This window comes from Pseudomonas sp. T8 (assembly GCF_024610635.1).
GTDB classification, from domain to species: Bacteria; Pseudomonadota; Gammaproteobacteria; order Pseudomonadales; family Pseudomonadaceae; genus Aquipseudomonas; species Aquipseudomonas chlororaphis_I.
On the sequence record NZ_CP102374.1, the window covers coordinates 1,367,072 to 1,479,905 of the forward strand.

At 64.0% G+C, this 112,834-nt stretch carries 109 protein-coding genes (1 of these 109 only partly in view); 48 read left to right on the forward strand and 61 right to left on the reverse strand.

All coding sequences use genetic code 11. The features are described from left to right. Positions 1–140 precede the first annotated feature (140 nt). The gene (locus tag NRG23_RS05870) at positions 141–1,082 is read left to right on the forward strand and encodes an AraC family transcriptional regulator (protein ID WP_257373971.1); all 942 of its coding nucleotides are present in this window, start codon (positions 141–143) and stop codon (positions 1,080–1,082) included. A 29-nt stretch (positions 1,083–1,111) separates the two neighbouring features. Here the strand turns inward: NRG23_RS05870 and NRG23_RS05875 are convergent, their stop codons facing one another. Beyond that, positions 1,112–2,314, reverse strand: coding sequence for a PrpF domain-containing protein (locus tag NRG23_RS05875; RefSeq protein WP_257373972.1), 1,203 nt, complete (start codon positions 2,312–2,314; stop codon positions 1,112–1,114). A gap of 233 nt (positions 2,315–2,547) precedes the next feature. Here NRG23_RS05875 and NRG23_RS05880 point away from each other — a divergent pair, with 233 nt between their 5' ends. Together NRG23_RS05880 and NRG23_RS05885 are read left to right on the forward strand one after the other, a co-directional pair. Next, a complete protein-coding gene (locus NRG23_RS05880) occupies positions 2,548–2,901 on the forward strand; it encodes a DUF3302 domain-containing protein (RefSeq protein ID WP_016704572.1) in 354 nt (117 codons plus the stop codon). A gap of 3 nt (positions 2,902–2,904) precedes the next feature. Continuing rightward, positions 2,905–3,864, forward strand: coding sequence for an HlyD family secretion protein (locus tag NRG23_RS05885; RefSeq protein WP_009048615.1), 960 nt, complete (start codon positions 2,905–2,907; stop codon positions 3,862–3,864). Between the two features lie 179 nt (positions 3,865–4,043). Here the strand turns inward: NRG23_RS05885 and NRG23_RS05890 are convergent, their stop codons facing one another. The 9 genes from NRG23_RS05890 to NRG23_RS05930 form a co-directional block, all read right to left on the reverse strand. Continuing rightward, a complete protein-coding gene (locus tag NRG23_RS05890) occupies positions 4,044–4,631 on the reverse strand; it encodes a hypothetical protein (RefSeq protein ID WP_257373973.1) in 588 nt (195 codons plus the stop codon). Between the two features lie 104 nt (positions 4,632–4,735). Next, positions 4,736–5,647, reverse strand: coding sequence for a DUF6602 domain-containing protein (locus tag NRG23_RS05895; protein WP_257373974.1), 912 nt, complete (start codon positions 5,645–5,647; stop codon positions 4,736–4,738). A gap of 263 nt (positions 5,648–5,910) precedes the next feature. Beyond that, entirely contained in the window at positions 5,911–6,300 is a 390-nt protein-coding gene (locus NRG23_RS05900) for a hypothetical protein (protein ID WP_257373975.1), read from the reverse strand. A gap of 140 nt (positions 6,301–6,440) precedes the next feature. Further along, a complete protein-coding gene (locus NRG23_RS05905) occupies positions 6,441–6,827 on the reverse strand; it encodes a hypothetical protein (protein ID WP_257373976.1) in 387 nt (128 codons plus the stop codon). 149 nt (positions 6,828–6,976) lie between these two features. After that, the gene (locus NRG23_RS05910) at positions 6,977–7,597 is read right to left on the reverse strand and encodes a LysE family translocator (protein WP_257373977.1); all 621 of its coding nucleotides are present in this window, start codon (positions 7,595–7,597) and stop codon (positions 6,977–6,979) included. A 116-nt stretch (positions 7,598–7,713) separates the two neighbouring features. Next, positions 7,714–9,966 carry a xanthine dehydrogenase family protein molybdopterin-binding subunit gene (locus NRG23_RS05915; RefSeq protein WP_257373978.1) on the reverse strand — a complete coding sequence of 751 codons (2,253 nt, stop codon included), beginning with the start codon at positions 9,964–9,966 and terminating at the stop codon, positions 7,714–7,716. After that, entirely contained in the window at positions 9,963–10,958 is a 996-nt protein-coding gene (locus NRG23_RS05920) for a xanthine dehydrogenase family protein subunit M (protein ID WP_028682374.1), read from the reverse strand. Before NRG23_RS05920 ends, NRG23_RS05915 begins: the two co-directional genes overlap by 4 nt. A gap of 4 nt (positions 10,959–10,962) precedes the next feature. After that, positions 10,963–11,613 (reverse strand): aldehyde dehydrogenase iron-sulfur subunit, encoded by a 651-nt coding sequence (locus tag NRG23_RS05925; protein WP_009048603.1) that lies wholly within the window; start codon positions 11,611–11,613, stop codon positions 10,963–10,965. A 67-nt stretch (positions 11,614–11,680) separates the two neighbouring features. Further along, positions 11,681–12,595: an AraC family transcriptional regulator gene (locus tag NRG23_RS05930; RefSeq protein ID WP_009048602.1), complete on the reverse strand. Its 915-nt coding sequence runs from the start codon at positions 12,593–12,595 to the stop codon at positions 11,681–11,683. A 151-nt stretch (positions 12,596–12,746) separates the two neighbouring features. Between NRG23_RS05930 and NRG23_RS05935 the strand changes: the two genes are divergently transcribed. Next, the gene (locus tag NRG23_RS05935; RefSeq protein WP_257373980.1) at positions 12,747–13,775 is read left to right on the forward strand and encodes a sterol desaturase family protein; all 1,029 of its coding nucleotides are present in this window, start codon (positions 12,747–12,749) and stop codon (positions 13,773–13,775) included. 13 nt (positions 13,776–13,788) lie between these two features. On the opposite strand, the gene NRG23_RS05940 is transcribed toward NRG23_RS05935, so the two are convergent. The 3 genes from NRG23_RS05940 to NRG23_RS05950 all read right to left on the reverse strand — a co-directional run bounded on the left by NRG23_RS05940 (position 13,789) and on the right by NRG23_RS05950 (position 16,815). Next, a complete protein-coding gene (locus tag NRG23_RS05940) occupies positions 13,789–14,181 on the reverse strand; it encodes a GFA family protein (RefSeq protein ID WP_257373981.1) in 393 nt (130 codons plus the stop codon). 51 nt (positions 14,182–14,232) lie between these two features. Beyond that, a complete protein-coding gene (locus NRG23_RS05945) occupies positions 14,233–15,972 on the reverse strand; it encodes a SulP family inorganic anion transporter (protein WP_257373982.1) in 1,740 nt (579 codons plus the stop codon). Between the two features lie 360 nt (positions 15,973–16,332). Continuing rightward, a complete protein-coding gene (locus tag NRG23_RS05950) occupies positions 16,333–16,815 on the reverse strand; it encodes a cupin domain-containing protein (protein ID WP_016704557.1) in 483 nt (160 codons plus the stop codon). Between the two features lie 300 nt (positions 16,816–17,115). On the opposite strand from NRG23_RS05950, the gene NRG23_RS05955 reads away from it, so the two are divergent. Then, positions 17,116–19,242 carry a TonB-dependent receptor domain-containing protein gene (locus NRG23_RS05955; protein ID WP_257373985.1) on the forward strand — a complete coding sequence of 709 codons (2,127 nt, stop codon included), beginning with the start codon at positions 17,116–17,118 and terminating at the stop codon, positions 19,240–19,242. Positions 19,243–19,317: 75 nt separating this feature from the next. On the opposite strand, the gene NRG23_RS05960 is transcribed toward NRG23_RS05955, so the two are convergent. Then, a complete protein-coding gene (locus tag NRG23_RS05960) occupies positions 19,318–19,476 on the reverse strand; it encodes a DUF2986 domain-containing protein (RefSeq protein WP_009048596.1) in 159 nt (52 codons plus the stop codon). 207 nt (positions 19,477–19,683) lie between these two features. After that, complete coding sequence (locus tag NRG23_RS05965; RefSeq protein WP_257373986.1) at positions 19,684–20,769, reverse strand: DUF3616 domain-containing protein; 1,086 nt, start codon at positions 20,767–20,769, stop codon at positions 19,684–19,686. Between the two features lie 637 nt (positions 20,770–21,406). On the opposite strand from NRG23_RS05965, the gene NRG23_RS05975 reads away from it, so the two are divergent. The 4 genes from NRG23_RS05975 to NRG23_RS05990 all read left to right on the forward strand — a co-directional run bounded on the left by NRG23_RS05975 (position 21,407) and on the right by NRG23_RS05990 (position 25,189). Next, a complete protein-coding gene (locus NRG23_RS05975; RefSeq protein ID WP_028682368.1) occupies positions 21,407–21,982 on the forward strand; it encodes a hypothetical protein in 576 nt (191 codons plus the stop codon). Between the two features lie 50 nt (positions 21,983–22,032). Continuing rightward, positions 22,033–22,707: a MarC family NAAT transporter gene (locus NRG23_RS05980; RefSeq protein WP_257373989.1), complete on the forward strand. Its 675-nt coding sequence runs from the start codon at positions 22,033–22,035 to the stop codon at positions 22,705–22,707. 134 nt (positions 22,708–22,841) lie between these two features. Further along, positions 22,842–24,272, forward strand: a complete 1,431-nt coding sequence (locus NRG23_RS05985; RefSeq protein ID WP_257373990.1) for a DUF3300 domain-containing protein — start codon at positions 22,842–22,844, stop codon at positions 24,270–24,272. A 26-nt stretch (positions 24,273–24,298) separates the two neighbouring features. Further along, a complete protein-coding gene (locus NRG23_RS05990; protein WP_009048591.1) occupies positions 24,299–25,189 on the forward strand; it encodes a DUF2950 domain-containing protein in 891 nt (296 codons plus the stop codon). An 86-nt stretch (positions 25,190–25,275) separates the two neighbouring features. Here the strand turns inward: NRG23_RS05990 and NRG23_RS05995 are convergent, their stop codons facing one another. Next, entirely contained in the window at positions 25,276–26,175 is a 900-nt protein-coding gene (locus tag NRG23_RS05995) for a DMT family transporter (RefSeq protein ID WP_009048590.1), read from the reverse strand. A gap of 152 nt (positions 26,176–26,327) precedes the next feature. Continuing rightward, the gene (locus NRG23_RS06000) at positions 26,328–27,407 is read right to left on the reverse strand and encodes an SDR family oxidoreductase (protein WP_038631922.1); all 1,080 of its coding nucleotides are present in this window, start codon (positions 27,405–27,407) and stop codon (positions 26,328–26,330) included. 74 nt (positions 27,408–27,481) lie between these two features. On the opposite strand from NRG23_RS06000, the gene NRG23_RS06005 reads away from it, so the two are divergent. Beyond that, a complete protein-coding gene (locus NRG23_RS06005) occupies positions 27,482–27,871 on the forward strand; it encodes a MerR family transcriptional regulator (RefSeq protein ID WP_028682363.1) in 390 nt (129 codons plus the stop codon). A gap of 85 nt (positions 27,872–27,956) precedes the next feature. On the opposite strand, the gene NRG23_RS06010 is transcribed toward NRG23_RS06005, so the two are convergent. The 6 genes from NRG23_RS06010 to NRG23_RS06035 form a co-directional block, all read right to left on the reverse strand. Beyond that, the gene (locus NRG23_RS06010) at positions 27,957–28,652 is read right to left on the reverse strand and encodes a tRNA (adenine(22)-N(1))-methyltransferase TrmK (protein ID WP_081001238.1); all 696 of its coding nucleotides are present in this window, start codon (positions 28,650–28,652) and stop codon (positions 27,957–27,959) included. 142 nt (positions 28,653–28,794) lie between these two features. Continuing rightward, the gene (locus NRG23_RS06015; protein ID WP_016704546.1) at positions 28,795–29,604 is read right to left on the reverse strand and encodes an amidohydrolase family protein; all 810 of its coding nucleotides are present in this window, start codon (positions 29,602–29,604) and stop codon (positions 28,795–28,797) included. Between the two features lie 18 nt (positions 29,605–29,622). Next, complete coding sequence (locus NRG23_RS06020; protein ID WP_257373999.1) at positions 29,623–30,627, reverse strand: NAD(P)-dependent oxidoreductase; 1,005 nt, start codon at positions 30,625–30,627, stop codon at positions 29,623–29,625. 2 nt (positions 30,628–30,629) lie between these two features. After that, entirely contained in the window at positions 30,630–31,682 is a 1,053-nt protein-coding gene (locus NRG23_RS06025; protein WP_037005878.1) for a LacI family DNA-binding transcriptional regulator, read from the reverse strand. A gap of 8 nt (positions 31,683–31,690) precedes the next feature. After that, positions 31,691–33,631 (reverse strand): TRAP transporter large permease subunit, encoded by a 1,941-nt coding sequence (locus NRG23_RS06030; RefSeq protein WP_198918738.1) that lies wholly within the window; start codon positions 33,629–33,631, stop codon positions 31,691–31,693. 37 nt (positions 33,632–33,668) lie between these two features. Beyond that, complete coding sequence (locus NRG23_RS06035) at positions 33,669–34,685, reverse strand: TRAP transporter substrate-binding protein (RefSeq protein ID WP_038631911.1); 1,017 nt, start codon at positions 34,683–34,685, stop codon at positions 33,669–33,671. Positions 34,686–35,096: 411 nt separating this feature from the next. Between NRG23_RS06035 and NRG23_RS06040 the strand changes: the two genes are divergently transcribed. Further along, entirely contained in the window at positions 35,097–36,137 is a 1,041-nt protein-coding gene (locus NRG23_RS06040; protein WP_257374003.1) for an alpha/beta fold hydrolase, read from the forward strand. 93 nt (positions 36,138–36,230) lie between these two features. Here NRG23_RS06040 and NRG23_RS06045 read toward each other — a convergent pair whose 3' ends face one another. The 8 genes from NRG23_RS06045 to NRG23_RS06080 form a co-directional block, all read right to left on the reverse strand. Next, positions 36,231–36,683 carry a hypothetical protein gene (locus NRG23_RS06045; protein WP_009048580.1) on the reverse strand — a complete coding sequence of 151 codons (453 nt, stop codon included), beginning with the start codon at positions 36,681–36,683 and terminating at the stop codon, positions 36,231–36,233. Positions 36,684–36,787: 104 nt separating this feature from the next. Further along, positions 36,788–37,144 (reverse strand): copper-binding protein, encoded by a 357-nt coding sequence (locus tag NRG23_RS06050; RefSeq protein ID WP_257374004.1) that lies wholly within the window; start codon positions 37,142–37,144, stop codon positions 36,788–36,790. After that, positions 37,141–40,296 (reverse strand): efflux RND transporter permease subunit, encoded by a 3,156-nt coding sequence (locus tag NRG23_RS06055; RefSeq protein WP_257374006.1) that lies wholly within the window; start codon positions 40,294–40,296, stop codon positions 37,141–37,143. Before NRG23_RS06055 ends, NRG23_RS06050 begins: the two co-directional genes overlap by 4 nt. Further along, positions 40,293–41,759, reverse strand: coding sequence for an efflux RND transporter periplasmic adaptor subunit (locus tag NRG23_RS06060; protein ID WP_257374007.1), 1,467 nt, complete (start codon positions 41,757–41,759; stop codon positions 40,293–40,295). Before NRG23_RS06060 ends, NRG23_RS06055 begins: the two co-directional genes overlap by 4 nt. Then, positions 41,756–43,012, reverse strand: a complete 1,257-nt coding sequence (locus tag NRG23_RS06065; protein WP_041990159.1) for a TolC family protein — start codon at positions 43,010–43,012, stop codon at positions 41,756–41,758. The genes NRG23_RS06060 and NRG23_RS06065 overlap by 4 nt, the downstream gene beginning before the upstream one ends. A 99-nt stretch (positions 43,013–43,111) precedes the next feature. Further along, positions 43,112–43,453 (reverse strand): hypothetical protein, encoded by a 342-nt coding sequence (locus tag NRG23_RS06070; RefSeq protein ID WP_016704534.1) that lies wholly within the window; start codon positions 43,451–43,453, stop codon positions 43,112–43,114. 132 nt (positions 43,454–43,585) lie between these two features. After that, positions 43,586–44,047: an NUDIX hydrolase gene (locus NRG23_RS06075; RefSeq protein ID WP_101282297.1), complete on the reverse strand. Its 462-nt coding sequence runs from the start codon at positions 44,045–44,047 to the stop codon at positions 43,586–43,588. Between the two features lie 41 nt (positions 44,048–44,088). Then, the gene (locus NRG23_RS06080) at positions 44,089–44,541 is read right to left on the reverse strand and encodes an Lrp/AsnC family transcriptional regulator (RefSeq protein WP_025809349.1); all 453 of its coding nucleotides are present in this window, start codon (positions 44,539–44,541) and stop codon (positions 44,089–44,091) included. Positions 44,542–44,722: 181 nt separating this feature from the next. On the opposite strand from NRG23_RS06080, the gene NRG23_RS06085 reads away from it, so the two are divergent. Beyond that, positions 44,723–45,340 carry a LysE family translocator gene (locus NRG23_RS06085; RefSeq protein ID WP_257374011.1) on the forward strand — a complete coding sequence of 206 codons (618 nt, stop codon included), beginning with the start codon at positions 44,723–44,725 and terminating at the stop codon, positions 45,338–45,340. Between the two features lie 77 nt (positions 45,341–45,417). Continuing rightward, the gene (locus tag NRG23_RS06090) at positions 45,418–45,924 is read left to right on the forward strand and encodes a MaoC family dehydratase (protein WP_257374012.1); all 507 of its coding nucleotides are present in this window, start codon (positions 45,418–45,420) and stop codon (positions 45,922–45,924) included. A gap of 45 nt (positions 45,925–45,969) precedes the next feature. Here NRG23_RS06090 and NRG23_RS06095 read toward each other — a convergent pair whose 3' ends face one another. Next, a complete protein-coding gene (locus NRG23_RS06095) occupies positions 45,970–46,314 on the reverse strand; it encodes a cupin domain-containing protein (protein ID WP_009048570.1) in 345 nt (114 codons plus the stop codon). A gap of 277 nt (positions 46,315–46,591) precedes the next feature. Here NRG23_RS06095 and NRG23_RS06100 point away from each other — a divergent pair, with 277 nt between their 5' ends. Next, entirely contained in the window at positions 46,592–47,128 is a 537-nt protein-coding gene (locus NRG23_RS06100) for an AAA family ATPase (RefSeq protein ID WP_257374013.1), read from the forward strand. A 127-nt stretch (positions 47,129–47,255) separates the two neighbouring features. On the opposite strand, the gene NRG23_RS06105 is transcribed toward NRG23_RS06100, so the two are convergent. Further along, the gene (locus NRG23_RS06105) at positions 47,256–48,308 is read right to left on the reverse strand and encodes an alpha/beta fold hydrolase (protein ID WP_028682352.1); all 1,053 of its coding nucleotides are present in this window, start codon (positions 48,306–48,308) and stop codon (positions 47,256–47,258) included. A gap of 277 nt (positions 48,309–48,585) precedes the next feature. On the opposite strand from NRG23_RS06105, the gene NRG23_RS06110 reads away from it, so the two are divergent. The 4 genes from NRG23_RS06110 to NRG23_RS06125 all read left to right on the forward strand — a co-directional run bounded on the left by NRG23_RS06110 (position 48,586) and on the right by NRG23_RS06125 (position 51,462). After that, positions 48,586–48,987, forward strand: coding sequence for a GFA family protein (locus NRG23_RS06110; protein WP_028682351.1), 402 nt, complete (start codon positions 48,586–48,588; stop codon positions 48,985–48,987). A gap of 154 nt (positions 48,988–49,141) precedes the next feature. Further along, positions 49,142–49,441: a hypothetical protein gene (locus NRG23_RS06115; RefSeq protein ID WP_009048566.1), complete on the forward strand. Its 300-nt coding sequence runs from the start codon at positions 49,142–49,144 to the stop codon at positions 49,439–49,441. Between the two features lie 108 nt (positions 49,442–49,549). Then, entirely contained in the window at positions 49,550–50,623 is a 1,074-nt protein-coding gene (locus NRG23_RS06120) for an FAD-binding oxidoreductase (protein ID WP_257374014.1), read from the forward strand. 155 nt (positions 50,624–50,778) lie between these two features. Next, positions 50,779–51,462 (forward strand): phytanoyl-CoA dioxygenase family protein, encoded by a 684-nt coding sequence (locus tag NRG23_RS06125; RefSeq protein ID WP_257374016.1) that lies wholly within the window; start codon positions 50,779–50,781, stop codon positions 51,460–51,462. 5 nt (positions 51,463–51,467) lie between these two features. On the opposite strand, the gene NRG23_RS06130 is transcribed toward NRG23_RS06125, so the two are convergent. Together NRG23_RS06130 and NRG23_RS06135 are read right to left on the reverse strand one after the other, a co-directional pair. Then, positions 51,468–51,842, reverse strand: a complete 375-nt coding sequence (locus NRG23_RS06130) for a tautomerase family protein (RefSeq protein ID WP_009048563.1) — start codon at positions 51,840–51,842, stop codon at positions 51,468–51,470. 6 nt (positions 51,843–51,848) lie between these two features. Beyond that, on the reverse strand, positions 51,849–52,178 hold the full coding sequence (locus tag NRG23_RS06135) for a carboxymuconolactone decarboxylase family protein (RefSeq protein ID WP_036985561.1): 330 nt from the start codon (positions 52,176–52,178) through the stop codon (positions 51,849–51,851). A 109-nt stretch (positions 52,179–52,287) separates the two neighbouring features. Between NRG23_RS06135 and NRG23_RS06140 the strand changes: the two genes are divergently transcribed. From NRG23_RS06140 to NRG23_RS06150, 3 genes are all read left to right on the forward strand, one after another. Then, positions 52,288–53,163 carry a LysR substrate-binding domain-containing protein gene (locus NRG23_RS06140; RefSeq protein ID WP_257374017.1) on the forward strand — a complete coding sequence of 292 codons (876 nt, stop codon included), beginning with the start codon at positions 52,288–52,290 and terminating at the stop codon, positions 53,161–53,163. 304 nt (positions 53,164–53,467) lie between these two features. Continuing rightward, complete coding sequence (locus NRG23_RS06145) at positions 53,468–54,529, forward strand: aromatic ring-hydroxylating dioxygenase subunit alpha (RefSeq protein ID WP_257374018.1); 1,062 nt, start codon at positions 53,468–53,470, stop codon at positions 54,527–54,529. 108 nt (positions 54,530–54,637) lie between these two features. Then, complete coding sequence (locus NRG23_RS06150) at positions 54,638–55,588, forward strand: PDR/VanB family oxidoreductase (RefSeq protein ID WP_257374019.1); 951 nt, start codon at positions 54,638–54,640, stop codon at positions 55,586–55,588. 6 nt (positions 55,589–55,594) lie between these two features. Here NRG23_RS06150 and NRG23_RS06155 read toward each other — a convergent pair whose 3' ends face one another. The 6 genes from NRG23_RS06155 to mdlC all read right to left on the reverse strand — a co-directional run bounded on the left by NRG23_RS06155 (position 55,595) and on the right by mdlC (position 64,066). Beyond that, positions 55,595–56,308, reverse strand: a complete 714-nt coding sequence (locus tag NRG23_RS06155) for a GntR family transcriptional regulator (RefSeq protein ID WP_009048558.1) — start codon at positions 56,306–56,308, stop codon at positions 55,595–55,597. A gap of 762 nt (positions 56,309–57,070) precedes the next feature. Beyond that, positions 57,071–58,324: an OprD family porin gene (locus NRG23_RS06160; RefSeq protein WP_257374021.1), complete on the reverse strand. Its 1,254-nt coding sequence runs from the start codon at positions 58,322–58,324 to the stop codon at positions 57,071–57,073. A 131-nt stretch (positions 58,325–58,455) separates the two neighbouring features. Next, positions 58,456–59,931 (reverse strand): aldehyde dehydrogenase family protein, encoded by a 1,476-nt coding sequence (locus NRG23_RS06165; protein WP_257374022.1) that lies wholly within the window; start codon positions 59,929–59,931, stop codon positions 58,456–58,458. A 75-nt stretch (positions 59,932–60,006) separates the two neighbouring features. After that, positions 60,007–60,945: a ketopantoate reductase family protein gene (locus tag NRG23_RS06170; RefSeq protein ID WP_257374023.1), complete on the reverse strand. Its 939-nt coding sequence runs from the start codon at positions 60,943–60,945 to the stop codon at positions 60,007–60,009. Positions 60,946–60,954: 9 nt separating this feature from the next. Continuing rightward, positions 60,955–62,388 carry an MFS transporter gene (locus NRG23_RS06175; RefSeq protein ID WP_103331354.1) on the reverse strand — a complete coding sequence of 478 codons (1,434 nt, stop codon included), beginning with the start codon at positions 62,386–62,388 and terminating at the stop codon, positions 60,955–60,957. Positions 62,389–62,479: 91 nt separating this feature from the next. Beyond that, positions 62,480–64,066 (reverse strand): benzoylformate decarboxylase, encoded by a 1,587-nt coding sequence (gene mdlC, locus NRG23_RS06180; protein WP_124301442.1) that lies wholly within the window; start codon positions 64,064–64,066, stop codon positions 62,480–62,482. Positions 64,067–64,173: 107 nt separating this feature from the next. Between mdlC and NRG23_RS06185 the strand changes: the two genes are divergently transcribed. Then, positions 64,174–65,082, forward strand: a complete 909-nt coding sequence (locus NRG23_RS06185) for a LysR family transcriptional regulator (protein WP_009048552.1) — start codon at positions 64,174–64,176, stop codon at positions 65,080–65,082. On the opposite strand, the gene NRG23_RS06190 is transcribed toward NRG23_RS06185, so the two are convergent. Further along, positions 65,079–66,410 carry an MFS transporter gene (locus NRG23_RS06190; RefSeq protein WP_101282288.1) on the reverse strand — a complete coding sequence of 444 codons (1,332 nt, stop codon included), beginning with the start codon at positions 66,408–66,410 and terminating at the stop codon, positions 65,079–65,081. The genes NRG23_RS06185 and NRG23_RS06190 overlap by 4 nt on opposite strands. Before the next feature lie 543 nt (positions 66,411–66,953). On the opposite strand from NRG23_RS06190, the gene NRG23_RS06195 reads away from it, so the two are divergent. From NRG23_RS06195 to NRG23_RS06225, 7 genes are all read left to right on the forward strand, one after another. Further along, on the forward strand, positions 66,954–67,535 hold the full coding sequence (locus tag NRG23_RS06195; protein WP_009048550.1) for a hypothetical protein: 582 nt from the start codon (positions 66,954–66,956) through the stop codon (positions 67,533–67,535). 201 nt (positions 67,536–67,736) lie between these two features. Continuing rightward, complete coding sequence (locus NRG23_RS06200; protein WP_016702627.1) at positions 67,737–67,871, forward strand: hypothetical protein; 135 nt, start codon at positions 67,737–67,739, stop codon at positions 67,869–67,871. Positions 67,872–68,050: 179 nt separating this feature from the next. Then, positions 68,051–68,368, forward strand: a complete 318-nt coding sequence (locus tag NRG23_RS06205; protein ID WP_038631871.1) for a hypothetical protein — start codon at positions 68,051–68,053, stop codon at positions 68,366–68,368. 265 nt (positions 68,369–68,633) lie between these two features. Next, on the forward strand, positions 68,634–70,118 hold the full coding sequence (locus NRG23_RS06210) for a tyrosinase family protein (RefSeq protein ID WP_038631869.1): 1,485 nt from the start codon (positions 68,634–68,636) through the stop codon (positions 70,116–70,118). Between the two features lie 10 nt (positions 70,119–70,128). Continuing rightward, a complete protein-coding gene (locus NRG23_RS06215) occupies positions 70,129–70,902 on the forward strand; it encodes a DUF2182 domain-containing protein (RefSeq protein WP_257374029.1) in 774 nt (257 codons plus the stop codon). Next, positions 70,895–72,976, forward strand: a complete 2,082-nt coding sequence (locus NRG23_RS06220; RefSeq protein WP_257374031.1) for a hypothetical protein — start codon at positions 70,895–70,897, stop codon at positions 72,974–72,976. The genes NRG23_RS06215 and NRG23_RS06220 overlap by 8 nt, the downstream gene beginning before the upstream one ends. 58 nt (positions 72,977–73,034) lie before the next feature. Then, a complete protein-coding gene (locus tag NRG23_RS06225) occupies positions 73,035–73,370 on the forward strand; it encodes a hypothetical protein (protein WP_009048545.1) in 336 nt (111 codons plus the stop codon). A 57-nt stretch (positions 73,371–73,427) separates the two neighbouring features. Here NRG23_RS06225 and NRG23_RS06230 read toward each other — a convergent pair whose 3' ends face one another. Next, positions 73,428–74,102, reverse strand: coding sequence for an isoprenylcysteine carboxylmethyltransferase family protein (locus NRG23_RS06230; protein WP_257374032.1), 675 nt, complete (start codon positions 74,100–74,102; stop codon positions 73,428–73,430). A 305-nt stretch (positions 74,103–74,407) separates the two neighbouring features. Between NRG23_RS06230 and NRG23_RS06235 the strand changes: the two genes are divergently transcribed. From NRG23_RS06235 to NRG23_RS06245, 3 genes are all read left to right on the forward strand, one after another. Continuing rightward, positions 74,408–74,878: an arsenate reductase ArsC gene (locus NRG23_RS06235; RefSeq protein ID WP_124303782.1), complete on the forward strand. Its 471-nt coding sequence runs from the start codon at positions 74,408–74,410 to the stop codon at positions 74,876–74,878. After that, on the forward strand, positions 74,878–75,612 hold the full coding sequence (arsH, locus tag NRG23_RS06240) for an arsenical resistance protein ArsH (protein WP_257374035.1): 735 nt from the start codon (positions 74,878–74,880) through the stop codon (positions 75,610–75,612). The genes NRG23_RS06235 and arsH overlap by 1 nt, the downstream gene beginning before the upstream one ends. 86 nt (positions 75,613–75,698) lie before the next feature. After that, a complete protein-coding gene (locus NRG23_RS06245) occupies positions 75,699–76,316 on the forward strand; it encodes a DNA-3-methyladenine glycosylase (protein WP_257374036.1) in 618 nt (205 codons plus the stop codon). A 176-nt stretch (positions 76,317–76,492) separates the two neighbouring features. On the opposite strand, the gene dctM is transcribed toward NRG23_RS06245, so the two are convergent. From dctM to dctP, 3 genes are all read right to left on the reverse strand, one after another. Continuing rightward, positions 76,493–77,776, reverse strand: coding sequence for a C4-dicarboxylate TRAP transporter large permease protein DctM (dctM, locus tag NRG23_RS06250; RefSeq protein WP_025809386.1), 1,284 nt, complete (start codon positions 77,774–77,776; stop codon positions 76,493–76,495). Further along, positions 77,776–78,408, reverse strand: a complete 633-nt coding sequence (locus tag NRG23_RS06255; protein WP_257374039.1) for a TRAP transporter small permease — start codon at positions 78,406–78,408, stop codon at positions 77,776–77,778. The genes dctM and NRG23_RS06255 overlap by 1 nt, the downstream gene beginning before the upstream one ends. Positions 78,409–78,497: 89 nt before the next feature. After that, complete coding sequence (gene dctP, locus NRG23_RS06260; RefSeq protein WP_257374040.1) at positions 78,498–79,487, reverse strand: C4-dicarboxylate TRAP substrate-binding protein DctP; 990 nt, start codon at positions 79,485–79,487, stop codon at positions 78,498–78,500. Between the two features lie 252 nt (positions 79,488–79,739). On the opposite strand from dctP, the gene NRG23_RS06265 reads away from it, so the two are divergent. The 3 genes from NRG23_RS06265 (at position 79,740) to NRG23_RS06275 (ending at position 82,689) form a co-directional block, all read left to right on the forward strand. Continuing rightward, positions 79,740–81,308: a DUF2235 domain-containing protein gene (locus NRG23_RS06265; RefSeq protein WP_101282282.1), complete on the forward strand. Its 1,569-nt coding sequence runs from the start codon at positions 79,740–79,742 to the stop codon at positions 81,306–81,308. Continuing rightward, a complete protein-coding gene (locus tag NRG23_RS06270) occupies positions 81,308–81,961 on the forward strand; it encodes a DUF2931 family protein (RefSeq protein WP_101282281.1) in 654 nt (217 codons plus the stop codon). Before NRG23_RS06265 ends, NRG23_RS06270 begins: the two co-directional genes overlap by 1 nt. A gap of 74 nt (positions 81,962–82,035) precedes the next feature. Then, positions 82,036–82,689, forward strand: a complete 654-nt coding sequence (locus NRG23_RS06275; protein ID WP_257374041.1) for a DUF2931 family protein — start codon at positions 82,036–82,038, stop codon at positions 82,687–82,689. Positions 82,690–82,711: 22 nt separating this feature from the next. Here the strand turns inward: NRG23_RS06275 and NRG23_RS06280 are convergent, their stop codons facing one another. The 5 genes from NRG23_RS06280 to NRG23_RS06300 form a co-directional block, all read right to left on the reverse strand. Further along, complete coding sequence (locus tag NRG23_RS06280; protein WP_257374042.1) at positions 82,712–83,527, reverse strand: CoA ester lyase; 816 nt, start codon at positions 83,525–83,527, stop codon at positions 82,712–82,714. A gap of 200 nt (positions 83,528–83,727) precedes the next feature. Further along, the gene (locus NRG23_RS06285) at positions 83,728–84,933 is read right to left on the reverse strand and encodes a CaiB/BaiF CoA-transferase family protein (protein WP_257374043.1); all 1,206 of its coding nucleotides are present in this window, start codon (positions 84,931–84,933) and stop codon (positions 83,728–83,730) included. A gap of 20 nt (positions 84,934–84,953) precedes the next feature. Then, positions 84,954–86,303, reverse strand: coding sequence for an MmgE/PrpD family protein (locus NRG23_RS06290; protein WP_028682706.1), 1,350 nt, complete (start codon positions 86,301–86,303; stop codon positions 84,954–84,956). A 10-nt stretch (positions 86,304–86,313) separates the two neighbouring features. After that, positions 86,314–87,477, reverse strand: coding sequence for an acyl-CoA dehydrogenase family protein (locus NRG23_RS06295; RefSeq protein WP_257374044.1), 1,164 nt, complete (start codon positions 87,475–87,477; stop codon positions 86,314–86,316). Positions 87,478–87,498: 21 nt separating this feature from the next. Further along, positions 87,499–88,341, reverse strand: a complete 843-nt coding sequence (locus tag NRG23_RS06300; protein ID WP_172833381.1) for a MaoC family dehydratase N-terminal domain-containing protein — start codon at positions 88,339–88,341, stop codon at positions 87,499–87,501. Between the two features lie 136 nt (positions 88,342–88,477). On the opposite strand from NRG23_RS06300, the gene NRG23_RS06305 reads away from it, so the two are divergent. Together NRG23_RS06305 and NRG23_RS06310 are read left to right on the forward strand one after the other, a co-directional pair. Then, entirely contained in the window at positions 88,478–89,365 is an 888-nt protein-coding gene (locus NRG23_RS06305; protein ID WP_016701834.1) for a LysR family transcriptional regulator, read from the forward strand. Between the two features lie 132 nt (positions 89,366–89,497). Next, on the forward strand, positions 89,498–90,064 hold the full coding sequence (locus NRG23_RS06310; RefSeq protein WP_257374051.1) for a GNAT family N-acetyltransferase: 567 nt from the start codon (positions 89,498–89,500) through the stop codon (positions 90,062–90,064). A 7-nt stretch (positions 90,065–90,071) separates the two neighbouring features. On the opposite strand, the gene NRG23_RS06315 is transcribed toward NRG23_RS06310, so the two are convergent. Next, positions 90,072–90,362: a zinc ribbon domain-containing protein gene (locus NRG23_RS06315; RefSeq protein WP_009048527.1), complete on the reverse strand. Its 291-nt coding sequence runs from the start codon at positions 90,360–90,362 to the stop codon at positions 90,072–90,074. Positions 90,363–90,509: 147 nt separating this feature from the next. Between NRG23_RS06315 and NRG23_RS06320 the strand changes: the two genes are divergently transcribed. From NRG23_RS06320 to NRG23_RS06330, 3 genes are all read left to right on the forward strand, one after another. Beyond that, complete coding sequence (locus NRG23_RS06320; RefSeq protein WP_110175135.1) at positions 90,510–90,995, forward strand: GFA family protein; 486 nt, start codon at positions 90,510–90,512, stop codon at positions 90,993–90,995. 104 nt (positions 90,996–91,099) lie between these two features. Then, positions 91,100–91,351 (forward strand): hypothetical protein, encoded by a 252-nt coding sequence (locus NRG23_RS06325; protein WP_124354891.1) that lies wholly within the window; start codon positions 91,100–91,102, stop codon positions 91,349–91,351. 6 nt (positions 91,352–91,357) lie between these two features. Continuing rightward, positions 91,358–92,173, forward strand: coding sequence for a MipA/OmpV family protein (locus NRG23_RS06330; RefSeq protein ID WP_257374054.1), 816 nt, complete (start codon positions 91,358–91,360; stop codon positions 92,171–92,173). Positions 92,174–92,381: 208 nt separating this feature from the next. Here the strand turns inward: NRG23_RS06330 and NRG23_RS06335 are convergent, their stop codons facing one another. The 3 genes from NRG23_RS06335 to NRG23_RS06345 form a co-directional block, all read right to left on the reverse strand. Beyond that, the gene (locus tag NRG23_RS06335; RefSeq protein ID WP_110175137.1) at positions 92,382–93,665 is read right to left on the reverse strand and encodes an ATP-binding protein; all 1,284 of its coding nucleotides are present in this window, start codon (positions 93,663–93,665) and stop codon (positions 92,382–92,384) included. Beyond that, positions 93,666–94,373: a winged helix-turn-helix domain-containing protein gene (locus NRG23_RS06340; RefSeq protein ID WP_009048522.1), complete on the reverse strand. Its 708-nt coding sequence runs from the start codon at positions 94,371–94,373 to the stop codon at positions 93,666–93,668. A gap of 172 nt (positions 94,374–94,545) precedes the next feature. Next, on the reverse strand, positions 94,546–95,151 hold the full coding sequence (locus tag NRG23_RS06345; protein ID WP_028682700.1) for a tRNA-(ms[2]io[6]A)-hydroxylase: 606 nt from the start codon (positions 95,149–95,151) through the stop codon (positions 94,546–94,548). A gap of 239 nt (positions 95,152–95,390) precedes the next feature. Here NRG23_RS06345 and NRG23_RS06350 point away from each other — a divergent pair, with 239 nt between their 5' ends. After that, positions 95,391–96,254, forward strand: coding sequence for a universal stress protein (locus NRG23_RS06350; RefSeq protein ID WP_009048520.1), 864 nt, complete (start codon positions 95,391–95,393; stop codon positions 96,252–96,254). Positions 96,255–96,354: 100 nt separating this feature from the next. Here the strand turns inward: NRG23_RS06350 and NRG23_RS06355 are convergent, their stop codons facing one another. Next, positions 96,355–96,825, reverse strand: coding sequence for a DUF1289 domain-containing protein (locus NRG23_RS06355; protein WP_009043436.1), 471 nt, complete (start codon positions 96,823–96,825; stop codon positions 96,355–96,357). 510 nt (positions 96,826–97,335) lie between these two features. On the opposite strand from NRG23_RS06355, the gene acnB reads away from it, so the two are divergent. The 4 genes from acnB (at position 97,336) to NRG23_RS06375 (ending at position 102,932) form a co-directional block, all read left to right on the forward strand. Further along, entirely contained in the window at positions 97,336–99,936 is a 2,601-nt protein-coding gene (acnB, locus tag NRG23_RS06360) for a bifunctional aconitate hydratase 2/2-methylisocitrate dehydratase (RefSeq protein ID WP_009048519.1), read from the forward strand. Positions 99,937–100,294: 358 nt separating this feature from the next. Beyond that, entirely contained in the window at positions 100,295–101,176 is an 882-nt protein-coding gene (locus NRG23_RS06365) for an alpha/beta fold hydrolase (protein ID WP_124313334.1), read from the forward strand. Positions 101,177–101,516: 340 nt separating this feature from the next. Next, positions 101,517–102,242, forward strand: a complete 726-nt coding sequence (locus NRG23_RS06370) for an autoinducer binding domain-containing protein (protein WP_016701827.1) — start codon at positions 101,517–101,519, stop codon at positions 102,240–102,242. 30 nt (positions 102,243–102,272) lie between these two features. Further along, the gene (locus tag NRG23_RS06375; RefSeq protein WP_257374058.1) at positions 102,273–102,932 is read left to right on the forward strand and encodes an acyl-homoserine-lactone synthase; all 660 of its coding nucleotides are present in this window, start codon (positions 102,273–102,275) and stop codon (positions 102,930–102,932) included. Here the strand turns inward: NRG23_RS06375 and NRG23_RS06380 are convergent. The 5 genes from NRG23_RS06380 to NRG23_RS06400 all read right to left on the reverse strand — a co-directional run bounded on the left by NRG23_RS06380 (position 102,914) and on the right by NRG23_RS06400 (position 109,661). After that, positions 102,914–104,194: a serine/threonine transporter gene (locus tag NRG23_RS06380; protein WP_009048515.1), complete on the reverse strand. Its 1,281-nt coding sequence runs from the start codon at positions 104,192–104,194 to the stop codon at positions 102,914–102,916. The two genes, NRG23_RS06375 and NRG23_RS06380, sit on opposite strands and share 19 nt — an antisense overlap. Positions 104,195–104,528: 334 nt before the next feature. Further along, the gene (locus NRG23_RS06385) at positions 104,529–104,756 is read right to left on the reverse strand and encodes a formate dehydrogenase subunit delta (protein ID WP_257374059.1); all 228 of its coding nucleotides are present in this window, start codon (positions 104,754–104,756) and stop codon (positions 104,529–104,531) included. Further along, positions 104,753–107,629: a formate dehydrogenase subunit alpha gene (fdhF, locus tag NRG23_RS06390; protein WP_038579749.1), complete on the reverse strand. Its 2,877-nt coding sequence runs from the start codon at positions 107,627–107,629 to the stop codon at positions 104,753–104,755. Before fdhF ends, NRG23_RS06385 begins: the two co-directional genes overlap by 4 nt. Then, positions 107,626–109,185, reverse strand: a complete 1,560-nt coding sequence (locus tag NRG23_RS06395; protein ID WP_257374060.1) for an NADH-quinone oxidoreductase subunit NuoF — start codon at positions 109,183–109,185, stop codon at positions 107,626–107,628. Before NRG23_RS06395 ends, fdhF begins: the two co-directional genes overlap by 4 nt. Then, a complete protein-coding gene (locus NRG23_RS06400; RefSeq protein WP_009048511.1) occupies positions 109,179–109,661 on the reverse strand; it encodes a formate dehydrogenase subunit gamma in 483 nt (160 codons plus the stop codon). The genes NRG23_RS06395 and NRG23_RS06400 overlap by 7 nt, the downstream gene beginning before the upstream one ends. Positions 109,662–110,282: 621 nt before the next feature. Between NRG23_RS06400 and NRG23_RS06405 the strand changes: the two genes are divergently transcribed. The 3 genes from NRG23_RS06405 to NRG23_RS06415 form a co-directional block, all read left to right on the forward strand. Continuing rightward, on the forward strand, positions 110,283–110,822 hold the full coding sequence (locus NRG23_RS06405) for a cysteine hydrolase family protein (protein ID WP_257374062.1): 540 nt from the start codon (positions 110,283–110,285) through the stop codon (positions 110,820–110,822). A 374-nt stretch (positions 110,823–111,196) separates the two neighbouring features. Next, positions 111,197–112,147: a 2-hydroxyacid dehydrogenase gene (locus NRG23_RS06410; protein WP_038631825.1), complete on the forward strand. Its 951-nt coding sequence runs from the start codon at positions 111,197–111,199 to the stop codon at positions 112,145–112,147. Positions 112,148–112,420: 273 nt separating this feature from the next. After that, on the forward strand, positions 112,421–112,834 hold the start of the coding sequence (locus NRG23_RS06415; RefSeq protein ID WP_257374064.1) for a phosphotransferase family protein. It continues 654 nt past the right edge of the window; the window shows 414 of its 1,068 coding nt (coding positions 1–414); it begins with the start codon at positions 112,421–112,423; its stop codon lies beyond the right edge, outside the window.

Below are 112,834 nucleotides of genomic sequence, written 5' to 3' on the forward strand. Positions count from 1 at the left end.
CTCGCCGCTGGCGACGGTACTGCCGGGCCCTAGGCATTGCGGGGCAGGTCGCTCGTCAAGTGACAGGCAGGAGACGCCCTCCCCCGTGCTGGCTTATGCTCGGGCCCGCTCATTATCGAAGGGGACGGTGCCGACCGACCATGACCGAAAAGCCGAAGACTGTGCAGAGACACCTGACTCCAACCGCCTCGCCATCCGACCTCAGGCACCCGGCCGCCGATGTGTTTTTCGAAGTGTTCAGCCTGGCGCGGATGCGTGGCGAGCTGCTGGGCGAGACGCTACTGCAACCCGGCCAGCTGTTGCAGCAAGCGGCGGGCGGCGCCTGTTTCCATGTGATCCAGGACGCCGGCTGCCAGCTCAGGCTCAATGGCAATAACGAAACCACGTCCCTGGTCCCCGGGGACATCCTGTTCGTGCCCCACGGCCAGGCTCATCAACTGCAACGCGCTGCGGATGCCAGCCCGGGCCTGCCGGCGCGCATCACCAGCGGCGTCTTCCGGTTCGAGGGCGGGTGTGGCCAGGCCTTGATCCAGGGCTTGCCCGGGGTGCTGCAAGTCAGTTGCCAGGGCGAGGACCCGAGCGACCTGATCGGCTCCCGTGAATGGCTGTCGCTGACCGTGGCGGCGATGCAGAAGGAGGTGCGCAACCCTTCGATCGGCAGCACCATCATGCTGTCGCGGATCATCGACCTGATGTTTATCTGGGCCGTGCGCCATTGGCTGGCCCATGCCCCGCAAGGGATCAGCGGCTGGATCGCCGCCCTGCGCGACCCGCTGATCGGCCAGGCACTGGCGCTGTTGCACGCCGAGCCGGGCGCGGCGTGGAGCGTCGAGCGCCTGGCCGGCCTGGTCAACCAGTCGCGCTCCAACCTGGCGCAACGTTTCACCCACCTGGTGGGCCAATCGCCGATGCGCTACCTGATGCACTGGCGCATGCAACTGGCCGGTCAGCGCCTGCAGACCTCCAGCCTGCGCATTTCGCAGATCGCCGAACAGCTGGGTTATGAATCCGAGGCGGCCTTCAGCCGGGCCTTTCGCCGCGAGTTCGGGGTCGCTCCCAGCGAATACCGCTCACAGGCTTGAGCGGATTTGCTGCCTGCTGGATGCGGGATTCAGCCCCGCCCTTGCAACGCCTCGAACAACGCCGCCGAGGCGTTGTACAGCGGCACCCGGCCCTTGAGCAGGATCTGCGCGCTGCGCCGGTAGGCGGCCGCGTCGATGCGCATCGAACCGCCCTCCTCGCGCGCGGTGATCAAGGTGTCCAGCACCCCTGCCGGATTTTCGATCGACACCGGGTATTCCGCCGTGGTGGCGCTCAGCGACTTGGGCGTCTTGAGCAGTTCATGGGCCACGGTGCCTTGCGCCAGGCAGGCGGCGGCCAGGCAGCAACCACCGGAGACGGCCAATGAAGGATGGGCATTCTGCGGGGTGAAATAACGGGTGTTGATATCGCCCGCGCCCTGGGCCGGGCTGACGATGCAGATCTTCGGCAGGGTTTCGCTGCGTTGCAGCTCCTCGGCGCTCATCAGGGCGCCGCTGCGGTTGCGCAATTGCATGCGCAGGCCGCCCTGCACCATCAGGCTGATCAGCCGCGCCTTGAACTCGGCATCGGCATCCAGCTGCGCCGGGGTTTCCAGGCCGGTCTTGCCCAGGTCCGCGGCCTGGACGATGACCATCGGCACCGCCACATCGAGGCAGGTGGCGCGCACGCCGTCGAGCAGGTCGATGCGCTGCCCGGTGGGAAACAGCTGGCCGGTCTTGGCCCCCACCGGGTCGCTGAGAAACAGGTCGACCCCGGGGAATACGCCATTGACCCCAGGAATCCGCGTATCGCTCAGCAGGCGACCGTCGCGGAACGCCAGGCGCGCGAGCATGGTGGTCTGGGTATTGCTGTTGAAGATCTCGATCTGCGCGCTGTCCTCGTCCGGGCTCAGCCAGCCACGCTCCAGGGCATACAGGGGCAAGGCCGCCGACATGTTGCCGCAGTTGACGCTCCAGTCGATCGCGCTTTTACCCGCCGCCAGCTGCGCCAGGGTGCTGACCAGACGCGACTCGCCGGGCCGCCGCTCAGCGATGAACACCTTGTTGCTGGTGGGCCCGCCACGGCCCAGGCCGGTGATCTGGTTATTGCCCGGCAGGTCGCCGCTCAGCGGTACGCCCATCAAGTGCCGCAGCAACTCCTCGACCAGCGCCGGGTCCTCGGGCAGGGTTTCGCGAGCCAGGATCAGCCCGGTGGACGTACCACCGCGTGCATGCCAGACCGGGAACTCAAGGATACCGGCGCGGACTTCGGGAAGGTCCAGTTCAAAAGGCATGATCGGACTCGCAGTGATGGACGACAGGCAAGGATCATAAACCGCTGCCCGCGCGAGCGCAGCTTTCCAGGTTCAGGGCTGCGCGCGCGCCCTGGAAGGCAGCCCGGCAGATGAACGAACTTGAACTAGTATGGATTGCAAGGCCCGCGCCATCGAGCTGTCCCATGGCCGAGGCTGACCAAGGTGCTTCATAAGCGGTTGCGTGCGGGCTGAAGGCTTCCGGGAGGCGAATCATGCTCGATCAGATTGCGCTGGGCATGCTTATCTTCGCCGGAATAGTCCTGTTCTACGGAATCATCGTCCTGCACGACATTCCCTACGAAATTGCCGTCCATCGGAACCACCCCCACCAGGACGCCATTCACGCGGCAGGCTGGGTCAGCCTGTTCACGCTCCATGCCCTGTGGCCGTTCCTGTGGATCTGGGCCATGTTGTACCGCGAGGATCGGGGCTGGGGCTTTGCCACCGACAAGGCGCGGATGCAGGGCGAAAAGGCTCTGGCGCAAGAGCTGGCCGAGCTGCGGCAGCGGGTCGAGCGACTGGAAGGACAAGCCCAGGCCGGGTCCCGCCCGGAAGGGAAAATGTGACCCATGGACCTGTTACTGATCCTGACCTACACCGCCATCTGCGTGGCCATCTTCAAGATCTTCCGTATCCCGCTGAACAAATGGACGGTGCCCACCGCCGTGCTGGGCGGCGTGGTGTTGATCGGCGCGCTGATTTTCCTGATGAACTACAACCACCCCTATTCGGAAGTGGCGCGCTCCTACTTCGTCTCGGTGCCGGTGATTCCGGTCGTCACCGGCCGGGTGATCGAGGTGCCGGTCCAGGGCAACACGCCGCTGGAGCCAGGCGACGTGCTGTTTCGCATCGACCCCGAACCTTTCGAGAACCGGCTCAAGTCGCTCAAGGCCCAGCAACTGGCGGCGCGGGGCGACCTGTACCGGATCAACGAGTTGATCAAGCGCAACTTCGGCACCCGCCGCGAGCAGGAAGCCGCGATTGCCCGGGTCGACGACCTGCAGGCTCAGATCGACAACGCCCAGTTCGAGCTGGACAGCACCGTGGTCCGCGCCCCGAGCCGAGGCTTCGTCACCCATGTGTCGCTGCGCCCGGGGATGATGGCGAGCAAGCTGCCGCTGCGCCCGTCGATGGTGTTCATTCCCGACGAGGGCCATTATTTTTCCGCCTGGATGCGCCAGAACAGCCTGCTGCGCCTGGTCCCGGGGGACGAGGCGGAAGTGGCGTTCGACGGTATCCCCGGCAGGGTGTTCAAGGGCCGGGTCAAGAACGTCATCACGGTGATCGGCGAAGGACAGGTACAACCGTCCGGCACCCTGCTGAGCTACACCGGCTCCCCGCCGCCGGGGCGGGTGCCGGTGGTCATCGAAATCACCGACCCGGACTACCTGCCCTACGCCAAACTCATGCCCGGTGGCGCCTATGGCCAGGCGGCGCTCTACAGCCAGCACTTCCACCATGTGGCGATCATGCGCAAGATCCTCCTGCGCATGTCGGCCTGGATGAACTACATCTTTCCGTTCCATTGATGAGATGGGGTCGGGCTTGATGCTCGGCATGTTGCAAGGGTGCTTGATTTCAGCACCGGTTGAATCCACAGCCAAAAGGAGCCACTCGCATCAGGTCACTTTCGCACCTAAGCGAACGCTAACGTGGAGCAAACCGGAGCTGCGCGGCTTTATCGCACAGAGTTCGGTTGATCGTAGGGTTAGGAAGCATTATTAGCACTCAGGGCGCGAAATTGCTTTTGAATTTCCGACCACGAGTATTCCTCAGAAAGAAATGCCAGCAGCGGAACTGCTTGTTGCTTGACCTCTGGCCATAACGCTTGACCATTCTCGAATAGATCAAGAAGTTTCTTTTCGACCACCCATGCTCCAATCGTTGTCTTCTTTGCGGAGAGGAGGGAAAAGACGCCTTCAGTGTTGTGATGTCCGCCACCGCAGCCTTGAAGCGCCAAACGGCCACGGGAAAATACAAACCACTCTCCCGTGCTTCCAGATTCGAGGACATAGCCAGGGAGGTTGTAGGCAGAGCTTGGACTATCCTCAATGAGGAGGTGAACAATCGGGGCATCGACGTAAGACAGAATCATTTCTAGGTCGTATACGGCATCAAATGTCTTGAATCTGCGGGCTTTGGCGGTGACCTTCTCGTCCAGCTTTTCGGGAGCTGGTACTTCTTCGACCTCCGGCGGTCCTGGCTCGGGCTCGTTCTTTCCGAAGAAGAATGCATCAGCGCGGTTGCCGAGAACGTTTTTGAAAATATCCCAAAGAAATGAAGCGATCGGATCCATGGTGTGTCCTAACGTTTGGTTAAGGGGCCGGCGAGCTAAACGAACGACTTGAACCGTTTGTTAGGCCGCTGTTCGACTGCGGCATGGGGATGCATATTGCAGTTTTACACCTTTCGCTCAGCAGATTTCGAGTTATGTTCGTTGAATATTTTTTCAAGAGACATCTGAATTGATATTGGATGAAAAACATATGAGCTGTAGCTTGGTATTTTTCGTATTGATCGTTCAAATAGGCAGTGATCAATGTTGTTCGCGATAAACCATTGAAAAGTAACGGTGTGATCACGTAATGCAGCATCAGCCGAGAAATAATCACTGCGAAGACCGTCTAGCGCCCCAAAGTCAAGGTCGTTACGATGTATCTGCTCGAAGTTCAGTTCGTAGCTCCCGTCTCCTGGAAGAATAAGCCCTTTCCCCAAGAGATAAATCATATTGATTCGTAGTGCTGGCGGTATATCTCGCTGAAGCTCACGAATAACCTTTGGAAGCTTAGAAAGTTCGATGCTCGATGAGTAGGCAAATATCGAGTAGCAAATGCGCTCCTTTGGCTTTTTTTCTTCAGAATAAGGTAGCCCAGGGTACAAAACTTTTTTTAGGCTTACACAGTTAAGAATGGACTTCCTTAGCTCGGATATAGTTAGGCGCGATTTTACTTCTATAGAGCCAAGTATTGACTCTATTGGAAAATAAGAGACGCCCCCTCCACCAGCAAGGGCCCAGGCACTTTCTGTGTTTAGTAGTAAACAGTCCTGTTCGTGGCTAACAAGTGATGAGGTATTTAACCCAAACCCCTTGGAGATTCTAATGGAGGCAGGAATACTGGAGGATAATATTTCTATGAAATCAAGCTCCCTAGAGTCACCTCTGTGACGAGGATGCTTAATTAGCTCTTTTTGTTTGAATGCTGAGCTAAGCCCCTCGAGGGTTTCTCTGTTCCACTTGGGGAGGAAGGTAAAATTGCATTGTTGGGTCCCTAATTCGCTTCTAATTTTTTTACGGAACTGGTCATCATTCACAAGCTTTCTCCAGGGTCCAACTATAAATAGACGACACGAATGGCGTAATGCTTTTCGCCGATTGTGTCTGATAACGTTTCTTGCCCGTGTGTAACTCATTGTTCTACTCGAGTGTCGCACCAGGAACGCGACATGCGACCAGGAGGAAAAGCGACATTATCTGTGTGCACACTAGTAACGGATAAGCGACGTGTCTATGGTCTGCTTTTGGCCGTTTTCTGCCTGTAACGAAGGGCTGCCATCGACCCGGAGCGGCCATACGCTCACTCCCGACTGAGCAACAAATCCAGGCGTCCATGGCTGTGGTAGTTCATAAGATCCCGCATAGCCGATGAAAGCTTCTCTTCAGATGCTATTTGCCAAAATTTCTTTTCCCCAAGAATCGGCTCCATCCGCTGGATGAGTTTCTCAGCCACATTGTGTTGGCCTAAACGAAGCCAGTATCTGAGTAGGTGCTCGTTTTCCTGCCTGGACAACTGCGCCGCTTGAATCAGTACGAGTGTGTACTGGTAGTTCATGGGCCATAAACGTTTTAAAAAATCGACCCTCTCAGCCCTTGGGAGACTGAGCAGGCAGTTTCTCACCTGCTTATCCATCGGATGGGTGCCAGTGCGCGATGCTAGCTGCTCGAGCGTAAATTGATATTCGTCCATACGACACCGAGGACCAGATTCAAGGTGGCAGATTATGTTCAGACCTGACGAGTGCGCACAGATCTTTCACGTTCAGGCTGCTTTTAGCTGTGGATTCGTCCGGGAAATCAGGGGCGATTCATAGGGAGGTGGCGTCTGTTTCAATGAACGGGAACAGCAGCGCGGCTTTTGGCGGATGAAACGTCTTGGTTCGCCTGCTCGGCTTCTTCACGCAATTGCTTTTCCCTCGCTTCATCCCGAGCTTTACGAGCGGCTTCTTCTCGCTCCTGTGCCAGGCGCCGGCCCCTCTCTTCGAGCTCCTTCGCCTGTTGACGATTCTGCTCTCCGAGCTGACGCAGTCGTTCTCTCGCCTGACGCGCCTCCTCGTCGGCCCGTTGCTGAACTTCCTGGTTTCTTTGATCCATGTTTGAGTGCAGGAGGTGCTCAATGTCCTGAGCGGTGGCACCGAATGAAACAGGCACGATGCCCATCATCGTTGCCGCGATCAAAGAGCGGGTAAGCAGGCTAGCGATCCGATTTCTGGACATCCAGGCATTCCGAGTCAATTCGTGGTGCCTTGTTGGACGCAGCAATAGAGATAAGTTCCGCGATTCGATATTAAAAAGCCATCACCCTCTCATGCCACGCCGCCCCACCATGATCCGACGCCTAAGGTTGGCCATTTTGCACGACCGGCTCACGCCCGCCGCGCCAACAGCAACACCGAAGCCGCCCCCGACAACAGCACCGCGCAGCAACGGTTGAAGAGCTTCTTGCCCCGCGGCTCGGCGAACCAGCGGCGCATGTGCAGGCCCATGTAGGCGTAGGCGCTGATGGCGATCCATTCCAGGATCAGGAACAGCGCGCCCAGCACCAGGAACTGGGTGGACACCGGTGCTTGAGGGTCGACGAACTGCGGCAGGAAGGCGGTGAAGATGAGGATGGCTTTGGGGTTGCCAATGGCCACCAAAAACTCCTGCCGGGCCAAGGCCAGCAGGCCCAGTGGCGCGGTCTTGTTCTCGGCCTCGACCTGGGTATCCGCGGTCCACAGCTGGTACGCCAGGTACAGCAGGTAGCCAGCGCCGAGAATCTTGATCCCGTGGAACAGCAGTTCCGAGGCTTGCAGCACCACCGCCAGCCCGGCCGCGGCCAGGGCAATCATCACCGCGAAGGCGGCCAGCCGCCCTGCTCCCGCCAGGCAGGACGCGCGAAAGCCATAGGTGGTGGCATTGCGGATCGACAACAGATTGTTCGGCCCTGGCGCCATGTTCAGGGCGAAACAGGCCGGGAGGAAGAGCATCAGGGTGGCAAGGTTCATGGAGGCGTCCGTCGGCTGATGGCTTGAGTTCCACAGCAGCCGACCGGGCTGCCGCAGCCCTACAAGCCTGCCCAATCCAGCGCAGGCCGTCGAGATTTTTGTCGATGCGGCCGCGCCTAGCCCTCCATGGCGGCCAGCCCGGGCAGCAGTTTGTCCAGCGTCAATGGAAACTCGCGCACGCGAATGCCGGTAGCGTTGTAGACAGCATTGGCCAGGGCCGCCCCGGCCCCGCACACGCCCAGCTCGCCCAGGCCCTTGACGCCCAGGGCGTTGGCCCTGGTATCGGGTTCTTCGAGAAACAGCACATCCATCGCCGCGATATCGGCATTGACCGGCACCAGGTACTCGGCCAGGTCATGGTTGACGAAGTGCCCGTGGCGGGTGTCGAGCAGGGTCTGTTCCATCAGCGCCGCGCCGACGCCCCAGGTCATGCCGCCGAGGATCTGCGAGCGCGCGGTCTTGGGGTTGAGGATGCGCCCGGCGCCGATCACCGCGAGCATGCGCCGCAGGCGGACTTCGCCGGTGTCGATGTCCACCGCGACTTCGGCGAAATGCGCGCCATTGGAAATCTGGGAAAACCGCTTGTAGTCCTCCCCCATCGGCCCGACGCTGCCTTCTGCCTGCAACCCCGCGGGGGCCACTCGCAGCAACAGGTCGCTGAGGCGCTCCGAGCGCTCGCCGGTGCTGATACGGCCGTCGGCGAAGCGTACCGGCGCCTGGTTGTAAGGCGCGCCGGCGGCCTGGATGATCCGCTGTTTCAAGGCCTGGCAGGCGGCCTCCACCGCCGAGCTGGAACTGGCCGCCCCCCAGGAACCGCCAGAGCCCGAGGTCTGCGCAAAGCGGCTGTCGCCCAGCTGCACCTGCACCGCCGCCATCGGCACGCCCAGGCTGTGGGCGGCGACCTGGGTCAGGATGGTGTAGGTGCCGGTGCCGATATCGGTCATGTCCAGGCGCACCAGCACCCGCCCGGTCGGGCCCAGGCTCACCAGGGCCCTGGACAGCCCCAGGTAGTTGGGCCGGATCGCCGCGGCCATGCCCATGCCGATCAGCTTGCGGCCCTCGCGCACGCTGCCGGGCTTGGGCTGGCGGCGGCTCCAGCCGAAGCGCTCGGCGCCGGTCTGCATACAGGCCAGCAGATTGCGCGAGGCGAACGGCACGCCGAGTTCGGGGTCCAGTTCCGGCTCATTGCGCACCCGCAGTTCGATGGGGTCCAGGTCCAGGCGTTCGGCCAGCTCGTCCATGGCGCTTTCGAAGGCGAGCATGCCCGGCGCCTCGCCCGGCGAGCGCATCCACTCGCCGCGATTGAGGTCGACCGGCACCAGCCGATGGCGGGTCAGGCGATTCGGCGCCGCATACAGCGAGCGGGCAAACACCGCGGTCTGCTCGCAGTACTCTTCGAAGCGCGAGGTGCTCGACCAGACGTCATGCCCCAGGGCCGTCAGCTTGCCGTTGTGCTCCGCCGCCAGCCGCACCCGATGCTGCATGGCCGGGCGATAGCCGGCGTTGGCGAATATCTGCTGGCGAGTCAGGGCTACCTTCACCGGGCGCTTGAGCACCCGGGCGGCGAGCGCCGCCAGCACCGCGTCGGGATGAATGATCAGCTTGGAGCCGAAACCGCCGCCGATATAAGGGCTGACGATGCGCACCCGCGCCGGCTCGATGCCCAGGGTACTGGCCAGGCCGGCGCGGAAGTTCGCCAGGGTTTGCGCCGAGGTATAGAGGGTCAGGTCGTCCCCGGACCAGACCGCGATGGAGGCATGGGGCTCCATCGCCACGTGGCTCTGGTGCGGGGTGCTGTAGGTGCTGTCGAGCTTGACCGGCGCATTGGCGAACCCCGACTCGAAATCGCCGACGGTACTGTCGGTCTGGAGACCGGCGTTGGTCCGCGGCGGGATGTAGGCCTGGGCCAGGCGTGAAGCGAGCTCGAAGTCGCCCTGCTCGGGGGTGTAGCTCACGCGAATCAGGCGCGCCGCCGCTCGCGCGGCCTCGAAGGATGCAGCGACCACCAGCGCCACCGGTTCATCGTAGTAACGCACAGCATCGGTCGCCAACACCGGACGCGATCGGCTGAACACCTCGGCCGTGGTCGGCGTCACTGCGGGGCCGAATGCCACCTGGGCGGGGGCGTTGCGATGGGTCATGACATAGAGCACGCCCGGCGTCCGTTCGGCCTCGCGGGTGTCGATCGCACTGATGCGGCCCCGGGCGATGGTCGCCCCGAGGATGTAGCCATAGGCGGTGTCGCCCATTTCCCGCTGCTCGTAGGCGTAGGTCGCGCGGCCGGTGACTTTCAGCCGGCCATCGACCCGGTCCAGCGGTTGGCCGATGGGGCTGTTGGCGACGGATGCGGTGGGTCCTGATGTGCTCATGCCGATGCTCGCTCTTGGGTGGCGCTGGCCAGCAGCTGGCGCAGGGTGCGTTTGGCCAGGGGGATCTTGAAATCGTTGCCGCCCTGCCCGCGCGCGTCGGCCAGGGCGATGTCGGCGGCGTGCTGGTAAACCGCCATAGCGGACGGCTGGCCGAGCAACGCCTGCTCCGCCGCCGTGGCCCGCCAGGGTTTGGCAGCGACGCCGCCGAGGGCGATGCGGGCCGTGCGGATCTGCCCCGCGCGAACCTCGACCACCAGCGCCACGGCGACCAGGGCGAAAGCATAGGAAGAGCGATCGCGCACCTTGCGATACAGCTGCCGCCCCGGTGGTGGCGGCGGCAATGTAATAGCCACGATCATCTCGCCATGGGCCAGTTGGGTTTCGACCTCGGGCGTCGCCCCGGGCAGGCGGTACAGCTGATCCAGGGCCAGGGAGCGGCGCTGGCCGCCGGGCAGGACCGTCTCCACCCGCGCCTCCAGGGCGACCATGGCCACTGCCATGTCCGAGGGATGCACCGCGATGCAGGCTTCGCTGGCGCCGAGAATCGCGTGCATGCGGTTGTGCCCCTGCTGGGCCGAGCAGCCGCTGCCGGGTTCGCGCTTGTTGCAGGCCATGCCCGGGTCGTAGAAGTACGGGCAGCGCGTGCGTTGCAGCAGGTTGCCCGCGGCCGAGGCCTTGTTGCGGATCTGCCCCGAGGCACCGGCCAACAGCGCCTGGGACAGCAACGGGTAGCGCTCGCGGACACGGCTGTCGGCGGCCAGGTCGCTGTTGCGCACCTGGGCGCCGATGCGCAGGCCGCCGTCGGCGCTGTCCTCGATCGTGGCCAGGGGCAAGCGGCTGATATCGATCAGGTGCGTGGGCCGCTCGATGCCCAGCTTCATCAAGTCGATCAGGTTGGTGCCGCCGGCGATAAAACGCGCCTGGGGCTGCGCGGCCATCAGGCTGACGGCCTGCTGTACGTCGCTCGCGCGCGCATAGCTGAAAGGCAGCATGGGTTCAGGCCTCCTCGGCGGCGTCGCGGATGGCGGCGACGATGTTCGGATAGGCGGCGCAGCGGCACAGGTTGCCGCTCATGCGCTCACGGATCTCCCCGTCGCTCAGGGCGACGGGCTGGCCCGTCAGGTCATCGGTGACATGGCTGGGCCAGCCGGCGCGCACCTCCTGCAGCATGCCGACCGCCGAGCAGATCTGCCCCGGCGTGCAATAGCCGCACTGGAAGGCATCACGGGCGATAAAGGCCGCCTGCAGGGGGTGCAGCAGGTCGCCATTGGCCAACCCCTCGATGGTGGTGATCTCGTCGCCGTCATGCATGACCGCCAGGCTCAGGCAGGCGTTGATCCGGCGGCCATTCACCAGCACCGTGCAGGCGCCGCACTGGCCGTGGTCGCAACCCTTCTTCGAGCCGGTCATGCCCAGTTGATGGCGCAGTGCGTCGAGCAACGTGGTGCGTGGGTCGAGGTCCAGCAACTGGTCGCTGGCGTTGATGCGCAGGGTGATCGCCTGGGATGGCAACGGGCGAACGGGTTCAGATAGCCCCGGGGCGGACTGGGGTTGGGCCCTGCCAACGCCTACCCATAACAGGCTGGCGGCGGCCCCGGCTTGCAGCAGCGCGCGGCGCGACGGACGCGGTGAGTCCAGGTCTTGCATGGTGCTCTCCTGAAATGAACGGCTGGACGCGAGTATCGCCAAGGGCGTGGCGCCGTTCTTTCAGGTATCAGGACGAGCTTGTCAGGATTCGGGAAGCCTGCTGCCGGTAGCTGCTCGGGGTGGTCCCGGTGATGCGCCTGAAGGTCGAGGTGAAGTGGCTCTGGCTGGAGAACCCCAGCTCCAGCGCCATGGCGCTGATCGGCATGCTGCCGGCCCGCAGCAGGCTTTCGGCGCGGCGCACCCGGCGCTCGATCACGTAGGCATAGGGCGCCATGCCGGTCTCGGCCTTGAAGTGACGGGCGAAGGTGTCGACAGGCATGCCAGCGATCCGCGCCAGTTCGGTCAGCGAGAGGCTGCCGTCGATGCGCGCATCGACGTAGTCGCGCAAGCGCTTGAGCAAATGCGGCCCCAGGCGCCCGTGGCCAGCGCTGGCGATATCGACCCGCCCCAAACGCAGCGCCACCAGCGCCACCAGATGCTCTATATAGCTGGCTTCCAGGACCTGCCCGCTGACCATCTCGGCGCTGAGGGCGGCGAGCAGCGAGTGGATCACCCCATCGCCGCTGTTGATGCGCATGGGCAGCTCGGCCAGTTGCGGGCAGCCTGGGAAATCCAGGGTCGTGTCGATCCACAGGGCGGTATAGATCAGGTCGGCCTCGCGAAAATAGCCCTGGCGCTCGACGCCGGCCGGCACGAAGCTGATCGACCCGGGGCGGTCGCAGCCCCGGTAATTGAGCGTCGAGCTGCTGCGGATATGGGTCTTGGCCGTGACCCCGCGCTCGGTGAGGATCACCACGTGCTGCGGCGCCGTCCAGCTGAGCTCGGCCTCGCGGCAGGCCCAGCGGCGGTGATCGATAGTCACCAGGCCATCGAACAGCGATGCCGATTGCAGCACCGCGCCCTCGGCGCCCCGCGCCCGGATGCAGCCCGCGCCGACCCGGGGCTCCAGCGACAGGTTTGCGGATTCCCTTGATACGCTCATAAACCAGGCACCTCCCCGTGGGATACAGCGAGCGGCCAGCGTACCCCAGGATCACTGGCAACTTCCAAGCGAAAAAGAAGCGACCTGGGGCAATCCCCGGCCAAACCGAACTGATTTACAATGCCATCCCTTTGCCTGAGGCTGGCGTTTCGTGGATGCTCTGTCGCTTGTCTATAAGCACCTGATCGACTGGGTGATCGCCCCTGTTACCCAACAGTTTCTCGGCATTTTCAATCTGAACGGCCGGCTCGGGCTGTTGTTCCTGTGCGTGTCCTACGGCGTCGCCTATGGCCTGTTCCGCTTCAGGAAGCGCCGCGGCCTGAGCGACGCCCACTCGTTCTGGCACTTCATCGGCGGCGGCCGGGTGCACTTGCACCGCTCGGCGCTGCTGGATTATCGCTACTACTTCGTGCGCGCCATCCTCAAGGTCGCGCTGGTGCTGCCCATCGTCCACTTGGTCGACCCTTACATCCTGCGCTCCGGGGATTACCTGGCCTTTTTCAGCAACCTCTGGGGCGAGCGCCCGCGCCTGGGGCAGAACCTCGGGCTGTCGCTGCTCTACGGGCTGGGGCTGTTCCTGCTCAAGGACTTCATCCATTACTGGGCGCACCGGGCCTTTCACTCGCGCTGGCTGTGGGAATTCCACAAGGTCCATCACTCGGCGCCGGTGCTGGTCCCGGCGACGGCGAGCCGGGTGCACTTCGTGGAAAAGATCGTCGAGAAACTGAGCATCGGCCTGTGCCTGGGCCTCTACGCTGGTGGTTTCTGGTACGCCTGCGGTGGCGAGATCAGCCGCTACACCCTGTTCGGCGTGACCTACCTGGTGTTCATCTTCAACAGCCTGGCGGCCAACCTGCGGCACAGCCATGTCTGGCTGTCGTTCGGCCCGCGGCTCGAGCATGTGCTGAACAGCCCGGCCCAGCACCAGATCCATCACAGTGACGCGCCCCGCCACTTCAACCGCAACTTCGGCACCAACCTGTCCCTGTGGGACTGGATGTTCGGCACGCTCTACGTCACCCGCTCGACACCCGAGCCGCTGCGCTTCGGCACCGGGGAGCAGGACTCGCAACGTTACCTGACGGTCTACAGCCTGATCGTCACGCCCTTCGTCGAGACCGCCCGCAAGCTTCTGGCCAAACGCCCGCGCGGGGTGGCGCCGCAAACGCCCTATTCATAAGCCGGGGCGCCCGCTATTCCTCGAAACGACTGCTGGCATCACGATCACGCTCGTAGCACCTGGCGAGTGGAAACGCCGGCAACCAGGACTCGCGCCGAACAGTCCAGCTTTCGTAAGTGGGCTTGAGTTGATCGGGGGCGTCCAGGGAACCCAGGTTCACTTCGACTTCATCGGCCGTGCGGGCAAACACCGACGAGCCGCAGTGCGGGCAGAAAAACCGCCCGGCGTAGTCGCGGGTTTCGCCCTCGATGGTCACCGCGTCCTCGGGGAATATCGCCGAGGCATGGAACAGCGCGCCATGGTGCTTGCGACAATCGAGGCAGTGGCACAGGCCGACCCGGTACGGGCGCCCCGCCGCCACGATCCGCACCTTGCCGCACAGGCAACCGCCGGTGAATCGTTCCATGCTGCACCTCCTCTTGGGTCAAGCATTGCGGGTGGCTGGCCAAGGCCGCGTTCAGTCATGGGACGGCTGTTGCGCGGCGCCGGCCCGGCCTGGTTCTTTCAGCGCCTCACGCTGCAGCTGATTGCGCCAGACTCGATAAGCACGAATGCCAGCGCGTACTGAGGAAAACAACAACTTCTGCTCCAGCTCGCGCGCCAGGCCCGAACGCACCAGCATCCGCAGGAATGTCCCGTGCGGCCGGGCAATGCCCAGGACGATGCCGCGCGCCAGCAGGGTGTCGCGCACCTCCCTGAGGGCCACGATGCCGCTGACGTCGATCGAGGTCACCGCCTCGGCGACGAACAGCACGGCACGGGGATCGGGCTCGCGCTCGACCGCCTCCAGCAGGCGCGCCTTGAAGTAGTCGGCGTTGAAAAACAGGATCGCGTCATCGAAGCGGTACACCACCAGCCCCGCCAGCGTGCGCGCCTGCGGGTATTGACTGATATCGACCTGGCCTTCGATCCCGCGTACCCAGCCCAGCACCGCATCGGTGGGCTGGTAGATGCTTTTGAGCAGCCGCAGGATCGCCAGCAGCACCGCGACGATGATGCCCGGCAGCACCCCCACGCCAATCACCCCCAGGGTGGTCAGCACACACAGCCAGAACTCGAAACGGCTGAGCTTGCGGATAACCCGCATCGCCTGGATGTCGATCAGCCCCCAGCCCGCCATCAACAGCACCGCCCCCAGCGCCGCCTGGGGGATCCAGGCCATGGGCGCGGTGAAGAACAGCAGGATCAGGGCAATCACCAGGGCAGCGATAATCCCCACCAACTGGCTCTTGCCCCCCACCATGCTGTTGACCGCCGTGCGCGAATCGGCGCCGCTGATGGCGAAACCGCTGGAGACCCCGGCGGCGATATTGGACACGCCCAGCGCCAGGAACTCATGGTTGGCATTGACCGTGTAGCCGTTCCTGGCGGCGAAGCTGCGGGCCGTCAGCATCGCACTGCAAAAACTCACCGTGGCGATACCCAGCGCATCGCGCAGCAGGCTTTTCAGTTCGGCCATATTGGTCTGCGGCCAGCTCAACTGCGGCATGCCCGAAGGGATCGGGCCCAGTACGGAGACGCCGTAGCTGTCCAGGCGCAGAAAGCCGACGCACAGGGTGGCGATGGCCACCGTCACCAGCGCCGCCGGCAGCCTCGCAAAGCGCCGCGGCAGCCAGATCAGCAGCGCCAGGGCGCCCGCGCCGATGGCCAGGGTCGGCCAATGGGTTTCGCCAAGCCGCTGCAGCATGTTCAGCAGGCTGAGAATGAAACCCTCGCCTTCGATTTTGTAGCCCAGCACCTTGCCCAGTTGCCCGGCCAGCAGGCTCAAGCCGATGCCGTTCAGATAGCCGATCAGGATGGGCCGCGAGAAAAAACTGGCAATGAACCCCGCCCGGGCGATGCCGGCGCCGATCAGCATCAGGCCGACCAGCACCGTGACAATCACAGCCAGTTGCGCCAGACGCTCGGGATCGCCCAGCGCCAGGGGCGCGATCGCCCCGGCGACCATGGCGCAGGTGGCCGCATCCGGCCCGACCATCAACTGCCGCGAACTGCCCACCAGGGCATAGACCATCATCGGCAACACGCAGGCATACAAGCCGTACTGCGGCGGCAGCCCGACAATCTGGGCGTAGGCGATGGCAATCGGGATCTGCACGGCCGCCACCGACAACCCGGCCTGCAGGTCGTACCTGAACCATTCGCGGCGGTATTGCAGGAGATTGGCCAAGCCTGGCAGCCAACGGGCGAGCAGCATGGAGGTACCTTTGATCAGGGGCTTTGACGAGGGGTATGGCGGGCGCGAAAGCTCGTGCCCTGGATGAGAGATAAGCAGAGTCGGTTTTTCTTTGCAGGCTTTTCAACAAAATATCGGCGGATCGAGCGTCCTCTGATTCGGCAGACGCCGTGACAGACCGCGGCCGGTCCTCCGTCGCCAGCCCTCCCCCCAAACGACAGCACGGCTGGCAACTAATGTCCTCCCGCGGTATTGGCCCGGTAGTCGCCAGCCAATTCAGCCAATGCTCACCCTGCCGGGTGCAAACCCGGTTCCCCTTTTCCAGGTGACCACCGCGTTAACGAGGTCAGGCCCGATGGATGCACCGCCAGGCTCTGCTCGCTACTGCTTGCTGTTCCTGGGGTCGTCCGCCGGGTTGAGGTAGGTGATCCCCCAGGGGCCCGTGCCGTGGAGCTGGAGCACGGTTTCCTGTTTTTGAGTGGCGGCGTACATCGGTGTACCGACGGGAATGATCAGGGTGTCGCCCGGGTGATAGGCCTTGGCCTTGGCCGCGTCGAAGGTGTCGCCGGTGGCGAAGTAGAAGGTGCCCGAGATCACGGTGACACGTTCGGTCACGGGATGGGTATGCACCCCGACTTTCGTGTTGGCCGGCAGCATCAGGCGCATGGTGAAGGGCTCTGGTTTTTTCAGGTCGCCTTCGATCACCGAAATCATCACCCCGGGCCCTACCGAGGGCGCGGGTGTCCATTTCAGTTCGGCGGGGGTGGCGGCAATCAACCCTGTGCCCTCGGCCAGAGCGGCAGAGGCCAGGAAGGCCGCGCCGAGCAGGGCCAGTGAAACAGCGACAGCTTTGTGGGCGCTCATCGTGATGTCCTCGCGTTTGAGAGCGGTGGGTGAATCGCAGCGGCCAACAGAGCATCAACGCAAAAGCACAGCGGCTGCGCGATCGAGTCATATAGGGTGACGATAGCCGAACGCCGATGCGCGGATATATCCATTGCGAACAGCCTTGATAGCGCACGGGTATTGCCGCACAGGCAACCGCCGGCCAATCGGCCGAGGCCCGTCGACCTGGCAAACAAGCCAAATTGCCATGTGTTTCCTTCGTTCTTTCATACGTCGCAGTTCTCACTGCCCGTTCCCCCATGCCTGGAGTTCCCCCCGATGCCTTCGCCCCGTCCCCTGCCCTCTGCCTTGCTGGGCCTGGCCCTTGTCTGTCCGGCCCTGGCCGATGCCCAGGGCCTGGAGCTGGGACAAGTGCTGATCGGCGCCGAGGAGCGCAGCGGCGAAGACGCATCGATCGAGGAAGCCAAGGCGCGGCTGGCCCAGGTGCCCGGCGGCAGCAATGTGGTGGGCCTGCGCCGCCCGCTGCAGGGCCGCGTGGCCAGCAACCAGGATGTGCTGGCGTATCAGCCGGGGGTCTATGCCCAGTCCGCGGGCAACGAAGGGGTGAAGATTTCGATCCGCGGCTCGGGCATCAACCGCGCGCCGGGCGCCCATGCCTCGGGGCTGTACACGATGCTCGACGGCCTGCCGCTGACCGGCCCCGGCGGCACGCCCTATGAGTTGCTGGAGCCGCTGTGGCTCGACCGCGTGGAAGTGCTGCGCGGCGCCAACGGTTTCGACCGCGGCGCCCTGGCCCTGGGCGGCGCCATCGACTACATCAGCCACACCGGCTACGACGCCCCGAAGTTGCAGGTGCGCTACGCCACGGGCAGCCACGGCTATCAGCAGCGCCAGGTCAGCTCCGGGCAGGTGCTGGGCGACTTCGACTACTACCTGTCCATGACCGACGCGCACTCCGATGGCTACCAGGACCACAGCGCCAGCAAGAGCCAGGGGGTGATCGCCAACTTCGGCTATCGCTTCAACCCGAACCTGGAAACCCGCTTCTACATCCGCCATCGCCAGACCGACAACGACCTCGCCGGGCGGGTCACCCAACGCTCCATCGAGCACGACCCACGGGCGGCCAACCCGGCCTACGTGACGCGCAACGACAGCCGCGACCAGCCGGGCAGCACCTTTATCGGCAACAAGACCACCTGGTACATCGACGACGATTCAAGCATCCAGACCGGCCTGGTCTACCACGACTACCCCATGGACCTGCGCGAAGGCCCCAACCGCCTCAAGGTGGCCTATACCGATGTCAGCGGCACCTTCGACTACAAGCGCCGCGACACCCTCTGGGGCCTGGAAAGCCACAGCACCCTGGGCCTGCGGGTGACCAAGCACCTGCCCAACTCAGGGGCCAGCGAACGGGTGCGCATCCCCAGCGGCAACACCGCGGGTTTCGCGCCGGGCACCCACATGCGCAACTTCACCTACCAGGGTTCGGACAGCGTCCTGCATGTCGGCAATGACCTGGAGATCGCCGACGACCTGTGGCTGACCACCGGCCTGGCCGCCATCTACACTCGCCGCGAAAGCGCCGTGACCTATCCCGAAGGCGGCGGCAAGACCAGCCTCGGCGACTGGGACTATGCGCCGCGCCTGGGCCTGCGCTACCAGCTGACCCCCGACCTGCAACTGTTCGGCAACCTCAGCCGCTCGGTCGAGGCGCCGCATCCCTGGTCGCTGATCTACAGCTCCAACCTGCGCTTCCCGGCCGGCAGCGGCGCGGCCACCGGCACCCAGCGCGACCCGATCAAGTTGCAAAACCAGACCGCCACCACCCTGGAACTCGGCGGCCGTGGCGACAGCGCCATCGGCCAATGGAGCCTGGCCTGGTACTACGCCCAGGTGCGCCACGAACTGCTCTCGGTATTGCCGGACGCCAACGCCACCACGCCCTACGAACTCAACGCCAGCCCCACCGTGCACCAGGGCGTGGAAGCCAGCCTGCAGAGCACCCTGTGGTCGCGGGACGACGGCGGCCAGTTGAGCCTGCGCCAGAGCTACACCTTCAGCGACTTCCATTACCGCGACGATGAGCGCTTCGGCGACAACCGCCTGCCGGGCCTGCCGATGCACTACTACCAGGGCGAGTTGCGCTACGACTGGCCCCAGGGTTTCTTCGCCGCGCTCAACACGCAACTGGTGTCCAAGGTGGCGGTGGACTACGCCAACAGTTACTACGCCGATCCCTATGCGCTGTTTGGCGCCACCCTGGGCTACAACGCACCCAAGGGCGACTGGCAGACCTGGCTCGACCTGCGCAACCTGACCGACCAGCACTACGCCGCCACCGTTACCCCGGGCTACGACGACAAAGGGCTGGACGCGGCGCGATCCACACCGGGGGAAGGCATGGCGATGTATGTCGGGGTGTCGTGGAGCCTGCGTTAAGGCCAGGGACGGCCAGATGTGAGTAGGCGATCCCGTTTGGCGAGCAGCATGAAGCCACCCGGGAAAGCAGCGGTATCAGCTCTCGGAGGAAACCACGGACTCGGGAGTTGATTCGGCATCCAGCTTCAAGCGGTCGGCCTTGCTGATGTATTTGGGCTTTCGCGGTGCCAGCTTGGCACTGGCCTTTTTCGCGTGAGCCTTTAATAGCTGGTTGATTTTCTTGCGACGGTTCATGTTTTTCTACTCGGCCGGTAAGTGTTCGAATGATATCAGCTACTGAGTGCATGACCTTGGAGCCCCTGGGCTCCCATCAGCAATAACTTTTTGTAAGTGCTATTCGAAATCACCTTGCGCCGGCCGACCAAACCGCCGGTGATAGCGCCCGCAACCATAAGCTCGCCTGGGTTGCCATTGAAGTGCCCGATCAGGCCAGATGCGTGACTACTTCAGGATAAACAGGTCCCCTTCCACACTCAGATCGCCCTGTTTACGACGCGGCGCGACAGCGTCGTAAACGATTAGCAGACCTTCCCCGGCCTCCTCAGCCACGTCAAACAGACACATACCCTCGGCATGGTCGTCACCTTGCCCGAAAGGCACCTCCAGAACCCTCTCCAATTGCTCCGCAAAGACCACAAGCTCCTCATCAGATGCGAAGCCGCCACGCCAACGGAACACCGTTACCGGTCCGTCCAGGTCCATGGTCGGCCCCGCCAGAATCAACAGATCGTCGCCGCTGACGCACAGGTCTCGCACCCCCAGGCCATTGAGCGCGAAGAAGTGCTTGCGGTAGCGGCGCCCCTGCGGCCCGATCTTCTTGAGCACCAAGGTTTCGCTGGGGTCGTCATTGAGTTCAGGCTCGATCTCCAGCAGCACGGCCCATCCGCGCAGGACCGGCCCACGCAACCCCAACAACAGCCGCGAGCCAATGACCGCCATCCCTTCGATATCGAAACCGTTGTCTTTACCCGGGATGGGCAGGAAGTCCCGTAACTGATCGTCTTTGGCAATTTCCCAGGTCAAGTCGTTGCCAAGCGCGTTGCCACGCAGCTGCGCCGCCGTACGCCCATCGGCATCCACCGCCCTGGCAAGTTCATAGCTGTCGTTCTGCCGTACTACCGGAATGCGGGCCAACAAAAAGCGATTGCCGTCTGCCTCTACCGTCGATAGCCGCTTGATGTTCTTTTGCGCAGGCTTGTCGGGCTCGGCCTTCCTGCGCTTGAGGCTATGGGAGCCCACCACCCAGAGGTAACCATCGTCATAGGCCAACCCCTCGATATCGATCTCGGCGTCTGGCTCCGGTATGGGCAGGTCCAGGTATTCCATGAGCGAGAACGATTGGTGCTCAGCGCAGATCACCGCGCCGCCTGGTGCAGCGCCCTGGATTTTCAGACGCTCCAGGCTGGTGGTTTCATCGTTGGCCACCCACAGTGTGTCGCCAATCCGCTGAGCGACCGAAAGGCCATCGCGCAACGCTGCAAACGCCGGGGCAAAGCTCAGTATCACCACATTGATTCGTTCGCTCATGAGCACTCTCCTGCCAGACGGGGTGAAGCGAACAGGCTGTTGTCGAGGCTAGTGGCTAGCCAACGACAAGCAAGATTATTGTCTAGCACGTTTTTTCACAGGCGCTAGAGCGCTGTTGTTCACCTTGAGAAGCTGGCCGCACGTGAAAAGGCGCGCTTTGGCGATCGCATCGCACCCGGTGGCGATATGCATGACATACACGTGGTCTTTCGCGAATGGGCTTCGCAATATGACAACCCGGATTTCTCCGGACGCACAGGGCGCGACACGAGGCGGGGCGGGGCGGGGATAGCGGAGCAAACAGCGCAGGTTTTGCGCGTTGACGGGGCGAGTATTGTTGAAGATATGGCCGCGCACCCCCTTCACTCCGTGATGCGATCATGTTGCTTCGGGTCGTTTACAGACCTTCGCATCAAGCTGCAATCGGCCCAAGAACTGCCACACGCCTTCAAGACGAGGACAGAAAGTTCAACTCCAACCTGCTGATCGAAGACCTGACAAAACAGGTGAACAACCCAATCGACACTGTGACCGGGCATCTCGGTAATCAATGACTATGCTTTGACCTAATGTGCAAACCGCTCCGACCGGTAATCCATAGCGCTGTTCTACCAGCCAACACCAGAAAAACAGGCCCATGAAACCGATGCCCTCCCTTGCCGTTGTTGCCCTTGCCTCAATCATGGCCGCTATCGGCTTTACGGCCCATGCAGCCGAGGTGCCGTTGGGTAGCCGTTCCCTGGAAGGTCACATCATTACGCGGGTGCTGGCCGTTGATCCGGTGAATCATCAAGTCACCATAGAAGACACCAACAAAAGCCCGGTATCCATCCAGCTCACGGAAAAAGCCAAGGCCCTGGGCAACCTGAAGGTCGGCGACAAGGTCGATATCCACGTTGTTCGCTCAGTCGCCTATGTGCTCGACACGAATGTCGAAGCTGCACCAGGGGTTAGCGACGAATCAATGACTATCCGTGCCACACAGGACAATCCTGACCCAGGTGGCGAGGCGGTTCGCAAGGTCAAGGTCACGTCAAAGATCACTCGCATTGACTTGGAAAAGCATGAAGTGACCTTGCTACCTCCGGAGGGCGAACTGACCGTCCTGAAGGTCGAGGACCCACAGCTTCAGGCCCGAATGAAGAAGCTCCAGGTGGGTCAGACGATCAACGCCATTTACACCGAGGTAATGAAAGTCAAAACCTCGCGCTGATATGGCTGACAAGCAGAGACCTTGATGAAGGCTACTCCGGACGCTTGGATATGACAGAACTATTGAATGCTATAGCGCTGGGATTACTGGCCTTGCTACCCCTGATCAATCCGCCTACAACAGTGGCTTTATTTATTACCCTGAGCAAAGGCCTTAGCCAAAAAGAAAAAAACAAACAGGCGCTTTCGACTTCGCTTTATGTCTTTCTCATCATGGCACTTACCTATTACGTAGGTGAGTTTGTTATGGACGCTTTTAACATTTCCATTCCGGGCTTGCGCATGGCAGGCGGTGGCATTCTCATAATAATGGGCTTGAAGATGCTCTTCCCGCAGCCAGTCCATGTTTCTCCTGTCGTCAACAGCGCAAAGGAACAGGCCAGTTTTGCCTTCATTCCGCTGGCCATGCCCAGTACTGCCGGGCCAGGAACGATCGCGATGATTATCAGCTCCTCCGCGACCATTAAACACAGCACGTTATTTCCAACCTGGGTTCTATTAACCGCGCCTCCATTAATCTTCTTGTTTACTTCCATTATTCTCTGGATCTGCTTACGCAGTTCAGGCCCCATAATGAAACTAACAGGGGAGTCAGGCATTGATGCAATATCACGTTTGATGGGTTTTCTACTCGTATGTATGGGGGCTCAGTTCGCCATAAATGGGTCGATAGAAATAGTACAAACCATCATTGACAATAATTTTCATTTACCCCGCCCTCAATAATTCAATCTCCACGCTGCGGGAGGCTAAAGCATGGGTGTCTGCTACCCTTTAGCGGAGTCATCGAGGTCGGCCGTTCTCACTCCCTGACATTGATCCAGTCCTCTCAAGCCTGCCTGACCACATGAGGTGGGGCGATGCGCATTTCATTACTTTACGCGGTGTCGGCTGTACTGGTTCTAAGTGGGTTTTCTTGCCTGGCGCAAACCCAGAATGCGCCTGCAAACGCTGCGGCTACAGCGCCCCTGACGGCACCGGCCAAAGATGTCGTGTTCACCCAAGAGCAGCTGGATCAGATGCTGGCTCCCATTGCGCTATACCCGGATCCACTGTTGGCACAGGTATTGATGGCCAGTACCTACCCCGGGGAAATCGCCGAGGCGGTCACCTGGTCCAAAGCGCATCCGGGCGCCAAGGGCGATGATGCGGTCAAACAAGTGTCGAGCCAGACCTGGGACCCGAGCGTACAGGCGCTGGTTGCCTTCCCACAGGTCCTGGCAACACTGGGACAAGACCCGGTCTGGGTACAGCGTCTGGGCGATGCCTTTCTGGCGCAACCCGACGATGTCATGGACGGCGTGCAACGCCTGCGGCATCAGGCGCAAGCAGCAGGCAACCTGCAGAGCAACCAATATCAGAACGTGACGGTTCAGGCTGCACCGGCAGCCCCTGCCAACAGCTCCACTACCATCGTCATCGAGCCTGCCGACCCGCAAGTGGTCTACGTCCCCACGTACAATCCGACCACTACCTATGGCACCTGGGCCTACCCTGCTTCGCCGCCCGTCTACTATCCACCGCCCCCCGCCTATTACCCCGGATCGGCCTTGATGGCCGGGCTGGCGTTCGGGACCGGCGTGGCGATCGTCGCCTCGCTGTGGGGCGACTGTGACTGGGACAACAACGACATCGACATCGACGTCGACCGCTACAACAACATCAATCGCAACACCCAGATCAACAGGAACCAGAACAAGTGGCAGCACAACTCCCTTCATCGCGATGGCGTTCCCTATCGAGACAGCAGGAGCCGTGAACAGTACGGTCGACAACTGGACGGTGCCAATCAGCGTGAGGCCTTTCGAGGGGATAATGCCCAACGCGCCCAGGCGCGTGAAAAAGCCCGCAGTTCAATGGACAGGCACGGTATCGAACGACCAGCCACCACTAACCTCCAGGCCCGTGATCAAGCGCGCAGAGCGCAGGTCGATAATCGCATGCAAGCCGGGGCAGACAGACCGAGAGCCTCTGACAGGAACCAAGGTACTGACAGAAACATCCGGGAAAATCAGCAGCCCAGACAACAGAACGCTCAGACGAATCAGCGCCGCCAGGAACTCTCCCAAACACGCCAGGGAACGCCAAAACGCCCGACCGCCAGCCCCGGCAGTGCACGCAATAATGCTTTTGCCGGCGCGCGCTCGCCGTCCCAGTCGAACGCCCAGGCCCTCCGTGGCCGAACCAGCCAGGCATCCGCCACGCGCCCCAGTGCTGCGCGATCCGCCGGCCATCAGATCAGCAGGCCGTCCGGTGCCTCCATGCGACAAAGAGGGGGGGGCCGGCGTTGAACACACTTCCTCGAGTGAAAGCATTCATGGGCTCGCTCCCTCGCATCCTGATGATCAGCGCCAGCCTGGCATGGTCATGCACGGCTATGGCACAGCAGGCATTTCCAACCCCGGAACAGGCCGCTCAGGCGTTCGTCGAAGCCCTGGGCACACAACAGGCCGATCAGGCACGCCTGATGCAGCTGCTGGGTGAAGACTGGCGCAGTTTCATCCCGCGAGGTGGCGTCCAGCGCAGTGACGTGGATGCGTTTTTGAAGCTCTACCGCGAGCGACATTCCATCGAAAAAACCAGTGACCGCAACGCTGTCCTGTCGGTCGGCAGTGACCACTGGACACTGCCGATACCCCTGGTAAAAGCCGAAAAGGGTTGGCGCTTCGACATCAAGGCTGGTAGCGCCGAAATCCGTATGCGGCGAATCGGCAGCAACGAACTGGCCGCGGTGCAATCGGTGCTGACCTATCACGACGCCCAGATGGACTATGCATCAGTGGATCATGACGGTGACGGCGCCCTCGAATATGCGCAGAAAATCTTCAGCACTCCCGGCAAGCACGACGGACTCTATTGGGCGGATGACGATAGCGGTCAACTCAGCCCCTTGGGTCCGCTGTTCGGCAATGCCATCGCCGATGAAGATTGGCATGGCTACCACTTCCGCATCCTCGAGGGACAAGGTCCCTCGGCACCGGGTGGCGCCTACAGCTACCTCATCGGTGACAAGATGAGCCGTGGCTTTGCCCTCATCGCCTGGCCGGCGAAATACGAGGACACCGGGGTGATGAGTTTCATGATCAGCCATGAGGGCCAAGTGTTCGAGAAAGACCTGGGACCCGAGGGTTATAAATTGGCGCAGTCGATGAAGCGCTTCGATCCCGATGACAGCTGGCAGGAGGTCACCCTGGATCAGAAGCCGTAACAGTTGCCTGGCTTCAATCACCCGTCAGCGGATCGTAGAGGGCATGCTTCGCCTCTCATTTCAACAGGCGGTAATCGGCTGTGGATTCAACCGGTCGAAGAGACGGATGCTTTGCTGCCCAAGCGGATGAGTTCATTGGAGAAACACAGGCCGACGATGATCAGTGCCGCGCCCGCGTACAGGCTTTCGCGCGGCACTTCATTGAGCACCACAAATGCCAGCAGCGCGGCGAACAGTGGCTCGGTCAGCTCCAGCGCTTGCACTTGGGATGGCTTGAGATACTCGATGGCCTTGGTGGTGCAGAAGAAGCCCAGGATTGTCGGCAGCGTGGCCAGCGCCAGCAGTGCGGCGATCACCAGCGGCGACAACTCGCCCATCGCGAAACCATCGGCCGCCGCCGGCATCAGCAGGTACAGGCTGCCAAAGAACAACAATTGTCGGGTGAAGTGCAGCCCTCCCGACACCCCCATACGCTTCATGGCAACCGAAAAGGCCCCATAGCCGCAGCCGGCCATGGAGGCGAGCGCAGCACCTTGCAGGGTAAAGCCCTGCTGCAGGTCGCCGCCGAAGATCACCGAGATCCCAGCGATAGCCAGTGCGGCGCCAACGGTAGCGTTCGCGGTGATGGCATCCTTGAGGAAAATGCGCCCCAGAATGATCGAGGAAATCGAGGCACTGGCCATCAGCACCACTACCACACCTGCCGCAGCGTAATGTTGATAGGCGGACGTTTCGAAATAGAACAGCACAAAGATGCCAAGGAATGCGCAGATAGCCGCCTGAGTCCATTGGGTCGACGCCGCCGGGCGCTTGAGGAAAAACAGTAGGATCGAGAGAAGCACGCAACCCAGTAGCGTCTTGATGACAGCGACACTGCTGGCGGCGAAACCATTACTCATGACTACTTTGCTGAGTACACCGATCGTTGCGTTCAGTGCCGCAGCGGAGAGTGCAAATATGACGCCTTTGCTGAAAGTAGATTGCATTGATGACGATCCCTGTCGCTGAATGGTCGTTCGATAGAATGCCGCCCTACATCGACGGCGCAAAGTTTGAGGATACGAAGATCCCACCAACACTTACCTTAGGAAAGTCCATTTAATCGGGACTAACGACTTTGTCGCCCCCAAGGAAGAAGTCAGAGGGCCTGGCCCTTGGCTAGGCAATATGAGTTGACGAACGTTGCAGTGTGCTGCAAGGACTGGCGTATATCCGGTTTGGCTATTCCATGCCTGTTGGCAAATTGCTCGACCGCTGCTGTATCAAAACGAGTGGTCTGGATAAAGTCCAAGGCCTCGGGTTTTGTATTCAAAAGCCGCGCGACGGGGGGAATACTCAGTAGCCACTTCAGCAAGCGGAGTGGAATGTAATGCTTGGGAGACTTTAAGCCCAAAGGTTGTGCCGCCTGTACCAGGAGTTCTCGCAAGTTGGGAGTCTGGTCATCAAGCGCCAGCAGTTCCTGGCCCGCCATGGCAGGATCAAAAGCACAGACCGCCACCAGCTCAACCAGGTAATCCACGGTGACCAGTGGCAGCCAGTGCTCGGCGGTACCGGGCACTGCGGCCAGCTTTCCCTGCACAAGGTTGCGGATCAGCTCCACCAGCGGCTGACCGTCAAGGATATGCCCCGTGCGGCTGTGGCCACAGACCGTCGCAGGGTGGACAACGGTAATCTCCCCGCCCTTGGCGGACATGACCTCCAGGGTCGCAAAATGCGCCTCCAGCTTGCTCCCCTCGTAACCACCGACCTGTCGGTAGACGGCAGGCCAATTCGTCAGCTCCGGATAACGCGGATCAATTCCGATGCGTAGCAGATGTTCATGATTTTTCAGCATGTAGCCGCCGATCATCACCAGCCGGCTTTTTTGCTCAGCCGCCAACCGCGCCACGCGCTTTGCCCCTTCCACATTCACCGCACGAGAATGCTCCACTGAAAGCCCCCATGCGAAGTGGGCGCCCAGGTGGAATATGACTCTGGCGTGCCTTAGCACTTCCCTGTCAGCAAGACTCAGCCCGAGGTTGTCCCGTTCCAGATCGCCAGCTACGGCAAATACCCGGGTTGCGCACCCTCCCAAATTGTCGACTTGCTCCCGCAGTGCAGCTAGTCGCTCTGGGCGACGCATCAACACCCGAATGGTGTGACCTTTTGCACTCAGGTACGCCACCAGATGTTGACCGATGAAGCCGGTACCCCCCGTGACAAAGCACTCCACGCTCATTTCCCTGTTCCTTGTTTAAGGTGAGAAATCAAGCGTAAACTATCGACCCAACTCTACAGTCAAGCGGTGTTTTCATGAAAATCGGCGAACTCGAGGCCCGCAGCGGCGCCAGCCGCCATACGCTGCGTTACTACGAGCAAATCGGCCTGATCTCACCGCTGCGGCAAACTAACAACTATCGCGTTTACACAGAGCAGACTCTGCAGGATCTGGACTTTATCCAGCGTGCGCAGAGCATGGGGTTTTCCCTGGGGGAAATAGGCGAGATTCTGGATGCGCAGCGGAACAAGCTGATCGATTGTGCTGACGGCGCCAAGCTGATTGAAAAGAAGATGGCAGAAATCAAACAGAAAATTACTAACCTCCAAGGCATTTATCGGTATCTGGATCAAGAGCGTGCAAACCTCGAAGCCAGTGCTGCCAGGCAACTTGAGCTTCAGCAGCTGAACAACTCTTCCAACTGAACTTCCAGTTTCAAGCATCCGCTGTCTCTACGAATTCCAGGTTGACTCAGAGCCCTCTCGCCTCACGCAAATCCTGGACCACGCCTCAAGCCAGCAACTCGCTGATCCACCGGGTCTGCCGGGCGATGTCCTGGACCTTCTCCTCGGGTACGGCCTGCCGTGCCCGGGCGAAGTGGGCCAGGGTCTTCTGTTTCAGGCGCAGCATGCGTTGCCACTTGGCCAGGAAGGCCGGGCTGCGGGCCTGTAGCTGCAGCGGGCCGAAGTACAGTTCCTCGGCGGTGTAGCTCACCGGCCCGGCGCGCTCGGCGACGATGATTTCGTAGAAAAAGCGGTTTTCCCGCAGCACTTCCTCGCAGAGGATGCGGTAGCCATGCTCCATCAGCCATTGGCGCAGGGGTTGCTCGCCGCCGTTGGGTTGCAGGATCAGGCGTTCCTCGCCATTCAGGCGCGCCTTGCTGCTGTCGAGGATGTCGCGAATGGTCTCGCCGCCCATGCCGCAGATACTGATCGCCGTGATCCCATCTTCCGGTTCGATCGCCATCAGGCCGTTGGCCAGGCGCACGCTAATGCCCGAGTCCAGGGCGTTTTCGCGCACGCTGCGCTGGGCCGCGTGGAACGGCGTCAATGCCACCTCGCCGGCCACCGCCGCGGCGATAAGGCCACGGCGCAGCAATGCCACCGGCAGGTAACCGTGATCCGAGCCGATATCGGCCAGGCGCGCACCCGCTGGCACATGCGCCGCCACGCGTTCCAGGCGCATGGACAATGTCTGTTGGTTCAACTGCCGCCCCTTTTCACCACGAACGTCCGGCGCCTGTGGCCGGATCGGGACGCGATTCTGTCGGGCAATGCCGCGCATTTCAAATTTATGCGACCAGGGCCAGGGTTCGCGCCGTCCTGCCGGGCACCGTTTGCTAGCCGCCTCAGTCGTCGAAGCCGTAAAGGACCGCCGGGTTATCCGCCAGGATGCGCCGGCGCCAGGTGCCGTCCGTGGCCCAGTGGGACAGCAGGTCGAGCATGGCGCTGTCGCTCGGCCTCGGGTCGCGCCCCGGGTGCGGCCAGTTGCTTGCCCACAGGCAACGTTCCGGGTGGCTGTTGATCAGCGTCTGGGCCAGTACGCCGACATCCTCGTACAGCGGCGCGCCGACCCGGGAGGTTTCGTAAGGCGCGGAAAGCTTGACCCAGGTATTGCCGCCGTCCAGCAAGCGCAACAGGGTCTTGAAGGCAGCATGGCCAACGGGGACCGGCTCGAGGAACTTGCCCACATGGTCGATGCTCAGCCGGCTCGGCAACGCCAGCAGACGCTCCTGATAATCAGGCAGGTCGCGGCCGTCGAGTTGCAGATTGATCACCCAGCCGAGTTCGGCAATACGCCAGGAAATCCTTTCCAGCGCGTCCCAGGGCAGCACCCCGCCCGCCCCCGGCACCATCATGAAACGCACGCCGCGCACGCCTTGCTGATGCAGGCGGGACAGTTCGCTCCAGCGCGTTTCGGCCTTGATCACGGCGATGCCCCGCGCTGCCTGGCCGGCCTGGACCAGCGCATCCAGCAGGCAGGCATTGTCAAAGCCGTACCCCACTGGCTGGACCAGCACCGCGCGCTGCAGGCCCAGTTGCCGTTGCACCCGCGCGTAGTCGCTCCAGGTCGCGGTCGGGACCGGCGATGGCGCCGCAAAGCGCGCAGGGTCGTACACGTGCACGTGGCAGTCGGTGGCGTGGCTGGGCAAGGTCATAGTCGCGGGTACTCCTGATTAGTGGGATTGCAGCCGGAATACATCCCGGGCGCGGTCAGCGCGCGCCAGGTTCACCGCCCCCTGCGGAACTCGTCCTGCGAGCAGGGCCTGGACCTGGCGCACGGTGTCCATGGCCTGATGCTCGCTGGCTTCGGGTGTCAGCCCACCGATGTGCGGGCTGGCAATGACCTTGGGATGAGCGGACAGCAGCGGCCCGGGCATCTGGTCTGGCGCGCGCCCGACATCCAGCGCACAGCCGCCGATCAGCCCCTGCTCCAGCGCCTCGAGCAGGGCATCGTCGTCCACCAGTTCCCCGCGCGAGGCGTTGATGAAGAACGCGCCGGGGCGCATCGCGCGAAAGGCCTCGCGCCCGAACAGGTTGTAGGTCCGCTCGACCGCCGGCGCGAGGCAGACCACGTAATCGGCGCCGCCGACGACCTGCTCGAACGACACCTGTTCGATGCCGGGCTCATCGACCCGGGCATTCGGGTCATTGACCCAGACGCGCATCTGCAGCAGCCGAGCAATGTCGGCCAGGCATTTGCCAATGAAGCCATAACCGATGATCCCCAGCGTCGCCCCGCGCAACTCCCGCCCCATGAGCACCTGCGGCGCCCTGCCCTGCCAGTAGTCGGCGGCCGCGCGGCTGATGCCCCGCGCCAGGTCGATCATCACGCCGATCACCCATTCGCTCACCGAGCGGTCGAACCCCGGCGTCGCATGGGTGACCAGCACACCGTGACGGCTGGCGGCTTCGACATCGATGTTGCGGATGTCCACCGCCACCCGGCAGATCGCCGCAAGCTGTGGCAGGCGTTCGAACAGTTCGGCGGGCGCGGCCGCCTCGCGGCTGGCGACAATGATCGAGCAGCCCTGTGCCCGATCGACCAGTTGCTCCAGCGACAGCGGATCGGGCGAATCGTTGAGCCGGACATTGCCCAGGGCCTGAAGCTGCCTGAGCGGCTGCTCGGCGTAGTAATTGGCGCGCACGCCGGGGGCATGGGTCAGGAAGATCTCAGTCATGGTCACGCTCGCTTGTCGGCGCCGGGCCGGGCCACCGAATGTCGGGAAATCAGCATTGGCTGGAACACCAGATTGACGGCGGGCAGCTGTGGGTCGCGGGAACGTTCGACCGCGCGCTGGACCATGATGTCGGCCATCTCGGTCAGCGGCATGGCCACCGACGTCAGGCTGGGGTTGCTGAACGCGGCAATGGACAGGCCGTCCATGCCGACCACCGAGATGTCCTCGGGCACCCGCAGCCCCGCCTGGATGAGCCCGGACATCAGGCCCATGGCGAGCATGTCGTTGACGGTGACGACACCGGTCGGCCTGGGCGTCATCGCCGCCAGATCGGCCGCCATGGCGAATCCCAGGTCGGCAAGCTCCGAATCGCCGAACGTCTCGAGCACCGGGCCTTCGATGACGGTGGCGCTGACCTGCGCGCCCTCCTGCGCGGCGCGCTCGCGAAAGCCCTCGATCTTCGCCGTACGACTGATGGTCTTGCCGCTGGGCACCAGAAACGCCAGGCGCCGATGACCGTGTTCGATCAAGTGCGCGGCGGCGATATAGCCCGCCTGGAAGTTATCCGGCGACACATGGTCCACCCGCGAGTCGCCGTCCTCGGTGGTTTGCCGGTCGTAACTGACGACCGTCAGCCCACGCTGTACCGCGGCCTCCAGGTGACGCTCGTCGTCCTGGGACGAGACCACGATCACCGAACGCACGCCGAACGACAGCAGGTCATCGAACATCCCGGCCTCCTGCTGCTTGTCGCGGTGGGTGTTGCCCAGCAGCAGCCGGTAGGAAAACTGCGCCCGGGCGGCGGCCTCGATCTTCAGGGCGATCTGCCCGTACATCGGGTTGGCGGTGGACGGAACCAGCAGGCCGAGCATCGGCGTATGGCCAGTCTTGAGCTGCCGTGCCACCCGGTTGGGCTGGTAGCCGAGCTTGAGAATCGCCGCTTCGACGCGAGCGAAGGTGTCGGCGCTGAGCTTGTCGGTGCGCTGGTTGAGCACATTGGACACAGAGCTGACCGAAACCCCCGCCAGAGCGGCCACATCGTGAATCGTTGTCATGTTTTGCATTAACCCATATTGAAAGTGCGCGGCAGCCACAGGGAAATCGATGGCACCAGGACAATCAGAATCAGCATCGCCGCCAGCAGGCAGAGGTATTTGACCATCCGCCGGGAAACCTCCTCGACCCGCGTGCCGGTCATCGCGCAGGTGGCGAACAGCCCCAGGCCGAACGGCGGCGAGAACAACCCCAGGCCCATGGCGATCACCGCGACGGTGCCGAAGTGAAAAGGACTGACGCCCACCTGCACCGCGATCGGCACCAGCAGCGGGCCGAAGATGATCAGCGCCGGCGCGCCTTCGAGCACCGCGCCGAACACCACCATGATGATCACCGAGGTGATCATAAACGCCACGGGGCCATAGTCATGCGCCAAGGCCAGCATGAAGTCGGAAATGATCGACGGAATCTGCAGGATCGTCAGGGCGAACGCCAGGCTGGAGGCGGCGGCGATGATGAACAGGATACCCGCGGCCATCGAGGCCGAGCGCACGAACAGCCTGGCGATGCCTTTGAACGTCAGCTCGCGGAAAGTCAGCCCGCCCACCAGTAGCGCATAGACCACCGCGAACGCCGACACCTCGGTGGAGGTGGCCACGCCGGAGGTCACGCCCTTGCCGATCATCGTCACCATGATCAGCGCCACCAGCGCGCCCCCCAGCAGACGCACGACCGGCCGGCGCGAGGGGAAAGCCAGGTCGGGGTCGACCTTGCGTCCGAAGATCACCGCCAGGGTCGCCAGGCCCAGGGCGAGCATCGCCGCCGGCACGATGCCGGCGAGGAACAGGCCGCCGATCGAAATGTTCGCGACGAAGCCCATGATGATCATGTTGATGCACGGCGGGATGGTTTCCGCCATCACCCCGGAGGCCGCCAGGACCGCCGCGGTCTCCGCCGGGTCCTGTCGGGTGCGGCGCACGGCGGGCACGACGATCCCGCCTACCGCGGCGATATCCGCCAGCTTCGAACCCGACACGCCGGAGAAAAATGCCGTGGCCAGGATAGCGATCAGGTTCATCGAGCCCCGTACCCGGCCGAAGAGCCGCACCAGCAGTTCGATCAGGCGCGAGGACATGCCGTTGGCTTCCATCAGCAGCCCCGCCAGCACGAAAAACGGAATCGCCAGCAACACGAAGTGATCCATCCCGGCCATGACCTGCTGCGAGTAGATCACCATCGGCAGCGACGGATCGCCGATGAAGTACAGCAAGGCGCACAGGGCCAGGACGAAGGCAATCGGTACCCCCGCCAGCAGGCCGCCGAAGAAGCCGCCGACCAGCAGCCCCCAGGGTTGCAGGGCGTAAGCCTCGACCAGGGTGTTCCAGGCATACACCGAGCCGCCGACCAGCAGGCAGCCGAGCAAGGTCAGCCAGGTGACGACAGTGGCGCCGTTGACGGCATTGGCAATGCCCACCGCCGTCATCAGCAGCGCGCCGACGAAGACCGGCAGCACATTCAGCCACTGCGGCAAGCCCATCGGGGTCACGACGTTGACCGAGTCTTCCAGCAACAGCCAGGACGAGAACGCCAGCCCCGCCGCCGTGCCCGCGACCAACCAGCCCCCGGTCTGCTGCGCGGCCTGCTGCCAGCCGGCGGGCAACAGCGCGCGGAAGAAGTCCACCTGTACATGTTGCTTGCGGGCCAGCACCGTAGCGCCGCCGAGAAACACCAGCATGACCATCAGGCCACGGGCAACTTCCTCGGCCCAGTCCACCGGGTGATGCACGAAATAACGCAGGATCACCGAGACGAACACCACCGCCACGTCCAACGCCAGCACCACCGCGCACAGGCGTTCGACCCACCGACACAGCAGCGCCAGCAAGCTGCCACTGCCCGGCGTTGTGGCAAAGCCCCAGTCGTCGGCCATGGCGGCCGCTGCGTGGGTGTGCCCGGGATGTTCCTCTACCACTTGATCCGCGACAGCGAGAGCGTCGGATGAACTCATGGTGTCTGTCTCCTCTTGTTATGGGGGCGGGCCTGGATCACGCCCTGGCCGCGTCGATAAGCCCCAGCACCGAAGCCATGGATGGCGTGGTCCGGGTGAATGGCAGCCAGAGCTTGTCGCGCATGAGGGTACGGACGCTGGCGCGCTCGGCGTCAGCCATGGGGAAGAAGGTCATGCCGCCCTTGCCCAGCGCGGCGATGGCTTCGGCGCCTTTGATCGCGGCCGCCCGGCGCTGGGACACGCTGGCCTCCCGGGCAGCCGCCATGAACACCGGTTGCAGGTCGGCGGGAATCTTCGCCAGCCCGCGCTTGCCGATCACGGCAATGCAAGGGCTGAACAAATGGTCGGTCTGCCAGCAGTGGCTCACCACTTCGGCGAGCTTGTTGGCCAGTACGCTGGCGGCATCGTGTTCGAAGCCTTCCACCACCCCCGTCTGGATGGCGGTGTAGACCTCATTGAAGGCAATGGGGGTCGGGATCGCGCCCAGCAGCTTGAAGGTTTCGATGAACGCCTGGGTCGGCAGGACCCGCAGCTTGGTATTCCTGATGCTCTCGAGATCCTTGATCGGCGGCTTGGTATAGACGCTGCGCGCGCTGAAATGCGCCCCCCAGCCCACGACCGAGCAACCGGTGCGCTCGCGCAGCAGCCCGTTGTAGATCTCGCCGACGCCGCCATCCACGGAGCGGGCGACATGCTCGTAGCTGTCGAACAGGAACCCCAGGTCCAGCAGCGCCAGTTCCGGCAGGGCCGTGGCCCAGATCGAACTCCCGGAGACCATCAGGTCGATCGACCCCAGGCGCACCTGTTGCACCACATCGGCCTCTTTGCCGAGTTGGCCGTTGGGGAAAAAATCGATACGGATACGGTCGCCCACGGACTGTTTCAGGTTCTCGGCCAGGCGTTGGTAGAACAGGTAGTGCGCCGAGTTCTCGTCCGCCGTCATGGTCGAGGACAAGCGCAATACCGAAGGGGCGGCACGGGCGATGGAAGGCAGGGCCAGTGCGCCGGCACTGAGGGCGGCACACTGCACGAAGCGACGTCGGGTCAGAGGCATGAGGCTGTTCTCTTTTGTTGTTGTTTTGCGACATTTTCACGAGTTTAGTAAAACGTTTTACTAAATCGTTTTACAAACTACCTCCAATGACCCGGATCTGGCAATGGAAATTTGCCCACGCAGCAGACATTGCCTCCGAGCAAAGCGTCCGACGGGGCCACGGCGCGGCCGAAAACCGTCGCCGGACCGGACACACGAACGGCTTCGTGCCCTGCCACGGCTATCCGCGAGGACTCGCGGGCTACGTCATGTATCGCACTGTATCTACCGCCCTCCCCGGTACACGCGCTTGCATCCGCCCCGGGATCCGGACACAGGCCAGATACGTCGCGGCCGTCAAATGCAACCCAGGTTGAAGGGGATCAGCCAGGTCCCCCGCCCCACGGCTTGCAATCCAATGGAGAGATCAGCATGAAGATGACACTGCGCAACCACACCATCGGCGCGTCGATCCTGGCCCTCAGCCTGTTCGGCCTCCTCGGCACGGCCCAGGCGCAGACGCCCGCAGCGGCGCAACCCGACGCGGGCAGCGGCACCACTTATGCCGCCCCTTCGCCGTTCGGCCCGCTGAAGCATGTCAACGCCGGGCTGCTGGACGTGGCCTACGCCGAAACCGGCCCCGCCGACGGCCCGGTGGTGATTCTGCTGCACGGCTGGCCGTACGACATTCACAGCTATGACGAGGTCGCGCCCCTGCTGGCGGCCAAGGGTTATCGGGTACTGATGCCCTATGCCCGCGGCTACGGCGATACCCGTTTCCTGTCGGCGAAAACCCTGCGCAATGGCCAGCCGGCCGCATTGGCCAGCGACGTCATCGATTTCATGGATGCACTGAAGATCAAGCAAGCGGTGCTTGGCGGTTATGACTGGGGCGCGCGTTCGGCGGACATCGTCTCGGCGCTGTGGCCGGAGCGGGTCAAGGCGCTGGTGTCGGTCAGCGGCTACCTGATCGGCAACCAGGCGGCCGGGCAGAACCCGCTGCCGCCCAAGGCCGAGTTGCAGTGGTGGTACCAGTTCTATTTCGCCACCGATCGCGGTCGCGCCGGCTATGAGAAAAACACCCACGACTTCGCCAAGCTGATCTGGCAGCTGGCCTCGCCGCAATGGAAGTTCGACGACGCCACCTTCGAGCGCAGCGCCAAGGCCCTGGACAACCCCGACCATGTCGACATCACGGTGTTCAACTACCGCTGGCGCCTGGGGCTGGTTCAAGGCGAAAGCCGCTACGCCGCGCTGGAGCAGAAACTGGCCATGGCCCCGGCCATCGGCGTGCCGACCATCACCCTGGAAGGCGATGCCAACGGCGCGCCGCACCCGAACCCCGCGGACTACGCCAAGCGTTTCACCGGCAAATACCAGTTCCGCCTGATCAGCGGCGGCATCGGCCACAACCTGCCGCAGGAAGACCCGCGGGCGTTCGCCCAGGCGGTGATCGATGCGGATCGTCTTTGAGGCTGGCCTGACCGTCCTCAGCGTCAGGGCATGCCCTGGAAAAACCAACCCGGCGACAGGAGGGCCGTGGGTCCTCCTGTCGCCGGCGAGGGGTCAAACCGTGACGATCATGCAGCCGATCGCGCCGGACTCATGGTAGATGGCATGGCCATTGTTCTGCACAGTGAACCCGCGCAACGAGTGTTTGGCCACGTCGCTGTAGGCCAGGGAAACCACCCAGCGGGCATCGACCGGCTCGGTGTATTTGGCAATCTTCTCGATGTCCTTGCGGGTTTCCGCCAACAGCTTGTTGCCGGCATTGGTAGCGCTTTCGACTTTCACTTCGATGGCATAACTCTCGACGTTGTGCCGGGCCAGCACGTCGAGGTGCAAGGCCTGGTTCGGCGGTGGGTAAGGCACTTCGCGAGCGACCCCCAGGTGCGCTGCGCGCAGCAGCATCAGAAACTCGACCTGGAACCAGACTTCCCAGGCCGCGCCGGTACTGATGGCGGCCTCGATGCGCGAGTGGTCGCTGAGGATGAGGTGGCTGAGTTCGGTGTTGTTCATCGGGCGTTCCCTCTGTTGGATGGTAGAGAGAGGAACGAATCGACGGCGCTGCTGTGAATAATGAGCGCGAGGCCGGCATGCCTGCACATGCCGGCCTCACGGTTTTACTTCCTGATGGAAACGATAGTGGCCGCGCCGCCTTCCAGGTGGAATACGAAGGTCACCCGGTCGCCGATCGCCAGCCCTTGCAGCTGCTGCGCAGTCGCGGCAAAGGCCATGGTCATCGGCGGCCATTGCACGGCGGGGACGGCGCCGTGGGCGATGGTCACCCGCTGCTTCGCGGTATCGATGGCCTTGATCGTGCCCTCGGCAGTGGCCTGTCGAGCCTGCCGGGCTTCCTGCTTCATCGGCATGCCGTTCATGTTCATGTCGTCCATTTTCATGCCGGGCATGTCCTGCGCGTAGGCGGCGAGGGACAGCGTGGCCAGGGTGCCAGTGAATGCGATCTGGATCAGTTTCATAGGTTTTTTCCTTGAGTGTGGGAGACAACAGGAAGGTGCCGGCGGCGCATCAGGCGATAGGCCGCCGGGATGACGAACAGCGACAGCAAGGGCGCGGTGAGCATGCCGCCGACCATGGGCGCGGCGATGCGGCTCATCACTTCGCTGCCGGTGCCGCTGTCCAGCAGGATCGGCAACAGGCCAGCGATGATCACCGCCACGGTCATGGCCTTGGGGCGCACACGCTGCACCGCGCCTTCGCGAATCGCCGCGAGCAGCCCGCGCTCGCTGCCCTCGCCGGACTCCTGGCGTTCGGCCCAGGCGTTCTTCAGGTACAGCAGCATGATCACGCCGAACTCGGCGGACACCCCGGCCAGGGCGATAAAACCGACGCCGGTGGCCACCGACAGGTTGAACCCCAGCCAGTAGAGAAACCACGCCCCGCCCGTGAGGGCGAACGGCAGCGTGGCCATGATCAGCAAGGCCTCGTCGAAGCGGGCGAAGGTCAGGTACAGCAGCACGAAGATGATCAGCAAGGTGGCCGGCACCAGCCACGCGAGCCGGGCATTGGCCCGTTCGAGAAACTCGAACTGCCCGGAATAGCCCAGGCTCATGCCCGGCTGCAAGCGCACCTGCTCGCTGACCGCCCGGCGCAGGTCGGCGACCACCGAGGCGAGATCCCGCCCCCGCACATCGACATACACCCAGCCCGAAGGCCGGGCGTTCTCGCTCTTGAGCATCGGCGGACCATCGCTGACCCTGACCCTGGCCACGGTGCCGAGGGTGATCTGGCTGCCCAGCGGGGTGTAGATCGGCAACTGCTCCAGAGCCCCCAGCGAGTCCCGCCAGTCCCGGGGGTACCGCAGGCTGATCGGGAAGCGGGCCAGCCCTTCGACGGTCTCGCCGATGTTTTCCCCGCCGATGGCGCCGCTGACGATCGACTGCACATCGGCGATGTTCAGGCCGTAGCGCGCGGCCGCCTGGCGGTCGATATCCACGTCGATGTAACGCCCCCCCGTCAGGCGCTCCGCCAGCGCCGAACTGACCCCGGGCACCTCCCTGGCCACCCGCTCGACGGCCTGGGTCACCGCATCGATCTGCCGCAGGTCGCTGCCGGCCACCTTGACCCCGATCGGGCTCTTGATGCCGGTGGCGAGCATGTCCACACGGTTGCGAATCGGCGGAATCCAGATATTGGTCAGCCCCGGCACCCGCACCACCCGGTCCAGCTCGGCCACCAGTTTTTCCGCGGTCATGCCGGGGCGCCACTGCTCATGGGGCTTGAACCGGATGATGGTTTCGAACATCTCCAGGGGCGCCGGATCGGTGGCGGTTTCCGCGCGGCCAGCCTTGCCGAACACATGTTCGACCTCGGGCACGCTCTTGATCAGCCGGTCGGTCTGTTGCAGCAGCTGCGCCGCCTTCTGCGCCGACAGCCCCGGCAGCGCCGAAGGCATGTACAGCAGGTCGCCCTCGTCCAGCGGCGGCAGGAACTCGCCCCCCAGGCGCGAGAGCGGCCATAGCGCGCTGAGGAACACCAGCAAGGCCACCAGCAAGGTCGCCCTGGGCCTTTGCAATACCGCGTCCAGGGCCGGTTGATAGAGGCGGATCAACCCACGGTTCAGCGGGTTCTGCTGCTCGTTGGGAATCCGCCCGCGAATCCAGTAGCCCATCAACACCGGCACCAGGGTCACCGACAGCCCCGCCGCCGCGGCCATGGCATAGGTCTTGGTGAACGCCAGCGGACCAAACAACCGCCCTTCCTGGGCCTCCAGGGTGAACACCGGGATGAACGACAGGGTGATGATCAACAGGCAGAAGAACAGCGCCGGCCCGACCTCGGTCGCCGCCGCGGTGATCACCTGCCAGCGCTGCTCGCCCTGCAGGGTGTGTCCGGGATGGGCCTGGTGCCAGGCCTCGAGTTTCTTGTGGGCGTTCTCGATCATCACCACCGCCGCGTCGACCATGGCCCCGACCGCGATGGCAATGCCGCCCAGGGACATGATGTTGGCGTTGAGCCCCTGCTGGCGCATCACCACAAAGGCGATCAACACGCCGATCGGCAAGGAGATGATCGCCACCAGGGAGGAACGCAGGTGCCAGAGGAAGATCCCGCACACCAGGGCGACGACGATGAACTCCTCCAGCAGCTTGTGGCCAAGGTTGCTCACCGCGCGGTCGATCAGCTGGCTGCGGTCGTAGGTGGTGACGATTTCCACGCCGGCCGGCAGGCTGCGCTTGAGCTCTTCGAGGCGGGTCTTCACCGCGGCGATGGTTTCCCGGGCGTTCTTGCCGCTGCGCAGAATCACCACGCCGCCCACGGCCTCGCCCTCGCCGTCGAGTTCGCCGATACCGCGGCGCATTTCCGGGCCGAGCTGGACAGTCGCAACCTCGCCCAGGGTCACCGGCACCCCGCCCGCCCCGAGCTTGAGCGGGATCGCGCGAAAGTCAGCGAGGCTCTTCAGGTAGCCGGAAGCCCGCACCATGAACTCCGTCTCCGCCATCTCCAGCACCGCGCCACCGGTTTCCTGGTTGGCCTTGCCGATCGCCGCGCCAACCTCGGCCTGGGTGACGCCCAGGCTGGCCAGCTTCAGCGGATCGAGCAGCACCTGGTACTGCTTGACCATGCCGCCCACGGTGGCGACTTCCGCGACGTTCGGCAGGGTCTTGAACTCGAACTTGAGGAACCAGTCTTGCAGGGCGCGCAGTTGCGCCAGGTCATGCCCGCCGCTGCGGTCCACCAGGGCGTACTGGAAAATCCAGCCAACCCCGGTGGCATCCGGCCCCAACGTCGGCTTGGCGCTGGCCGGCAGGCGGCTCTGGACCTGGCTCAGGTACTCCAGCACCCGCGAGCGGGCCCAGTACAGGTCGGTGCCGTCCTCGAACAGCACGTAGACAAAGCTGTCGCCGAAGAACGAATAGCCGCGCACGGTCTTGGCCCCGGGCACCGAAAGCATGGTGGTGGCCAGCGGATAGGTCACCTGGTTCTCGACGATCTGCGGTGCTTGCCCCGCATACGGCGTGCGGATGATCACCTGTACATCCGACAGGTCCGGCAGCGCGTCGACCGGCGTGCTCTGTACCGACCAGACACCCCAGGCGCTGACGAACAGGGTCGCCAGCAACACCAGAAAACGGTTGGCCACCGACCAACGAATCACGGCCGCGATCATGGCTGGCTCCCCGTTTTATCCAGGCGTTGGACCCGCAGCTCATTGCCGCTCTGGCTCAGCGCCACCCGCACCTTGTCGCCCACCTTGAGGCCCTGCATCAGGCCGGGATTGGCCAGAGGAAAGGTCATGGTCATGGCCGGCATGCCCAGGCTCTTGAAGGGACCATGGGCCAGCGTGACTTCCTGACTGTCGATGGCCAGGATCTGCCCTTCGGCTTCATGCAGGACCACTGCGGGCTCTGCCAACGAAGCGGCGACAATGCCCTTGAGGCTGGCTTCCGAATCCAACAGGAACTGCCCGGACGCCACCACCTGCTGCCCCTCCTCCAGGCCTTGCAAGATCGCCGTCTGGCCCGCGTTGTCCGGCCCTGGCTGCACCTCCACCGGGCGATAGCGCCCCCCGTCTTCGGCGAGCATCACCAGGGCCCGGCGGCCAGTGCGAATCACCGCCTCGCTGGGCACCCACAGCAGAGGTTGCCGGGTCGAACGCTTGAGGCTGACCTGGGCGCTCATGCCCGGCCGCAGCCGACCTTGCGGGTTAGGCAACTCGACCCGCACCCGCAGCGTGCGGCTATCGGCATTGGCCTCCGGAAGGATCGCGTCGACCTTGCCCGCGAACACCTCCCCGGGAAAAGCCGGCAAACGAGCCTCGGCCACCTGCCCGCTGACCAGCGAGCCGGCCTGCGACTCCGGAACCGCCACCGCCAGCCAGACGCTGTTCAAGCCGTTGACCCGGGCCAGGGTCTCGCCGGCGGCCAGGGTCATGCCCTGGCGGACATTCAACTCTTGCAGCACACCGCCGATGGGGCTGGTCAGGGTCAGGTTCGGCTGGACCTTGCCACTGCGCTCGACCTGGGCGATCAAGGCCGTCGGCATGCCGCTGAGGCGCAATCGCTGGCGGGCGGCCGCCAGCAGAGCGGCATCGCCACTGGCCTTGAGGGCGAGAAATTCTTCCTGGGCGGCCGCCCACTCCGGCACCAGGATATCCGCCAGGGCCGCGTTGGCCTTGAGCAGATCCCCCGGGGCCCGGGCATACACCCGTTCGACAAAACCCGCGGTACGCAGCTGAACGACCGCCACCTCGCGCTCGTTGAACGCCAGCACCCCGACGGCCTCGACGCTGCTGGCCAACACCCCGCGCGTGACGCTGGCCAGGCGCAGGCCGAGGTTCTGGGTCAGCCCCGGGTCGATGCGCACTGCCGCGCCATCCCCTTGGGCTCCCTGGCCCTCGGCGTAGCGTGGGACCAGTTGCATGTCCATAAAAGGCGACTTGCCCGGCTTGTCGAACTTCTGCTGCGGGTACATCGGGTCGTACCAATACAGCGCCTTGGGCTCGGCCGCAGCCTCCTGCCCGACCGCCAGCGCTTCGCCGCTGCGCGGCTGGGCCAGCCAGTAACCACCCGCGACTCCCAGGGCCAGCGAGACGCCGACCACCGAAGCGACTTTCCAGATCGGCGAATTCATTGCGCACTCTCCCCATAGGCGAAATACAGGCGCGCGTTGGTCAGGGCGCGCTGCTCCTCGACGTCGATCTGCTTGAGGCGGGCTTCGATCAGTTCGCGGCGGGCGGCGACCACCGCCGCCAGGTCGCCCTTGCCGGCGCGATAGCTGGCCAGGCTCAGGTCGACCTTTTCCCGGGCCAGCGGCACCAGGCTTTGCTGGTTGCGGCGCACCGCGCGATCCAGGCGCTCATAGTCGGCCAACTGCGCTTCCAGCTGCTGGGCATGCTCCCGGGACAGGGCTTCGCGTTCGGCCTCCAGCTGGCTCAGCTCGGCCTGCCGGGCGGCGATCCTGGGGTTCTGGCGCGAGCCGGGAAACAACGGCAGGTCCCAGGAAAACTGCACGCTGACCATGTCGCCGAACTCCCGGCCACGGCGCTGGTAGTCCAGCTCCCAGCTCCAGTCCGACTGCTTGTCGGCCTCGGCCTCATGCACCCTGGCTTGCGCCTCGCGGGTCATGGGCGCGAACGCCGCCAGTTCGGGGTGGTGTTGCAGCTTGTGCACGTAGCCTGCGCTGTCCACCGGCCACTCGGGCAGACGTCCCACGGGCCGGTCGTTGGCGGCGGCGCCGATCCAGCGCTTGAGCGCGGCCCGGGCCTGGGCCCGCTGGCTGATCAGTTCGTCCTCGCGCTCGGCCAGTTGCGCGGCTTCCTGGCGGGGCGTCACCGCATCCGCCGGTAACCCGCGGCCACCGGCGATCTGTGCGCGCACGGTGGCGCCCAGCAGGCGGTTTTCCTCGTAGAAGTCCTGGAGCAGCGCCGCCTTGCGCTCCACCGAATAGCTGCCGATCCAAGCCAGGGCCGTGGCCTGGCGCACGTTCAGCAGCTCCACCCGACGCTCGGCGGCGGCCCGCTCGACCGCCCCGGCGGCGACTTCGACGCGTGCCTTGCGCTTGTCGCTGTTGGGCATTTCCTGGCGGATCCCGACCATCTGCATGGTCATGAAATCCTGGTCGAGGCGCCAGCGATCCGGGCCGCCAATGGGGTAGTTCTGCACCCCCAGCAACAGCTTGGGGTCGGGCAGCTCGCCGGCGGGGATGGCCGCGCTGCTGGCGGCCTGGATTTTCGCGTCCTGGGCGCTCAGCGACGGCGCGTTGTTCTCGGCCAGGCGCAACGCCTCATCGAGGGTCAAGGCGCCAGCAAGGCTCGGCCATACCAGCACGCCTGCCGCCAGGCCGGCCACGAGGGACCAGCCGGTGCAATAGCACTTGGGGTTCATGTTGACGATTCCTGTGATGAATCCCTGCGCGACTCTTCAGACATGCGCGCAGATATGCCATCGCCTCAATAGGCGATGGGACTCAGTGTGGTACAGGAATCAGGCCCGGGGCGGTCGCCACACCCCGGAAGGGCTTTGCGCGGGCAAAAAATAGCTGGAGAAAAACAGGACAACCGGGTGGCTCAGGGTCACGGCAGGCTTGACGATCGAGACTTGCAGCATGCCGCCGGTCTTGCATTCCTGGCCCGGCTTGCAGGGTTTGCCGTGCTCGGCCGGGCTTTTCATGTCGTTGCAGCAGTCCATGCCCATGTCGTCCATCATCGCCATGCCCTGGGTCTTCATCGGGCAAGGTTCGGTCGGCGCCTGGACGCCCGCCATCCCGCTGAGGGGAAGCGCCAGGCTGATCAGGAAGACAAGACAAAACCGCAGGTAGCGTTTCATGGGCTGGAGTCTAGAGGTGGAAAGCCGCTCTTACAATTGCGCCAATCGCATAAACAGGTCGCCGAAAAAACCCGGCTGCGCGCGATCTCAATGGCGCGGGATTAAGCCAGGATTAGCCCGCTGGAAAAACCGCTACAAGGACGGCTCGAACACCCCCGCCTCTTCCAGCATCTCCACCAGTGACTCCGGCCAGACGATGGCCTCGGTGGATCGCAGATCGTGGGCCGACCACCAGCGATGATCGGCCATCACCTGGGCCTCGGACGAGGTCCAGCCCGCACGGGAGAGCGGCTGGTCCGGCGCGTGCACGACAAAATACTGCTCGACGGAGGTCACCCACTCGCCGCTGGGCAGCTGCATGGGAAACCGGCGATCGGCCACCGGTTCTCCGACCGTGCCGACCCGGATACCGGTCTCCTCGTGCAGTTCACGGACCGCCGCAAGCTGGAAGGTTTCTGCCCCTTCAAGCCCGCCACCGGGCGTGGCCCAATAGTCATCCCCCGCCAGCGCCCCTTCCTTGTGCAGGAAGCGGAACAGCAGGACCTTTCGCGAAGGGTTGATGACCAGCAACCTCGCCGATTTTCGTTCACGCATTGCTATCTCCCTGAAGTGTTTGAGCTATTCGTCAGCGCGCCTCACAGCGGCAGCGAACGGTCCTGAATCACCCGTTTCATCACCAGCGTCGAGGTCAGGCGCTGGACGTTGGGCAGTTTGGACAGGCGATCATCGTAAAGCTGCTGGAAGGCCGGCAGGTCGCGGGTGATCACGTGCAACAGATAGTCCGGCTCGCCAAACAGCCGTTGCGCCTCGACGATCTGCGGGATCGGCACCAGCGCCGCTTCGAAGGCGGCAACCGCCTGGTGGTCACCCTCGCGCAGCGTGGCAAACACCATCGCCGAAAACGTCAGGCCCAGGGCGCTGGGCGAGAGCTGGGCGCGATAGCCCTGGATCACCCCCGACTCCTCCAGGGCCCGCACGCGACGATGGCAGGGCGACAGGCTGAGGCCGACCCGCTCCGCCAGTTCGGTCACCGACAAACGCCCGTCCGCCTGCAGCTCGGCAAGAATCTTCTGATCAATTCTGTCCATATGGAAGGATCTACCCGAAAACCTTATTCAGGCTGGAATAATAGAGAAAATATTCCAACCACACTTCATTAATCTTTCCGCAAACCCGATCTTTGCGAGAAAGCACCATGCCCTCCCCGATTAACCCCACCGTCGACAGGCCAGGAACAGCATTCGCCCAGCAGCACAAGGCAGGACAGCCATGAGCCTGAGTATTTTCGCGGCGTTCTGGGCGGTGTCGTTGCTGTTTGTGATCACGCCCGGGGCGGATTGGGCCTACGCGATATCGGCGGGGTTGTTCGGGCGGGTGGTGATACCCGCGGTGGCGGGCCTGTTGATCGGGCATCTGCTGGCCACTGTGATCGTGGCCGCCGGTGTCGGTGGATTGATCGCCAGCAATCCCCTGGCCCTTTCGCTGCTTACCGTGGGTGGGGCCGGCTATCTGCTCTGGCTGGGTATCAATATGCTCCGGAACCCGTCCGTGCCGCGCGCCGGGGAGGCCCAGGCCTCGGCGTCCTGGACCCGCTGGACACTCAAGGGCGCCTGCGTCAGCGGCCTCAACCCCAAGGTGTTCCTGCTGTTCCTGGCCTTGCTGCCGCAATTCACCGACCCGCTGGCGGCCTGGCCGGTGCCGCTGCAGATCGTCGCGCTGGGGCTGCTGCATGCCTTCAGTTGCGCGGTGATCTACCTGCTGGTGGGGTTCGGCTCCCGCGCCGTGCTGCGGACCCGCCCAGTGGCCGCCCGAGCGGTCAGCCGCCTCTCGGGGGCGTTGATGATCGTCATCGCCGTGCTGCTGTTGATCGAGCAGGTTCTGCGCTGAGCCTGTATGTTCCACGGGTATCCAAAAGGCTCGAATACAGTACTCCCGCCGAATAAACACAAGGACGAGGAACCCCAATGAAAAGCTTCAGACAGCGCGCCGCCGAAGGGCTTCGGGCAGGTGATCGCTTCACCCTCTCCCGCTGCTTTTCGCAAGCGGACATCCAGGGCTTCGCCACTGTTTCCCGCGACTACAACCCGGTGCATTTCGATGCCGAGTTCGCCGCGGCCCGGCGCTTCAGGGCTCCGGTTTCCCATGGCCTGCTGACCGCCAGCCTGCTCACCGAAATCGGCGGGCAGATCGGCTGGCTGGCCTCGGCCATGACCTTCCAGTTCAAGCAACCGGTGTATGCCGGCGACACCATCACCTGCCACTGGGTCATCCAGGCGCTGGACGACCAAGGCCGGGCCACGGCGGCCATCAGCATGACCAACGAAAACGGCATCACCGTGCTGGAAGGCCAGACCCGCGGCCTGGTGCCTGGGGTGAAGGAACGGGAAGTCCTGGTCCGCATGCTGGCCGAGGGCGATCCGACCAATGGGGCGGCCAATGGGGCGGCGGGCGCGGGGAATGACCAGCCTTGAGTGAACCGCTCCTCGGGCCCGCCCCTATCGATGTTCGGCCCGGACTTACTCTTGCCAGACAATGTCGACCGAGATCTCCCGCGCCGGAACCGTTCCTCGGTTCTCGAGCCAGTGCGTGGTGTCCCTGTCCTCGGGCCAGCCCAGCCCCGGGCCATAGTCCGTGTCGAGGCCATTGCGATGGTCTGTGATGGTTCCCTCCAGTATGTAGACGACGCCTGGCCGGTCTTTATGGTTGTGAATCGGCCCGAATACACCTCCAGGCTCGATGGTCACCAGACGCATTCTGAGTTGGCGCCCGGCCATCCCCTCGATCTCGGGACCCAGGTCAATGGTTGCCAGTACCTGCACTGCAACACCTTTGGTTTCCGGTGCCACCTGTTCATTGCTCATGGCGCTCTCCTCTCTGTACCTACAGAGCCTCACTAGCAGTAGACACCCCTGAAAGGCGAGAGCTGCCGACAGGCGACAAAGGGTCGAAGTCGGTTTTTCATGGCCGGCAGGAATCGGCCGGAACGAACAGCCAATGCGGACAAGGAGGGATCGATATCCTGCGCTCGGCTTCAGGAACCACACATTTCATTCCTGGTGCGGTCGCCCCCGCCATCCGCCTTTAACTGGCGCCGCAAAACCTGCACAATCGCCGGCTTTTTTGCGACAGGAAGTTCCCATGCAACGGATTGTAATTCTGGGTAATGCCGGGAGCGGCAAGTCCACCCTCGCCCGCGCCCTCGGCAAGCGCCGGAACCTGCCCGTGGTCCACCTGGACACACTGTTCTGGGAGCCCGGCTGGGTAGAACCCGACGCCGAGCAGTTCCGCGAACGGGTCCGCGCAGCGGTCGCACCGGCTGCCTGGGTGTGTGAAGGCAACTATGCCCGGCGCACCTTCGACCTTCGCCTGCCCCGTGCCGACCTGATCATCTGGCTCGATACCCCGCGGCTCACCTGTTTCACCCGGGTGATCATCCGCAGCCTGATGAACCGTCCCCGGCCTGACCTTGCCGCAGGCTGCACGGAAAAGCTCGACCGGGCATTCCTGACCTTCCTGAACTTCGTGTGGAATTTCGACCGTGGCTACCGCCCGGGTATCGAGGCGGTGCGCCTGGCCATAGGCCCGCTGGTTCCTACCCTGCACTTGCGCGGTGCCCGGCAGATTGCCGCGTTTCTCGATAGCTTGCCGGCGACGCCTGAAACCTGCCTTGAATGAATGGCGGGTCGCCATCCCGGCACAACCTCCGCCTTGGGCTGTGGATTCAACCGATCCGCCAGATTGCACGGGTGTTGAAACTGCTCCAGTTTTTTTGTTGAACTGCGGCAGCTCCCGCACCACGAGTCTACAAACTGTCTTCTTTGTCGATGGATGACTGAAGAAACTCGGCTATCAGCGCTGCAACCTGCTGTTGAATCACCTCACGCGGGCGAGCGCTGTCACCATCCCGGCAAATGATGCCATCGCCTGGTACGTCTTCTTCGAGCATGACCTCCGCGCCAGGTTTGCATACCGACAAGAAGCTGAAATGGCTTGCGTCGCTGATTTCGACGTAGCGGCTTGACGCCGAAGGCAGGCGTTTGGCCAGGTTGGCAGACTCCAACTCAGCGGGAAGGTCGTGCGACGGCGCGCCGGCAGCGATCACCAGCGCTGGTACCGGCAGCGCGGCCAGGCTTTCATCAGTCAGGCCACGCGAAAAGCCCAAGTCCAATGCAACCACGGCAGTGACGCGTTTATCGCGCAAATCGGCGGCCAACGCGGCCTTTGATTCCGAGGTGCTTACGGGTTTTATCTTTCCATAGTTGGTGCAACTTGATAACTGCGGGTGGGCTTTGCACTCCTGGGCGAAGCGGTCTGGATCGAAACGAGCACCGGCGATCTCCAGGGCGGTCCAACCGCCGAGTGAATGGCCCACTACTGCAATTCGGCCATTGGCGACCGAGCCGAACTTTTCAGGTTGAGTCGTGACCCTGTCAATGACTCGGCGCAAATCGACGGGCCGCTGCCATAACTGCGCCGCGGCTTGAGGGCTAAGGTCATGAGTGGTGGTGCCAGGGTGATTGAGTGCGGCGACGATGTAACCCCTGTGAGCCAGGGCACTGGCAAGCCAGATCTGGTTGCTCCAGTTACCTCTGTACCCGTGGGAGAGCACCAACAATGGATGCTTGCCAGCAGCGGGCGGCGCGTCACGGACGGCAGGAGCCCCGACGAACACCACATCATCGCCAATCATCTGCGTGGCTGCGGTAGTTGCGCTGGGGTACCAGACGACCATCTCCAGTGCGCGCCCATTGTGCGAGTCCGCCAGTATGGAAGTTTGGAAGCCGACAGGGTTCTCGTCAGCGAGTGCGGTAGTAGCCAGCCAGGTCAACAACAGGGCGCCGAAAGCTATTTTCAATGTCATTTCTTCCTTGAATGAGACAAGTGCACAGCAGCCTGAACCCGCCATCAGGCGCATCCACCTTCGTATGGAGTCGAAGCTCATGGGGCTGCATATAAGCCCGGGCATTAAAGCCCACATTCGAACCGCCGTGCGCAGTTTTCATCGTTAACGCTGTTCGCGGTCTGTTAGTGAGAAGGTTGAACGTCCGCTTTTGGTTGTGGGTTCAACCGTTCGACATCCCCGACACCGACTGCTTAAATGGGCGCCCTTTCGTTTCAAGGGGCGCCCTTAAATGACTGACACCTTCCAGGGCAGCTGCCTGTGCGGCGCCGTCAAATACCAGCTCTCGTCCCGCCCCAAGGCGCTTTCCCACTGCCATTGCAGCCAGTGCCGGAAGAGCCATGGGGCGGCGTTCGCCAGTTATGGCAGTGTGTTGCGCAGTGATCTGCACATCGTTCAGGGGGCCGAGAGCCTCCAGTCCTATCGATCCTCCGAGTCGGTACTGCGCCAGTTTTGCGGCCAATGCGGTTCGTCGCTGTTCTGGTCCAGGGACCAGGGCGAACACGCCGACTGGATCTCGATCGCCCTGGGCACCCTGGATACGCCCTTCACCGCCGATAAACAGAAACACATTCAGGTGGCGTTCAAGGCTTCGTGGTACGAAATCCAGGATCATTGGCCGCAACACCCATGAGGGCAATCAGGCAAAAACGGATGGCAACCGACGTAAGGCAGGGCCAAACGCATCCACTCCGCCAGACGGCTCCAAGGCCAGGCGCGATACCCTCTAAGCTGAATACAGCAACACTGCAAACACGTTCTTACCGTCTTGATACAGGGGAACTGGAATGACCAGAACAGCAGTACGCAACTACTCGTCATGGATCCTGTTTTCCCTGCTCGCCATCAACCTGGCGCTGATAGCGGGATGTTCAAGCAAAGCCGCCCAGTATCGTTATTCGACCGCCAGCATCGGCTCAAACTGTTACGCCAAAGCGCTCCCCACTTCCGGCGAAGGCGGCCTGGCCTGGGGTTCCACCCTGGGTGTGGCGCGCCAGAAATCCCTGAATAACTGCATCCGTTATGCCGGCCGCTCCGGCGGCACGCCCGGCACCTGCAAAGTGGTGTTGGCGGAGTGCAAGAAATAGCAGTGCGCAAGAAATAACAGGGAGGTGGCGAAGCGGGCCGTTCGGTTCTCAGGAAATCAGTTCATCCGGATGCCCTGCCCTCACCAGCTCGACAACACGGAGGTTGGTATGGGCAAGGCGGTAAACAAGCGAGTCGTGGTCATTGGCGCCGGCATAGTGGGCGCGTCCCTGGCGTATCACCTGGCAGGCAAAGGCGCACAGGTCATCCTGGTGGAGGCTGAAGACGTAGCGTCTGGAGCGACGGGACGCTCATTCGCCTGGATCAACACCTCCCACAGCGGGCCCGATCCCATCGCGTCATTGCGCGGCGCGGCCATCCAGGAGTACCGCAGGCTCGAAACCGAGCTGCCTGGCCTGAAGGTGCGCTGGAGCGGCGCCCTGTCCTACGGCGTAAGCCCAAGTGAAGAGCCGCAAGCCTCAGGTAACCCGCCTTCGGCCACCCGGGTGTCGCGCTCACAGATCCTCGACCTCGAGCCCAACCTCAAGCATCCCCCGCAGCAAGCCTGGTATGCCGCCGAAGAAGGCGCGCTGGACGCCGTGCAAGCCACCCATGCGTTGCTTGCCGGTGCCCAGGCTCATGGCGCCCAGCTGCTCACCCAGACTCGGGTGCTCGGCTTTACCACCCAGGGTACACAGGTGACGGGCGTCGAAACCACAGGGGGCAGCCTTGAGGCCGACATTGTGGTGCTGGCCGCCGGGACGGGCATCACCCAACTGACCGCGCAGCTGAACCTGCCCCTTCCAATCGCGGCCTCCCCAGCCCTATTCATCCGCTACGCCTCACCCCCCGACCTCGTGCGCACGATCATCTCCAACCCGGAAATGGAAGTGCAGCAAGGCACGGACGGCAGGCTACTGGCGGCGGAAGATTACCTGGACGACGCGCTGGAAAACCAGCCAGCCGCGATAGCGCTACGAACCGCCCAGGCCATCCGGAACCAACTCCACGGCGTTACTTCCATCGAGCTGGAGTCGGCCTGTGTCGGCCTCAGGCCCATGCCGGTCGATGGCACGCCCATCATCGGTTATCTACCCAATATCGGCGGCGTGTATGTGTGTGCGATGCACCCTGGCGTCACGCTGGCGGCGATAGTCGGCCGCCTGGCCAGCGAGGAGATTATCGACGGCACGGCATCCCCTGCCCTTGCCCCCTGCCGTCCCGGGCGCTTCTTCCAGGCGTAGGGAATACGTGTCTGGGGCCAGCATGGTGACAACCTCTCCAACAAAACCTGTTCGCCCCGCTCACTGGACTCGCTAAAGCTACGCTTGATCACTGACCGGTTATTGCCCCAGGCCGCTCCACAGGACGCATTGCTGATAAGGAAATCGAGAAAACCATGACTGACCGCGAGCAACTCCATCGACAGGGTTACGTGCTGCTGCGCCAGGCGATCCCGGCCGAGTGGCTGGATGACCTGCGGGCCGCGTTCGATGCGGGCGTGCTGTCGTCGAACCAATGGCCCGTGCCCCGTGGCATGGACTGGCGCCATTCGCTGCTGGACGCCGATTCGAAGGTCCAGGCGGTGTGTCGCCTGCCGCAGGTGCTGGCGGTGGTGGGTGAGTTGATTGGGGAACGCTTCTTTCTCTCCCAGGTGGAAGGGCGCGAGCCCCTGGCCGGTGGCGGCCATCAGCAGCTGCACCGCGACCTGTCAGCCCAACGGCCAGGCGACATAGCCAACGCCCTGGCTTTTTTCGACGACTACGGCCCCGAGAACGGCGCCACCCGCATCGTCCCCGGCAGCCATCGTCCCGATCCGGCAGCGCCGCCATTCGACTTCAGCGACGAGTCGCGGTCCGTGCAGCTTTCAGGCGCCGCCGGCGACATCCTGGTGTTCGATGTCGATCTGCTGCATGCCGGCAGCCTGAACGCGAGCGGCGCACGCCGGCGCTCGCTCCTGATCAGCTATTTTTCCGAGTCTCTGTACCCATCGCACCTGAAAACCCTGGGCCTGCGAAATATCCGCATGGACACGAGCGAGCGCTTCGATCCGTTGGATAGGGCTGATACCAGAAACGCATAGGCAGGCTAATTGCCCCGCCCACCGCCAAACGACCAGTCCTCTGCCTCGGTGGTGGTAATCACCACCATCACATCCTCGGCATCGATGCCCGGCGCCCGGCCCAGCCGCTCGACCAGGTCGCGATAGAAACGCCGTTTGGTCTCGACCGATCGAGGGCGGCCGGCGGTGATCGCGATCAGCACAAAGTCATGGCTGCGCGGGCCGCCCAGATAATCGCGGTCGAATATCAGCTCGCCCGCTTCATGTTGGTGAATGATCTGGAAGCGGTCCGCCAGCGGCACTTCGAAACGCTCGACCAGCGCCTCGTGCAGCCCCTGCGACAAGGCCTGCAGGTACTCGGCGGACTTTCCGCGGTGCAAGGAAATACGGGCAAAGGGCATAAAGGCTTACTCCTGCAAACCGAGGCTGGAACCCTGTAGATCGCTGAGCACCTTCAGCGCCGAGGCGGCTGTCGGCCAGCCGGAATAGAACGCCAGATGGGTGATCACCTCAGCCAACTCGTCGCGCCCCAGGCCGTTGTCCAGCGCCCGCTGCAGATGAAACGGCAGTTGCTCCAGGCGGTACAACGCCACCAGCGCCGCCACCGTCACCAGGCTGCGTTCCCGAGCCGACAGCTGGGTACGCTGCCAGATATCGCTGAACAGTACGTCCCTGGTCAGGTCGGCAAATTTTTGCGCGTACTCAGGCTCTCGCCCCTGCCCCATCGCTGTATCCATGATGCTTCCTCGTTGAATAACCCAATGACGGGAGAAAAATATCAACTCGAAACCATCCCGAATATTGGATTTAATGGAAGCCACAATCCCGAATCAGTGGACTATTCGAATGCGCCGTCCGACCTTCGATCTCGATGTACTGCGTACCTTTGTCACCGGCGTGGAGTTCAACAGCTTCGCCAAGGCGGCGGATCGGCTCGGCCGCTCGACCTCCGCGGTGAGCGCCCAGCTCAAGAAACTCGAGGAGCAGATCGGCACGCCGGTACTGGCCAGGTCCGGTCGAGGGCTGGCCCTGACGCCCACCGGCGAGTCGCTGCTCAGCCATGCCCGCCGGCTCCTGGAACTGAACGACAGCATTTTCCAGACCCTGCATGAACAGCAGACCGCCGGGACGATACGCCTGGGGTTGCAGGAGGACTTTGGCGAGCACTTTCTCAGCGATATCCTCCGGCGCTTCGTCAAGACCTACCCACGGGTGAATCTCGAAGTCAGGATCGCGCGCAATGCCGAACTGCTTGCCCTGATCGACAGCGACGGCCTGGACCTGGCGCTGGCCTGGGACACGGGGCAGCCATCGCCCCATGCCACCCGCCTGGGCGAAACCCAGATGCACTGGATCGGCGCGCGCGACATGCCGCCGCTGCCGGCGGACTCGCCACTGCCGCTGATCCTGTTCGATGCCCCGTGCGTGCTGCGCAGTGCCGCCACCCAGGCCCTGGACGAGGCGCATATTCCCTGGCGGATCGCCCTGACCAGCCCCAGCGTCGCCGGCATCTGGGCGGCCGTGGCGGCCGGGCTGGGGCTGACCTTGCGCACCCGCATCGGGCTGCCGAGCCATCTCGCCCTCATGCCCGGTTTACCCGCGGTACCGACCCTGGGTTATGTGCTTCACCGCGGCGGCAAGGACCTTACGCCGGCCACCCGGCAATTGGCCGAGTTGATCCAGGCCAACCTGGAAGAGCAGGCGTTCGGCTTCCCCCCATGAAGTAACCAAGGCCTGCCCCCCAGCGATTTCCCCCCAAGAGATGCCGCCGCATGAGCGGCTTCCCGCTCGACAGTTCGGGTCGACGAACGTCGACATCCCCCACCTTCATCGCTGACGTTCTTTCCATTGGGAGTGTTTTACAACACTTACAAATGGATCCATTAAAAACGAAGACCACAACTTGAAGTCCGATAATCGCCCATAAATCCACCTAAAATCGCGCCTTTATCGTTGACACTCAAACACCGCCGCCCCTCTAATGGATCCATTAAATAAAAACAATCACTCGCCTGGAGAGCCTTCCATGTACCCAAAGAACACTTGGTACGTTGCCTGCACCCCCGATGAAATCGCCGACAAGCCCCTGGGGCGGCAGATCTGCGGGGAGAAGATGGTGTTTTATCGTGGCCTGGAGGGCCGGGTCGCGGCGGTCGAGGACTTCTGCCCCCATCGCGGTGCGCCGCTGTCGCTGGGTTATGTGGAAAACGGCAACCTGGTGTGCGGTTATCACGGCCTGGTGATGGGCTGCGATGGCAAGACCGTGGAAATGCCCGGGCAACGGGTGCGCGGCTTCCCCTGCAACAAGACCTTTGCCGTGGTCGAGCGCTACGGCTTTATCTGGGTCTGGCCCGGCGACCAGGCGCTGGCCGACCCGGCGCTGATCCATCATCTGGAATGGGCGGTCAGCGATGAGTGGGCCTACGGTGGCGGGCTGTTCCACATCCAGTGCGACTACCGCCTGATGATCGACAACCTGATGGACCTGACCCACGAAACCTATGTCCACGCCTCCAGCATCGGCCAGAAGGAAATCGACGAGGCGCCGCCGACCACCAGGGTCGAAGGCAACGAAGTAGTCACCGCGCGGCATATGGAAAACATCATGGCCCCGCCGTTCTGGCGCATGGCCCTGCGCGGCAACGGCCTGGCCGACGACGTGCCGGTGGACCGCTGGCAGATCTGCCGCTTCACCCCGCCCAGCCATGTGCTGATCGAAGTCGGCGTGGCCCATGCCGGCCAAGGCGGCTATGACGCGCCGGCGCAGTCCAAGGCGTCGAGCATAGTGGTGGATTTCATCACCCCGGAAAGCGACACCTCGATCTGGTATTTCTGGGGCATGGCGCGCAACTTCAACCCGAAGGACGAGGCGCTGACCGCGAACATTCGCGAAGGCCAGGGCAAGATTTTCAGCGAAGACCTGGAGATGCTCGAACGCCAGCAACAGAACCTGCTCGCCCATCCCACGCGCAACCTGCTCAAGCTGAATATCGACGCCGGCGGCGTGCAGTCGCGGCGGGTGCTGGAGCGCCTGATCGCCCAGGAACGCGCCGGCGAAGCGCAGCTGATCGCCACGGCCACGGCCTGATCCTGCGCGGCATTTCACCGGTGCCGCGCCCTGCCCTTTACCCAGCCTTTTACCCAACAAAAGAAACAGAAGTGACCGCCACGGGCGGCAGCACTCGGAGGACCGACGATGAACGATGTGGTGGTGGTATCCCGTAACGACGAAGCCCAGGACATCTGCAGCTACGAGCTGGCCAGTGCCGATGACAGCCCGCTGCCGGCCTTCAGCGCCGGCGCGCATATCGATGTGCACCTGCCCGGCGGCTTGATCCGCCAATACTCCCTGTGCAACCACCCCGAAGAACGCCATCGCTACCTGATCGGCGTGTTCAAGGACCCGGCCTCACGGGGCGGCTCGCTGGCCATGCACGAGCAGATCCACCCCGGCACACGGCTGACTATCAGCGAGCCGCGCAATCTGTTTCCGTTGGCCCATGAAGCCCGGCGCAGCCTGCTGTTCGCCGGCGGCATCGGCATCACCCCGATCCTGTGCATGGCCGAACGCCTGGCCCACAGCGGCGCGGATTTCGAGCTGCACTACTGCGCCCGTTCGCGGGAGCGCGCAGCCTTTGTCCAGCGTCTATGCAGCTCGCCTTTTGCCGACCGGGTGTTCCTGCATTTCGACCAGGAACCCGAGACAACGCTGGACGCAGCCAAGGTCCTGGCCACGCCGCGCAACGACGTTCATCTATATGTGTGTGGTCCCGGCGGCTTTATGCAGCACGTGTTGGACACGGCCAAGGCTGCGGGCTGGCAGGAGCCCTGCCTGCATCGCGAGTACTTCGCCGCCACCCCCGTCGACACCCGCGCCGATGGCAGTTTCTCGGTAAAGGTCGCCAGCAGCGGCCAGGTCTTTGCGGTGCCAGCGGACAAGAGCGTGGTGCAGGTCCTGGAGAGCCATGGCATCGACATTGCCATGTCCTGCGAGCAAGGGATTTGCGGCACCTGCCTGACCCGGGTGCTGGAGGGGGTGCCGGAGCACCGCGACCTGTTCCTCACCGAGGACGAACAGGCGCGCAACGACCAGTTCACCCCCTGCTGCTCGCGCTCGAAAACGCCGCTGCTGGTGCTGGATATCTGAAGGGATTCAGGCGGGGCGGAGAATCACCTTCATCCGCTCGTCCGCCGCCGCGCTGCTGAAGATCTCGGCATAGCGCAGGGTGGCGTTGGCGTGCTCGCGCATGATCGCCTCGGCCCGCGCGCCCTGGCGATTGACCAGGGCATCGAACACCGAATGGTGCTGCATATGGGCGTAGTTGAAGCGCCGGTATTCGCGGGCCATGTCCTGGCGATCCACCGCCAGCGCGGTCACCGAGGCGAACGGCAGATGATCGTTGCGCGCCAGGGCATCGGCGATCGCCGGGTTGTGGCTGCCTTCGACAATCACCTGGTGAAAACGCATGTTGAGGTCGTGATAGACCTCCAGGTCGTCCTCGGTCACATAACCCTTGGCGAACAACTGGTCGCCCTGGGCCAGGCACAACTCAAGGGCCGCCCGCGCCTCCTGCGACAAACCGCGCTCGGCGGTCTGGCGCGCCGCCAGCCCCTCGAGCACACCCCGCACCTCGACCGCGCCGGCGATGTCCTCGGCACTCACCGAACGCACCTGGAACCCACGCCCGCCAAACCGCACCAGCAGGCCTTCCTGCTCCAAGGTACGAAACGCCATGCGCACCGGCATCCGCGACACCCCGAACAACTCCGCCGTCGGAATCTCCATCAACCGCTCCCCCGCCGCCAGCTCGCCCGAGGCGATCATCTTGCGCAGCGCGACCAGCACCAATTGACCGGGCTTACTCATCCAGGCAACTTCCAGAAAACGTGGGCCGCCATAGTACCGCAAGCCTTGCGTTGGCGGCATGCGGATACCGGAGTGCCGATGATAGCGACCTCACCAACACCATCGCGGGCAAGCCTCGCTCCTACAGAAGATGCGCGACCTACTGCCTCACAGTACACGCCCCCCCTGTAGCCGCTGCCGAAGGCTGCGATAAGGCCGCAGGCCTTCCCTCAAGATCCTGCGCCCCCTTCGGGGTCGATCGCAGCCTCGCAGGCTCGGCAGCGGCTACAGGGAGCGACTCAGCCCCAGGCCGGCCGGCAGGCCGCCGTCTTGCTTTTGATCTGAAAGCCCCGTTAACCACGATGGCCGAACGCAGGCATTGAGCCGTGGGTAACCCGGCAGGGATGCCGGGTTAGCCGCCCCAGGCCATGGATGGCCTGTGGCGGCGGCCCACGGATCAATGCCGGAGTGAGGGTATACCGAGCCTAGGCGAGGCACCGAGTGGTGGGGCAAGAGCGTTTTGCTTACTTTTGCGCTTTTCAAAAGTGAGCCGCCGTAAGGGCGGAACCCTAAGCCGCCGTTACCGCAGGAATGGATATGTACACCGTCCAAAAAATGCAGCGCCAGCACGGACGCCATCGCGGGCAAGCCTCGCTCCTACAGAAGCCTGCAAACGTGCCTGCCATGACATGTACGCCATCAAAACGGCAGCGCCAAAACAGACATCATCGTGGACAATCGAGCGTCGACCGGCCGCGCCTACCCGCGACGGAGCTGGAAGGTTCAGAACGACAACGGATAGCTGACAATCACCCGAGTCTGATCAAAGTCGCTGTTAAAGCTGCGCCGATTGGTAGCGTTATTCACCCGCACACTGAGATTCTTCAGACTCCCACTCTGAAAGGTATACCCCACCTCCGTATCCCGCTCCCACTCCTTGCCATTGCTCCCGGCCTTGGTCGTGGCATTCTCGCCATGCCCATAGCGCACCATGGCCAACAACCCCGGCACGCCCATGGCGGCAAAGTTGTAGTCATAACGCACCTGCCAGGAACGCTCGTCGGCATTGCTGAAGTTGCCGTTGAACATGTCGTTGCCCAGGGTCCGGCCGCTGCTGCCATACACCGACATCCACGGGCTGTCGCCACTGACCTTCTGCAAGCCCAGGTACAGGGTATGCCCGGCGGTGGAGGCCGAGAGCAAGGCATAGGCGGTGCGGCTCTGGATCTCGCCGATACGCGCCTGGCCGTCATCCTTGTCGATGAAATAGCCGAGGTTCGCCCCCAGCACCCAGTCGCCCACCGGCTGCTTGTGCAGCAGGTTGAAGTAGCTCTGCTGATAGATGTCTTCCAGCTGCGCATGCCAGGCACCGATCAAGGTGCGCTGCTGGTTGAAGCGGTACTCGGCGCCGGCATAGGTGAAGCCGTCGGAGGTCACCCCGGGCGCGGCCCAGGCCGAGAGGTCCTGCATGTCCGAGGAGTTGCGCAGGCTCACCGAACGGTACTGCCCGGCCTGCAACCCCAGCCCGGCGATTTCCCGCGAATCGAGCATCGCCCCACGGAAGGTCTGCGGCAGCAGCCGACCATCGTCGTAGCGCAGCAGCGGAATGTCCGGCAGCAATTCGCCGACTTTCAGTTCAGTGGCGGAAATGCGCATTTTCGCCGCCACGCCAGCGCGACCATAGTTGTCCGCCGCGCGCCCGTCGCCATGCACCGGCAGCAGCTCGGAACCACTGGTGCCACGCCCACTGTCGAGCTTGACGCCGAACATGGCGATGCCGTCCAGGCCGAACCCGACAACACCCGGGGTGTAGCCGGAATTGAACTTGAGGATAAAACCCTGGGCCCATTCCTCGACCTTGCTCTTGGCCGCCCCCGGGTCGCGAAAATCCCGATTGAAGTAATAGTTGCGCAGCACCAGGTCAGTCTTGGCGTCTTTGAAAAAGCCGCCTTCTTCGGCCCAGGCCGGCAGGCCCGTGCCCAGTGCCAATGAAGCCGCGGCCAGCGAGCGCGCGAGGATGCAGTGAGGGGTGTTCATTATTATTGTTCTCCGCTTTGCATAGGCGCAGCCGTTCCCCGACAGGCCGCTCCAGGCCCGCCTCCTATCGGCTGCAAAAATGCCCGGTCTGTCTTGTGGCAAAGACCGGGCGATATCGTCAGCTCAACGCATCAGAAGGGATAACGACGCGCCGAGTGCTGCACGCTGATCCAGTGATCGCGAGTGAATTCGTCGATCGCCCAGTCGCCGTTGAAGCGCCCGAGCCCCGAGTTCTTTTCCCCACCGAAGGGCGCGTTGGCCTCGTCGTTCACCGGGATATCGTTGATATGGGTCATGCCCGCGCGAATCTGCCGGGCGAAGCTCACCCCGCGCTCCAGGTTGCGAGTGAACACCGCGCTGGACAGGCCGAATTCGCTGGCGTTGGCCAGTTCCAGGGCGTGGGCCTCGTCCCGCGCGCGCAGCAGCCCCACCAGCGGGCCGAAGATTTCATTGCGCGCCAGGTCCATGTCGACCTTGACCTCGCCGTAGACATGAGGCGCCAGCAGGTTGCCCTGGGCCCCGCCCTCGTAGAGCGGCTCGGCGCCTTCGCGGCGGGCCAGTTCGATCTTCTCCCGTAGGCCCTGCAACTGCCGCTCATTGATCACCGGGCCGATGACCGTCTCGATCGATTGCGGATCGCCGACCTTGAGCCCCTTGACCCGCTCGACGAAGCGCTCGGCAAAGGCGTCGTAGAGACTGTCGTCGACAATGATCCGGTTGACCGCCATGCAGATCTGCCCCTGGTGCAGGAACTTGCCGAACACCGCCGCGTTCACCGCCTGCTCGAGATCGGCGTCGGCCAGGACCACGAACGGGCTGTTGCCGCCCAGCTCCAGGGCCACATGCTTGAGGTGCGCGCCGCCGCTGGCGATACGGCCGATGCCACGACCCACCGGGGTCGAACCGGTGAAGGTGATCAGCGAGGGAATCGGATGCTCGACAAAGGCATCGCCGATCTCGCTGCCCGCCCCCACCACCACGCTGAGCACGCCCGCCGGCAGGCCGGCCTCCTCGAAGATCTTCGCCAGCAGCAGGCCGCCGCACACCGGCGTATCGCTGGCCGGCTTGACCACCACCGCGTTGCCCAGGGCCAGCGCCGGGGCGATGGAGCGCTGGGTCAGGTGCAGCGGGAAGTTCCACGGACTGATGACCCCGACCACCCCCAGGGCGCTGCGATAGACCCGGCTCTCCTTGCCCGGCACATCGGACTCGAGAATACGGCCATGGACCCGCGCCGGGAACGACGCCGACTCCAGGGCGATGGCCCGCGCCGCGCCCCACTCCAATTGCGCCTTGAGCCGGGTACTGCCGGACTCGCGAATGATCCAGTCGACGATTTCCTCGCGGCGCCGGTCGAACACCGCCACCACCTGATGCAATACCGCCGCCCGCGCCGACGGCCCGAGCGCCGCCCATTGCGGCTGCACCACGGCGGCCTTGGCATAGGCGGCATCCAGGTCCGCGCGGTTGGCCTGGGCCACTTCCAGCAACAGCGCGCCGTCGAACGGGTTGCTCACCGCCAGGGTTTTACCGGCGGCGCCGGCGCGCCATTCTCCGGCGATGGGCTGCAGGTGCAGATCGCTGTAGACAGCTGGGGACTCACTCATGACAAAACTCCTCGAAGGCAGGACTCACAGGAAAAATGGGCTCGTGACTCAGGGCGCCGAACCGGGTTTGCGTGACTATTCATGACCACCTCCAGTGGCCGCCCGCGCCTCGATCAGGCGCAGCAGCCCCAGCAGGGTTTCGGTGTGCGGCACGGCGATGCCGGCCTGGCGCGCCCTGGCCAGGACCTCGCCGTTGATCGCGCCGATTTCCGTGGGCCGCCCGGCCAGCACGTCTTGCAGCATCGACGGCTTGTGCGTCCGGTGGTGGGCGATGGCATAAGCCACAGTCTCCAGGCAGTGCTGCGCATCCGTTGCCACCCCCACCGACTGCGCGACGCTGAGCACCTCCAGCACGATGGCCCGGGCCAGCGCCACGCCTTCCGGCGCGGCATCCAGTTGCCCCACCGTGCAACCGGTGACGGCGCACAGGCTGTTCAAGGCCGCGTTGAACGCCACCTTCTCCCAGATCGAAGTCCAGACCTGCGGGTCCACCGCGCATTGCAGCCCCGCCGCCTCCAGCACCGCAGCCACCTGGTTGCTGGCCTGGCGTTCGACACCCTCCAGCGACATCAGCCGGACCACGCCCTGGCCATGGGAGCGAACATGGGCCGGCCCGGCCATGTCGGCGGGCCAGGTGGTCATGCCGATCATCACCCGCTGCGGGGCGACATGGCGGCACAGCGCTTCGGCGTTGCCCAGGCCGTTCTGCAAAGTCAGCACCCGCGTGTGCTCGCCGATATGGCCGGCAATACTGCGCAGCGCACTGTCGGTGTGCTGGGCCTTGGTGAAGACCAGCAGCAGGTCAGGCTGGCCCGTTACCTGCTCTGGCCGGCAGGCGCTCAGGCCGCCGATGCGTCGGTCGCCGCTGTCGGTCTCCAGGCGCAATCCCTGGCGGCGGATCGCCTCCAGGTGCGTGTCGTTGATGTCCAGCAGCGTGACCTGCTGCCCGCTTTCCGCCAGCAGGCCGCCAAACAGCGAGCCCATGGCGCCTGCTCCGAGAATGCTGATGTTCATCGAACCTCCTTATGGCTGTGAGGGTTGATCGGCAAGGTGCTGCTTGTCGGCCCGGGCTGATCCAGGCACCCGCCGGGGAATATGGCGGCGCACCAGCACCAGGGCGATCAGCGCCAAGACCATCACCGTTCCGAGCAACGTCAGGTAAGCGTGGGCGCCGCCCTGGGTGATCACCGTGGCGCCGACGAAGGCGCTGAGGATCGCGCCCATGCGCCCGAAGGCCAGGGCCGATGCGGTGCCGGTGGCGCGCACGGCGGTGGGATAGATAAAGGCGCACAGCGCATAGAGGGTGGACTGCACGGCGTTGACGAACAGGCCGTGTACACCAAAGCCGAAGATCAGCAGGCTGGTGTTCTGGTCGACGTCCACCGCCTGCATGGCGAAGGCGCTGGCCGCGCCACCGGCGCAGCAGATCAGCAGCGGCCAGAACGAACCCCAGCGGGTCATGGCCACCGCACAGACCAGCGCGCCGATCACCCCGCCCAGGTTGTAGGCGGTAAGGCCCGAACTGGCCAGCGCCAGCGGCAAGCCTTCGGCCAGGAGCATGGTCGGCAGCCAGCTGAAGGCGCTGTAGACAGCGGTCAGGCACATGAAAAACGCCACCCAGACCGCCACGGTATCGCGCCCGTAACCCGGGGCGAACAAGGCACGGAAGCCGCCCTGCTGCTCGCTCTTCTGCTCCAGCGCATCGGTGTAGCGCACGCCCTCGGGCATGGGTCGGCCCATGCGTCCCAGCAGCGCGGTCAACTCGCCCCAACGCTGCGGCCGGCGCGCCAGGAAACGCGGCGACTCCGGCAAGGTCGCCAGCAGCAACAGGCCCAGGACGATGGGCAGGCTGCCGCCGATAAAGAACAAGGTGCGCCAGCCATACAGCGGCAGTACGTGGGAGGCGAACAGCCCCGCCAGCATCCCGCCCAGGGGCACACAGACGATGGTCGCCGTGACCGCCAGGGTGCGGCGGCGCGCCGGGGTGAATTCGGCGGTCATGGTGGTGGCGCTGGGCAAGGCACCACCGATGCCCAGCCCGGCGATAAAGCGCAGCGCCGCCACGGTCAGCGCATCCGGCGAGAGGCCGATGGCGCAGGTCGCGGTGCCGAACAGGATCACGCTGGCGATGACCGCCATGCGCCGGCCGAAACGGTCGGCGAACAGCCCGGCGCAGGCACTGCCGATGCCCATGCCGATCAGCCCGGCGGCCACCGCGGGGGCGAAGGCCTCGCGGGTGATCCCCCATTCCTTGATCATCAGCGGTATGGCGAAACCGATGAGCTGACCGTCGAAACCGTCCATCACGATCGACAGCGCGGCCAGCAACACCACGATCTTCTGCATCCCGGTGTAGGGCCCGTCATCGAGCAAGGTGCCGATATCGGCACTGCCGGCAACAGGCCGCGATTGCCGGGGCGTCCCCTCCATCACTTCACTGACCGAAGTCGTGTTCATAGCCACCTCTTTTTATTGTTGTGGTGAGTGTGCGCAAGGCGCGGTTGGCATTGCCGGGCCTGCAGCCCGGCGCAAGCTCAGTCCTTGAGAATCAGGGTTCGATGGTCAGGGTCGGCACCTCGATCAATACCGGGCGATTGCCGGCCAGGGCCGCGCTGAAGGCGGCGGCGAACTCGGCGCGGGTCGCCGCATGCTGCGCCTGCACGCCGTAGCCCTGGGCGATGGCGCAGAAGTCCAGGCCCGGCACGTCCAGCCCCGGTGCATCGCTGACCTGCAGCACATCGGCGAACCAGCGCAGCGCGCCGTAGGTGCCGTTCTTGAGGATGATGAACACCACCGGGATGCCGTACTGCGCGGCGGTCCACAGCGCGGTGATGCCGTAGTTGGCCGAGCCGTCGCCGATGATCGCCACCACCCGCCGCCCGGGCGTCGCCAGTTGCACGCCGACCGCGGCCGGCAAGCCGAAGCCCAGACCGCCGGCGGCAGGAAAGAAGTAACTGCCGGGCTCGCTCATCTCCACCCGCTGCCAGAACGCGCCGACGGTGGAGGTGGATTCCTTGACGTAGATCGCGTCCCGCGGCGCCAACTGGTCGATCAGGTCGAACACCGTTTCCGGGCGCAGCAGGCCGCCCTCCTCGCGCACCGGCGCCGGCAGCGGCAAGGCGCTCGGCAGCGGCCGTTCGCTCTGTGGCAGCACGTTGACCAGGGCTTCGAGGGTCAGGGCGATGTCGCCCACCAGCGCATCACCCATGGGCGCCCGCGCCGCCTCGCCCGGATCGCAAGTCAGGTGCACCAGTTCACAGTTCGCCGGCAGGTAATCGCCCGGGGCGTATTGGTGGTAGCGGAACACCGGGGCGCCCACCACCAGGATCAGGTCGTGCTCGGCCAGGCAGCGGCTGATCCCGGCGATGGCCGCCGGCAGCACGCCACGGAAGCACGGATGACGGGTGGGGAACGGGCAACGCGAAGCGGAAGGCGCGACCCAGGCCGGCATCCGCAGTTTTTCCGCCAGCTGCACCGCCAGGCCGTTGCTGCCACTGCCGTCGACATCCGGGCCGAGCACCAGCACCGGACTGCGTGCCGCCGCCAGGCGCTCGGCCAGCGCTTGCAGTTGCGCCGCCGAAGGCAGGCCGGCGTTGGCCACCTGGCGCCGCGCCAGATGCTCGACCCCGGCCGGCGCCGCGCAGGCCCAGTCGTCATAGGGAATCGACACATACACCGGCCCGCGTGGCGCCAGGCTGGCCATATGGATCGCCTGGCTCAGGGTGCGCGGCACGTCCTGGGCCGAGGCCGGCTCGTGGCTCCACTTGACCAGGGGCTTGGGCAGTTGCGCCGCATCGACGTTGGCCAGCATCGCTTCCACGCCGACCATCGAGCGCACCTGCTGCCCGGCGGTGATCACCAGCGGGCTGTGGGAGTACCAGGCATTGGTCAGCGCGCCCATGCCGTTGCCGGTACCGGCGGCGGCATGCAGGTTGACGAAGGTCGGCTTGCCAGTGGCCAGGGCATAACCGTCGGCCATGCCGACCACCGCGCCTTCGTGCAGGCCGAGGATGTAGCGGAAGTCCTCGGGAAAGCCCTTGAGAAACGGCAGCTCGTTGGAGCCAGGATTGCCGAAGATGGTGGTCAGGCCTTGCTCGCGAAGAATCTCGTAGGACGCAGAGTGAACGGTTTTCATAAGGACCCTTGTTATTGGATTTCGGGTTACTCTTGCAGCCGCTACAAAATTGATCAAATCGATACTATCTCTATCAAAAATAAAACCGGTCTATATCCAGAGCCAGCATGAGCCACATCGATCTGAACCTGATCCGCACCTTCGTCACCCTCTACGAAGCCCGCAGCGTGACCCTGGCCGCCGAGCGCCTGTTCGTCACCCAGCCCTCGGTCAGCTATGGCCTGGCGCGCCTGCGCGAGCTGTTCGACGACGCCCTGTTCAGCCGCACCCGCGACGGCATCCAGCCAACCTTTGTCGCCGAGCAGTTGTATGGCCCCTTGCGCGAATCCCTGACCCGCATCGAAAGCACCGTGCAGGGCTGTCGCCACTTCGACCCGGCGAGCACCGAGCGGCGCTTTCGCATCGCCCTCTCCGACCTCGGCGAAATCGGCTTTCTGCCGCTGATCCTCGCGCGCTTGAACCAGGACGCGCCGCTGGCCGAAGTCGAGGTCCTGCCGCTGCAGGTGGACCAGGTCGGCGAGTGGCTGGCCAGCGGCAAGGTCGATGCCGCGATCTGCCGCCAGCCGGTCCCCGGCGTCCGCAGCCGAGTGCTGATGCACGAGCGTTATGTGTGCCTGCTCAGCACCGGCCACCCGCGCATCGACCAGCAGTTGAGCCTGGAACAGTTCCTCGCCGAACGGCACGTCGCCGTGACCCGCACCACCGGCCACGGCAATGTCGAAGACGTGCTGAAAAACATGAACGTGGAACGGCGCATCAGCCTGCATGTGCCGCACTTCTCGGTGCTGCCGAAAATCATTCCCGGCACCGACCTGCTGGCGGTGCTGCCGGCGCAGATCGCCCGGCTGTTCATCCATGAAGGCGAGCTGAAGCTGCTCGAACTGCCGTTCCCGGTGGCCGAGTTCGCCGTGTCCCTGAACTGGCACCCCAACAGCGACAGCTCCGCCGCCCTGCGCTGGTTCTGCGACACCATCGCCGACGCCATCATCAGCGGCCAGGGCCAGAGCCAGGGCTAGACGCGGGCCATCGCCGGCTGCGCCCGGGCCCGGGCCGGCTTGAGCAGCAACAGGCAGCCGGCGGCAATCACGAACACACTGGCAAACACCCCGTACAGATGCAGCGGTTGCCAGCCGCCATCCAGCAGGAAGCCGGCCACGGTCGGCGAAAGGATCGCGCCGATGCGGCCGATACCGATGCCCCAACCAACGCCCGTGGCGCGCACCGAGGCGTCATAGACCATCGGCGACAGCGCATAGAGGCCGGCCACGCAGCCGTTGGAAAACAGCCCGATCAGCAACCCCAGGCCGAGCGCCGCGGCAATCGACGAGGCCGAGCCGACGAACAGCACCAGCAGGCCGGCGGTGATCAGCATGAACAGCGCCAGCACCCGGCCCAGCGGCCAGCGCGAGGCCAGGCCGCCGATCAGCGCCGCGCCGAAGATCCCGCCGACGCTGAGCAGCACCCCGCCGGTGATCCCCTGCTGCGCCGACAGCCCGGCGGCCACCAGCAGTTTCGGGGTCCAGCTCATGACGAAGTAGAAGCCGAACATCACCAGGAAAAACAGCAGCCAGATCAGCAAGGTGGTGCGGCGCATGGCCGGCGCCAGCAACTGGCCGAAACCGCTGGGCGCGCCGGGTTGCCTCGGCACCTCTGGCGGCAACTGTTCAAGCTCGGGCTGCTCCAGGCGCCGGGCCAGGCGATTGACCCGCGCCAGGGCATTGCCGGGGCGACGGGCAAGCAGGAAGTCCAGGGATTCGGGCAGCCACAGCAGCACCAGGGGAATCACCAGCCAGGTCACCGCCCCGCCGAACAGGAACACCGAGCGCCAACCCCAATGGCCCAGCAACCACACCGCCAACAGCCCGCCCAAGGTGGCGCCCAGGGCATAACCGGTGGATTGCAGGCTGACCGCGAGACCTCTCCAGCGCTTGCTGGAATACTCGCTGGCGATCACGTTGCTGCTGGCCAGGATGCCGCCGATACCCAGCCCCGTCAGGCCGCGCAACAGCGCCAGTTGCAAGGGAGTCTGGCTCAGGGCCGAGAGCAGCATGCCGAGCCCGGACAGCGCCAGGCAGAACAGGATCAGCGGACGCCGGCCGAACCGGTCGGCCCAGGGCGCGATAAACAGCGAACCCGCCGCCATGCCGAACAATCCGGCGCTGAGCAGCAGGCCGACCTGCGCGCCGTTCAGCCCCCACTCGGCCGAGACCGAGGCCGCGGTGAAGGCCATCACCAGCACGTCGAAACCGTCGATCATGTTCAAGACAATGCAGATGCCGATGGCCAGGCACTGGAACGCGCTCATCGGGCCGCTGTCCACGCGGCTCTTCAGGTCGAGCGTCATGACCGCACCTCCCCAGCGCATAGCGGCGACAGCGAGAGGGAAAACAGCAGCGTGCACACAGACAGACGGCGGACGGAACCCAGGCAGTTCCGCGCCCTTGATAAGCCATTCATGACGAGACCCTTCTTGTAGTTTTTATCGGGGACGGTCGGGAGGGACCCGCCATCGCCAGGTGGCTAATCAATCATTCAGTGGATCCATTAACAAGAGCTGAGATTGAACCAATCCCTGGAAAGACGACTGAAATCCATGGAGAAATACTGAGATGCTTTTATTTACTCAATAGAAATCAATCGTTTATTAAAACAATCATCTATCGATTTTTTCGGGCGATTATCGACCAGACTCAGCCGGCACAGACTGTTGATGATCTTGTGGCTGTGTGCGGCTAAAGAATCCCGATTTATTGGATCCAATAACCTCAACGTTATGTAGGCAACCCGCACAACCTGTCATCTACCGAATGACAGTCCGCCTGAGGTGCGCGACCATGCCCGTCGTTGCTCCCAGACGTATCACCCACTGAAAGGAATCTCCCGCCCCATGACTAGCCGTCCGCTGTTCGCCCTGCTGCTTGCCCTGCCCATGTTGCTACTCGGCGGTTGCGACCGCCCCATCCGCTGGATGCACCCTGATCCGTCCAAGGAGCTGCTGATCCGGGCCATGACCGAGCTCAACGGCTTTCACGCCTACGACAGTAGCGGTCATGAAGACAACAGCCTGATCACGGGTGTCGAAGCCATGCGATTGCTGGAAGACAGCACGAAAATCACCGAGAAGACCCCGGACTTCATGTTTGTCGAGATCAAGGGCCGGACCCTGACCATCATCGGCTACTCACAGACCTACCGCCCCCGGGGCCAGGACCACCAGACCCCGATGATCTACAGCTATGTCGGCGAGCTGAAGCGGGCACGTTATGCTCTGCCCCATATGGCACCGAACATTGACGACCTGAAGTTCACCTCCAGCCCGCAAGAGAAACTCAAGGTGGCGCTGCTGCCGCTGTCCAGCGGGCGAGTGATCTATCCCGATTTCAATGGCGACCTGAACATCGGCTCCGAAGGTGGCCGCTACAGCCAGATCAGCGCCTTTACCCGCAAGGACTGGGACGTGATCTTCTGACATCCTCGGCCGGGATTGGCGAGTCGACGCCGCAGCACCAGCCCGGGTGCCGACCAGCTGAACCCCGAACCAGCACCGTTGCCGTTACGCCCTCCTGCATCAGCAGGATGACCTCGTCCTTAGACAACCTGTAACAACTCCGGCTGGCCCCGGCACCACTTAAATGAGATGGTCCGCTGTTGATTGTTTTGGAGGCATGTCATGACTACATTTCAATTCATCGCAGGCATGGTCTTTTGTCTGGCGGGACTGGGCGTGAGGGCCTACCTGACCGTGCAGCATCCAGGGGAAGAAAAGGCCTGGCGTTCGTCCAGCGTGCGAAAGTCCGCCAAGTAAGCCTTGCCCCCTTCTTTGAATACCGCTGATGGCCTCGCCTGGACCAGGTGGAGGTTCATGGAAAATGCCCGTATCGCGCGATACGGGCATTTTTTTCGGCTCAAGAAATCAGTCATCCCGCCCGATGCTGGCCGGCAACAATGGCAAAATAGCCGCCGTCCATGCCCGAGATCGTCCCTATGCAAAGCCCCCCCACCCTCACCGCCCGGGAAATCTGCCAGGTACTCAGAGAGCTGGCGCTCGGCACCCGCACCCTGGGTCCATCGAGCCACCGCGTTTTGCTGGCGGACGATAGCTGGCAGGTGCGGCTCGATATCGAAGGCTGGACCCTGACCCTGGTCAACCATGGCCAGACCCTGAGCCATTGCGAGCAATGCCATTCGCCGGATGGCCGGGTCGAGACGCTCGACGCCTGGCAGCGCTACGGCACCGACCCGGTCAAGCTGCTGAGCATCTGGGAACACCAGCAGTTGCAGCGCCTGCTGCAGGCGTTGTGAACAAAGGTTCCTTCCATTACACCCAGGCCAATCCCCCGCCCGTCTGCTTAAGGAGCCAAAACCCGTGTCGTTCATCGGGATAACGGGAATCGGCCATGGCGTTTTTGCCGGGCTTCTATACTCATTTTCGCAGAGGCGCGCACCAGCACAGCGGGCCTCATGAGCGCAGTTCCGCCGTGAACATGAAGTCGCCAGCGGCAAAGGATTGCGAGGGGTGTGGCGCCACACGCGCCACCTGGCCTGATGCTGCAAGGAAGGTGCATTCATGAACACGATTCGACAGGATGTGGCAACACTCGGCTCCGGATGGAACAACAAGGTCCTGCTCAATTACGCGCTGGCCATGCGCGAACTGGACAAACTACCGATCACCAACCGCAACAGCTGGAAGTTTCTCGGCGCCATCCACGGCTTCGATCGGCAGTTGTGGGTCGAGGTCAATGTCCTGGGCGATTCCGATCCGGTTCCCAAGGACCTGACCAACTTTACCTACGGCAGCCAGTGCCAGCACGGCAGCTGGTACTTCCTGTCCTGGCACCGCGGTTACCTGGCGGCCTTCGAGGCGATCGTCGCGGCCAAGGTCAAGGAACTGACGGGCGACGACTGGGCGCTTCCGTACTGGAACTACCTCAATAGCAAAAACCCGGATGCGCGGCGGGCCCCGGAGGCGTTCCTGGCGGACACCCTGCCGGACGGCAGCCCCAACCCGCTGAAGAAATACCCTCGCCGGCAGGGCTTTACCACGCTGCGGCCGAACTCCCTCGATGCCTTCAGCCTGGCGGCGATGCAGGAGAACGATTTCCAGGTCGGCAATGACGGCAGCATCGGCTTCGGTGGCGGGGTCACCGGCAATTTCGCCCAGTTCGCCCGCTGGACCGGCGACCTGGAGAACAACCCGCACAACACCGTGCATCGCCTGATCGGCGGTGGCGAAGGCTTCATGGCCGATCCGTACCTCGCCGCCCTGGACCCGATCTTCTGGTTGCACCATTGCAACGTCGACCGGCTCTGGGAAGCCTGGATGAACACTCCGGGCAAGACCATGGTCCGTGATCCGCGCTGGCTCGACGGTCCGGCCGACCGCCGTTTCATCATGCCGGCGGTCGGTGGCGGTGACCCTGGCATGAAATTCACCGGCCGCGACACGTTGAAGGATGGCAAATTGCATCCGCGTTATGCCGACTTGAGCATCGGCACGGGCGTGAAACCAGGAGTAGAGGCTGTGACACGGGTCAAGATGGGTGCGCCGGAACAACAGAACATCGAACCGATCGGCGCCAACCGATCGGTGGTCACGGTCGGCGGCTCGCCAGTACGCACCCAGGTCGACCTCGACCGCCAGGCCACCAGCACCGGCATCGCCGCGATGGGCGCGACGGACCTGGGCCAGCCGGTGACCCGGCTCTACCTGGCGCTGGAATCGGTGCGCGGCTCCGCGCCCTCGCCGCAGCTTGCGGTCTACATCAACCTGCCGAAAGACAGCGATCCGCAGCAGCATCCCGAGTGCCATGCCGGCAGCCTGACGCTGTTCGGGCTGAACGTCGCCTCGCGCCCGGACGGTGGGCACGGCGGCCACGGCCTCGGCTATACCATCGACATCACCGACCTGGCCCAGCGCCTGACCGATGCCGGCGACTTCAACCCGGACTATCTGCGGGTGACCCTGGTCCCGGGCGAGCAGGTCTCGGCGGATAAACCGGTGACCGTGGAGCGGATCAGCGTGCTCAAGCGCAGTGGTATCGTCAGCTGAGTCACGCCTCATGCAACCCGGACCGGTCTTGCTCAGCTTCACCCGGGCGCCCTGGCCGTTGCTGTTCGCGACGGCCGGGCTGGGCCTGGCCCTGTGCCTCTACACCGCCGGGCACCGCAGCCTTCCCGCCTTCTGCAGTTCCGTGGAGGGGCTGTCCATCGTCACCAGTTGGCCCACCGCGCTGAAAGCGGAACTGGCCCTGAACCCGGCGCAACAGATGCTGGCGGACTGGGCCCTGATGCTGCTGGCGATGATGCCGCCCCTGCTGGCGATGCCGCTCCTGCATGTCTGGCACTCCAGCCTGCCGCGCCGGCGCATCCGTGCGGCGCTCGGCTTCCTGCTCGGTTACACGATCTTATGGATGGCCGCCGGGCCGCTGCTGATGGGGCTCGCCTTGCTGCTGCAACTGAGCGTCGCCGGCGCGGCGCTGGCCACGGCCCTGCTGGTTGCCTTGCTGTGGAGTGCCAGCCCGTGGCAACGCGCGGCGCTCAACCGTGGCCACCGCCTGCGCCGGATCGGCCTGTTCGGCTGGGCCGCCGACCGCGATTGCCTGGTGTTCGGCGCAACCCACGGGGCCTTGTGCATCGCTTCGTGCTGGGCCTGGATGCTGGTGCCGCTGCTGGGCGGGGCCTGGCACATTCCACTGATGCTGGTGGCCGGGGCCATCATGCTGGTCGAGCGCCTGGCACCGGGCGATCGGCCACGCTGGCACTGGCCAGTGATTCTCCCTCGACTCGATCTCTGGCTCCTTATGACGCGCAAGGTGGCGCACGCCCATGACTAGACGGACCTGCCTGACGATCGGCGTGAGCACGCTGACGCCGCTACCCAACCAGACACTGCGTTTCGCCTACCTGGACGGCGCCGTGCTCGCCGCCCGTTCGATCGGCGACTGGGCATTGCGCTCGGGCTTCGGCGCCGACAACGTCAGGATCGTCGACGACGGCCCCATAGACGGCCAGGGCAACCCGGTCACCCGCGAGCGGGTGCAGCAAGCGGTGGACGAGCTGTTCCCCGCGGGCGCCGAAGTGGTCGAGCAATTGATCCTGGCGTTTTGCGGCCATGGCCTGACCGACACGAATATCGGCTCGATCTCCTGGCTGTTCAGCGACTCGCTGCGCCAGAAATACCGGGTCCTGGCCGACTCGTTCTACACCGAGTTGCTGCTGCACGGCGTGCAGCGCATCACCCTGATCACCGATGCCTGCCGCGAAGCGCCGAAGAACCTCGACCTGACGCGACTGGATGCGGTGCGCGGGATCGTCGTGCAAGGCACGCAAGTGGAAAACCCCAGGTTCGATCGCCTCGCTGCCTGCCAGGACGGGCAGCTGGGTTACATGGTGTCCGAGCCGATGTCCGGCGCTCCGGGCAAATGCGTGTTCTCCGGGGTGATCGCCGATGCGCTGTGGGGCATCGAGCCGACCGCCATCAGCAATGGCCTGATCACCACCGCGACCCTCGGCATGTGCGTGCGCTCGCGCACCACCGAGCGGGCGAAAGAATATCGCCTCAAGCTCAACCCGCAGTGCCTGGTCGATCCGGAACCGGCCGTGCTCTACAACACCGCCCAGCCGTTGCCGGGCCCCGCCGGGTTGCAGCCCTGGCCGGCCGCGGGCAACGCCGCCACCATGGGGCCGTCCCCGGCGGCCGGCCCGGTGGATTCCGCCGAGCATAACCTTGAGCGGGTCCACAGCGACGCGGCCTTTCGCCAGCGCATGCTCGGCGCCGATTTCGGGCTCAAGCAGCACGACCTGACAGTTCCCGCCGACCAGATAATCAGCATTCCCGACTCCAGCAAGGAGCTGCTGCAGGACCTGGTGGTGCTCCGCCAGCAGAGCCCGCGCTTTCCCGAGAAGAAACAGAAGGTCAAGGCGCTGGTCCAGCGCCTGGAAGCGGATGCCGCCGCCGAGATGCGCCAGTCCGCGGCCACCGAGGTTCGCCGCAGGATGAAACAGATCGGCGACCCCGGCGAGGCCAACCTGATCATCTACGGCGAGGGCGCGAAGCTCTTGTCCCGCAACCCGATCGAGCGACTGGACAGTACCTCGCTGTTCGAGACGTTCCACGCCCCCAGCGATCCCCAGGGGATGCCGGTCCTGGTGGCGCTGGCCGATGGCACCTCCACGCCGGTGGTGCCTTATGCGGGTCAGTACGCCGTGGTGATGCCCAGCCCCCTCGGCGATATTTTCCAGGCCTACGGAATGCCCAAGGCCCCCGACAGATACCTGGCGATGCTCGGCGCGATCGACGATTTCGCCGCTGGCCGGCTACAGGCCGAAGACATCGACCAGTTCGCCGCCGGCGTGTGCCATAAAAAGCATGCCGACCCCATGCTGGGGGTGATCTGCGCCTACCTGTACCGCGCCGTTGCCGACTACGACAGCATCCGGCGCCTGGCGTATTTCTATACCGCCCAGGGCCAGCCGGTGCCTTTCGACATCGCCTTGCTCGGGGCCATGCGGGTGACCCGGGAGCCAGACGGCACCCCACAGCTGCAAATACCGGCCGTCAAGGCGCGCGCGCTCCGGCCCAAGGCGGCCAAGGCCCCCGACTATATCCGGCGCGCGACACCCGCGGTGCAGGCCTGGATCGGTGGGCGTTGCCCCTGGCTGGGGCTGGGCTGGGACTATGTCAACGACCCACGGCCGGAATGGGCCGCACTGGTCGAAGGGCTTGCCGAGCATGCCAAGGCGGTGCGGCACAGCGGATCCACGGTGCTGCCAGAAAAGGCTGCCCGCAAGCTGGCAAAAGCCTGGCGCCTGCAGCCATCGGCCCGCGAAGACCTGACGCGACCCGCGGTAGCCCGCCAGGCGCCCGCCAAGGAAACGAACCGCCCCTCGCGGCGGTCTGAACAGTGATGGCATTGAGAATGGGGCAGCGCCACAAAGCCCCGACATTCACAATGGAGGTCTCGTCATGAGCGCCCTGACGATCGAAGGCTGGTGCAAGTCCAGCGATGGGCAAAAATCCATGCCGCTGGGAGAGATCCATTTCTACGTCGATGGTCCCCTGCACCTGCGCCTGGAAGAAGCCGAGGAACGCCTGCAGAAAACCCATGAACAGGAGGCCATGGTCGACGTCGACATGGACACCATGGAGCTGATCATGCCCGAGGGGTACACCCCCCTGTCCGACTGCCGGATGCGCGTCTACCTGCAACACGGCCGCGGCCAGTTCCATCTGGTGGGGCATCGAGCCAGCGATGGCAGCCTGATCTATAGCAATGCGGTGTTGATCGACCAACTGCTGTAGACCCGACATTGCCCTGGCCATACCGCGGAGGCGCCATGCCCTGGCGCCTCCTTGCCATTACCAGAGGCCGGGGAACAAGCGCCAGCGCACCCGTTGGCAATAGTCGGCATAACCGGGCAACTCGGCCTGCAACAGCTGGTCCTCCCATGACGTGCGCAGGACCAGCAGCGCCGCCGCCAGCGCGGCGGGAAGCAGTGCCCAGAACGATCCCAGCGCCAATGCCATGCCGAAGAACAGGCACAACGCGGCGAGATACCCGGGATGCCGCACAAAACGGTAAGGCCCGCTATCGATGACCCGCTGCTGCCGCTCGGACTGGATCCGCACGCCCGGCTCGAAGAACGGGTTCACCGCCTGCGCCCAGCCGGTCACTGCGATGCCCGCCAGCACCGCCAGATAACCCGCCAGCACCAGCCAGGCCGGAACAGCCGAGCCCTGCAGCCGCCCGGCATCGAGCGCGGCGACCGGCAGCACGGCCGCCATCGCCGGCAGGATGATCGCCAGCAGTTTTTTGTCCCAGCTTTTGGTGCCCGCCTGGAAGCGGCTGCGCGCGCGGTAGATCACCGGGTTGACCCGGGCGAGCACCAGGGCCGAAACGCCAAAGCCCAGGGTCATGACGGCGAGAAATATCCAGCCGGGCCACCAGGCGATCGTGCCGGCCGGCAGGAAGATCAATCCCAGCAGCGTCAGCGGCAGGCCGATCGCATAGGCGATGGCTGTGCCGTGCGACATCGGGTCCGGATCCCGAGGTGTGGAAGGGGTTTGCATAGCGTTCACCCATAGGCAGAGAGATGAAGCCTGGCCCGGTAAACCTCATGGACAGGCCTGGCCTCTTCGGCCTGCGCCGAACCTGAAGCATAGACACCGGGTAAATCCCCTGCCCGATCCGGACCGAGACGCGCAGCTTGCGTTCGGTCGCCCGGCCCTATCGGCAGCTTGGCAACGCGCCTTCGCATCCGTATATTCGAATAACCATATATACAGGCCAGTGACGCCTGTTTAACCTCATGGCCCAATCCTTCTACCCGGAAGCCCCGATGAAAATCCTCTTCATGTGCACTGCCAACAGCTGCCGCAGCGTTCTTTCCGAAGCCCTGTTCAACCATCTGGCGCCGGCCGCTCATCAGGCGGTGAGTTCGGGCAGCTTCCCCAGTGGCACGCTCAACGCCCGCGCCCTGGCCACCCTGGAACAGGCCGGCGTCAGCACCAAAGGCCTGTACAGCAAAGGTTCGGAAGTCTTCGCCGACAGCCCGCCCGATATCGTCATCACCGTCTGCGACAAGGCCGGTGGCGAGCCCTGCCCGGTGTATTTCGGCCCGGCGCTGAAAAGCCATTGGGGGCTGGAAGATCCTTCGGAAGTCCAGGGCGATGAGCAGGCGATCCAGGCCGCCTTCGAGCAGACCGTGCAGAAAATCCGCCAGCGCTTCGCCGCCTTCTTCGCCCTGGACCTCGACCACCTTTCGCCCACCGAGCTGAAAAATGCCCTCGACCGCATCGGAGCGCTGTGATGAGCGACGACCAAAAGCACAGCGAAGAACAGCTGTCCGCCCTTGACCTTGAACTGCTGCAAGCCTTGGCGCCGGAGCATCTGGAGACCCCGACAGCAGCCGCGCACAAACCGCGCATCCTGCTGCTCTACGGCTCCACCCGCGAGCGCTCGTTCAGCCGCCTGCTGACCCGGGAAGCGGCGCGCATTCTCGAATTCCTCGGCGCCGAAACCTACATCTTCGACCCCAGCGGCCTGCCCCTGCCGGACGATGCGCCGGTGGATCACCCCAAGGTTCAGGAACTGCGCGAACGGGTGCTGTGGTCCGAAGGCCAGGTCTGGTGCTCGCCGGAACGCCATGGCGCGATGTCGGCGGTGTTCAAGGCGCAGATCGACTGGATCCCCCTGACCCTCGGCGCGGTACGCCCGACCCAGGGCAAGACCCTGGCGGTGATGCAGGTCTGCGGCGGCTCGCAGTCGTTCAACACGGTCAATCAGCTGCGTGTGCTGGGCCGCTGGATGCGCATGTTCACCATCCCCAACCAGTCCTCGGTGCCCAAGGCCTTTCTCGAATTCGATGACCACGACCGCATGAAGGCCTCGCCCTACTACGACCGGGTGGTGGATGTGATGGAAGAACTGATGAAGTTCACCCTGCTCCTGCGCGGCCGCGCCGACCTGCTGGTGGACCGCTACTCGGAACGCAAGGAAAGCGCCGCGGCGCTGTCCAGCCGGGTCAATCAGCGTTCGATCTAGCTCAGGCAATTCCAGCGCAAGAGACCGAGTGCAGCGCCGGGCATTGCTGGTTAATCTCTGGCGACGCCCATTGCCCAGGACTTTCCATGCCCGATCCATTGCTTGAGGCCCGCGCCTTTCTGGCCGGGCTCGACCCTGACTGGGCTCGTCATGTCGAGGCGGTCGGCCCGTGCCTGCACCAGACCAAGCCGGCCCGCGAGCCCTGTGAGGCGCTGGTGCGGGCGATTGCCTATCAGCAGCTGCACGCCCGCGCTGGCGATGCGATTCTCGGGCGTTTTCTTGGCCTGTATGGCCCGGCGGCCTTCCCCTCCCCCGAACAAATCCTCGCCACCGATTTCGAGCAGTTGCGTGCCTGCGGTTTTTCCGCCGGCAAGATCGCCACCATTCGTGGTATTGCCGAGGCGACCTTGCGCGGTGTGGTGCCGAATTACGAGACGGCCCGGGCCATGGACGATGAGGCGCTGATCGAGCGCCTGACCAGCCTGCGCGGCATCGGTCGCTGGACCGTGGAGATGCTGCTGATCTACAGCCTGGAACGCCTGGACATCCTGCCCGCCGACGACTTCGGCGTGCGCGAAGGCTACCGCCGCCTGAAAGGCCTGGAGCGGCAGCCGACGCGCAAGCAGATGATCGAGATCGGCCTGTCCTTGCGCCCGCACCGCACGGTGGCGGCCTGGTATCTGTGGCGGGTGCCGGCGCGGTGAACGAGGGTTGATCGCGGCAAGCCTGGCGCCCACAGAAACGTGTCCATCTCGATTCCGCACCACGCCCCCGTAGGAGCGAGGCTTGCCCGCGATGACGGTCTCAAGAACAGCATCGCCCCAAAGGCCCTCATCGCCAGCAAGCTTGGCTCCTACAGAGACCATGTACGCCCAGCGTTTCAGTTCATCCCCAACCAGTTCGGCAGCGCCAGGGAAATGAACGGCACGTAGGTCACCAGGATCAGGAACGCCAGCAGGATCATCAGCCACGGCAGCGCCGCGCGGATGGTCTGGCCCAGGCTCAGGCCGGTCACCGCCGAGGTGACGAACAGGTTCAGGCCCACCGGCGGATGCACCAGGCCGATTTCCATGTTGACCACCATGACGATGCCCAGGTGGATCGGGTCGATGCCCAGTTTCATGGCGATCGGAAAGAAGATCGGCGCCAGGATCAGCACGATGGCCGAGGGCTCCATGAAGCTACCCGCCACCAGCAGCACCACGTTGACCATCAGCAGGAAGCCGATGGGCGACAGCCCGGCATCCATGACGAAGGTGGTGATCTGCTGCGGGATCTGCTCGGTGGTCAGCACATGGGCGAAGAGCATGGCGTTGGCGATGATGAACATCAGCATGATCGACAGCCGACCCGACTCCACCAGCACTTTCGGGCAGTCGCGCAGGCGCATGTCCTTGTAGACGAACAGCGCGACGAAGGCCGAATACACCGCCGCCACCGCCGCCGCCTCGGTCGGGGTGAACAGGCCGCTGTAGATGCCGCCGAGGATGATCACCAGCAACAGCAGGCCCCAGAAGGCCCGGCGCGCGGTGCTCAGCCATTCGCGGAACGACACCCGCGGTTGCGCCGGCAGCTTCTTGATCCGCGCGACGATGTAGATCACCACCATCAGGATCACGCCCAGCAGCAGCCCCGGGACGACCCCGGCCATGAACAGCTTGCCCACCGAGGTTTCGGTGGCCGCCGAGTACACCACCATGACGATCGACGGCGGGATCAGGATGCCCAGGGTCCCGGCGTTGCAGATGATCCCGGCGCCGAACTCCCGTGGGTAACCGGAACGCACCATGCCGGCCACCGCAATCGAGCCCACCGCCGCCACCGTTGCCGGCGACGAACCGGACAGCGCGGCGAACAGCATGCACGCCAGCACCGCGGCAATCGCCAGGCCGCCACGGATGTGCCCGACGCAGGCGTTGGCGAAATCGATCAGGCGCTGCGCCACGCCGCCGGTGGTCATGAAAGCCCCGGACAGCAGGAAGAACGGGATCGCCAGCAAGGTGTAGGCCTCGGAGGTCTCGAACAGTTTGATCGCCAGGGAACTCAGGGAGTCCGGGCTGAAGAGCAGGATCGAGGTGGCACCGGCCAGCCCCAGGGAAATGGCGATCGGCACGCCGAGGAACATGAAGACGAACAGCATCAGAAACAGGCAGAGAATGGCCATCAGTGCTGATCCTCGTGGTGACTGGCAAGCTTGCTGGCCTCGGCCGCCTCATCGGCCAGGCCCAGGTTGATCTGCCCGCGCATGAGGATGCGCCACATGATTTCCAGGTAGCGGATCAGCACCAGGGCAAAACCGAAGGGCACGATCATCGCGATATGCGACAGGTGAATGCCGAACTGGTCCAGGTCCTCGGCTTCGATGCCGGCCTGGATCAGCGCCATCAGCCACTTGAAGCTGGCGACCATGAACAGCCCGGCGTAGACCATGCAGCACAGGCAGGCGATCACCGCCAGCAGGCGCTGGGCCGGGCGCGAGGCCAGCTTGACCAGCGCGTCCACCCCCAGGTGCCCGGCGGTGCGCACACCGTAGGAAATGCCGAAGAAGATCAGCCAGCCAAACAGCATCTTGGTCAGCGCCACGCTCCAGACCATCTCCTGGGCCAGCTCCATGAGGAAGTCGCCGATCCCCAGGAACAGCGCGCTGCCCCCTTCCCAGGCATCGCCGATGGAGTAGAACAGCGGGTAGAGGTTGTTGAGCACCACGTAGACGAAAGTCACCAGCGTCATGGCCGCCAGCAGGAAGGCGATGAACGCCTCTTCAAAATGTTCCCAGAACCGCCTCAGCCTGTGCATTGAGGTTCTCCGCGAAAGTGCCAGTGGAGTGCAGCCCGGTAGCGGCTGCCGATGGGCCGCTGCGAGCGCAGCGGCCGGGATGCAGGTCGTTATTGCGCCTGGTTGGCGGCTTCGGCGGCCTGGATCAGGTCGGCGCCGATATCGCCCTCGAATTTCTTCCACACCGGGCGCATGGCTTCGCGCCACTCGTTACGCTGCTCGGGGGTCAGGGCGACGATTTCGCTGGTCTTGGCATCGATGATCTTCTGCCGGGAGGTCTGGTTCAGGGCTTCGGCCTGCTTGTTCACCTCCACCGAGACCTCGGCCATGATTTTTTCCAGCTCGCCGCGCACATCCGGCGGCAGGCCGGTCCAGAACTTGACGTTGGTGATCACCATGTAGTCGATCAGGCCGTGGTCGGTCTCGGTGAAGTACTTCTGCACCTCGTGGACCTTCTGGCTTTCATAGTTCGACCAGGTGTTCTCGGTGCCATTGACCACGCCGGTCTGCAGGCCCTGGTAGACCTCGGCGAAGCTCATCTTGCGCGGGTTGGCGCGCACTGCCTTGAACTGCTCCTCCAGCACGCTGGAGGCCTGCACGCGGAACTTCAGGCCGCGGGCGTCCTTGGGTTCCACCAGTTTCTTGTTGGCCGACAGCTGCTTGAGGCCGTTGTGCCAATAGGCCAGGCCGAGGATGCCCTTGTCCTGCATGGCGGTCAGCAGTTGCTTGCCCTCGGCGTGCTGGAAACGGTCGACGGCAGCGAGGTTGTCGAAGAGAAATGGCAGGTCGTAGATCTGGATCTTCTTGGTGTACTGCTCGAACTTGGCCAGGGATGGCGCGAGCAACTGCACGTCGCCCAGCAGCAGCGCCTCCATTTCCTTGCCGTCGCCGAACAGCGAGGAGTTCGGGTACACCTCGACCTTGACCCGGCCCGGCAGGCGCTCCTCGGCCAGCTTCTTGAACAACAGGGCGCCCTGGCCCTTGGGGGTGTTTTCCGCCACCACGTGGGCGAACTTGATCACGATAGGGTCGGCAGCCTGCGCGAGACCGGCGCCCAGCAATGCGGCGGCACAGAACAACGCCCGGGAGAGCTTGAACATGGACTTCACCTTCTTATTGTTGTGGTTGATCGCAGAGTGCCTAAGGGCACGCGTATTGAGAATTTTGAATTTTTGATACCCGCGTTCGCCTCAGCCGAACGCCGCGCGCGCTCGGCAATCCCCCTCTGAAATTCCATTTCCCCTACGCCGGAATCAGCACCTGCCCAGCCTCTTGCAGATTCCTCCTAAATCCATCGCCCGCCATTCCCGGTACGGTTTCCAGCGCCCCTTTCGCCTGAACCAGGACCACCCATGGCCAGCAACGGACCCGGGCCAATGCCCAGCCTTCTTCGGCCCGCCAACCCCAATCAGCACTCTGCTGAACGCTCCGCCGAGACCGAACAACCCAGCTACGGCGAACAGCTCTGGGCCCAGTACGAGAAATACGCCAAAGAGCCCGCACCACCACCTGAAAAGGTCCAGGTGGCGCTGCGCATCGGTGTGTTCTTTGATGGCACCGGCAACAACGCCAGCAACTCGGCCATGGGCCAGATTTGCGGGGCGCAGCATGCCATTGAAGCCAGGGATATCGATGGCAGTTGCAAGCCGTATATGAAGGATCCGGAGAGTAGTTATGGGAATGATGTGAGTAATGTTAAGCGGTTGAGTGATTTGTACTTTTCCAACCAGAGAGCTGAAGGAGACGGCCTGCAAAAGCGGGCTTTCCGCTCAATCTATGTCGAGGGTATTGGCACTCAGACTGGAGAGAAGGACAGCTTGATCGTCTCTGGCACAGGGCGTGGAAATACAGGCGTGACTGGACGGGTACGACAATCGTTTGAACACATAAAAGTGATCATTCAGAACTTCCAGCAAGAAAACCCTGACTGTGAAATTGCTTCGCTAATCTTTGACACCTTCGGTTTTAGCCGTGGCGCCGCGGCGGCCCGACATTTCGCCAATGAAGTCGTACGCTGGCTCGGGCCACTCGAGTTGATTCTGCACGACCACTCCAATGCTTTCAGCCCCCGCTTCAACCGGCAATACGGTAACGACCTAGACATGGGCTTCATCGGCCTGTTCGATACAGTGCCGTCGGTTGCCGGGCTGAGCAATCTGGGTAATGTACGCAGCGCCATTGCTCCAGGTATCAAGCTGCACCTCGACCGTCGCTACTTTCGCTCAGTCGTCCAGTTGGTTGCCCGCGACGAGTACCGCGCCAACTTTGCCCTGAGCCGGGTCAAACCCGACCACATGGAAATCACCCTGCCCGGCGCACACTCGGATATCGGCGGCGGTTATCTGGATGAGGTGCAGGAGTGTGTCCTGGTCAGTCCGATGCAAGCGCTGGAAGTGCCAATCAATACTGACGTGACCCAGACCTCGATTTACCGGGAAGCGGCCCAGACAAGAAAACGCTGGTTGGCCAAGGGCTGGCCCGCACAATGGCTGGAGATCGTCATACCGGAACCGATGGTTCTGCCACAGGATCGCCTCGGTTTACGACAAAAACGCGTGTATGCCGGCCTGCAGCTCAAGCGCCCGATGAGCAACAGACTATCGAGGGTGTATCTCCGTGTGATGTATGAGTTGGCCAAGGAAAACGGCGTACGCTTCAACACTATCGACGAACAAGATCCGGATTACGCCATCCCGCAAGAGCTTCAAGCCCTTTGTGACAGATTTGTCGCCGGTGACTACAGTACGACTCCAGCCGAGGAGACCATGCTCAAGCTGCGTTATATCCATCTCTCGGCCCACTGGAACCACCCGCTTGGCAAACAGGATGGCGGCAGCCTTAAAGTCGTATACATCAACGCCCCCACGGCGGATGCCGTGCGAGTGCAACACCCTCACGTACCTGACTGGACGCTTTGGTAATGAGAGTATTCATCGCCCTACTGGGCGCACTGCTATTGACTGGCTGTCAGGCCAGTGACCCGCTATCCGGAAAGAATGATCCTCACTTGCCTTGGTGGAGCCTCAACTTCACTGAGCCGTATTACATGAAGGTATGGGTTGAAGACACAGCGGTAGAGGATATCAACGGCATACTGTTTCGCCGGACTGGCGGTGGTTCTGCTGCTGGTGGCAACCCAGGCTATGACAAGGAATGGGCCAGAGGTTGGGATGGCGTCGGAGATACCGGCAAGCCGGTGGTAGGGGCTGATCTTCCCAAGCGCATCTTTGTCCGCTGGCAATCTGTGGTAGAGCCACAGACTTATCGGGCTTGGGTGGATATCCCGGAAGAAGCCCTACAGATTATGCGCAAGGCGACCGCCCGACGTTGCGCCTTGTACCCCAAACGTGGCTCTTCTTATCTGGCATCCCTTTATTTGGGTCTTGCCCCCGGAGGAATCATTCAGGTTTGGGTAAGAGACGAATGCTACCGCCCGATCAAAGTCGCCCGTGTCCAAGCTGAAGTTGAACCGCTGGGACCGCACCTGGGTAAATCAAACGGGCGCTATTACCCCCAGTCCGAGAACTCCAAGCGGTACATAGAGAAATATGGCATTCCCTATGGCAGTTGGTAGGCAGATCCCCTTCTGATATCGAAGCGCTGCTCAATAATCACGTTCCCTCACGTACCTGACTGGACGCTTTGGTAATGAGAGTATTCATCGCCCTGCTGGGTGCACTGCTGTTGACTAGCTGCCAGGCCAGCGACCCACTTTCAGGAAAAAACGACCCCAAAAACCCTTGGTGGGAACTTGGATTTACCGAACCCTATTACATGAAAGTCTGGGTTGAAGACAGCACGGTAGAGGACATCAACGGAAAACAGTTTCACCGCACTGGTGGGACTGCTGCGGGTGGCCGCCCTGGTTACGAAAAGGAATGGGCCAGAGGCTGGGACGGAGTTGGTATCGATGGCAAATCCGTGGTGGGTGCCGACCTGCCCAAACGCATTTTCGTGCGCTGGCAATCGGTGGTTGAACCGCAAACCTATCGGGTATGGGTCGATATCCCGGAAGAGGCCCGACAGATCATGCGCAAGACCACGGCCCGTCGGTGCCCGGAAACGCCACAGCAAACCGCCAGCTATATGGCCTCAGTCAATCTAGGGCTGGCGCCGGGAGGCATTGTCCAGGTCTGGGTAAGAGATGAATGTCATCACCCAATCAAAGTCACCCGCGTCCAAGCTGAAGTTGAACCATTAGGACCGAGTCAAGGCAAAACCAATGGCCGTTACGCCTACCAGATCAGTGAAGGGTCCAAACGCTACATAGAGAAGTACGGCATTCCCTACGGCAGTTGGTAACGCGCCGACCAGGTTGCGGCTGTCACGGGTTCAGCGCCAGCAGTCGCTGCGCTCGCAGCAATACCGGCGCATCGACCATCTGGCCGTCGATCTGGTAGGCGCCAGCGCCGTGGCTGCCGGCGTCCACCACCCGTTGCGCCCAGGCCAGGTCCTCGGCGCTGGGGGCCAGGGCCTGGTGGATCACCGGCACCTGTTTCGGGTGGATGCACAAGGCGCCGCCGAAGCCCATTTCGTAGGCGTGGCGGATGGAGTGGCGCAAACCTTGCGGATCGTCGATGGCCGGGTGCACGCCATCCAGCGGCGCGACCAACCCGGCGGCGCGCGAATGCAGGATCAGCGCCAGCCGCGCCTGGTCCAGGGCGAACTGCGCCGCCGCCGAACCGCTGCTGAGGTTGAGGTCCAGCGCCAGGTCCAGGCCGCCGAAAGACAGGCGCTGCACCGCAGGAGCCCGGGCGATTTCCGCCAGGGCCAGTAGCCCGCACGCGCTTTCGATGATCGGCCAGATCTGCTTGCCAGTAGCCGCCACGGTCGCCACCTGGGCGGCGCTTTCGACCTTGGGCAGCAGGATGCCGACGACCCCGGCGTGACGCTTGCAGAACACCAGGTCGGCGGCATGCTCGGCATGTTCCGGGGCATTGACCCGTACCCACAGCCTGACCTGGGGCTGGCTGCTGAGGAACTGCTCGAGGTTGTCCCGGGCCTGGCGCTTGAGCGGCTCTTCCACGGCGTCCTCGAAATCGACGATCACCGCATCGGCGCCGCTGGCCAGGGCCTTGCCGAAACGCTCGGGACGGCTGCCCGGCACGAACAAGGCAGAACGGACAATAGGGTTGGGCATGTTGAATTCCTTGTATGTGATACGGGGCCGCTCCCGAACACCGGGACACGACAGATTTCCTCTTCTGTAGGAGCGAGCGGGCGGCGATCCGACTTGCCCGCGATGAGGCCCGCAAGATCGATGCAACCCCCAAGGGCCCCATCGCCAGCAATCGAGCGTCGACCGGCTGCTCCTACAGAAGCCGTGCAAGCCTGCAGGTCTCAGATCACGCCGTTGGCCTGCAGCTGTTCGATGGCCTCGGCGGACAGGCCCAGTTCGGCGAGGATCGCGCCGCTGTGCTGGCCCAGCCCCGGGACGCCGTCCATGCGCGGTTCGAACGCGGCGTTGCGCGCCGGCGGCAGCAGCGACGGCAGCTTGCCGGCCGGGCTGTCCACCTCGCGCCAGCCGTCGCGGGCCTTGAGTTGCGGGTGCTGCCACACGCCCTGCATGCCGTTGACCCGGGCACTGGCGATCTGCGCCTGTTCCAGCCGCTCGATCACCGCCTCCACCGTCAGCCGGGCGAAGCTGTCGACAATGATCTGGCGCAGCGCCTCGCGATTGGCCGAGCGCTTGAAGTTGGCCGAGAAGCGCTCGTCGCCGGCCAGCTCCGGCAACAACAGCACCTTGTCGCAGAACGCCGCCCATTCGCGCTCGTTCTGCAAACCGAGCATCACCGTGCCGCCGTCCCCCGCCGGAAACGGCCCGTAGGGGTAGATGGTCGAGTGCGCCGCGCCGGCCCGGGGCGGTGGCGGCGCGCCGTCGAAGGCGTAGTACATCGGGTAGCCCATCCATTCCACCAGGCTTTCCAGCATGCTCACGTCGATGCGGCTGCCCTGCCCGGTCCTGCCGCGCAGCAACAGCGCCGAAAGAATGCCGCTGTAGGCGTACATGCCGGCAGCGATGTCGGCGATCGAGCAGCCGGCCTTGGCCAGTTGCTCCTCGCCCGGGCCGCCGGTCACCGACAGGAACCCGCCCTCGCTCTGGATCAGCAGGTCATAGGCCTTTTTCTTCTCATAGGGGCCGCCCTCGCCATAACCGGAAATGTCGCAGACGATCAGCCGCGGAAAACGCTGATGCAGCGCCTCGAACGACAGGCCCATGCGCGCCGCCGCGCCCGGCGCGAGGTTCTGCACCAGCACGTCGGCCTGGGCCAGCAGGCTTTGCAGAATGTCGCCGGCGGCGTCCTGCTTGAGGTCCAGGGTCAGGCTTTCCTTGGAGCGGTTGGTCCAGACGAAATGCGAGGCCAGGCCGCGCACGCGCTCGTCGTAGCCGCGGGCAAAATCGCCGCTGCCGGGGCGCTCGACCTTGATCACCCGGGCGCCCAGGTCGGCCAGTTGGCGGGTGCAGAACGGTGCGGCGATGGCGTGTTCCAGGCTGACCACGGTGATGCCGTCCAGCGGCCGGGGTTGTGTTGTATTGAGTGTCATAAAGCGTCCTCGGGGCGGGCTCAGAGCAGTTCGTTCAGTCGCGCGCTGTCGCGCAGGTTCCATACCTGGCGGATCAGGGCCGCGCCCTGCTCCGCCGTGCGTGCGCCGGAGAAGCGCAGCAGGCGCTGGAACTTGTCTTCCAGCTCCGCCCGCGACAGGCCATTGCCCGGATCGCCCTTGGGCTCGTCGATGGCGCCGTGCAAGGTACGACCGTCGTCGGTGCTGACCACTACCCGGCCAAGCCAGCGTTGCGGGTAAGCGCGGTCGACCTCGGGGTCGAGGACCATCGACACCTTGTCGCGAAACGCCGCCACCGCCGGATCGTTCAGCGCCAGCTCATGGAACTCCGGCAGCCCGGCCTTGCCATGCACGGCGATCAGGCCGAGCACGGTGCCCATGGAGAACTTGGCCTGGTGCACGGTCTGCGGCACGCTCACCCGCCCCAGCACATCGATGGCGCCCTGGTGCACGCGGGTTTCCACCCGGGCGATCTGCCCATGGCTGAGGCCTTCGCGCTGCATCAGCGCCAGCAAGGCATCGGCGGCCGGATGGGTATGGCGGCAGGAGGCGTGGAACTTGAACGAGGTCTCCAGCAAGGCCCAACGCGAACCGAGCCGATCGGACAGCCTGCTCGGCTCGGCATCCCAGGACATGCCCGCGGCCATGCCCTGCTCACCTTCGAGAATATTGCGCGCGCCGGTCAGCCCGTCGCGGGTCAGGTAGGCGGCGAGCAGCCCGTCGGCCGCGGCCTTGGCCGTGTGCAGCTGCTTGGAATCCGCGGCGTCGCGCAAGAACTCCCAGAGCCCGGCAGCCTGGGTCCCGGCGCTGCCCAGCAGGTCGATGAACTGCGCCTGGTCGAAGTCCATCAGCTTGCCCACCGCCACCGCAGCGGCGAGGGTGCCGACGGTGGCCGTGGTGTGGAAGATCCGGTAATGGGAACGGCCCATGAACTCGCCGATACGGATCCCCGCCTCGTAGCCGGCCACCGCCGCCAGCAGCAGATCCTGGCCGGACTTGCCCAGGTCCTGGGCCGCCGCCAGGGCCGCCGGGAACACCACGGTGGCCGGGTGCAACACCGAGCTGTTGTGCAGGTCGTCCTGCTCCACCAGATGGGAAGACGCGGCGTTCACCAGGGCAGCGAAATAGGCCGAGCTGCCGCGACCGTTGACCAGGATCCGCGCCGGGCCATCGGCCGGGCCCATATGCCGGGCGTAACGCTCGAACAACGGAATCGGATGCGCGCCCTGGCTGGCCAGGGCGGAACCGAGCCAGTCGAGGAACAGCTCTTCAGTGCGCGCCAGCACGCTGTCGGGCAGCTGCGGGTAACTCAGGCCGGCAAGGAACCCGGCCAAGGCTTGGGTATGGCTCATGCTCGGTTCCTCAGAAGCTGCGCGGCAGTTCGAGCAGGTGCTCGGCGACGTAGGACAGGATCAGGTTGGTGGAGATCGGCGCCACCTGGTACAGGCGGGTCTCGCGGAACTTGCGCTCGACGTCGTATTCATTGGCGAAGCCGAAACCGCCGTGGGTCTGCAGGCAGGCATTGGCCGCTTCCCACGAGGCCTTGGCCGCCAGGTACTTGGCCATGTTGGCACTGGCCCCGGCGTTGCCGCCGCTGTCGTATTCCTCGCAGGCGCGCCAGCGCATCAAGTCGGCGGCCTCGATCTCGATATGGGCTTCGGCGATGGGGAACTGCACGCCCTGGTTCTGCCCGATCGGCCGGCCGAACACCACGCGGTCGCGGGCGTACTGGCTGGCCTTCTCGATAAACCAGCGGCCGTCGCCGATGCACTCGGCGGCAATCAGGGTGCGCTCGGCGTTGAGGCCGTCGAGGATGTAGCGGAAACCCTTGCCTTCCTCACCGATCAGGCTGTCGGCGGGGATTTCCAGGTTGTCGAAGAACAGCTCGTTGGTCTCGTGGTTGACCATGTTGGCGATCGGCTGCACGGTCAGGCCGTGGCCGATGGCTTCGCGCAGGTCGACCAGGAAGATCGACATGCCCTCGGACTTCTTCTTGACCTCGGCCAGCGGCGTGGTGCGCGCCAGCAGGATCATCAGGTCGGAATGCTGGATGCGCGAGATCCACACCTTCTGCCCATTGATCACGTACTTGTCGCCACGCTTGATCGCGGTGGTCTTGATCTTGGTGGTGTCGGTGCCGGTGGTGGGCTCGGTGACGCCCATCGATTGCAGGCGCAGTTCGCCGCTGGCGAGTTTCGGCAGGTAGAAGCGCTTCTGCGCTTCGCTGCCGTGCCGCAGCAGGGTGAACATGTTGTACATCTGCCCGTGCACGGTGCCGGAGTTGCCGCCGCAGCGGTTCACCTCCTCGAGGATTACCGAGGCTTCGGCCAGGCCCAGGCCGGAGCCGCCGTATTCGGCCGGGATCATCGCCGCCAGCCAGCCGGCGTCGGTCAGGGCCTTGACGAAGCTTTCCGGAAAGCCTTTTTCTTCATCGATCCGGCGCCAGTAGGCGGCATCGAACTCGGCGCACAACGCCCGCACGCCTTCACGGATGGCATTCAATTCTTCATTGCTGCTGGGGTTCATCGAACGGCTCTCCGCCTGTGGTTATTGTTGTGGGATCGGGTCGAACAACACTTCGCCGCGCTGGGCCAGGCCGGCGTCGTTGCCGGCCCAGAGTTCGGCGACGCCGGGGCGGACGATGCGCCCGCCGACCTCGAACGGCTGCGGCGCGATCAACGGCCGCAGGCCGCGATAAGCGAAGCGCCGCAACCGGGCCCCGGGATGGGCGCGGCAGAACGCCCGCAGGCTGAGGGTGGCGATCAATGGGCCGTGCACCACCAGCCCCGGATACCCTTCGGTCTCGGTGACGTAGGGAAAGTCGTAATGGATGCGATGGCCGTTGAAGGTCACGGCGCTGTAGCGGAACAGCAGGGTCGGGCTGGGCTCGACAGGCTCGCGCCAGTCGCCCTGGATCAATGGCTCGCCGCTGGCTTGCTTGGGCGGGGTCGGCTCGCGATAGACGATGTCCTGCTCTTCGCGAATCGCCAGGCGACCGTCCTGGGAATACTCATGGCGCACCGTGACGAACAGCAGCGCGCCGGTGCGCCCGGTCTTTTCCTCGACATGGCTGATGGTCGACACACAGTCCGCGGCGAAACCGGCGCGCAACGGCTCGAAGAACTCCAGGCGGCCACCGGCCCACATGCGGTTGCGATTGGCCGCCGGCGGCAGGAAGCCGCCACGGGCCGGATGGCCGTCGCCGCCCAGGGCGCTTTCGGCCAACGGCTCCTGGAAAAAGCACCATTGCCACAGCGGCGGCAAGGCCTCGCCATGGGCCGGCGCGGGTTCGCCGAAGGTCGCGGCGATGCGTTTGAGCAGGTTGTCGCTGAGCAGGTCTCGGGCTTGCTGGCTTCGGCCTATCCAGGCGCTGGGGTCGGTCACGCTCATCGGGTCGGGTCCTGTTGCAGTGATGGTGCGCCCGATCATGCAAGCCGCTGTGCGTTCTGAGAATTTGCATTTCAATAAACCGGCGTTCGGTTATGCTGAACGCCGCTTTGACCCTCTTCCCTCCCAGGAGCCGCCCATGCATTTCGATCTGGCCGACCTGCGCCTGTTTATCCATATCGCCGAATCGCCGAGCCTGACCCAGGGCGCCAAGCGCGCCTTTCTCTCACCGGCGGCGGCCAGCGCGCGGATCAAGGCCCTGGAAAGCCAACTCGAAACCCGCCTGCTGTACCGCGACAGCCGCGGCGTCGAAGTCACTCCGGCGGGCGAGCGCCTGTTACAGCATGCGCGGCTGATCATGCGCCAGGTGGATTACCTGAAAAGCGAGTTCACCCAATACGGCGGCGACTCCACCGGGCATATGCGCATCTTCGCCAACACCACGGCGGTCACCGAATTCCTCCCGGAAATCCTCGCCGGCTTTCTGTCGAAACGCCCGGGGGTCACGGTGGACCTGCAGGAGCGCCTGTCCCGGGACATCGTGCGTGGCGTGCTCGACGGCACCGCCGACATGGGCATCATCGCCGGCCCGGTGGAAGCCAGCGGCCTGCAGGTCCTGCATTTCAGCACCGACCACCTGGTGCTGATCCTGCCGGTCGACCACCCGCTGGCGACGCAGCCGGCGGTGACCCTGGAGCAGACCCTGGCCTACCAGCACATCGGCCTGCACGAAGGCAGCACCTTGCTGAGTTTTTTGCGCGAACACGTGGAGCGCACCGGCAAGCAGTTGTCGCTGCGGATCCAGGTGTCGAGCTTCGAAGCGGTGTGCCGCATGGTCGAGGCCGGCGTCGGTATCGGCATCATTCCCGAGTCGGCCGCCATCCGGCACAGCCACACCATGCAGCTGGTGACGGTGAAACTCGACGAGGCCTGGGCGGTGCGCGAGCGCAGCATCATCGTCCGTGAGCTGGAGGCCCTGCCCGGCACCGTGCGGGCGCTGATCGCCACCTTGATGCCCGAGGCCTGATGGTCGCGGCCAACCTGCCTCCTGGCGCAAAACCCTCCGCGACACCGCGGCGCGTTGACCTGAATCAAGGGCCTGGCGCCTGACAGGTGTGAATGTTCAGGCAATCCTCTGCACCTTCACGGAGACTTGCCCATGACCAGCACCGCCATCCATACGCCTGCCCTGGCCGCCTTCGCTCAACAGAAAGGCGAACACTGGATAGACGCCCTCAACGACGGCAGCCCGGTGCTGATCCGCCCGCTGCGCGCCGAAGACCGCGACCGGGAAAAGGCCTTTATCGAGAACCTCTCGCCGGCCACCCGGCACCACCGCTTCCTCGGGGAAGTCAAGGAAGTCGGCGAGGCCCTGCTCAGCCAGCTGATGGACGTCGACGGCAGCGAGCGCGTGGCTTACGTGGCGCTGGTCCACGACAACGGCTCGCTGCGGGAAATCGGCATCAGCCGCTACGCCACCATCGGCGCGGAAGCGGACACCTGTGAATTTGCCGTGACCGTGGCCGACGAGTGGCAGCACCAGGGCCTGGACGCCTTGCTCATGCGCCATCTGATCGCCCGGGCCAAGGACCAGGGCTTCAAGCAGATGTACTCCCTGGATTGCCCCGCCAACCACCGCATGCGCGAACTGTCGGCGACCCTGGGCTTCAGTCGCGCCATCGACCCGGACGATGCGACCCAGGTCCGCTACCACCTGGCGCTGTAAGCCAGCCTCAGCCCGCCGCCCCGCCACACTGCGCACAAAACCGCGCACCGGCGGCCAGCGTGCTGCCGCACTGGCGGCACGCGGCCGGCTGCAACGAAGTCCCGCATTGCTGGCAAAACCGCGCCCTGGCCGCATTGTTCGCCCCGCAGTCCGGACACAGCGGGCCGCCCGCGGGCGGCACTGCGCCACCTGCGCGCTGGCCATGCCCGCTGCCATGCCCATTACTGTGGTGCCCACCCTGATAACCGCCATGCCCACGGCCCCGATGGCCGCCCAGCAAACGTTCGAGAAAGCTCATGTCGATCACTCCTGATAAAGAGAGTCGACAGTAAAAAGCCTGAAGTAGCTACAGGGTCAACCCGGCGCCGACCAGCGCCCATGGCGAACGCTCCAGCCGACAGCGGCTAGGCTGACGGTCATAACCCATGGATCGTCGGAGGTCGTCATGCAACTCGAAGGTTCCTGCCATTGCGGCGCTGTCCACTTCAGCCTGAACAGCGCCCACCCCTACCCTTATCAACGCTGCTACTGCTCGATCTGCCGCAAGACCCAGGGCGGCGGTGGGTATGCGATCAACCTCGGCGGCGATGCCGCCAGCCTGAAAGTCCGCGGCCGCCAGCACATCTCGATCTACCACGCGCTGCTCAGGGAACCCGGCAAACGCGCCCGGCGCAGCAGCGCCGAACGGCATTTCTGCAGCCGCTGCGGCTCCGGGTTGTGGCTGTTCAGCCCGCAGTGGCCGGAACTGATCCATCCCTTTGCCTCGGCCATCGACACACCGTTGCCGATACCGCCGGAACACACCCACCTGATGCTCGACTCCAGGGCGCCCTGGGTGGAGATCGACTGGCATCCCCACGACCTGCAATTCGCCCATTACCCCGAGGAATCCATCGCTCAGTGGCATGAGCGCCTGGACCTGGAACGCTAAGCGCCGGGCATTCACAGTCTTTGACAGTTTTGCGACAAAGCTGCCAAAGATTGCCCGCGCCCGCGTCCCTAGCATGAGCGCATCCATTTCCCCACGGGTGCGTCATGTACGGTCGGTTCTTCACGCTCTTCATCGGTGTGCTGCTCGGTGGCCTCAGCTGCCAGGGCACGCCGCCCACGGCCCCCACGCCCAGCGTCGAACCGCCGCCTGAAATCGCCACGCCACCTAAGACCGCCCTGCGCGCCGAACCGGCTCCTGTCGTCCCGGCGCGCAAGGTCGCCCAGCGACCGCGCGATGGCCTGGGCAGCTCCTATTCCACCCCCAACGACCATTCCCACACCCTGCTGAGTTTCTAGCCGCCGATGAAGACCTCGATCCGTCCGAAAACCTTGCGCCTGTCCCTTGCTGCGCTGCCTCTGGCTTCGCTGTGCCTGCTCACGTCCAGCGGCCCGCTCTACGCCGCGGACTGGCAATACCAACTACAAGCCGGCGCCGCCAGCCTGCCGCGCTACAGCGGCAGCGACGAACGCACAGTCGCGCCGATCCTGGGCGGCGCAATCGTCAGCCCCTACGGGGTGTTCCTCAATACCGAGCAGGGCCTTGGCTGGGGCCATGAATGGGGCGACCTGGCGTTCAGCACCTGGGTCGGCCCCAGCGAAGCACGCAAGGACCGCAAGAGCGGCTACAAGGGTTCGGACCATCTGGCCGGCATGGGCTCGATCAAGTCCCGCGCACAGTTCGGCGCCCACCTGGGCTACACCCTGGGCACCGTGGAGCTCGGGGCCACGCTGCAGCATGCGCTGAAGAAGAATGACGACCCGGACACCGACTCGGCCTACAACCACCTGCAACTGAGCATTGGCAGCACGCTGTATGAAGGCCGCTACGGCCGCCTCGAAGGCAGCCTCAACAGCCAGTTCGGCGACGGCGACTACCTGCACACCTGGTATGGCGTCAGCACGGCCCAGGCCGGCAGGACCCGTTTCGCAGCCTATCGCCCCAAGGGCGGCTTTCTCAGCCGGGGCGGCGACCTGACCTGGACAGTGCCGGTCAGCGAACAGATGAACGTGTCGACGGTGCTGGCGCTGCAGTACCTGGGGCGGGAGGCGGCGGACAGCCCGATTGTCGAGCGGCGGATGCAGACGTCGCTGGCGACCACGCTGGAGTACAGCTTTTAAGCGGTGTTGGTCGTTCTGACGCTATCGCGGGCAAGTCGGATCGCCGCCCGCTCGCTCCTACAGAACCGCGTGCTTCTGTAGGAGCGAGGCTTGCCCGCGATGACCACGACGCGGACCGCCTGATCCACCGCGTTATCGTTCATCGCGCGCAAGCTGCGCTCCTACAGAAGCATGCGCAATTCCGCGGGTATGTGCCTATGGGCCGGGGCTACTCGAGCTGCGCCCAGGTCATGCGAAACGACGCGCCGCCCCACTGCGAATCCGTCACCTCGACCTGGCCGCCGTGGGACTGCGACACCCGCCGCACCAGCGCCAGGCCAAGGCCGAAGCCGCCGGTGCGGCGGTCGCGGCTGGCGTCGAGCCGGGAGAACGGCTCGAAGATTTTCTTGCGTCCTTCCACCGGCACGCCCGGGCCGTCGTCGTTGACCTGGACTTCATAACCCTGCCCGACCCGCACCAGGGACACCTCGACGCGCCGCTCGGCGTAGCGAATGGCGTTGCGCAGCAGGTTGATCACCGCCCGCGCCATGAACCGCGGCTCGATGCTGATGCACTCGACCTCGCAGGCGCGGATCAGGATCTGTACCCCCGCCGCTTCCGCCTCCAGGGCGACACTGCCGACCACGCTGTCGAGCCAGCTGTGGGCCTGGATAGTCTCGCGGTTGATCACCGTGGCGCCGTGTTCCAGGCTGGCATAGGTCAGCAGTTCGGAGACCATTTCCTCCAGCTCGCCGAGGTCGGCGTACATGTCGGCGATCAGCTCGCGGTTGTGTTTCGGATCGGACTGCTTGAGCTGGTCGAGTTCGAACGACAGGCGGGCGATGGGCGTGCGCAGCTCATGGGACACCGCGTTGGTCAGCTCGCGCTGATTGGCGATCAGGCCTTCGATGCGGCTGGCCATGCGGTTGAAGTGCTCGGCCAGCTCGCGAATGTTCGAGCGCCGCGACAGGTGCAGGCGCGTACTCAGGTCGTTGTCGCCGAACCGTTCGGCCGCCAGCCGCAGTTGCTCCAGATCGCGCCAGTGCGGGCGCACCCAGAAATACAGGACGATGCCCACCAGCGTAGCGAGGAGAAAATAGGCCGCGGTGGTATAGAAGCGGGTCAGCGAGGGCTCTTCCGGCAACTTGATGCTGAGCAATTGCGGACCCTGGTCGATGCTGGCGATAAACTCGGTGAACGCTTGCCGCACCACCAACTGGTTGGAGGCCAGCAAGGCCTGTTCGCGGGCGCTCAGGCCCAGCGCGTCGGCGTTCACCAGGCGCAACTGCAAGCCGTAGTGCGGCTGCAACGCCTGCAATTGCCGTTCGCGCTCGGCGCTGTCGAACGGCCGCAACTGTTCCACCAGGCTATAAGCCGGCCCGCGCACCGCATCGCGGTTGTAGGCTTCCAGCGGGTCTTCGAGGATGGCCGTGAAGATGTGATCGACCGCGGTGATCGCCCCGGCAAAACCTATGGCCAGGACAATGTACAAACCCAGAAACAGCCGCAGCATCTAGAGCTCCCACGCGAACGGATTGAACAGATAGCCCTTGCCCCAGATGGTCTTGATGCACACCGGCTCGCGAGGGTTGTCCTGGAGTTTGCCGCGCAGCTTGCTGATGTAGACATCGACGCTGCGGTTGAGGCCGTCGAAGGCGATGCCGCGCATGCGGTTGAGGATGTCGTCGCGGGAGAGGATCTTGCCCGCCGAACTGGCCAGCAGCCACAGCAGCTCGAACTCCATGGTGGTCAGCTCGATCGGCTCGCCGGCCAGGCGCACTTCGCGGCAACTGCGGTCGAGGGTCAGGCGGCCGAATTCCAGCGCGCCGCGCACCGTCGGCTCCGGCAACTGGCGCCGTTGCAGGGCGCGCAGGCGGGCCAGCAGCACCGCCGGCTTGATCGGCTTGATCACGTAGTCGTCGGCGCCGGACTCCAGGCCCAGGATATGGTCCAGGTCGTCTTCCTTGGCGGTGAGGATGACGATGGGCGTGTCCGCCACGTTGCGGATCTCCCGGCACACGTGCAGGCCGCTCTGGCCCGGCAGCATCAGGTCGAGGACGACGATTTTCGGCTTGAACTCGAGAAAGGCCGCCAGCGCCACATCGCCACGATGTACCGTCAGGACCTCGAAACCGTGTTGGGACAGGAAGTGCGCGATCAGCCCGGCGAGCTTCTCGTCATCTTCCACCAGCAATACTTTGCCAAGACCCGGGTTATCCATAAATACCAGTCTGAGTGCGCACAATTGGGGCGCGCATTATAGGCGGCATCGGATAAATCTGAGACCAGGGCAGACAGCAAAAACCGGCCCAGATGGCCGGTTTTCAATGATGTTTCATGCTTTTAAGAGTTTTTTACAATTTGCCCGTAGTTTTATACCGGCGTCGGCCGTTCTACAGAGCAGGCACGCCGCTGTGGAAACGGAACTCGACGTCCGGCGACTCGATCAGTTCGCGCTCGGCGGCGCGCACCTTCTCGATCACCTGGGCGATGTCCTTGGCGTCGCCGTACTGATAGGCCAGCTTCAGGTAACCCTGGAAGTGCCGGGCCTCGCTTTTCAGCAGGCCGAAGTAGAACTTGCCCAGTTCTTCGTCCAGGTGCGGCACCAGCGCCTCGAAACGCTCGCAGCTGCGGGCCTCGATAAAGGCGCCGACCACCAGGGTGTCCACCAGCTTCACCGGTTCGTGGCTGCGCACCACCTTGCGCAGGCCCGAGGCATAACGCCCGGCCGACAGCTGGCGCAGTTCGATCTTGCGCCGCTTCATCAGGCGCATGACCTGTTCGTGGTGCACCAGCTCTTCCCGGGCCAGGCGCGACATCATGTTGATCAGGTCGACATGGGAGTGGTACTTGGCGATCAGGCTCAGGGCCGTGCTGGCCGCCTTGAATTCGCAGTTCTTGTGGTCGATCAGCAGGGTTTCCTGATCCGCCAGGGCCGCCCGGACCCAGGCATCCGGCGTGCGGCAGCCGAGGAACTCATGGATTTGTGGCAGGTTCATGGCCGTCCGTCCTTTTGGGCAGCCTTGAAGATAAGGTGCTCGCAAGGCAGGACGGTGGCGACTTCAGGGATAGATAACATGGGGCTCACGGCATAAGGGTTCACGGCGAAGGGCGCCGATTATACCGGCCGCGTCGCAGACCACCAGCCGCGGCGCTTGATGTGCGTCAACAGCCACGGCGACGCGCAGCAACTATAGTTGTGCAACGTAGCCTTCATCCCTCTCTGGAGATCCCGACCATGCAAGCCATCCGCAGCATCCTGGTGGTCATCGAGCCCGAGCATTCCGAAAGCCTTGCGCTCAAGCGCGCCAAGCTGATCGCCGGGGTGACCCAGGCCCATCTGCACCTGCTGGTGTGCGACAAGAAACATGAGCATTCGGCGCTGTTGAGCGTGCTCAAGAGCAGCCTGCTGAGCGAGGGCTACAGCGTGACCACCGAGCAGGCCTGGAACGACAGCCTGCACGGCACCATCATCGACGTGCAGCAGGCCGAAGGCTGTGGCCTGGTGATCAAGCAGCACTTTGCCGACAACCCGCTGAAAAAGGCCCTGCTCACCCCCGCCGACTGGAAACTGCTGCGCTACTGCCCAAGCCCGGTGCTGCTGGTGAAAACCGCCAAGCCCTGGACCGGCGGCGTGATCCTGGCGGCCATCGACGTCGGCAATGTCGACGGCGAGCATCGCACCCTGCATGCCACCATCGTCGACCATGGTTTCGACATCGCCAGCCTGGCCAAGGCGCAGCTGCATGTGATCAGCGCCCATCCGTCGCCGATGCTGTCGGCGTCCGACCCGGTGTTCCAGCTCAAGGAAACCATCGAGGCGCGCTATCGCGAGCAGTGCAAGGCGTTCCAGGCCGAATTCGACATCGACGATACCCACCTGCATATAGAAGAAGGCCCGGCGGACGTGCTGATCCCGCACACCGCCCATGAATTGCAGGCGGCGCTGACCATCATCGGCACCGTGGCGCGCACCGGGATTTCCGGGGCGCTGATCGGCAACACCGCGGAAGTGGTGCTTGATGCCCTGGAAAGCGACGTGCTGGTGCTCAAGCCGGAGGTGATCATGGACCACCTGGAAGAGGTGGCCAGCAAGCATTGAGTGATAGGTTTACTGATAGAACGCCATCGCGAGCAAGCTCGCTTCTACAGGTTGCACATACCTTGTAGGAGCGAGCTTGCTCGCGATGCTTTTTTAGCGGTCAGGCGCCAAAGGCGTCCTTGAGAAACCCCGGGGCGATATACCGCTGGTAATGGGCTTCCGACAGGAGGAAAAACTCCCGATCGATGGCATCGCGCAACTCCGGCAGTTCCCAGTCGCGAAACTCCGGCAGCAACACCATCCCGTAGGCCTCCAGCTGGTTGATCACCCGCGCCCCGCGGGCGATCAGCTGATAGGCCCAGCAATATTCCGACTGGTGCGGCACGAAGCGGATCTTGCGCTGCTCCAGTTGCTCGCGCAGCCGCTGGGGATCGAAGACTTCCAGCTTGGCCGCCATCACCTGCACCAGCAATTGCTCGAGACGCAGCCACACCGCGTGCTTTTCTTCCTCGTTGTAGCCGTTCCAGTGGATCACTTCATGGTGGAAACGCTTGCAGCCACGGCACACCAGGTCACCGTAGACAGTGGAGCAGAGGCCGACGCAGGGGGTCTTGATCGTCTGATTGGGCATAAGTAGGCAATTGGCGGAAAAAAGCGAAACAGGCCCGCATGTTAGCCCTTTGTCTAACATTGATCACCCCTCAAACTTCAGGGGCTGAGGGTCTATTGGACTTTGGTGGCGGCCGCGACGGCATCCCGCGCCTTGCCTCGCGCACGTTGGCCCAGCAACGCGACTCGCCACCAAAGTCCAATAGACCCTGTCTTACCTTTAATTTTTTTTTGCCGTAGAATCAGCCAGCCTTTTTAGGCGCCAATGTCCGTTAGAAGCTGTTTTCAAAGCGTCACGAGCACAGTCGTTCCTTCAGAGCGGTGTTGGCGATGGGTCTTTCCAGCGGGGAAAGCCCAGCGCCAACCCTCATCAGCTCCCGTTCTGCAGGCGTAAAACTTTGAAAGCAGCTTCTGTAAGGAATTGTCGGTAATTCTGGCTAAGCGACCCAAAACGTCACGCAGCGCATGAGTACGGCAATTTCGGGATGAGCGTCCCGGACACCCATTTGGGACCACTGATGAGGGTAATACTGTGCTTGAAGCCTACCGCAAACATATCGAAGAGCGTGCAGCCCTGGGTATCGTTCCCCAGCCGCTAAACGCCGAACAAACTGCAGGCCTGGTCGAGCTGCTGAAGAATCCCCCCGCTGGCGAAGAAGCCTTCCTCGTTGACCTGATCACCAATCGCGTTCCGCCAGGAGTCGACGAAGCCGCCTATGTAAAGGCCGGTTTCCTCTCCGCGCTGGCCAAAGGCGAAGCCAAATCCCCTCTGCTGGACAAGAAGCGCGCCGTTGAACTGCTGGGCACCATGCAGGGCGGCTACAACATCGTGACCCTGGTCGAGCTGCTGGACGACGCCGAGCTGGCGCCGGTCGCGGCCGCACAGCTCAAGCACACCCTGTTGATGTTCGATGCCTTCCACGACGTCGCGGAAAAAGCCAAGAACGGCAACGTTCACGCCCAAGCCGTACTGCAATCCTGGGCCGACGGCGAGTGGTTCAAGAACCGCCCGGTACTGGCCGACAAGATCAGCCTGCGCGTGTTCAAGGTGACTGGCGAAACCAACACCGACGACCTGTCCCCTGCCCCGGACGCCTGGTCCCGTCCTGACATCCCGCTGCACGCCCTGGCCATGCTGAAAATGGCCCGTGACGGCATCGTTCCGGACCAGCAAGGCGCCATCGGCCCGATGAAACAGATCGAGCAGATGCGCAACGACGGCTTCCCGATCGCCTACGTCGGCGACGTGGTCGGTACCGGTTCGTCCCGTAAATCGGCAACCAACTCCGTACTGTGGTTCTTCGGCGACGACGTTCCTTACGTGCCGAACAAGCGCGCGGGCGGCTTCTGCTTCGGCAGCAAGATCGCACCGATCTTCTACAACACCATGGAAGACGCCGGCGCCCTGCCGATCGAATTCGATGTGTCGAAGATGAACATGGGCGACGTGATCGACCTGTACCCGCACGCCGGTAAAGTCACCAAGCACAACAGCGACGAAGTCCTGGCCACCTTCGAAATGAAGACCCCGGTCCTGCTCGACGAAGTCCGTGCCGGCGGTCGTATCCCGCTGATCATCGGCCGTGGCCTGACCGAGAAGGCGCGCACCGAACTGGGCCTGCCACCTTCGGACCTGTTCAAGAAGCCGGAAGCTCCGGCCGAAAGCACCAAGGGCTTCACCCTGGCGCAGAAAATGGTCGGCAAGGCGTGCGGCGTCAAAGGCGTGCGTCCAGGCACCTACTGCGAACCGAAGATGACCACCGTCGGCTCCCAGGACACCACTGGCCCGATGACCCGTGACGAACTGAAGGACCTGGCTTGCCTGGGCTTCTCCACCGACCTGGTGATGCAGTCGTTCTGCCACACCGCGGCTTATCCGAAGCCGATCGACGTCACCACCCACCACACCCTGCCTGACTTCATCATGACCCGTGGCGGCGTGTCCCTGCGTCCGGGCGACGGCATCATCCACAGCTGGCTGAACCGCATGCTGCTGCCGGACACCGTCGGCACCGGTGGCGACTCCCACACCCGTTTCCCGATCGGCATCTCGTTCCCGGCCGGTTCCGGCCTGGTGGCCTTCGCCGCCGCCACCGGCGTCATGCCACTGGACATGCCGGAATCGATCCTGGTCCGCTTCAAGGGCAAGCTGCAGCCTGGCGTCACCCTGCGTGACCTGGTCCACGCCATCCCTTACTACGCGATCCAGAAAGGCCTGCTGACCGTCGAGAAGAAAGGCAAGAAGAACGCCTTCTCCGGCCGCATCCTGGAGATCGAAGGTCTGGAAACCCTGACCGTCGAGCAAGCCTTCGAACTGTCCGACGCCTCGGCCGAACGTTCGGCTGCCGGTTGCACCATCAAGCTGTCCAAAGAGTCGATCGCCGAATACCTGCAGTCGAACATCACCCTGCTGCGCTGGATGATCGGCGAAGGCTACGGCGATGCCCGTACCCTGGAACGTCGCGCTCAAGCGATGGAAGCCTGGCTGGCCAACCCTGAGCTGCTGGAAGCCGACAAGGACGCCGAATACGCCGAAGTCATCGAGATCGACCTGGCCGACGTCAAGGAGCCTGTGCTCTGCGCGCCGAACGACCCGGACGACGCTCGCCTGCTCTCCAGCGTGGCTGGCGAGAAGATCGACGAAGTGTTCATCGGTTCCTGCATGACCAACATCGGTCACTTCCGCGCTGCCGGCAAACTGCTGGATCAGGTCAAGGGCCAGCTGCCAACCCGCCTGTGGCTGTCGCCGCCGACCAAGATGGACGCTCACCAGCTGACCGAAGAAGGCTACTACGGCATCTACGGCAAGGCTGGCGCGCGCATGGAAATGCCGGGCTGCTCGCTGTGCATGGGTAACCAGGCACGTGTAGAGCCGAACTCCACCGTGGTTTCGACTTCGACCCGTAACTTCCCGAACCGTCTGGGTGACGGCGCGAACGTCTACCTGGCTTCGGCCGAGCTGGCGTCCGTCGCGTCCATCCTGGGTCGCCTGCCGACCGTCGAGGAATACATGGAATACGCCGGCAAGATCGACAGCATGGCAGCGGACGTGTACCGCTACCTGAGCTTCGATCAGATCGCCGAGTTCCGTGAGGCTGCTGCGAACGCCAAGATTCCGGTGGTTCAAGCCTAAGGCTGCAAGGCAATGAAGAACGCCGCGTATCCCACGACGATACGCGGCGTTTTTTTTATCCCGGCGATCGACTCGCTAGTCGCTCTGGCAGCAGAACGCCAGGCGTCTTTGCCTACCAGATCTGGTAGTTGTTAGCCCTCCCCGCCCTTGCTAAAAATCACGCCACTGCCAACGGCACCCGACGCTCGCCCGAACGTCGAACGCTGCCCGCTTGCCACGGCCTTGGGATGACAGCTGTCAACCCGCGCCGATCGCTCAAAGCGCTCACACGACTATAAAAACATCCCGCGCACGACAGCTGGATCTCAGCTGCCGCGGACTCTTTCGCCCCGTCAAAAGCAACAAATGGAGGTGTGCTATGTGGCGTAACCATTGTGTGATCGAGAAAGCGTTCAACGACTACTGTGTGCATGTCGAACAATTGGGCAGCGACCCGCAACGCAAGACGGTGTTGCTGGTCAACGGTGCCATGGCCACCACCACCGCCTTCGCCCGCACCAGCCGCTGCCTGGCCGAACATTTCAATGTGGTGATGTTCGACCTGCCGTTCTCCGGCAACTCGCGGCCACACAACCCGGACCAGCGCCTGGTGACCAAGGACGACGAAGTGGCGATCCTGCTGGCGCTGATCGAGCGTTTCAAGGTCAACCATGTGGTGTCCACCTCCTGGGGCGGCCTGTCGACCCTGCTGGCCCTGACCCACAACCCGGGCACCGTGGAAAGCTCGGTGGTGATGTCCTTCACCCCCCTCCTCAACCCGCCGATGCTCGATTACATAAGCGGCGCCCAGGCCTTGCTGGAGCGGCAGGACAGCGGCGGGATCGGCCACCTGCTCAACGACACCCTGGGCAAGCACCTGCCACCGCGCCTGAAGGCCGCCAACCAGCTGCACATGGCCACCCTGGTGGACGCCGAGCGGCACCAGGTGCGCTTTCATATCGAACAGGCGCTCAGGCTCAACCAGGGCACCTTCGTCCAGCGCCTGGCAGCGATCGACAGCCATGTGCATTTCATCAATGGCGCGTGGGACGAATACACCCCGGCGCAGGACGCCCGGCAGTTCCGCCGTTATGTGCGCGATTGCAGCTTCGCGGTGGTCGAGGGCAGCGGGCACTTTCTCGACCTGGAATCGAGAACCGCCGCCGACGGCGTACATCGCGCCCTGCTCGCCCAGTTGCTGCCCAGCGCCCGCGAGCCGGCCACCGCTGTGGAACCCATCACCCGCCTGCGCTCTGCCTGAAACTGCCCCATCCCCCTGGCCGGAGACAGCCAGAACACTCAAGGAAAAGAGTTATGTGCATGATCGCCAGCGGTTTTGCCGGGGACGTCTTTTGCCCTTATTGGCCTGGCCAGCGCCTTTACGGTACGCAGCCACAGCGCGACATATTGACGCACCCAGGCCTTGGCCATGAGCCCCCTTGCAGAGTGCCACCGTCCGAATTGCCGGCCCCGCGCCCGGGCGGCCCGATGAAGGACGCCGGATCAGGGCAGTTGCGGAGTTTTCTATGAACTTCATGAATATTGACAGCGTATTGCCCTGGACTAGATTCCCTGACGTGCAAGGAATCAAGGCAAACGCCATGGAGAAACGACAGGATTTCATGCACTGGTGGAACGACCTGCGCATGGAGATGCTCAAGCAACAGGAGAGCGCACAGGTATTCGCGCTGCTGGAACGGGAAGTCCGGTCCCTGGGGTTTGATTTCTACGCTTACGGAGTCAGGCATTCGATCCCCTTCACCCGCCCGAAAATCGATATCTATGGCTCCTATCCGCAAGCCTGGATAGAGCGTTACCAGCAACAGAACTACGCCGCGATCGACCCGACGATCCTCAACGGCCTGCGCTCCACGGAAATGGTGGTCTGGAGCGACGCCTTGTTCGGCAAAGGCTCGGTACTGTGGGGCGAGGCCCGGGAATGGGGCTTGCGGGTGGGCGCCACCTTGCCCATCCACACGCCCGACAGCGCCCTGAGCGTGTTGTCGGTGGCCCGCGAATGCACGGCGATCAGCGCCGTGGAACTGGGCGAAATTCGCCTGCGCCTGCGCTGCATCATCGAACTGGCAACCACGCGCCTCGGCGAACTCGGGCACCCCAGCAGCCAGGTCGAACAGCTGGAGCTGAGCGCGCGCGAGCGGGAAATCCTGCAATGGACGGCCGACGGCAAGAGTTCCGGGGAGATTGCCCTGATCCTGGGCATCTCGGTGAATACCGTGAACTTCCACCTCAAGGTCATCCAGAAGAAATTCGGCGCAGCCAACAAGACCCTGGCCGCCGCCTATGCCGCCGTCCTGGGGCTGATCTGACGCTTCATTCGACGATAAGGATATCGACCCATGATCACTGTGGTTTCACGGCATGAAAGCCAGCTTTCACCGACCCTGCGCGACGACCTCGGCCGCTATCGCCATGCGGTCTTCATCAAGCAATTGGGTTGGCGACTACCCGCCGGCACCCGCGAGTGCGGGCACGAGGTCGATCAGTTCGACCATGCCGACACCCGCTACACCCTGGCGCTGGACAGCGAGGAAAAGATCCACGGCTGCGCCCGCTTGCTGCCGACCACCCAGCCCTATCTGCTGGCGGACGTGTTCGGTTTTCTCTGCGACCGGCCCTTGCCGCGGCAGCACGACACCTGGGAAATCTCGCGTTTCGCCGCCTCGGCCCTGGAAAACGGCAAGCTGCCGATGCGGGTGTTCTGGCACACCCTGCACACCGCCTGGACCCTGGGCGCGAACTCGGTGGTGGCGGTCACCACGCCGGCGCTGGAGCGTTACTTCCTGCGCCATGGCGTGGCGCTGAGCCGGCTCGGCCAGCCGCAACGGGTCAACCGCGACCACTTGCTGGCCCTGGACTTTGCGGCCTACCAGAAAAACGGCCGCGCCGCGCTTTACACGCAGTCAGCGGCCGTGGCTTCGCTGAATCAGGCATTTCTGCGCGGCAACCCACCGCCAACGCGCGGTGGGCCGCCGGCGGGTCAGGCGCTCAGGGAGTAGACCAGCGCGGTGATTGCCACCAGGCCGACCAGGGTGACGAACACGTTGGAGGCCTGGCCGCGGTAGCGGGCCATGGCCGGCACCTTGCGGATGGCGTACATCGGCATCAGGAACAGGATGGCCGCGATGATCGGGCCGCCCAGGGTTTCGATCATCCCGAGGATGCTCGGGTTGAGCGTGGCGACTATCCAGCACACCACCAGCATGAAGGCCGCGGTCATGCGGTCCAGGGCCTTGGCGCCCGGGCGGCGGCCGCTTTTCACGATCAGCCCCTTAAGGCCTTCGCTGGCGCCGATGTAATGGCCCAGGAACGACTTGGCGATGGCCACGAACGCGATCAGCGGCGCGGCGAAAGCGATGGTCGGGTTGCTGAAGTGGTTGGCCAGGTACGACAGGATCGACAGGTTCTGCGCCTTGGCTTCGGCCAGTTGGGCCGGCGACAGGGTCAGCACGCAACTGAAGACGAAGAACAGCACCATCGCCACCATCAGCAGGTGCGCGCGGGAGAGGATCTGCGAGCTGCGCTCTTCGGCGTGTGCGCCATAACGACGCTTCTGGTCCACGGCAAAGGCCGAGATGATCGGCGAATGGTTGAACGAGAACACCATGACCGGGATCGCCAGCCACAGGGTGTGCAGGAACGCCGAAGGTTCAGGCAGGGTGCTGGCGGTGCTGAGGATGCCGCCGTTCCAGTGCGGAACCAGGAACACCGCGAGGAACAGCAAGGCGACGATGAACGGGTAGACCATCAGGCTCATGGCCTTGACGATCACCTGCTCGCCGCAGCGCACCACGGCCAGCAGGCCGAGGATCAGCACCAGCGACAGCACGGCGCGCGGCGGCGGCATGATGTGCAACTGGTGCTCCATGAAGCTGCCCACGGTGTTGGTCAGGGCCACGCTGTAGATCAGCAGGATCGGGAAGATGGCGAAGAAGTAGAGCAAGGTGATCAGGGCGCCGGCCTTGATCCCGAAATGCTCTTCCACCACTTCGGTGATGTCCGCGCCGTCACGCCCGGAGAGCACGAAGCGGGTCAGGCCACGGTGGGCGAAGAAGGTCATCGGGAACGCCAGCAGCGCCAGGATCAGCAGCGGCCAGAAGCCGCCCAGGCCGGCGTTGATCGGCAAGAACAGGGTCCCTGCGCCGATGGCGGTGCCGAACAGGCCCAGCATCCAGGTAGTGTCTTGGCGATTCCAGCTCGCGAGGGTCGCTGGGGCTGCCGCTTCAAAGCGTTGATCAACGCTGTTGGCCTGATCATTCATCCGGTGGGATCTCCACATTCCGGTCATTTGCCACTCGGCCAGGACGCGTCGGAATACCCGACAGACAGAGCCCTCGCCGAAACAGGGGCGCGATTGTCCGGGATTACTCGGCAGAAGCAAAGACTTAGCTGAGGAACGGTTTGCCGGTGCAGATGTCTGGAGCGCGGTTTTGCGGGGTCAGGCACAGCCTTTCATTGATCGGCGGCAAGCGCTGGATTCGGGTTCAGGCCTGGCCTTCGTGCTGGATGTAACGCAGAAGCCAGGGCAAGGCCCTGGCTTCTGGTTGGTTGCAACAAGGCGGTCCGGTTCAAGGTTTGCCCGCCAACGGCAGACGCTAGGTCTGCCCTTGCGTTTCCTTCTCCTTCAACGCCGCCTGCACCAGGGGGTGCAGCGCCGCGCCGGGGTGTGTCACCTCCCAGGCGGTCAACTCTCTGCGCATGGCCGGCGTCCAGAAGCTTTTCAGGTGCTGGCGCACGCTGCGCACTGCCTGGGCCTTGTCCGGTTCGCTGGCGAAGAACTGGGCAATCTGGTTGGCCATCTTGATCAGGCTTTCGCTGCTCATCGGCGTACCTCGGCTTTCTCGGCATGACGACGTTCCCGCAGCAGGCGCCCCTGTTCATCGCTGAACGCCTGATAACGCTTCTGCCATTCGGAAGGCTGGTTGACCCGCACCACCTCCACCGCCGTCACCTTGTATTCCGGGCAGTTGGTGGCCCAGTCGGAGTTGTCGGTGGTGATCACGTTGGCGCCCGATTCCGGGAAGTGGAAGGTGGTGTAGACCACCCCCGGCGCCACCCGCTCGCTGACCTTGGCGCGCAACACCGTCTGCCCGGCGCGGCTGCCGATGCCGACCCAGTCGCCATCGACGATGCCACGGTTCTCGGCGTCGGTCGGGTGGATTTCCAGGCGGTCCTCCTCGTGCCAGGCCACGTTGTCGGTGCGCCGGGTCTGGGCGCCGACGTTGTATTGGCTGAGGATGCGCCCGGTGGTCAGCAGCAACGGGTAGCGGCTGTTGACCTTCTCCTCGGTGGGCACGTAGCCGGTGAGCATGAAGCGGCCCTTGCCGCGCACGAACTCATCGATGTGCATGGTCGGCGTACCGTCCGGCGCGGCATCGTTGCACGGCCATTGCAGGCTGCCGTGGCGATCCAGCTCGGCGTAACTGACACGGTGGAAAGTCGGGGTCAGGCGTGCGATCTCATCCATGATCTCCGATGGGTGGCTGTACTGCATCTTGTAGCCCAAGGCGTCGGCCAGGGCGATGGTGGCCTCCCAGTCGGCCTTGCCGGCCAGCGGTTCCATGACCTTGCGCACCCGCGAGATGCGGCGTTCGGCGTTGGTGAAGGTGCCGTCCTTCTCGAGGAAGGAGCTGCCCGGCAGGAACACATGGGCGAACTTGGCCGTCTCGTTGAGGAAGATGTCCTGCACCACCACGCACTCCATGGCCGTCAGGGCGGCGGTCACGTGCTGGGTGTTGGGGTCGCTCTGGGCGATGTCCTCGCCCTGGCAATAGAGCGCCTTGAAGGTGCCGTCCAGGGCCGCCTCGAACATGTTGGGGATGCGCAGGCCCGGGTCGGGTTGCAGGGTCACGTTCCAGGCCTGTTCGAACTCGGCGCGCACCGCCTCGTTGGAAATATGCCGATAGCCAGGCAGCTCGTGGGGGAAGGAGCCCATGTCGCAGGAGCCCTGGACGTTGTTCTGCCCGCGCAGCGGGTTGACCCCGACACCCTCGCGGCCGATGTTGCCGGTGACCATCGCCAGGTTGGCGATGCCCATCACCGAGGTGCTGCCCTGGCTGTGCTCGGTGACGCCCAGGCCGTAGTAGATGGCCGCGTTGCCACCGGTAGCATAAAGCCGCGCGGCCTCGCGGATCTGTTTGGCCGGCACCCCGCAAATCGGCCCCAGGACCTCGGGGGAATTCTCCGCCAGGCTGACGAAATCGCGCCAGCGGGCGAAGTCCGCCGCTTCGCAGCGCTGATCGACGAAAGGCTGGTTGACCAGGCCCTCGGTGACGATCACATGGGCCAATGCATTGAGCATGGCCACGTTGGTGCCCGGGCGCAGCTGCAAATGCAGGTCGGCACGGGCATGGGGCGAATCCACCAGGTCGATGCGCCGTGGGTCGATGACGATCAGCCGCGCGCCCTGGCGCAGGCGGCGCTTGAGCTGGGAGCCGAATACCGGGTGCGCGTCGGTGGGGTTGGCGCCCATCACCAGGATGACGTCGGCCTGCATCACCGAGTCGAAACTCTGGGTACCGGCGGACTCGCCCAGCGTCTGCTTGAGGCCGTAGCCGGTGGGCGAATGGCAGACTCGGGCACAGGTGTCGACGTTGTTGTTGCCGAAGGCGGTGCGCACCAGCTTCTGCACCAGGTACGTCTCTTCGTTGGTGCAACGGCTGGAGGTGATGCCACCGATGGAATCGCGTCCGTATTTCAACTGGATGCGGCGCAACTCGCTGGCCGCGTAGGTGACCGCCTCTTCCCAGCTGACCTCTTGCCACGGATCGCTGATGTGCTTGCGGATCATCGGCTTGGTGATGCGGTCCGGGTGGGTGGCGTAGCCCCAGGCGAAGCGGCCCTTGACGCAGGAGTGGCCGTGGTTGGCCTGGCCGTTCTTGTCCGGGACCATGCGCACCAGTTGCTCGCCTTTCATCTCGGCGCGGAAGGAGCAGCCCACGCCGCAGTAGGCGCAGGTGGTGATGACGCTGCGCTCGGGCTGGCCGATTTCCACCACGCTCTTTTCCATCAGGGTGGCGGTCGGGCAGGCCTGCACGCAGGCGCCGCAGGACACGCACTCGGAGTCGAGGAAATTGTCGCCGCCGGCCGCCGCCACTCGGGAATCGAAGCCGCGCCCGCTGATCGTCAGGGCGAAGGTGCCCTGGGTTTCCTCGCAGGCGCGCACGCAGCGGTTGCAGACGATGCACTTGCTCGGGTCGTAGTCGAAATAGGGGTTGGAGACGTCCTTCTGTTCGTCCAGGTGGTTGGCGCCCTCGTAGCCGTAGCGCACTTCTCGCAGGCCCACCTGCCCCGCCACCGTCTGCAACTCGCAGTTGCCGTTGGCCGAACACGTCAGGCAGTCCAGCGGGTGGTCGGAGATGTACAGCTCCATCACGTTGCGCCGCAGGCTGGCGAGTTTGGAGGTCTGGGTGTGGACGACCATGCCCTCGGTCACCGGCGTGGTGCAGGAGGCCGGATAGCCGCGCATGCCCTCGATCTCCACCAGGCACATGCGGCAGGAGCCGAAGGCCTCCAGACTGTCGGTGGCGCAGAGTTTGGGGATGGTGGTGCCGAGCAGTGCCGCGGCGCGCATCACCGAGGTGCCGGAAGCGACGCTGATCTCACGGCCGTCGATGGTCAGGCTGACCTGCACCGCGCTTTCGCGGGCCGGGGTGCCGAGGTCGATATCACTGGTTGGGTCGAAGATATTGATCATTGGTCGGCCTCCGTGGTCGCCAGACCGAAGTCGGCGGGAAAGTGCTTGAGGGCGCTGGCGACAGGGTAGGAAGTCATCCCGCCCAGGGCACAGAGCGAGCCGTATTGCAGGGTGTCGCAGAGGTCTTGCAGCAGCAGCGCCTGTTCCTCGCGGGCCGCGGCGTCGGTGCTGGCGATCAAGCGGTCCACCACCTCCACCCCGCGGGTCGAGCCGATCCGGCACGGCGTGCACTTGCCGCAGGATTCCTCGGCGCAGAACTGCAAGGCGAAACGGGCCATCTGGGCCATGTCCAGGCTGTCGTCGGCGACCACCACGCCACCGTGGCCGAGCATCGCGCCCATGGCGGCGAACGCCTCGTAGTCCAGCGGCGTATCGAACTGCGCGGGGGGCACCCAGGCCCCCAGCGGCCCACCCACCTGCGCCGCCTTCAATGGCCGGCCACTGGCGGTACCGCCGCCATAACCTTCCACCAGCTCGCGCAGGCTCAGGCCGAAGGCGCGTTCGACCAGACCCGCCTGGCGGACGTTGCCGGCCAGTTGGAACGGCATGGTGCCCAGGGAGCGTCCCATGCCGAAGTCGCGATAGAACTGCGCGCCCTTCTCCAGGATGATCGGCACCGAGGCCAGGGTCAGCACGTTGTGCACCAGCGTTGGCAAGCCGAACAGGCCCTGCAGCGCCGGCAGCGGCGGCTTGGCGCGAACCGTGCCGCGCTTGCCTTCGAGGGACTCCAGCAGCGCCGTTTCCTCACCGCAGATGTAGGCCCCGGCCCCCACCCGCACGTCCAGCTCGAAGGGGCGGCCACTACCGCCCACGTTCGCCCCCAGGTAACCGGCCTCGCGGGCGATGCGCAGGGCCTCGTTCAGGGTGCCGATGGCGTCCGGGTATTCCGAGCGCACGTAGATATAGCCCTTGCTGCCGCCCACGGCGATGCCGGCGATGATCATGCCTTCGATCAACAGGAAGGGGTCGCCCTCCATCAGCATGCGGTCGGCGAAGGTGCCGGAGTCGCCTTCATCGGCATTGCAGACCACATATTTCTGGGCACCCGCGGCTTCGCGCACGGTGCGCCACTTGATACCCGCCGGAAAGGCCGCGCCACCCCGGCCGCGCAGGCCGGAGTCGAGCACGCTGGCGACCACCTCATCGCCCGTCATCTGGATGGCCCGGGCCAGGCCGCGGAAACCGCCCTGGGCGCGATAGTCGTCCAGGGACAGCGGTTGAGTGATGCCGGCCCGAGCGAACAGCAGGCGCTGCTGGCTCTTCAAATAAGGGATCTCTTCCACCGGCCCCAGGGCCAAGGGATGGCTGCCGGGATCTGCCGCCAGGGCGTCGAGCAGGCTCGGCACGTCCTCCGCGGTCAGGGGGCCGAAACCCAGGCGGCCGTCGGCGCTGTCCACTTCCAGCAGCGGCTCCAGCCAATAGAGGCCACGGGAGCTGGTGCGGCACAGCTCCAAGGGCAGTTGTCGACGTTCGGCCTCACGCACCAGCGCCACGGCCACCTTGTCCGCGCCCACGGCACGGGCCACCGAATCGCGGGGGATATAGAGCTTCAGCATGCGCCATCCTCCAGGCAGCCACTGACCAGCTGGCGCAGGCGCTCGGGGGTGATCCGGGCGTGCAGCTCGCCGTCCAGTTCCAGGGCCGGCGAACAGGCGCAGGCCCCCAGGCAATAGACGGGACGCAGGTTGATACTGCCGTCGGCGGTGGTGCCATGGTCGTCCAGCAACAGTTGTTCGCGCAGCTGCGCAGCCAGGTGTTCGGCGCCCCGGCTCTGGCAGGACTCGGCCCGGCACAGGCGCAGGGTATGGCGCGCGGGCGGTGTGGTACGGAAATCGTGGTAGAAGCTGATCACGCCGTGCACTTCAGCCAGGCTGAGGTTGAGGGCATGGGCGATCTCGGGGATGGCGGTGTCGGGGATGTACCCACAACCGTCCTGAATGGCGTGGAGAATGGGCAGCAAGGCACCGGGAGTGTCCTTTTCGCGCTCCAATACGCTGTGAATCAAAGGCAGGTGAAGCGTGTCATCAGACATAAACGTACCTCGGCATCTCGAACGCCACCGCCGCATAGCGGCAGCCGTCCGGAGTCTTCGGCTGCAGCGCCCGACCACGTCACGGAGGCGTGGATCCTCGGTCGCCATTCTTGCTCTCCGGCCAAGTGTCTTGGCGCACCGGGTCCGGGGCATCCTGGAAGCTTGCCCATCACCATAGCCCGGCGATTGCACCCAGGCGACCCATCGTGTCCTGAAAGCGACCTGCTGGTCAGGAGCGCTGCCCGCATCCGCTCAAGACACTCAAGCAAGCTCAGCGTAGCCCACGGCGCCCTTCGATTACCCGCCCGCCCGGCTCGCTGATGCAGCGCTGCAAAAAGCGGCACCAGGCCTTCGGCGCCTTCGCCCGACGGCTGAAAACCGCCAATGCCCGGACACTCAAACCAGCATCCCCTCGGATTGACAGTGCGCGAACCCCGGCCCCATGATCGGCGCCATGAATCCTTTCCCGCGCCGCCTCACCCGCACTACCACCACGACCGCTTCCGGCGGGTCGTGTGGTCGCTGCATGAGCTGACAACAGCGCAGTCGAACCCAAGGCCCCGCCAGCAATGGACGGGGCCTTTTGTTTCTCCGTCCAGCTGGCTCACAAGGAGAAACACCATGCCGTCACCCCAGGCCCAGCGCCCCGCCCTGCTGATCGTCGACATGCAGGTCGGCCTGTTTCACGGACCAGAGCAGCCCTTCGAGGGGCAGCGCGTGCTCGACAACATCAACCAGTTGATCCACCGCGCCCGGCAGGCCGGCGCGCCGGTGATCGCCGTACGCCATACCGGCCCGCAAGGTTCGCCCATCGCCGCCGGCAGCGCGCCGTGGCAACTGCTGCCGCAATTGCAGCTCGAGGCCAGCGACCAGCGGCTGGACAAAACCCGCCCCAATAGTTTTGTCGGCACCGGGCTGGCCGAACAGCTGCGGGCCGAGCAGATCGATGAGCTGGTGATTGTCGGCATGAAGACCCAGTACTGCATCGACGCGACCTGCCGCGCCGTCCTGGACCTGGGGTTCGCCGCCGTGCTGGTGGAGGATGCCCATACCTGCATGGACACCCCGGCGCTGCCGGCCCGGGCGATCATCGAGCACCACAACGCGACCCTGGACGGCGCCTTTGTCCGGCGAGTGAAAACTGCTGATATCCGCTTCTGAATGCCCTCTTTGTAGGAACGGCCGGTCGACGCTCGATTGCTGGCGATCAGGCCCTTGAGCGCAGTGGTGCCCTCCAGTCCGTCATCGCGGGCAAGCCTCGCTCCTACAGAAGCCATGTCAGGCGCGAGACCGTGATCGCCGCTGCTTCTGTAGGAGCCAGGCTTGCCGGCGATCAGGCCCTTGAGGACGGCGATGCATTCCAGGCCGCAGCCGCGGGAAAAACCCGCGACTGCGCCTTGCCAAAGTGCCCTGCAATCCGCAATCTTGAGCGCTTGAGTGGTTTATCACGGTACAGCAGCTCCAGGAGCTGTACGCCGGTTGTCGTCGATGTGCCGTACGCCGTCCGTCCCTCTTCAGTCCTTCAGGAGACACGCATGCCCGCCACCGTTCTGGTCCTCGTCGAAACCATCAATGACTACCTGTGGATCCTGGAAAACCAGGGCTTCCACCTGATCCTCGCGCCGACGCCCAGCGAACGGGCGGCCGCCATCAAGGCCCATGCCGGGCAGATCAACGCCGTGCTCACCCGCGGCCCGCTGGGCCTGACCGCCGAAGAAATCGCCGCCCTGCCGCACCTGGAAATCATCTGTGTGATCGGCGCTGGCTACGAGCAGGTCGACCTGCAAGCGGCGAGCAACCGCGGGATCGCGGTGAGCAACGGCGCCGGGGTCAACGCCTCGTCGGTGGCCGACCACGCCATGGCCCTGCTGCTGTCCCTGGTGCGTGACATTCCCCGCGCCGATGCCGCCGTGCGACGCGGCGAATGGCCGAAAGTCATGCGCCCTTCCCTGGCCGGCAAGCGCCTGGGTGTCCTCGGCCTTGGCGCCGTCGGCCTGGCCATCGCCAAGCGCTGCGCCAATGGCTTCGACATGAGCGTCAGCTACCACAACCGGCAGATCCGCAGCGACGTGCCCTACAGTTTCTGCCCGACCCCGACCGAACTGGCGCGGCATTCGGACTTCCTGATAGTCGCCACGCCCGGCGGCCTGGGCACTCGCCAGCTGATCGACAAAGCCGTGCTGCAGGCCCTGGGCCCGGAGGGGTTCCTGGTGAACATCGCCCGCGCCAGCGTGGTGAATACCGCCGACCTGCTGCAGGCCCTGGAGCAACGCAGCATCGCCGGCGCGGCCCTGGACGTGTTCGACGACGAGCCGCGGGTGCCGGATGCCTTGAAGACCCTGAACAATGTGGTGCTGACGCCGCACGTCGCCGGGCTGTCGCCGGAAGCGACCCAGGCCACGGTGGAGCTGGTGGGCAAGAACCTCGTCGCCCATTTCAGCGGCCAGCCGCTGTTGACCCCCATCGCCCTGCCTGCGCCGAACTGAACCAGGCGCGCTACCAAAGGCGCCCGCGGCGCTGTGCAGGTCATGCCGCAGCGCAGCAACCGGCTGTCGATGCGCGAGCCCGGTCGGAATGCTCATTCAGGCCCCGCGATCTGGACTAGAGTGAAGCCGGGCACATTCAAACGCTTGTATCAAAAGCAATGATTGTCCGGCAACACGCTCACCTATAAAGCCCTTCGGCGATTGTGGCGCTCAGGTGGGCGCATTAGATTAGTCAATAATCTCTGGCCTCCAGAATAAGCAGAAGGGATAAGCATGGCGCTTACTGACCAGTCCACCCGTACTCGCTCCGGCGAGGAACTCGATGCCAACCTGATCGATCCGTACCTCAAGGCACATATTCCGGGCCTGACCGGCACCCCGCAGATCAGCCAGTTTCCGGGCGGCGCTTCGAACCTGACCTACCTGCTGGAATACCCGGAGCAGGAATTCGTCCTGCGCCGCCCGCCCTTTGGCCACAAGGCCAAGTCGGCCCACGACATGGGCCGCGAATACCGCATCCTCAACCAGCTCAAGGACGGCTTTCCGTATTGCCCGAAAGCCTATGTGCACTGCACCGACGAATCGGTGATCGGCGCCGAGTTCTATGTGATGGAGCGGGTCAAGGGCATCATCCTGCGCTCCGACCTGCCGCCGGAGCTGGGTTTCGACGCGGCCAGGACCGAAGCC

Coding starts and splice junctions, on each gene's coding strand:
- NRG23_RS05870 (WP_257373971.1), top strand. CDS start 141: ATGACCGAAAAGCCGAAGACTGTGCAGAGACACCTGACTCCAACCGCC.
- NRG23_RS05875 (WP_257373972.1), bottom strand. CDS start 2,314: ATGCCTTTTGAACTGGACCTTCCCGAAGTCCGCGCCGGTATCCTTGAG.
- NRG23_RS05880 (WP_016704572.1), top strand. CDS start 2,548: ATGCTCGATCAGATTGCGCTGGGCATGCTTATCTTCGCCGGAATAGTC.
- NRG23_RS05885 (WP_009048615.1), top strand. CDS start 2,905: ATGGACCTGTTACTGATCCTGACCTACACCGCCATCTGCGTGGCCATC.
- NRG23_RS05890 (WP_257373973.1), bottom strand. CDS start 4,631: ATGGATCCGATCGCTTCATTTCTTTGGGATATTTTCAAAAACGTTCTC.
- NRG23_RS05900 (WP_257373975.1), bottom strand. CDS start 6,300: ATGGACGAATATCAATTTACGCTCGAGCAGCTAGCATCGCGCACTGGC.
- NRG23_RS05905 (WP_257373976.1), bottom strand. CDS start 6,827: ATGTCCAGAAATCGGATCGCTAGCCTGCTTACCCGCTCTTTGATCGCG.
- NRG23_RS05910 (WP_257373977.1), bottom strand. CDS start 7,597: ATGAACCTTGCCACCCTGATGCTCTTCCTCCCGGCCTGTTTCGCCCTG.
- NRG23_RS05915 (WP_257373978.1), bottom strand. CDS start 9,966: ATGAGCACATCAGGACCCACCGCATCCGTCGCCAACAGCCCCATCGGC.
- NRG23_RS05920 (WP_028682374.1), bottom strand. CDS start 10,958: ATGCTGCCTTTCAGCTATGCGCGCGCGAGCGACGTACAGCAGGCCGTC.
- NRG23_RS05925 (WP_009048603.1), bottom strand. CDS start 11,613: ATGCAAGACCTGGACTCACCGCGTCCGTCGCGCCGCGCGCTGCTGCAA.
- NRG23_RS05930 (WP_009048602.1), bottom strand. CDS start 12,595: ATGAGCGTATCAAGGGAATCCGCAAACCTGTCGCTGGAGCCCCGGGTC.
- NRG23_RS05940 (WP_257373981.1), bottom strand. CDS start 14,181: ATGGAACGATTCACCGGCGGTTGCCTGTGCGGCAAGGTGCGGATCGTG.
- NRG23_RS05945 (WP_257373982.1), bottom strand. CDS start 15,972: ATGCTGCTCGCCCGTTGGCTGCCAGGCTTGGCCAATCTCCTGCAATAC.
- NRG23_RS05950 (WP_016704557.1), bottom strand. CDS start 16,815: ATGAGCGCCCACAAAGCTGTCGCTGTTTCACTGGCCCTGCTCGGCGCG.
- NRG23_RS05955 (WP_257373985.1), top strand. CDS start 17,116: ATGCCTTCGCCCCGTCCCCTGCCCTCTGCCTTGCTGGGCCTGGCCCTT.
- NRG23_RS05960 (WP_009048596.1), bottom strand. CDS start 19,476: ATGAACCGTCGCAAGAAAATCAACCAGCTATTAAAGGCTCACGCGAAA.
- NRG23_RS05965 (WP_257373986.1), bottom strand. CDS start 20,769: ATGAGCGAACGAATCAATGTGGTGATACTGAGCTTTGCCCCGGCGTTT.
- NRG23_RS05975 (WP_028682368.1), top strand. CDS start 21,407: ATGAAACCGATGCCCTCCCTTGCCGTTGTTGCCCTTGCCTCAATCATG.
- NRG23_RS05980 (WP_257373989.1), top strand. CDS start 22,033: ATGACAGAACTATTGAATGCTATAGCGCTGGGATTACTGGCCTTGCTA.
- NRG23_RS05985 (WP_257373990.1), top strand. CDS start 22,842: ATGCGCATTTCATTACTTTACGCGGTGTCGGCTGTACTGGTTCTAAGT.
- NRG23_RS05990 (WP_009048591.1), top strand. CDS start 24,299: ATGGGCTCGCTCCCTCGCATCCTGATGATCAGCGCCAGCCTGGCATGG.
- NRG23_RS05995 (WP_009048590.1), bottom strand. CDS start 26,175: ATGCAATCTACTTTCAGCAAAGGCGTCATATTTGCACTCTCCGCTGCG.
- NRG23_RS06000 (WP_038631922.1), bottom strand. CDS start 27,407: ATGAGCGTGGAGTGCTTTGTCACGGGGGGTACCGGCTTCATCGGTCAA.
- NRG23_RS06005 (WP_028682363.1), top strand. CDS start 27,482: ATGAAAATCGGCGAACTCGAGGCCCGCAGCGGCGCCAGCCGCCATACG.
- NRG23_RS06015 (WP_016704546.1), bottom strand. CDS start 29,604: ATGACCTTGCCCAGCCACGCCACCGACTGCCACGTGCACGTGTACGAC.
- NRG23_RS06020 (WP_257373999.1), bottom strand. CDS start 30,627: ATGACTGAGATCTTCCTGACCCATGCCCCCGGCGTGCGCGCCAATTAC.
- NRG23_RS06025 (WP_037005878.1), bottom strand. CDS start 31,682: ATGACAACGATTCACGATGTGGCCGCTCTGGCGGGGGTTTCGGTCAGC.
- NRG23_RS06030 (WP_198918738.1), bottom strand. CDS start 33,631: ATGAGTTCATCCGACGCTCTCGCTGTCGCGGATCAAGTGGTAGAGGAA.
- NRG23_RS06035 (WP_038631911.1), bottom strand. CDS start 34,685: ATGCCTCTGACCCGACGTCGCTTCGTGCAGTGTGCCGCCCTCAGTGCC.
- NRG23_RS06040 (WP_257374003.1), top strand. CDS start 35,097: ATGAAGATGACACTGCGCAACCACACCATCGGCGCGTCGATCCTGGCC.
- NRG23_RS06045 (WP_009048580.1), bottom strand. CDS start 36,683: ATGAACAACACCGAACTCAGCCACCTCATCCTCAGCGACCACTCGCGC.
- NRG23_RS06050 (WP_257374004.1), bottom strand. CDS start 37,144: ATGAAACTGATCCAGATCGCATTCACTGGCACCCTGGCCACGCTGTCC.
- NRG23_RS06055 (WP_257374006.1), bottom strand. CDS start 40,296: ATGATCGCGGCCGTGATTCGTTGGTCGGTGGCCAACCGTTTTCTGGTG.
- NRG23_RS06060 (WP_257374007.1), bottom strand. CDS start 41,759: ATGAATTCGCCGATCTGGAAAGTCGCTTCGGTGGTCGGCGTCTCGCTG.
- NRG23_RS06065 (WP_041990159.1), bottom strand. CDS start 43,012: ATGAACCCCAAGTGCTATTGCACCGGCTGGTCCCTCGTGGCCGGCCTG.
- NRG23_RS06070 (WP_016704534.1), bottom strand. CDS start 43,453: ATGAAACGCTACCTGCGGTTTTGTCTTGTCTTCCTGATCAGCCTGGCG.
- NRG23_RS06075 (WP_101282297.1), bottom strand. CDS start 44,047: ATGCGTGAACGAAAATCGGCGAGGTTGCTGGTCATCAACCCTTCGCGA.
- NRG23_RS06080 (WP_025809349.1), bottom strand. CDS start 44,541: ATGGACAGAATTGATCAGAAGATTCTTGCCGAGCTGCAGGCGGACGGG.
- NRG23_RS06085 (WP_257374011.1), top strand. CDS start 44,723: ATGAGCCTGAGTATTTTCGCGGCGTTCTGGGCGGTGTCGTTGCTGTTT.
- NRG23_RS06090 (WP_257374012.1), top strand. CDS start 45,418: ATGAAAAGCTTCAGACAGCGCGCCGCCGAAGGGCTTCGGGCAGGTGAT.
- NRG23_RS06095 (WP_009048570.1), bottom strand. CDS start 46,314: ATGAGCAATGAACAGGTGGCACCGGAAACCAAAGGTGTTGCAGTGCAG.
- NRG23_RS06100 (WP_257374013.1), top strand. CDS start 46,592: ATGCAACGGATTGTAATTCTGGGTAATGCCGGGAGCGGCAAGTCCACC.
- NRG23_RS06110 (WP_028682351.1), top strand. CDS start 48,586: ATGACTGACACCTTCCAGGGCAGCTGCCTGTGCGGCGCCGTCAAATAC.
- NRG23_RS06115 (WP_009048566.1), top strand. CDS start 49,142: ATGACCAGAACAGCAGTACGCAACTACTCGTCATGGATCCTGTTTTCC.
- NRG23_RS06120 (WP_257374014.1), top strand. CDS start 49,550: ATGGGCAAGGCGGTAAACAAGCGAGTCGTGGTCATTGGCGCCGGCATA.
- NRG23_RS06125 (WP_257374016.1), top strand. CDS start 50,779: ATGACTGACCGCGAGCAACTCCATCGACAGGGTTACGTGCTGCTGCGC.
- NRG23_RS06130 (WP_009048563.1), bottom strand. CDS start 51,842: ATGCCCTTTGCCCGTATTTCCTTGCACCGCGGAAAGTCCGCCGAGTAC.
- NRG23_RS06135 (WP_036985561.1), bottom strand. CDS start 52,178: ATGGATACAGCGATGGGGCAGGGGCGAGAGCCTGAGTACGCGCAAAAA.
- NRG23_RS06140 (WP_257374017.1), top strand. CDS start 52,288: ATGCGCCGTCCGACCTTCGATCTCGATGTACTGCGTACCTTTGTCACC.
- NRG23_RS06145 (WP_257374018.1), top strand. CDS start 53,468: ATGTACCCAAAGAACACTTGGTACGTTGCCTGCACCCCCGATGAAATC.
- NRG23_RS06150 (WP_257374019.1), top strand. CDS start 54,638: ATGAACGATGTGGTGGTGGTATCCCGTAACGACGAAGCCCAGGACATC.
- NRG23_RS06155 (WP_009048558.1), bottom strand. CDS start 56,308: ATGAGTAAGCCCGGTCAATTGGTGCTGGTCGCGCTGCGCAAGATGATC.
- NRG23_RS06160 (WP_257374021.1), bottom strand. CDS start 58,324: ATGAACACCCCTCACTGCATCCTCGCGCGCTCGCTGGCCGCGGCTTCA.
- NRG23_RS06165 (WP_257374022.1), bottom strand. CDS start 59,931: ATGAGTGAGTCCCCAGCTGTCTACAGCGATCTGCACCTGCAGCCCATC.
- NRG23_RS06170 (WP_257374023.1), bottom strand. CDS start 60,945: ATGAACATCAGCATTCTCGGAGCAGGCGCCATGGGCTCGCTGTTTGGC.
- NRG23_RS06175 (WP_103331354.1), bottom strand. CDS start 62,388: ATGAACACGACTTCGGTCAGTGAAGTGATGGAGGGGACGCCCCGGCAA.
- mdlC (WP_124301442.1), bottom strand. CDS start 64,066: ATGAAAACCGTTCACTCTGCGTCCTACGAGATTCTTCGCGAGCAAGGC.
- NRG23_RS06185 (WP_009048552.1), top strand. CDS start 64,174: ATGAGCCACATCGATCTGAACCTGATCCGCACCTTCGTCACCCTCTAC.
- NRG23_RS06190 (WP_101282288.1), bottom strand. CDS start 66,410: ATGACGCTCGACCTGAAGAGCCGCGTGGACAGCGGCCCGATGAGCGCG.
- NRG23_RS06195 (WP_009048550.1), top strand. CDS start 66,954: ATGACTAGCCGTCCGCTGTTCGCCCTGCTGCTTGCCCTGCCCATGTTG.
- NRG23_RS06200 (WP_016702627.1), top strand. CDS start 67,737: ATGACTACATTTCAATTCATCGCAGGCATGGTCTTTTGTCTGGCGGGA.
- NRG23_RS06205 (WP_038631871.1), top strand. CDS start 68,051: ATGCAAAGCCCCCCCACCCTCACCGCCCGGGAAATCTGCCAGGTACTC.
- NRG23_RS06210 (WP_038631869.1), top strand. CDS start 68,634: ATGAACACGATTCGACAGGATGTGGCAACACTCGGCTCCGGATGGAAC.
- NRG23_RS06215 (WP_257374029.1), top strand. CDS start 70,129: ATGCAACCCGGACCGGTCTTGCTCAGCTTCACCCGGGCGCCCTGGCCG.
- NRG23_RS06220 (WP_257374031.1), top strand. CDS start 70,895: ATGACTAGACGGACCTGCCTGACGATCGGCGTGAGCACGCTGACGCCG.
- NRG23_RS06225 (WP_009048545.1), top strand. CDS start 73,035: ATGAGCGCCCTGACGATCGAAGGCTGGTGCAAGTCCAGCGATGGGCAA.
- NRG23_RS06230 (WP_257374032.1), bottom strand. CDS start 74,102: ATGTCGCACGGCACAGCCATCGCCTATGCGATCGGCCTGCCGCTGACG.
- NRG23_RS06235 (WP_124303782.1), top strand. CDS start 74,408: ATGAAAATCCTCTTCATGTGCACTGCCAACAGCTGCCGCAGCGTTCTT.
- arsH (WP_257374035.1), top strand. CDS start 74,878: ATGAGCGACGACCAAAAGCACAGCGAAGAACAGCTGTCCGCCCTTGAC.
- NRG23_RS06245 (WP_257374036.1), top strand. CDS start 75,699: ATGCCCGATCCATTGCTTGAGGCCCGCGCCTTTCTGGCCGGGCTCGAC.
- dctM (WP_025809386.1), bottom strand. CDS start 77,776: ATGGCCATTCTCTGCCTGTTTCTGATGCTGTTCGTCTTCATGTTCCTC.
- NRG23_RS06255 (WP_257374039.1), bottom strand. CDS start 78,408: ATGCACAGGCTGAGGCGGTTCTGGGAACATTTTGAAGAGGCGTTCATC.
- dctP (WP_257374040.1), bottom strand. CDS start 79,487: ATGTTCAAGCTCTCCCGGGCGTTGTTCTGTGCCGCCGCATTGCTGGGC.
- NRG23_RS06265 (WP_101282282.1), top strand. CDS start 79,740: ATGGCCAGCAACGGACCCGGGCCAATGCCCAGCCTTCTTCGGCCCGCC.
- NRG23_RS06270 (WP_101282281.1), top strand. CDS start 81,308: ATGAGAGTATTCATCGCCCTACTGGGCGCACTGCTATTGACTGGCTGT.
- NRG23_RS06275 (WP_257374041.1), top strand. CDS start 82,036: ATGAGAGTATTCATCGCCCTGCTGGGTGCACTGCTGTTGACTAGCTGC.
- NRG23_RS06280 (WP_257374042.1), bottom strand. CDS start 83,527: ATGCCCAACCCTATTGTCCGTTCTGCCTTGTTCGTGCCGGGCAGCCGT.
- NRG23_RS06285 (WP_257374043.1), bottom strand. CDS start 84,933: ATGACACTCAATACAACACAACCCCGGCCGCTGGACGGCATCACCGTG.
- NRG23_RS06290 (WP_028682706.1), bottom strand. CDS start 86,303: ATGAGCCATACCCAAGCCTTGGCCGGGTTCCTTGCCGGCCTGAGTTAC.
- NRG23_RS06295 (WP_257374044.1), bottom strand. CDS start 87,477: ATGAACCCCAGCAGCAATGAAGAATTGAATGCCATCCGTGAAGGCGTG.
- NRG23_RS06300 (WP_172833381.1), bottom strand. CDS start 88,341: ATGAGCGTGACCGACCCCAGCGCCTGGATAGGCCGAAGCCAGCAAGCC.
- NRG23_RS06305 (WP_016701834.1), top strand. CDS start 88,478: ATGCATTTCGATCTGGCCGACCTGCGCCTGTTTATCCATATCGCCGAA.
- NRG23_RS06310 (WP_257374051.1), top strand. CDS start 89,498: ATGACCAGCACCGCCATCCATACGCCTGCCCTGGCCGCCTTCGCTCAA.
- NRG23_RS06315 (WP_009048527.1), bottom strand. CDS start 90,362: ATGAGCTTTCTCGAACGTTTGCTGGGCGGCCATCGGGGCCGTGGGCAT.
- NRG23_RS06320 (WP_110175135.1), top strand. CDS start 90,510: ATGCAACTCGAAGGTTCCTGCCATTGCGGCGCTGTCCACTTCAGCCTG.
- NRG23_RS06325 (WP_124354891.1), top strand. CDS start 91,100: ATGTACGGTCGGTTCTTCACGCTCTTCATCGGTGTGCTGCTCGGTGGC.
- NRG23_RS06330 (WP_257374054.1), top strand. CDS start 91,358: ATGAAGACCTCGATCCGTCCGAAAACCTTGCGCCTGTCCCTTGCTGCG.
- NRG23_RS06335 (WP_110175137.1), bottom strand. CDS start 93,665: ATGCTGCGGCTGTTTCTGGGTTTGTACATTGTCCTGGCCATAGGTTTT.
- NRG23_RS06340 (WP_009048522.1), bottom strand. CDS start 94,373: ATGGATAACCCGGGTCTTGGCAAAGTATTGCTGGTGGAAGATGACGAG.
- NRG23_RS06345 (WP_028682700.1), bottom strand. CDS start 95,151: ATGAACCTGCCACAAATCCATGAGTTCCTCGGCTGCCGCACGCCGGAT.
- NRG23_RS06350 (WP_009048520.1), top strand. CDS start 95,391: ATGCAAGCCATCCGCAGCATCCTGGTGGTCATCGAGCCCGAGCATTCC.
- NRG23_RS06355 (WP_009043436.1), bottom strand. CDS start 96,825: ATGCCCAATCAGACGATCAAGACCCCCTGCGTCGGCCTCTGCTCCACT.
- NRG23_RS06365 (WP_124313334.1), top strand. CDS start 100,295: ATGTGGCGTAACCATTGTGTGATCGAGAAAGCGTTCAACGACTACTGT.
- NRG23_RS06370 (WP_016701827.1), top strand. CDS start 101,517: ATGGAGAAACGACAGGATTTCATGCACTGGTGGAACGACCTGCGCATG.
- NRG23_RS06375 (WP_257374058.1), top strand. CDS start 102,273: ATGATCACTGTGGTTTCACGGCATGAAAGCCAGCTTTCACCGACCCTG.
- NRG23_RS06380 (WP_009048515.1), bottom strand. CDS start 104,194: ATGAATGATCAGGCCAACAGCGTTGATCAACGCTTTGAAGCGGCAGCC.
- NRG23_RS06385 (WP_257374059.1), bottom strand. CDS start 104,756: ATGAGCAGCGAAAGCCTGATCAAGATGGCCAACCAGATTGCCCAGTTC.
- fdhF (WP_038579749.1), bottom strand. CDS start 107,629: ATGATCAATATCTTCGACCCAACCAGTGATATCGACCTCGGCACCCCG.
- NRG23_RS06395 (WP_257374060.1), bottom strand. CDS start 109,185: ATGCTGAAGCTCTATATCCCCCGCGATTCGGTGGCCCGTGCCGTGGGC.
- NRG23_RS06400 (WP_009048511.1), bottom strand. CDS start 109,661: ATGTCTGATGACACGCTTCACCTGCCTTTGATTCACAGCGTATTGGAG.
- NRG23_RS06405 (WP_257374062.1), top strand. CDS start 110,283: ATGCCGTCACCCCAGGCCCAGCGCCCCGCCCTGCTGATCGTCGACATG.
- NRG23_RS06410 (WP_038631825.1), top strand. CDS start 111,197: ATGCCCGCCACCGTTCTGGTCCTCGTCGAAACCATCAATGACTACCTG.